This is a genomic window from Paenibacillus sp. ICGEB2008 (genome assembly GCF_000307675.1).
Lineage (GTDB): Bacteria > Bacillota > Bacilli > Paenibacillales > Paenibacillaceae > Paenibacillus > Paenibacillus polymyxa.
Map to the genome: position 1 here is coordinate 173,015 of NZ_AMQU01000009.1, position 96,365 is coordinate 269,379.

Annotated in this window: 80 protein-coding genes and 7 pseudogenes (1 of these 87 cut by a window edge); 27 read left to right on the forward strand and 60 right to left on the reverse strand. The window is 44.2% G+C overall.

Going from position 1 to position 96,365, the window contains the following annotated elements:
- Window positions 1–1,159: the 5' portion of a response regulator transcription factor gene (locus C400_RS0110735; protein ID WP_017426976.1), read on the reverse strand. The gene continues 263 nt to the left of window position 1, outside the view; the window shows 1,159 of its 1,422 coding nt (coding positions 1–1,159); the start codon lies at window positions 1,157–1,159; its stop codon lies off the left edge, out of view.
- Between the two features lie 2 nt (window positions 1,160–1,161).
- Window positions 1,162–2,868 (reverse strand): sensor histidine kinase, encoded by a 1,707-nt coding sequence (locus C400_RS0110740; protein WP_017426977.1) that lies wholly within the window; start codon window positions 2,866–2,868, stop codon window positions 1,162–1,164.
- Between the two features lie 728 nt (window positions 2,869–3,596).
- Between C400_RS0110740 and C400_RS0110745 the strand changes: the two are divergent.
- A pseudogene (locus tag C400_RS0110745) lies at window positions 3,597–3,791 on the forward strand (ArsR/SmtB family transcription factor); the annotation flags it as partial.
- Window positions 3,792–3,821: 30 nt separating this feature from the next.
- Here C400_RS0110745 and C400_RS0110750 read toward each other — a convergent pair.
- The 7 genes from C400_RS0110750 to C400_RS0110780 all read right to left on the reverse strand — a co-directional run bounded on the left by C400_RS0110750 (window position 3,822) and on the right by C400_RS0110780 (window position 12,673).
- Window positions 3,822–5,126 (reverse strand): NtaA/DmoA family FMN-dependent monooxygenase, encoded by a 1,305-nt coding sequence (locus tag C400_RS0110750; RefSeq protein WP_038978017.1) that lies wholly within the window; start codon window positions 5,124–5,126, stop codon window positions 3,822–3,824.
- A 310-nt stretch (window positions 5,127–5,436) separates the two neighbouring features.
- Window positions 5,437–6,966, reverse strand: a complete 1,530-nt coding sequence (locus C400_RS0110755) for a right-handed parallel beta-helix repeat-containing protein (RefSeq protein WP_017426980.1) — start codon at window positions 6,964–6,966, stop codon at window positions 5,437–5,439.
- A 371-nt stretch (window positions 6,967–7,337) separates the two neighbouring features.
- Window positions 7,338–7,448, reverse strand: a complete 111-nt coding sequence (locus C400_RS27770; protein WP_014599788.1) for a DUF6254 family protein — start codon at window positions 7,446–7,448, stop codon at window positions 7,338–7,340.
- A 102-nt stretch (window positions 7,449–7,550) separates the two neighbouring features.
- Window positions 7,551–8,210, reverse strand: coding sequence for a nitroreductase family protein (locus tag C400_RS0110765; RefSeq protein ID WP_016820849.1), 660 nt, complete (start codon window positions 8,208–8,210; stop codon window positions 7,551–7,553).
- 270 nt (window positions 8,211–8,480) lie between these two features.
- Window positions 8,481–8,930 (reverse strand): RrF2 family transcriptional regulator, encoded by a 450-nt coding sequence (locus tag C400_RS0110770; RefSeq protein ID WP_016820848.1) that lies wholly within the window; start codon window positions 8,928–8,930, stop codon window positions 8,481–8,483.
- A gap of 99 nt (window positions 8,931–9,029) precedes the next feature.
- Window positions 9,030–9,956: a macrolide family glycosyltransferase gene (locus C400_RS26220; protein WP_017426981.1), complete on the reverse strand. Its 927-nt coding sequence runs from the start codon at window positions 9,954–9,956 to the stop codon at window positions 9,030–9,032.
- Window positions 9,957–10,282: 326 nt separating this feature from the next.
- On the reverse strand, window positions 10,283–12,673 hold the full coding sequence (locus tag C400_RS0110780) for a cellulase family glycosylhydrolase (protein WP_017426982.1): 2,391 nt from the start codon (window positions 12,671–12,673) through the stop codon (window positions 10,283–10,285).
- A gap of 495 nt (window positions 12,674–13,168) precedes the next feature.
- On the opposite strand from C400_RS0110780, the gene C400_RS27185 reads away from it, so the two are divergent.
- Window positions 13,169–13,372 carry a hypothetical protein gene (locus C400_RS27185; RefSeq protein ID WP_155764923.1) on the forward strand — a complete coding sequence of 68 codons (204 nt, stop codon included), beginning with the start codon at window positions 13,169–13,171 and terminating at the stop codon, window positions 13,370–13,372.
- 73 nt (window positions 13,373–13,445) lie between these two features.
- Here C400_RS27185 and C400_RS0110790 read toward each other — a convergent pair whose 3' ends face one another.
- The 7 genes from C400_RS0110790 to C400_RS0110820 all read right to left on the reverse strand — a co-directional run bounded on the left by C400_RS0110790 (window position 13,446) and on the right by C400_RS0110820 (window position 20,666).
- Window positions 13,446–14,627, reverse strand: coding sequence for a DUF4272 domain-containing protein (locus tag C400_RS0110790; protein WP_017426984.1), 1,182 nt, complete (start codon window positions 14,625–14,627; stop codon window positions 13,446–13,448).
- 58 nt (window positions 14,628–14,685) lie between these two features.
- The gene (locus tag C400_RS0110795; protein WP_017426985.1) at window positions 14,686–15,057 is read right to left on the reverse strand and encodes a hypothetical protein; all 372 of its coding nucleotides are present in this window, start codon (window positions 15,055–15,057) and stop codon (window positions 14,686–14,688) included.
- Between the two features lie 415 nt (window positions 15,058–15,472).
- Window positions 15,473–16,579: a Gfo/Idh/MocA family protein gene (locus tag C400_RS0110800; RefSeq protein ID WP_017426986.1), complete on the reverse strand. Its 1,107-nt coding sequence runs from the start codon at window positions 16,577–16,579 to the stop codon at window positions 15,473–15,475.
- A 74-nt stretch (window positions 16,580–16,653) separates the two neighbouring features.
- Window positions 16,654–17,382, reverse strand: a complete 729-nt coding sequence (locus C400_RS0110805) for a ThuA domain-containing protein (RefSeq protein WP_017426987.1) — start codon at window positions 17,380–17,382, stop codon at window positions 16,654–16,656.
- Between the two features lie 36 nt (window positions 17,383–17,418).
- Complete coding sequence (locus C400_RS0110810; protein WP_017426988.1) at window positions 17,419–18,591, reverse strand: Gfo/Idh/MocA family protein; 1,173 nt, start codon at window positions 18,589–18,591, stop codon at window positions 17,419–17,421.
- 52 nt (window positions 18,592–18,643) lie between these two features.
- Window positions 18,644–19,705, reverse strand: a complete 1,062-nt coding sequence (locus C400_RS0110815; RefSeq protein WP_017426989.1) for a LacI family DNA-binding transcriptional regulator — start codon at window positions 19,703–19,705, stop codon at window positions 18,644–18,646.
- A 103-nt stretch (window positions 19,706–19,808) separates the two neighbouring features.
- Window positions 19,809–20,666 carry a GRP family sugar transporter gene (locus C400_RS0110820; protein WP_017426990.1) on the reverse strand — a complete coding sequence of 286 codons (858 nt, stop codon included), beginning with the start codon at window positions 20,664–20,666 and terminating at the stop codon, window positions 19,809–19,811.
- Window positions 20,667–21,201: 535 nt separating this feature from the next.
- Here C400_RS0110820 and C400_RS0110825 point away from each other — a divergent pair.
- Window positions 21,202–23,435: pseudogene (locus C400_RS0110825) on the forward strand (alpha-galactosidase).
- A 123-nt stretch (window positions 23,436–23,558) separates the two neighbouring features.
- On the opposite strand, the gene C400_RS0110830 reads toward C400_RS0110825, so the two are convergent.
- Window positions 23,559–24,545 carry an aldo/keto reductase gene (locus C400_RS0110830; protein WP_026065425.1) on the reverse strand — a complete coding sequence of 329 codons (987 nt, stop codon included), beginning with the start codon at window positions 24,543–24,545 and terminating at the stop codon, window positions 23,559–23,561.
- 406 nt (window positions 24,546–24,951) lie between these two features.
- Between C400_RS0110830 and C400_RS0110840 the strand changes: the two genes are divergently transcribed.
- The gene (locus tag C400_RS0110840; protein WP_017426994.1) at window positions 24,952–25,863 is read left to right on the forward strand and encodes an AraC family transcriptional regulator; all 912 of its coding nucleotides are present in this window, start codon (window positions 24,952–24,954) and stop codon (window positions 25,861–25,863) included.
- A gap of 1 nt (window position 25,864) precedes the next feature.
- A complete protein-coding gene (locus tag C400_RS0110845) occupies window positions 25,865–26,242 on the forward strand; it encodes a TetR-like C-terminal domain-containing protein (protein WP_017426995.1) in 378 nt (125 codons plus the stop codon).
- A 105-nt stretch (window positions 26,243–26,347) separates the two neighbouring features.
- Here the strand turns inward: C400_RS0110845 and C400_RS0110850 are convergent, their stop codons facing one another.
- Together C400_RS0110850 and C400_RS0110855 are read right to left on the reverse strand one after the other, a co-directional pair.
- On the reverse strand, window positions 26,348–27,343 hold the full coding sequence (locus tag C400_RS0110850; protein WP_017426996.1) for a Gfo/Idh/MocA family protein: 996 nt from the start codon (window positions 27,341–27,343) through the stop codon (window positions 26,348–26,350).
- Window position 27,344: 1 nt separating this feature from the next.
- A complete protein-coding gene (locus tag C400_RS0110855) occupies window positions 27,345–28,364 on the reverse strand; it encodes a Gfo/Idh/MocA family oxidoreductase (RefSeq protein WP_017426997.1) in 1,020 nt (339 codons plus the stop codon).
- Window positions 28,365–28,544: 180 nt separating this feature from the next.
- Between C400_RS0110855 and C400_RS0110860 the strand changes: the two genes are divergently transcribed.
- Complete coding sequence (locus C400_RS0110860) at window positions 28,545–29,408, forward strand: MurR/RpiR family transcriptional regulator (RefSeq protein ID WP_017426998.1); 864 nt, start codon at window positions 28,545–28,547, stop codon at window positions 29,406–29,408.
- A gap of 186 nt (window positions 29,409–29,594) precedes the next feature.
- Here the strand turns inward: C400_RS0110860 and C400_RS0110865 are convergent, their stop codons facing one another.
- The gene (locus C400_RS0110865) at window positions 29,595–30,722 is read right to left on the reverse strand and encodes an NAD(P)/FAD-dependent oxidoreductase (protein ID WP_017426999.1); all 1,128 of its coding nucleotides are present in this window, start codon (window positions 30,720–30,722) and stop codon (window positions 29,595–29,597) included.
- Between the two features lie 150 nt (window positions 30,723–30,872).
- Here C400_RS0110865 and C400_RS0110870 point away from each other — a divergent pair, with 150 nt between their 5' ends.
- The 5 genes from C400_RS0110870 to C400_RS0110890 are packed head-to-tail and all read left to right on the forward strand — an operon-like array spanning window position 30,873 to window position 35,149.
- The gene (locus C400_RS0110870; RefSeq protein ID WP_016820818.1) at window positions 30,873–31,580 is read left to right on the forward strand and encodes a lantibiotic protection ABC transporter ATP-binding protein; all 708 of its coding nucleotides are present in this window, start codon (window positions 30,873–30,875) and stop codon (window positions 31,578–31,580) included.
- A gap of 1 nt (window position 31,581) precedes the next feature.
- A complete protein-coding gene (locus C400_RS0110875; RefSeq protein ID WP_016820817.1) occupies window positions 31,582–32,313 on the forward strand; it encodes a lantibiotic immunity ABC transporter MutE/EpiE family permease subunit in 732 nt (243 codons plus the stop codon).
- 1 nt (window position 32,314) lies between these two features.
- On the forward strand, window positions 32,315–33,073 hold the full coding sequence (locus C400_RS0110880; RefSeq protein WP_016820816.1) for a lantibiotic immunity ABC transporter MutG family permease subunit: 759 nt from the start codon (window positions 32,315–32,317) through the stop codon (window positions 33,071–33,073).
- A 37-nt stretch (window positions 33,074–33,110) separates the two neighbouring features.
- Window positions 33,111–33,770, forward strand: a complete 660-nt coding sequence (locus C400_RS0110885; protein ID WP_017427000.1) for a response regulator transcription factor — start codon at window positions 33,111–33,113, stop codon at window positions 33,768–33,770.
- Window positions 33,761–35,149, forward strand: coding sequence for a HAMP domain-containing sensor histidine kinase (locus tag C400_RS0110890; protein WP_017427001.1), 1,389 nt, complete (start codon window positions 33,761–33,763; stop codon window positions 35,147–35,149). The genes C400_RS0110885 and C400_RS0110890 overlap by 10 nt, the downstream gene beginning before the upstream one ends.
- A 222-nt stretch (window positions 35,150–35,371) precedes the next feature.
- On the opposite strand, the pseudogene C400_RS0110895 reads toward C400_RS0110890, so the two are convergent.
- Both C400_RS0110895 and C400_RS0110900 read right to left on the reverse strand, forming a co-directional pair.
- Window positions 35,372–36,710, reverse strand: a pseudogene (locus tag C400_RS0110895) (MFS transporter).
- Window positions 36,711–36,720: 10 nt separating this feature from the next.
- Entirely contained in the window at window positions 36,721–37,752 is a 1,032-nt protein-coding gene (locus tag C400_RS0110900) for a quercetin 2,3-dioxygenase (RefSeq protein WP_017427002.1), read from the reverse strand.
- A 185-nt stretch (window positions 37,753–37,937) separates the two neighbouring features.
- Here C400_RS0110900 and C400_RS0110905 point away from each other — a divergent pair, with 185 nt between their 5' ends.
- Window positions 37,938–38,819 (forward strand): helix-turn-helix domain-containing protein, encoded by an 882-nt coding sequence (locus tag C400_RS0110905; RefSeq protein ID WP_017427003.1) that lies wholly within the window; start codon window positions 37,938–37,940, stop codon window positions 38,817–38,819.
- A gap of 110 nt (window positions 38,820–38,929) precedes the next feature.
- Here C400_RS0110905 and C400_RS0110910 read toward each other — a convergent pair whose 3' ends face one another.
- Window positions 38,930–40,942 carry a fibronectin type III domain-containing protein gene (locus C400_RS0110910; RefSeq protein ID WP_049885688.1) on the reverse strand — a complete coding sequence of 671 codons (2,013 nt, stop codon included), beginning with the start codon at window positions 40,940–40,942 and terminating at the stop codon, window positions 38,930–38,932.
- Between the two features lie 358 nt (window positions 40,943–41,300).
- On the opposite strand from C400_RS0110910, the gene C400_RS0110915 reads away from it, so the two are divergent.
- Complete coding sequence (locus C400_RS0110915) at window positions 41,301–41,630, forward strand: DUF3817 domain-containing protein (protein WP_016820809.1); 330 nt, start codon at window positions 41,301–41,303, stop codon at window positions 41,628–41,630.
- Between the two features lie 127 nt (window positions 41,631–41,757).
- Here the strand turns inward: C400_RS0110915 and C400_RS0110920 are convergent, their stop codons facing one another.
- The 3 genes from C400_RS0110920 to C400_RS0110930 all read right to left on the reverse strand — a co-directional run bounded on the left by C400_RS0110920 (window position 41,758) and on the right by C400_RS0110930 (window position 43,018).
- Window positions 41,758–41,964 carry a hypothetical protein gene (locus C400_RS0110920; protein WP_017427005.1) on the reverse strand — a complete coding sequence of 69 codons (207 nt, stop codon included), beginning with the start codon at window positions 41,962–41,964 and terminating at the stop codon, window positions 41,758–41,760.
- A gap of 37 nt (window positions 41,965–42,001) precedes the next feature.
- Window positions 42,002–42,253, reverse strand: coding sequence for a YolD-like family protein (locus tag C400_RS0110925; protein WP_025364962.1), 252 nt, complete (start codon window positions 42,251–42,253; stop codon window positions 42,002–42,004).
- Between the two features lie 195 nt (window positions 42,254–42,448).
- Complete coding sequence (locus tag C400_RS0110930) at window positions 42,449–43,018, reverse strand: TetR/AcrR family transcriptional regulator (protein WP_016820806.1); 570 nt, start codon at window positions 43,016–43,018, stop codon at window positions 42,449–42,451.
- A 137-nt stretch (window positions 43,019–43,155) separates the two neighbouring features.
- Here C400_RS0110930 and C400_RS0110935 point away from each other — a divergent pair, with 137 nt between their 5' ends.
- The 7 genes from C400_RS0110935 (at window position 43,156) to C400_RS0110965 (ending at window position 51,112) form a co-directional block, all read left to right on the forward strand.
- Window positions 43,156–44,619: a DHA2 family efflux MFS transporter permease subunit gene (locus tag C400_RS0110935; protein ID WP_068981556.1), complete on the forward strand. Its 1,464-nt coding sequence runs from the start codon at window positions 43,156–43,158 to the stop codon at window positions 44,617–44,619.
- A 204-nt stretch (window positions 44,620–44,823) separates the two neighbouring features.
- Window positions 44,824–46,359, forward strand: a complete 1,536-nt coding sequence (gene nikA, locus C400_RS0110940) for a nickel ABC transporter substrate-binding protein (RefSeq protein ID WP_017427007.1) — start codon at window positions 44,824–44,826, stop codon at window positions 46,357–46,359.
- A gap of 1 nt (window position 46,360) precedes the next feature.
- The gene (gene nikB / locus C400_RS0110945) at window positions 46,361–47,305 is read left to right on the forward strand and encodes a nickel ABC transporter permease (protein ID WP_017427008.1); all 945 of its coding nucleotides are present in this window, start codon (window positions 46,361–46,363) and stop codon (window positions 47,303–47,305) included.
- Window positions 47,302–48,156 (forward strand): nickel transporter permease, encoded by an 855-nt coding sequence (gene nikC, locus C400_RS0110950; RefSeq protein ID WP_017427009.1) that lies wholly within the window; start codon window positions 47,302–47,304, stop codon window positions 48,154–48,156. The genes nikB and nikC overlap by 4 nt, the downstream gene beginning before the upstream one ends.
- Before the next feature lie 7 nt (window positions 48,157–48,163).
- Window positions 48,164–49,000 carry an ATP-binding cassette domain-containing protein gene (locus tag C400_RS0110955; RefSeq protein ID WP_017427010.1) on the forward strand — a complete coding sequence of 279 codons (837 nt, stop codon included), beginning with the start codon at window positions 48,164–48,166 and terminating at the stop codon, window positions 48,998–49,000.
- Window positions 48,993–49,835 (forward strand): ABC transporter ATP-binding protein, encoded by an 843-nt coding sequence (locus C400_RS0110960; RefSeq protein ID WP_017427011.1) that lies wholly within the window; start codon window positions 48,993–48,995, stop codon window positions 49,833–49,835. Before C400_RS0110955 ends, C400_RS0110960 begins: the two co-directional genes overlap by 8 nt.
- Window positions 49,802–51,112: an MATE family efflux transporter gene (locus C400_RS0110965; RefSeq protein ID WP_017427012.1), complete on the forward strand. Its 1,311-nt coding sequence runs from the start codon at window positions 49,802–49,804 to the stop codon at window positions 51,110–51,112. Before C400_RS0110960 ends, C400_RS0110965 begins: the two co-directional genes overlap by 34 nt.
- 121 nt (window positions 51,113–51,233) lie before the next feature.
- On the opposite strand, the gene katA is transcribed toward C400_RS0110965, so the two are convergent.
- The 5 genes from katA to C400_RS0110990 all read right to left on the reverse strand — a co-directional run bounded on the left by katA (window position 51,234) and on the right by C400_RS0110990 (window position 55,957).
- A complete protein-coding gene (gene katA / locus C400_RS0110970) occupies window positions 51,234–52,691 on the reverse strand; it encodes a catalase KatA (RefSeq protein ID WP_017427013.1) in 1,458 nt (485 codons plus the stop codon).
- 289 nt (window positions 52,692–52,980) lie between these two features.
- On the reverse strand, window positions 52,981–53,583 hold the full coding sequence (cysC, locus tag C400_RS0110975; protein WP_017427014.1) for an adenylyl-sulfate kinase: 603 nt from the start codon (window positions 53,581–53,583) through the stop codon (window positions 52,981–52,983).
- Between the two features lie 49 nt (window positions 53,584–53,632).
- Complete coding sequence (locus C400_RS0110980; RefSeq protein WP_017427015.1) at window positions 53,633–54,532, reverse strand: TIGR02452 family protein; 900 nt, start codon at window positions 54,530–54,532, stop codon at window positions 53,633–53,635.
- 5 nt (window positions 54,533–54,537) lie between these two features.
- Window positions 54,538–55,020, reverse strand: coding sequence for an NADAR family protein (locus tag C400_RS0110985; RefSeq protein WP_017427016.1), 483 nt, complete (start codon window positions 55,018–55,020; stop codon window positions 54,538–54,540).
- A 31-nt stretch (window positions 55,021–55,051) separates the two neighbouring features.
- Window positions 55,052–55,957: an NUDIX hydrolase gene (locus C400_RS0110990; protein WP_017427017.1), complete on the reverse strand. Its 906-nt coding sequence runs from the start codon at window positions 55,955–55,957 to the stop codon at window positions 55,052–55,054.
- Window positions 55,958–56,247: 290 nt separating this feature from the next.
- On the opposite strand from C400_RS0110990, the gene C400_RS0110995 reads away from it, so the two are divergent.
- On the forward strand, window positions 56,248–56,559 hold the full coding sequence (locus tag C400_RS0110995; protein WP_017427018.1) for a hypothetical protein: 312 nt from the start codon (window positions 56,248–56,250) through the stop codon (window positions 56,557–56,559).
- A gap of 167 nt (window positions 56,560–56,726) precedes the next feature.
- Here C400_RS0110995 and C400_RS0111000 read toward each other — a convergent pair whose 3' ends face one another.
- Window positions 56,727–57,008: an AMP-binding protein gene (locus tag C400_RS0111000; protein WP_017427019.1), complete on the reverse strand. Its 282-nt coding sequence runs from the start codon at window positions 57,006–57,008 to the stop codon at window positions 56,727–56,729.
- 176 nt (window positions 57,009–57,184) lie between these two features.
- Here C400_RS0111000 and glsA point away from each other — a divergent pair, with 176 nt between their 5' ends.
- Window positions 57,185–58,123: a glutaminase A gene (gene glsA, locus C400_RS0111005; RefSeq protein WP_017427020.1), complete on the forward strand. Its 939-nt coding sequence runs from the start codon at window positions 57,185–57,187 to the stop codon at window positions 58,121–58,123.
- Between the two features lie 70 nt (window positions 58,124–58,193).
- Here glsA and C400_RS0111010 read toward each other — a convergent pair whose 3' ends face one another.
- Both C400_RS0111010 and C400_RS0111015 read right to left on the reverse strand, forming a co-directional pair.
- Window positions 58,194–59,060, reverse strand: a complete 867-nt coding sequence (locus C400_RS0111010) for a VOC family protein (protein ID WP_016820791.1) — start codon at window positions 59,058–59,060, stop codon at window positions 58,194–58,196.
- A gap of 49 nt (window positions 59,061–59,109) precedes the next feature.
- Window positions 59,110–59,523: a DoxX family protein gene (locus tag C400_RS0111015; RefSeq protein WP_016820790.1), complete on the reverse strand. Its 414-nt coding sequence runs from the start codon at window positions 59,521–59,523 to the stop codon at window positions 59,110–59,112.
- A 271-nt stretch (window positions 59,524–59,794) separates the two neighbouring features.
- Here C400_RS0111015 and C400_RS0111020 point away from each other — a divergent pair, with 271 nt between their 5' ends.
- Window positions 59,795–60,334 carry a helix-turn-helix domain-containing protein gene (locus C400_RS0111020; protein WP_016820789.1) on the forward strand — a complete coding sequence of 180 codons (540 nt, stop codon included), beginning with the start codon at window positions 59,795–59,797 and terminating at the stop codon, window positions 60,332–60,334.
- A gap of 116 nt (window positions 60,335–60,450) precedes the next feature.
- Here C400_RS0111020 and C400_RS0111025 read toward each other — a convergent pair whose 3' ends face one another.
- From C400_RS0111025 to C400_RS0111065, 9 genes and pseudogenes are all read right to left on the reverse strand, one after another.
- Window positions 60,451–61,455 (reverse strand): stalk domain-containing protein, encoded by a 1,005-nt coding sequence (locus C400_RS0111025; RefSeq protein WP_017427021.1) that lies wholly within the window; start codon window positions 61,453–61,455, stop codon window positions 60,451–60,453.
- Window positions 61,456–61,496: 41 nt separating this feature from the next.
- Window positions 61,497–62,618: a phosphodiester glycosidase family protein gene (locus C400_RS0111030; RefSeq protein ID WP_016820787.1), complete on the reverse strand. Its 1,122-nt coding sequence runs from the start codon at window positions 62,616–62,618 to the stop codon at window positions 61,497–61,499.
- A gap of 219 nt (window positions 62,619–62,837) precedes the next feature.
- Entirely contained in the window at window positions 62,838–64,304 is a 1,467-nt protein-coding gene (locus C400_RS0111035; protein WP_016820786.1) for a potassium/proton antiporter, read from the reverse strand.
- Between the two features lie 204 nt (window positions 64,305–64,508).
- Window positions 64,509–65,898 (reverse strand): annotated as a pseudogene (gene fumC / locus C400_RS0111040) (class II fumarate hydratase).
- A 165-nt stretch (window positions 65,899–66,063) separates the two neighbouring features.
- Complete coding sequence (locus C400_RS0111045) at window positions 66,064–67,608, reverse strand: 2-isopropylmalate synthase (protein WP_017427022.1); 1,545 nt, start codon at window positions 67,606–67,608, stop codon at window positions 66,064–66,066.
- A 99-nt stretch (window positions 67,609–67,707) separates the two neighbouring features.
- Window positions 67,708–68,418: a FadR/GntR family transcriptional regulator gene (locus C400_RS0111050; protein WP_017427023.1), complete on the reverse strand. Its 711-nt coding sequence runs from the start codon at window positions 68,416–68,418 to the stop codon at window positions 67,708–67,710.
- Between the two features lie 156 nt (window positions 68,419–68,574).
- Window positions 68,575–69,594 carry an aldose 1-epimerase gene (locus C400_RS0111055; RefSeq protein ID WP_016820782.1) on the reverse strand — a complete coding sequence of 340 codons (1,020 nt, stop codon included), beginning with the start codon at window positions 69,592–69,594 and terminating at the stop codon, window positions 68,575–68,577.
- A gap of 137 nt (window positions 69,595–69,731) precedes the next feature.
- Entirely contained in the window at window positions 69,732–70,535 is an 804-nt protein-coding gene (locus C400_RS0111060) for an MBL fold metallo-hydrolase (RefSeq protein ID WP_017427024.1), read from the reverse strand.
- A 126-nt stretch (window positions 70,536–70,661) separates the two neighbouring features.
- Window positions 70,662–70,958 (reverse strand): hypothetical protein, encoded by a 297-nt coding sequence (locus tag C400_RS0111065; protein ID WP_013371376.1) that lies wholly within the window; start codon window positions 70,956–70,958, stop codon window positions 70,662–70,664.
- 163 nt (window positions 70,959–71,121) lie between these two features.
- Here C400_RS0111065 and C400_RS0111070 point away from each other — a divergent pair, with 163 nt between their 5' ends.
- Window positions 71,122–72,354 carry an aminopeptidase gene (locus tag C400_RS0111070; protein ID WP_017427025.1) on the forward strand — a complete coding sequence of 411 codons (1,233 nt, stop codon included), beginning with the start codon at window positions 71,122–71,124 and terminating at the stop codon, window positions 72,352–72,354.
- A 74-nt stretch (window positions 72,355–72,428) separates the two neighbouring features.
- On the opposite strand, the gene C400_RS0111075 is transcribed toward C400_RS0111070, so the two are convergent.
- The 11 genes and pseudogenes from C400_RS0111075 to C400_RS0111130 form a co-directional block, all read right to left on the reverse strand.
- Window positions 72,429–72,920: a hypothetical protein gene (locus tag C400_RS0111075; protein WP_016820779.1), complete on the reverse strand. Its 492-nt coding sequence runs from the start codon at window positions 72,918–72,920 to the stop codon at window positions 72,429–72,431.
- A gap of 131 nt (window positions 72,921–73,051) precedes the next feature.
- Complete coding sequence (locus tag C400_RS0111080; protein WP_017427026.1) at window positions 73,052–74,170, reverse strand: glycerol dehydrogenase; 1,119 nt, start codon at window positions 74,168–74,170, stop codon at window positions 73,052–73,054.
- A 36-nt stretch (window positions 74,171–74,206) separates the two neighbouring features.
- Window positions 74,207–75,214 carry a biotin synthase BioB gene (gene bioB, locus C400_RS0111085; RefSeq protein WP_017427027.1) on the reverse strand — a complete coding sequence of 336 codons (1,008 nt, stop codon included), beginning with the start codon at window positions 75,212–75,214 and terminating at the stop codon, window positions 74,207–74,209.
- A gap of 200 nt (window positions 75,215–75,414) precedes the next feature.
- Window positions 75,415–76,716 carry a hemolysin family protein gene (locus C400_RS0111090; RefSeq protein WP_181969119.1) on the reverse strand — a complete coding sequence of 434 codons (1,302 nt, stop codon included), beginning with the start codon at window positions 76,714–76,716 and terminating at the stop codon, window positions 75,415–75,417.
- Window positions 76,717–77,105: 389 nt separating this feature from the next.
- A complete protein-coding gene (gene gerQ / locus C400_RS0111095) occupies window positions 77,106–77,561 on the reverse strand; it encodes a spore coat protein GerQ (RefSeq protein WP_017427029.1) in 456 nt (151 codons plus the stop codon).
- A gap of 58 nt (window positions 77,562–77,619) precedes the next feature.
- Window positions 77,620–78,042 carry a cell wall hydrolase gene (locus C400_RS0111100; RefSeq protein WP_016820774.1) on the reverse strand — a complete coding sequence of 141 codons (423 nt, stop codon included), beginning with the start codon at window positions 78,040–78,042 and terminating at the stop codon, window positions 77,620–77,622.
- 119 nt (window positions 78,043–78,161) lie between these two features.
- Window positions 78,162–78,913: pseudogene (locus C400_RS0111105) on the reverse strand (SDR family NAD(P)-dependent oxidoreductase).
- A 134-nt stretch (window positions 78,914–79,047) separates the two neighbouring features.
- Window positions 79,048–79,443 carry a DUF2500 domain-containing protein gene (locus C400_RS0111110; protein ID WP_016820772.1) on the reverse strand — a complete coding sequence of 132 codons (396 nt, stop codon included), beginning with the start codon at window positions 79,441–79,443 and terminating at the stop codon, window positions 79,048–79,050.
- Window positions 79,444–79,631: 188 nt separating this feature from the next.
- The gene (locus C400_RS26800; protein ID WP_013371387.1) at window positions 79,632–79,814 is read right to left on the reverse strand and encodes a hypothetical protein; all 183 of its coding nucleotides are present in this window, start codon (window positions 79,812–79,814) and stop codon (window positions 79,632–79,634) included.
- 152 nt (window positions 79,815–79,966) lie between these two features.
- Window positions 79,967–81,217 (reverse strand): YCF48-related protein, encoded by a 1,251-nt coding sequence (locus tag C400_RS0111125; RefSeq protein WP_017427031.1) that lies wholly within the window; start codon window positions 81,215–81,217, stop codon window positions 79,967–79,969.
- A gap of 163 nt (window positions 81,218–81,380) precedes the next feature.
- Entirely contained in the window at window positions 81,381–82,772 is a 1,392-nt protein-coding gene (locus tag C400_RS0111130) for an amino acid permease (RefSeq protein WP_017427032.1), read from the reverse strand.
- Window positions 82,773–83,004: 232 nt separating this feature from the next.
- Here C400_RS0111130 and C400_RS0111135 point away from each other — a divergent pair, with 232 nt between their 5' ends.
- The gene (locus C400_RS0111135; protein ID WP_017427033.1) at window positions 83,005–83,934 is read left to right on the forward strand and encodes an L-lactate dehydrogenase; all 930 of its coding nucleotides are present in this window, start codon (window positions 83,005–83,007) and stop codon (window positions 83,932–83,934) included.
- A gap of 119 nt (window positions 83,935–84,053) precedes the next feature.
- Here the strand turns inward: C400_RS0111135 and C400_RS0111140 are convergent.
- Window positions 84,054–85,158 (reverse strand): annotated as a pseudogene (locus C400_RS0111140) (DUF3900 domain-containing protein).
- Between the two features lie 383 nt (window positions 85,159–85,541).
- Here C400_RS0111140 and C400_RS0111150 point away from each other — a divergent pair.
- Window positions 85,542–86,756: an MFS transporter gene (locus C400_RS0111150; RefSeq protein ID WP_016820765.1), complete on the forward strand. Its 1,215-nt coding sequence runs from the start codon at window positions 85,542–85,544 to the stop codon at window positions 86,754–86,756.
- 83 nt (window positions 86,757–86,839) lie between these two features.
- On the opposite strand, the gene C400_RS0111155 is transcribed toward C400_RS0111150, so the two are convergent.
- From C400_RS0111155 to C400_RS0111165, 3 genes and pseudogenes are all read right to left on the reverse strand, one after another.
- Window positions 86,840–88,561, reverse strand: a complete 1,722-nt coding sequence (locus C400_RS0111155) for an ABC transporter ATP-binding protein (RefSeq protein WP_026065428.1) — start codon at window positions 88,559–88,561, stop codon at window positions 86,840–86,842.
- Window positions 88,561–90,400: pseudogene (locus C400_RS0111160) on the reverse strand (ABC transporter ATP-binding protein). Before C400_RS0111160 ends, C400_RS0111155 begins: the two are co-directional and overlap by 1 nt.
- Window positions 90,401–90,538: 138 nt before the next feature.
- Window positions 90,539–91,528 carry a helix-turn-helix transcriptional regulator gene (locus tag C400_RS0111165; protein WP_017427035.1) on the reverse strand — a complete coding sequence of 330 codons (990 nt, stop codon included), beginning with the start codon at window positions 91,526–91,528 and terminating at the stop codon, window positions 90,539–90,541.
- 702 nt (window positions 91,529–92,230) lie between these two features.
- On the opposite strand from C400_RS0111165, the gene C400_RS0111170 reads away from it, so the two are divergent.
- Window positions 92,231–94,192: an endonuclease MutS2 gene (locus C400_RS0111170; protein WP_017427036.1), complete on the forward strand. Its 1,962-nt coding sequence runs from the start codon at window positions 92,231–92,233 to the stop codon at window positions 94,190–94,192.
- Window positions 94,193–94,309: 117 nt separating this feature from the next.
- Here C400_RS0111170 and C400_RS0111175 read toward each other — a convergent pair whose 3' ends face one another.
- Complete coding sequence (locus tag C400_RS0111175) at window positions 94,310–95,215, reverse strand: ROK family protein (protein ID WP_017427037.1); 906 nt, start codon at window positions 95,213–95,215, stop codon at window positions 94,310–94,312.
- A 68-nt stretch (window positions 95,216–95,283) separates the two neighbouring features.
- Entirely contained in the window at window positions 95,284–96,090 is an 807-nt protein-coding gene (locus C400_RS0111180; RefSeq protein WP_017427038.1) for an HAD-IIB family hydrolase, read from the reverse strand.
- Window positions 96,091–96,365: the final 275 nt, after the last annotated feature.

The following is a 96,365-nucleotide window of genomic DNA, read 5'->3' on the forward strand; positions in this document are numbered from 1 at the left end:
GCTGTGACAAACTTGAAGCAGTAAAAGCCTGGTCCAAATCATTTTGCATGATCATAATCGATTTTTTGACGGCGTCTACAATTTCCTGTGAATATGAAGTCTGTTCATCTGCCTTACGAATACCCACAGACGTCTGCTTGATCCAAGCTTCTACCTCGTACCAGGATAGAAAAGAATGAATCATTGAGATTCTACCCAGCTTAGTCTGGGCAAAAAGGTGATTCCATTCCATAACTATCGAGTATAGCAATCCCATCAGCTGGCTTTTATGCAGTCTTAGTGATTTAAACTGTTCAATCAGTTGGTTGTAGTAACTGTCGTTATGGGTCCATGGTGTTAGAAACCAACTTTGCTTAATTCGATCCATGTCTTCATCCTGCGGTTCTATTGGAAATGAGTCCTCCACATTCATCGAAACAGCAATGACAGGATTATAAGGGTCGTATGCATAGAATAAGGACGTTTCAGTATAATTCATAATCCAGTTTTGGATTTGCGACCACGTTCGCTCTTGTACGTCGGACATAACCAGCAAGGCGCCTTGAGGAACTTGGGCTAGGTATTCCTTCAGCCTATGGAACAGCTGTTCCTCTACGTCCATGGGTGCCGTCCACATCCAACTGTTCCGTTCAACCTCCCACCGGATCTCATCTCCATTGGATGTCGGTTCAATCGGCCAACTCTGTCCTAACTTGCGATCCAGTGAAATAAGTGCATACACATGGCGATAATGGACATTGGTCTCACTTAGCAGCGGCAACTTTCGTTTTTTATTTGCCAGTTCTTCAATCCGGGTATGTATTCGAGACAGCACATGTTCGAATTGCTCCTTCTCGAGCTGAACCTTGGCTATATAGTCGATGGCTCCCAACCTTAGCGCTTCCTGGATATAATCGAAATCTTGATGCAGTGTTAATACGACAATATGTAGTTCTGGATAGAGCTGCCTTGCAGCTCGCATCAGTTCAATACCTGACATCACCGGCATCGCGAGATCCGTCAACATCAGATCGACCGGTTGGGCTTTCAGAAAATCCAGTGCTTTCAACCCGTTACTTGCTTCTCCTACAACCTCCATATTGAACTCGTTCCACGGCATCGCGGAGCTTATTCCTTTTCGTACTAATTTATCGTCATCCACTATCAATACCTTAATCATCCTCAGACATCTTCTCCTTTGATCGGAAGTATGAGCAGTATACTTGTCCCTGTACCCAATTCACTTTCGATCACCAGTTGTGCTTGATCTCCGTACTGTGCCCTCAACATGCGGTGGACATAATTGAGTCCGATGCCCATCCCTACTTTTTTATGTTCAGTTATACGATTGTTCAGAAGTCTTTGAATCGCTTCCTCGGTCATGCCTGCTCCATTATCCTGTATTAAAATATTCAGTGTTTTGGCAAGTGTAACCTCAATTTGAATAAAACCTTCGTCACTCAGTCCATGATAAAGTGAATTTTCAACCAACGGTTGCAAAATAAAACGAGGCACAGGTATTTGAAGCACTTGATCATCCGCTGAAATACGTACGTTAAATTCAAAGTCATATCGAATTTGCTGCAGGATTAGATACTGTCTTAGCGCATCAATTTCCTCTTCCATCGTGGATACTTGCCCTAATTTACCCAAGTTGTAATACAACAGCTTGTTCAAGGATTGCACCAACTTGTCAATTTCCCCTTGTCCATTCATGACGGCCAGCCAGTGCACAGTATCTAGCGTATTCATCAAAAAGTGAGGATTGATCTGATATAACAGTTTTTCCACTTCCAAATCTGCACGGATCTTCTCTTTCTGCTGCACTTCCTTGAACAGGTCACCGATTTGATGCTGCATATTAGAGAATTCCCCCAACAGAAAGTCGAACTCAGGAATTTGAGTGCGGGTCTGGCTGCCTGTCTTTTGTGGATTCTGAGACATTCCATTAATTTCCGAATGGAACAGACTGAGTGGTTTGTAGACCATCTTCCACAGAAGCCAAGCAAGGAATACGGTAAAGCCGAGAAAAAATAAAGCGACCAGTAATATTTGAAGCAACCACTGGTTTTTCTCCTGTTGATACTTCGCCTGCGAAATTACCGATATGACGCTCCAATTCTGAGTGGAGTCCTCCTTAAACCAATGGTAATCACGGGCTATTCCATCTTTTGCAGCACCTTTCGATAAGCTGGAGAAATTCTCCCCAACTTTCATCACTTCTGGAATTTCACTATACACAATTTTGCCCTCACCATTCAGGATCAAATGCGATAAAGCTCCTTGGTATTGATTGTAACCCAGTATATCCTGTGTGAGACGAAAGCCGGATTCGACGTAAATATACACATCGTCCCTTTGAGGCAGTTGTACCTTCCGCATAGCAGATAAAACGAGCTGGTCATTAAATCGGTTCATACTAATATGGGGACCATAGCACGTAATGCCATATGATTTGAAAAGTACAGGCAAAGACTCGGGAGAAAAACGATCTTTGATAGGAAAGTTAGCGAACTGTGTAGCGCCTTCTTTCTGGAAATAATATAAGGTCAAACCTATATTCGGATTAGTAAACGTTACAACATTTAACTCATTCTTTAATTCATCTCTAGCCTCAATCAATTCAATTATATTGGAGGAAGGCTTCAAGACTTCATCCAGTTTTTTGCCTAATGTACCGCGATATGATAATTGCTGAGTCACATGATTCAGGTTAGTAATTGAATTTTCCAGTGATGAAGTTACCTGCTGAAGATTGCTCCTAATTCCATCATTGATTTTATTCACAAAGATGGAATCAATGGTATAAGAAGAAATTGCAAATATACTGATAAAGGGAATAAACGCGCTGAGAAAAAACAATAAAAAGATCCTTTTTTTAAGTGTCATTTCGCCCCATTCTCCTTAGGTAACTAAAAGAGCAAGCCCCTGATTATGGAGCTTGCTGTTTATTGAACAACAGCTCTATCGATTATCGTATTCCTGATAGGCAACAACTTCATCCGATTCAGACTGGGAAAAGTCAGGATTCTTCCCTCTCGGTGAGGTCAAGTCTGTTCATAATTATAGATTGATATTCCAATATGTCAAACGCTTACATGGAATTTATTTTCCCTTCCTCTTTACATACATCGACTTGCCGTTTTTTAATTGCTAATTGTAGTCATTCCGTTCATCATGTACCAAAAAAAGCGACATCGTTCAAAATCCTAACCAAGGTTTTTTCTTGTCTTTACGTGTTTTCTTCTGTTTCCGCTACCAAGCAAAGTCTTCAGCCAGCCCAAATGTCAACCACTTTTAACAGCACATCCACAAACCTCACCACTCTACCTGTTCACGTTTTGCGTCACAAACTCTTTGAATGGGTGAAACGCTGCGTCACTGTACATTTGTGTCCCATCCTCATATTATCCATTAGTTCAGAGGCCCTTGACTTCGTCTCTTCACATGTTAAAATTCTATTCATCAATTGAGGTAGTGCCCTATTATGAGGAGAATGCTGGATTCAAAGGGTTTTTCAGTGTATAAATAAGTATTTTTGATTTGCCATATTGGTCAAAATATAAAGTGTAGAATCCTTAACATATGTCACCAAGTTGAAATGAGGTTATAAATGAATGGAAGATATGCTAAAGTGCGCAAAGCTTTTCAAAGAAGATCTATATAAGCAACTGGCTAGAATTGGTAAGTGTCTATCAAGTGACAAACGTCTTGAAATCTTGAATGTACTATCACAAAGTCCCAGAACAGTGGAGAAATTAGCCGCATGTACGGATATGAATATAGCTAATGTTTCTCGTCATCTACAGGTTAATGTTCTCGTTCCTCGATAGTATTAGAGGTTAAATAGCTAAATGTGCCCTCAGTGTAGAACCTGCGTATTCGCTTCTGAACAAACCTCTTTCAACCAACTGCGGCATCAGTTTTTCAAAGAATATTTTCATAGATTCTTCTGAACCGCCCGGAAGAGCTATAAATCCGTCAATAGCCCCAGCCTCAAACCGCTGAATAATCTCGTTCAATACGTCATCAACCGTTCCAACGGAGACCCAATGTGCAGAACCAACGACCTCAGGTCTTGCCAATACCTCTTCCACTGTAGGCTCATACTTCGTAATATACCGGCACAAAAGCTCAGCATGTGTCCGGCTGCGGACTGGCTGATTTGGATCGGGAAGCATATCGGCAGTTACGCAATGATCCAACTCAAAGCTGCTTAAATCAAGGCCAAGTACTGACTTGAGCGATGCATGTCTGCGCTCCACACTCAAATGAGCATGTGCAGACTTATGCAATTCATGCGCTTCCTCGCGAGTTTCAGCCAAGAAAAAATACAATCCTGGCAAAACTTTGATGGCGTTCGGATCGCGTCCATGTTCCTTGGCTCTTCTTCTCAGATCGGTTCGTAATTCCACGCCGGACTCAAGATCCGGCATCGCCGCAAAGATAGCATCCGCTATTGAAGAGGCAAAATTTCGCCCTGTATCTGACGCGCCTGCTTGAAATAAAGGAATGGACCCCGATGTATGGGCAGGCAAAGTAAGCGGCCCCCGGACACTGAAAAAATCACCTGAATGATGGATTGAAGTAACCTTATCCTTATCAGAAAAAATGCCTGACTCCCGATCAATCACAATTGCTTCGTTCGGGAAACTTTCCCAGAGCTTGCGAACGACGTCAGTAAATTCCATGGCTTTCGCATATCTTTCTTGCGGTGAAGGCATAGGCGAATCACCGAAATTTTCTGCCCCTTCAATCGAAGTCACGATATTCCAGCCAGCACGTCCGTTGCTGAGCCAGTGTAACGACTGAAGCTGCCTTGCGACAACATACGGCGGATTGAACGTAGTGGAAATTGTTGTCACTAATCCAATTCGCTCGGTTTCACGAGCAATCGCCGCAAACATCATTGTAGGGTCAGGACTACCAAAGTTAGCGGAATCGCCCAGCATCTGCGGGCTAACATACAGATAATCCGCCTTGAAAAGAAAATCGAGCTTTGCCTTCTCCGCCATTTTCGCCAAATCAATGTAATAGTCAATGGCCCCCATCTTTTCCACACCGCTGTCTGGGCGCCGCCAACCGTCTCCTTTCATCCATGTTGCAGATAAGGATAACCCAATACATAATTGTCTATTTGCAGCCAATACTATCAACCTTTCTCTATAGAAAAATAATGTTGCGCCTAGGAAATGTTCCGATCAGTGTATGCTCAAGTAGCAAAGCCAACCGAGTTAACATCCAGGACAAATGCCTCTCCATAGCAACAAGCGCTCGGTGATCATAAAGTGACCTTTCAATTAATCAATAATGATTCTCATTATCAATTATAGTGTGTCAAGAACTACAAAAATTACAAATACACAAATTATGAATGTTATATGTATAAAGACAAAAGCCCTCGAACCTAGAGGGCTTTTGGGATAAATCAGCTATTCATTTGAGTCTAGTTTTGTTTCACTCATCTGCACCGATATTCACGGCCTTCCCTTTCACGCGGGGCTCCCCGTCGATATCCTCGGTTCCGATGATGGTGTTATCCGTTGATCCTGAATCGATCGCTGGTGACGAGGGCTGCAAATGGAAGTCGCCATTCGTGGCATTCACGAATTTAGGATCGACAAACAGAGAATGCGCATCGTTACCCGTTCCCGATTTGTACGTGGCGAATCCCGTATATTCTTTATCTTTCCAGGTCCAGTTGGCTCCCGAACTGCCACCAGGTGCAAAATATAAATTATAATCAACAACATTGCCGGAATTTTGGGTATATCCATTGTAGATCAACACATCAGTCGAACTCGCTACGAAAATATTGTTCTTAATCACGTTGTTTCGTGTATCATACTGAACTAAAAGCTGGCCGCTTCCATCGTCCAATGTATCGTTCTTGTACAGCGTATTGTTCACGATCTTGCTGTTTACCGTTGAGCCACGTTCGTCATCATAGCCGCCCATAGCAATGCCGGTCAATCGGTTGTTATATATCACGTTACTGCGGACCGTAATATTGCTGGTGGCTTTGCCGGCATGCTCGGAGGCTATTTCGACACCGATGTCATTGTTATAGCTGTAGTTCTGCTCAATAATGTTGTCCTTGCCCCCATCTACATAAATGCCGCCAGCCGAGTTGTCATCGCTCTTGTAGGATGGGTTATTTCGAACCGAATTATTGTACACTCGGTTGCCCTTTACCAACCCGTTTCGCACTTGATCGTAAGCAGTATTCGGTGCGGTTCCTTCAAAGCCGATCAGATCGATTCCTATGTTGTCGTTATCGTGAATGAGGTTGCTGGTCACTGCAAAGCCGTCCACATTACCGTTTAAAACAAGCGATTCGCTAGAGCCGAGCACGAGATTGTATAGTTCATTGCCGCTGATTGTAAGGTTATGAATCGATGCAGGAGCTTTCGTGCCATAAACAGCGATGCCGTGAGCGTCCCGTCCCAGCCGGTCCTTTCCGGTTGGGGTGGCCGTGTTTTTGATGTCGTGGATTTTATTATCGGACAGATTGATGAAGTTCCCTGTACCGTAAACGTAAATGCCTGTAGGCACTGCGTTCTTGGAAGCTGTGGTAAAATTGCGGATTTCAAACCCCTGGATGGTAACGTAATCGACATCGGCCAATTCGATTAGCCCCTCGTTCCCGCTGACCGATAGGCCTGTTCCGTCAATAATGGCGGTTTCGTTGCCATAGCTTGCGAACACGATGGGGCCTTGCGAGGCGGAGCCAGAGCGGGTGATTTTCAGTTTCTCCTTGTAAACACCGCCTCGGACATAGACCTTGCTGCCTGGAGAGACTGTGTCAGCCGCATGCTGGAGCGTTTTCCACGGCGCGTCGCTTGTTCCCGCGTTGGAATCGCTACCAATTGTCGACACATAATATTCGGTACCAGCGGCAGAGGCGGCAGGAGTCTGTAGATTACCGATTGTAAGGCCCAACCCCAAGCTTAAACCTACAAGCAAAAATTTACCGAGTTTCTTCAAGAATTTTCAACTCCCATCCTAATTTAGCTTTCGTCAAATTAACGTTATCATCAATTTACGGCTTCTTGCAAGCGAAGAACGTCCTCTACCGTCTGTTGGCAAGCTTTCCGTAAAAGGGCCGACAGTCCCCCACACGCATTGGTGAATTGCAGTAATTTTCGCTTTGACAATGAAAACCTAATAAAAACACCCCTGAAAATATTATGTATATTTTCAGGGGTGAATAGCTAACTCAATGCCTCCAATAACACTGACCACTGAAATAAAATATATTGGATGCCGCCTGTATGAAGGGCCTTTATGATCACACACCATGAGAAGACTGCCGATAAATTTCATCGACAGCCCTTCTTTTCCAAGTAGTATACTCCTCAATCCTGTTCGCTGGACAATTCCTTGAGCGATTTGATTTTACCATGGGGATGCTGTTCTTGCTTTCGTGACTTCCATGCAGCTTCTTTCCTTCTCTTCTGGTGAGCCATAACAGATATCCTCCTTTGGAAATTGTGAATGTATACTACTTCCTTAAGTTGTCATTTCTCGTCTCTATTCATTCATAAAATTAAATTCGTTGGGTTTTGTTTTTAGTTAGCGGGCATCTCGTTAAAGAATGTGATGTCGTCTATCGGCAGCCGAGTTGTCTGATGACCCGGTTGTGCCGCTTTACCGAGTGCAATCAGCATGATTGGAATGTAGCGGTCTCTAATACCGAACGCTTGCTTAAGCTCGGCCGCATTATAGCCACCCATCGCGACCGTATCGTAGCCGTGAGCACGTGCAACCAGCATGAGCTGCTGGGATACAATACCACCATCGATATGAATGACTTTGTGAAGGCTTTCCTCTGGTAACGAAGCATACGTATGAATCGATCTTTCTACGAACGATTTAGCGGTATCTTCCGCTATATAGCCATGTTTTACTGCTTCGCCGAAAACTTCATCGAGCTTCTTATATCCTTCCGTATCACCAAGCACAACGATCACCGCTGCAGCCTCAGTAACCTGGGATTGATTATAGGCGATGGGCTGCAGTTTTGCTTTCAATTCCTCTGTTTCAATAACCAAGAAGCGCCAGGGCTGAACATTACTCGATGAAGGTGCAAGCGACGCTTCTTTCAGAATATCCTTAATTTCCTCGTGAGATAGACGAACCGATTTGTCGTAATGACGCACAGAGCGGCGCTCGCGGATGACATCGGCGAACAAGGCGGAGCTCTGGCCAGTATGAGTTGAAGTTGACATTATGAATCCTCCTTTTAAATAAATACTGTTTTTTATTCAGCACAGTTAAATTTAGACTTTGCGGCTAGTCAGAGCTTGAATTCCTACTAAAACGAAGTACCTTGAAAAATCCAAAATATTTACGCTTCTGCGCACAGACATAACTGTGTTCATTATCACACAGATAAGCTTAAAAATTAACGCTGCGCGCGGCTTGCATTTAACTGTGGTTTATATTGCACAGTATAAAATCTAAGCAAGCCGCTGTCAACCGTCTTTTTCCAGGTCCATCTAAAGCTTGGCTTCCAGTTGGTTGGCGAGATCTGCAATCGTGTACTTGCTTAATACTCCGCGTATGCTGTCGTCCATTTCTTGAGTAATATCCTCAAGCGTAGATTTCATACATTTACCGAGCGGATGCGTGCCAGCTGTCTCGGTAATACCGAAGGAAAGCCTGCTGCCTGAACGAAATACATCGTATACATCAACCAGTTGTATAGATTCTGCCGGTTTCCTAAGGTGGTACCCGCCGTCACGGCCTTCCCGGGTCCCGATAAACCCTTCCTTTGCGAGAACGGAAAGTATGCGGCGCAGCAAAGAAGGCTCCGACTGAAGATATTTGGCGAGTTCAATACTTGGACAAGCTATGCTTTTGTCTTCCTGTGACAATATAACAAGCGCTTGAACAGCCAGTCCAAACCACTTTGGGTGCTGAGTCGGCGTACAATACTCCTGCTTCAACCTTTACTCTCTCCTTCCAGCTTACTCATAAGTAGTATGAGTAAATTCTACCGAATTCCCTAATATGCTGCAATAGACGAGCTTACATCTAATATATATTTAAATATGATATTGACCTTTAAATGCGAAAATCTCATTAACAGCTTGGTGATATCCACCAGTTTTTTGAAAAGATTCTCTAATATGTGCAACAGCTTTTTTGAATGGAAGGCTTAACACATGATCTGCGGCTTCACGCAATTGATTTGCAGTCAAGCTTTCCATTTGTAACTTAATACCTGCTCCCATATTGGCGACTTGTCCTGTGATGATCGGTTGATCCGCGCTTTGCGGGATTATAATCAGCGGAACCTCGTAATATAGACCTTCGTGGGTACTGTTCATTCCACCATGTGTAATAAATAATTTAGCGTGTTGCAAGATATCCGTTTGTGGTACATCATTTTTTTCGATGAAGTTTTCAGGAACTTCCCCTAAATCGGAAAATTGGGTTCTATTCCCAATCGACATGACAATCGTATGATCCGTGTTCCCAAATGCCTCAATACAAAGCTTATAGAAGTCAATTGCTCGGTTAAAGACTGTACCCAATGAGATGTAAATTGGTTTTTTTCCCTTGATTGCAGTAAAATCGAAGCTTTCTTGCGTTAATCGTGAAGAGATGGATGGACCTACAAATTTATAAGTTTGGTCGAATGCTTCTCCATAAGGTTGAAACTCTCTTGTTGTATATACGATTGTTAGTGGTGCAAGATTACGAAACACTTCGTAAGGTGAATGGATCTCCACTCCATATTTCTCCTTTACCATTGCCGTCAGGTTTTGAAATTTATCATTTATAGGTTTAACTATATCTTTAGGGACATTAATGGAGCATTGTTCCATAATATGATTGAATGATTTTTTTGTCTGGGCAAAAGAAGTACAAGAATTGATTGCAGGAAGCTTAAGAATTTGAGCAAGTATACGTCCACACCCAAACATGGAATCATGGATGATATAATCAAAAAATAAAACACGCGCCATTTCAACCGCTCCTTAGTTCATTTTCTTCAATAAAATTATCCGTTTCTGATTCTAACATGTTCTCTGAATTTCAGGGTGCTGCTTCTCTAATGAACATTGTAGCTGCTTTCTCAAGTTAATATACTTTCAATCGTCTCCGTCTCCATAACTTGTTTATTATTCTTTTAAGTTAGTAGATTGTAAGACGACATTTGAATTGATTCGATGTATATTCTTACTCTGCAACAAAAAAAAGCCGCCAAGTTGGCGGCTTTGCATACAGCAAAGACTTGTTTTCATGCTGGACACTGTTGGCTAACGTTAAATACTCATGGTTTACTGGATGACTATTTGTTGGCTGAATCGCTATAAACCGTGCTTAATCTTGATGTCGCCCTAATACCTTTAGGGCCTTCAATGATAATACGACCTTGTTCCGTAAGGCTGGATCCTTGCCAGTCAGTGGTCATATCCAGATAATCAAGACCCGGGCTGTTTCCTTTCCAAGACCATGCAAGATAACCTACGCCCTTTTGCTCAGCGTAACTCATAATGGTAGCCTCATCCACATCACCGCTTGTATGCTTAATACCAAATTCTCCAATCAGCAGAGCCAGGTTTTTATTCAGTACATTATCCATATTGCTCTTTACTGTGGCGGCATTTCCGCCGGCATATTCGTACATATGAATGGAGAACATCGTATTTTTAAGTGGATCTGCATTAAAGACTTCTGTTCCGTAGTGAAAAATAGATTGCGGGTACTGCCCCCATCCTGCACCGTCAACAATAATTGTATTTTTGATGCCAGCATTTCTGAGCTTAGGAATAACAGACTTATAACCTTGCGCCCAGCCTCCTCCATCCCAGGTTCCATACCATTCGTTCGCGATATTGAGGATGACGGTGCTTTCTTTCCCAATGAGTGCGCTTTTCATTTCAATCCAGTAATTAGCGATATTATCCAATACAGCAGCGCTGTCAGACCCTGTGCCATCATGGACTTCAAGAACAACGACCAATTTGTTTTGCTCTGATAATGTGATTAAATTTTGTATCGCTGACAGATCATCTTTCGTCCATTGCTGACCATCTGACAGTACGATTCTAATAGTATTCGCTCCCGTTTTCGCAATGGCAGGGATCGCTACAGACTCTTGTCCCTTGTACCAGGTATAAGCGTGATTGATTCCCCTCATCACAAACGGATTTCCCTTGGCATCGTAGAGCGTTGTTCCGTTAATATAAAAACCCGTATTCTCAGTTGTAGAATTCGTCGTAACTTTTATGATATTACTTGCTGCTGAAATATTTCCTGCTGCATCCCTGGCTTTTACAGTGAAGCTGTATGCTGTATTAGCGGTAAGTCCCGTCACCGTATAACTTGTCGTGGTTGTTGAATTGACTAAAGTTGTTCCATTATACACATCGTAGCTGGTAACATCTACATCGTCTGTTGATGCGGTCCATACAAGACTCACCGAAGTGTTTGTTTTGGAGTAGCTTTTCAGATTTGTTGGTGCCGTTGGTGCCGTCGTATCAGGGGTTGAGTCAACAAGCGTAAACTTCCACTTCTGCTGATCATTTCCGTTATCTGTCCATTGCTGCACATTTGCCCCGTCATTAGTATAACCCCCGATTACATCCAGCGCTTTACCGCTAGATTGTACAAGCAGCTTATAATATCCACCGCCGACGTCAATCATTTTCCATTTTTGATTAGTTAAATCGCTGTCTGTCCATTGCTGTACACTAGCACCATCTTCTGAGGAGCCTCCGGCTACTGTCAATGCTTTACCGCTGGATTGTACAAGCAATTTATAATATCCGTCGCCAACGTCAATGACTTTCCATCTCTGCCGAGCGCTGCCGCTGTCCGTCCACTGCTGCACCTTAGCTCCATCGGCAGTTGAGTCTCCTGCTTCCAGATTTTTGCCGCTATGCTGTGCCGTTAGTTTATATGTTTCACCAGAAACAATATTTGTGTTAGCTGTGGTGGTGGTAACATCAATCACATTGCTTGCATCTGACACGTTACCTGCGGCATCTCTAGCTTTCACGTAAAAGCTGTACGCCATGTTGGCTGTTAAGCCGGTAACGATGAAGGATGTCGACGCACTGGAACCTACGAGGTCTGATCCTTTGTAGATGTCGTATCCTGAAACACCTACATTGTCTGTAGATTCCGTCCACTGCAAGCTTACTGTCGTATCCGACACAGAGGAACTGACCAGATTGGAGGGCGCTGTTGGAGGTGAGTTATCCTCCGGCTGGTCAGCTGAATGCACTTCAAATTCCCAAAGGGAATATCCGTAGCTGGTAGCCCTTTCAATGCCACTCATTTTTACATATCTAGCGTCTGTTGCTTCGAAAGATATCTTATCGATTCCTCCATCTCCAGTCGTGGTGGAATAGACGGTAGTCCAATGATCATCATCCGTCGATGTCTGAACTTGGTAAGACTTCGCGTAAGCGGCTTCCCAGTTGAGCGTAACACCATTGATTTTGGTGGTGCTACCGAGATCTACACTTATCCACTGCGGATCTGAATATTGTGAAGACCATCTAGTTAGCGGGTCACCGTCGATCGCAAAATCAGCCGCTTTACTCGAATCTTCGACGGAGCTTGCGGTTACCGATTGGGTAAGCCTAGCATTATCGGAAGCGCTCACATTTTTGATCGGCAACATACTCATAAGCAGTCCAAACAAAATCAAGCAAGTTATGGTTTTTTTCATTCCCAAACCTCCTATTGAGCATAATAAACAGCTAATTGGTTACCCCTGCGTCTCATAGATTTCAATTCCAATCTCTATCCCTGAGGCATGGCAAAGTCTTCTCCTTTCCGTTCATAATTGGGACAAAAACAAACAAACGTGGAACAACCCTTAAGTAACCGTTTTCTTTTACAACTAAAAATTTATTCGCTTTAATAGATTTTCTGTATCATTCCCAGCGATGAAATTTTATCAAAGCGACCTAAAGCATATATATTTTTGTTTTCCAGTACTATGCCTTGATGATCAAAAAGTTTTAAAATCTGTTTTCCTAACTCCATAGTATAGGTCCTAAAAGTGCAAAACAAGACAACTTTCTCTCAACAGTTGTCTTGTCTAGTTTTGTTATATTTATATAGTTGTCGATTAAACTCGATATTCTTAGGGGTGTAATCTTGGCATGTTTTCGAGGTCCAAGGCAGAAGAAGCTTTCCCGAACGGATCTCCGGTCTTGCCGTGTTTGGCTCGAATGATGAGAAGAATTGGACCCGTTTGACGGATCAGCTCACTGTACGAACCGAAGAAAAGCAACGGCTTTACGTGAGGGATGAGTATAAAAACACCTCTTTCCGCTTTTTCAAGCTGGCGATAATCGAGCCGCAAAGTACGATGTTTGAGATCAGTGAATTGCGAATTTACGGTCAACGTCATGAATTTTAAGTAAAGTGCCCCACACCAAACAAACAATCCTCTACCTATTTGGTAGAGGATTGTTGCTTTCTTACGCTTCCTATTATGTATCTGTGCGCACATCATCCCAATCCTGTCCCATGTAACCAGTGAGCCATTTTAGCACACGATGACGTTCATACACTACACCATCATCCAGATTTCCAGGGGCTGGCTGTTTATGAATGCGGCTATCCACACACATCCAGTCGTAACGACAGATTAAATCGGCTTCATCTAAAATTTCCTTGCTACTGCGCAGCCTTGAGCTTGACAGAAAAGCCTCAAATGAGTGAAATTGCTGTAACTTTGAAACAGACAATGGCACGTCGCAAATACCAGTTGGGTCACCTAGCTTCTCAAGATGGCCCAAAGCCCATAACAGAGTCCAAAAGCCTTCATAACGCCAGGAGAACTGGACACCCTCTGACTCATCGTCATACTCATTGGATAGGAACCTCTTCTCTTCTGGTGAAAAGAAACAGTCCGCGCCATACTGATCAGTCACTTGATTTATCATTCGATTCGTATCATCCATGCTTTCGCCCGCACCGATACACTCGCCTTTCAGGGCTACAATACACAAAGCAACGGCACGGCCAGCCACTTCCTTAAGGGATCGGATGCTGTCTGCGGCTTCATCTCCTAGCCTTCCTGGGATCGGCGGCATTTGCGTAAAGCCTTGATCGAGCAATATCTTTTCTGACTGCAGCTTTCGCTCCATCCCGGATTCGCTAATTTGATCCTCTCCGTACAAATAACTAACATGAGCAGTCACTGTATAATCTTCCACTTCCGAACGTCCATTCACATCTAGTAGCAGACTTCCGTCAGGTGCAAGCAAATCACCGCCACCCCGGAACATCAGTCCATCCAGCGAATTTATGATATCAAGTAATTCGGCAAAAAAGGCTTCAGATATATCCTCCTCAGTCTCCACACCAATCACCATATTCAGCGTACTCATTTTGATCAACAGCTTTTGCTGCAACTGTTCGTTTTCAGCAGGAATTTGACTAAAAAAGTTTATCATTCCGTTAAGCATGGAGGCAAACTCCTCCGGATTCGTTTTGCTGGTCATTATGTTAAATCCTTTGATCTTTATACTAAACCAGCCCCGGCTTTTGACCTCAAACTTAGTTTTGCTTTCATTCACGTGTATCTTGTTGTTGGGATAAATCGACTTTAATAGTCTCTCAACCTGATCCAGATCGAAGGTTGAGCTGTAAAGCGCACAATTTCTCATGATGACCTCCTTATGAAAATACTACGAATAGCCGATGTTTGTTACGGGCACGATTCAACTAACTCTGCAAAATTCGATGCAGTAATGCCTCTCCCTCATTCTCAAACCTTCGCTGTTCCTTCAGAAATTCAGGAACATCTTGTAACCGGGAAGTTCTGTACCCAGGACCGCCACACCCACAGGAATGGTAAGAGTATCCGTTTCGATACAGAAGCTCTACCTTTTTCCACTGCTTGATATCCGTTTGCTTCGGGGCCTGAAAATCATGACCCATGTCATGCATGGGCGTCTGGCATTGCGGACAGACATGAACAAGCCGTTCATATTCATCCTTTGGCATCTCAAAGCGGGATGTTTGCTTATACACCTTCCTACAAGTAAAGCAGGCAAAGATATCTTTGTATGGACCGTACATTGCATATCTACACATATTTTCACCCTCTTCAAAAATTGAAATTGATCTGATATTTTTCTTGTATTATCAGAATACATTCACAGCGCCACCGTATTAAGAATACATTGATGTCCAGCTGATGTTTCTTTTATATTAGAGCGAAATTACAGAACTAATCAAGCTAAAAGGTCCGTTCTAGCGCATTCCTCGCAGTAGTGATGTTATTTTTTATAGCATAAAAATCTTGTTCAAGGCTCGAAATGATTGTAGCATGATGTCTTGAAAGTTAACTAAGAAGACTCCTAAGCCGCAGTCAAATCGGGGCTGGAGCCTTCTTTTTTAAGTAATAAATAGTCAAAGCAGAATGTGCAAATCCCAGACCGACTTTTGGGACAGCCCTCCAGTCTTATAATTCTTGTATGCTGCAGGTCAGCTTCAGACTGATACTCGTTTACATATCTAATGTATACAAGGGCAGGTTTTCCGGTAAAGCCGACGGGCGCTGACAGGTGCTCTGCATCGTATAAAAGGTCTCTTGATCGGAAGAGTCATGGAACGCCCACATCGCTTCCAGCACATGGTAGGCCAGTTCCCCGCTAGCGCGGTGAGGCCGTCCGCTACGGAGAGCATAGGCCATATCGGCAACACCGATACCCCGTGTATTCTCCTTGTATCCCGGCTGCAGCGGTGCCTCTGTCCATTCTTGCTCGCCTAACAGTCTATAGTGAACTGGTCCTCCGAACGTGTTCGGGTCAGGCACCTGTAGCGTGCCATGCGTTCCATATACCTCGATCGGTGGCAGAGTGCTTCCACCAAAGATGTCAAAGCTGGTAATCAGCGTGCCGACAGCCCCCTGCTTAAAGCGCAGCAATCCGGCTACATGGGTCGGAATATCGACTGGGATGGTCTGGCCTTTCTTTTTCTCGCTCGTAATTGTTCGCTGATCCATCGCCTTGCGGGTCATGCCCGAAATAGCAGTAATCGGTCCCAGCAGTTGTACCAGAGCCGTCAAGTAATAAGGGCCCATATCAAACATCGGGCCGCCGCCGACTGCATAATAAAATTCAGGATCGGGATGCCAATGTTCATGCCCACGGCTCATCATGAAAGCTGTAGCAGCTACTGGATTCCCAATGACACCGTCCTCAATCAGCTTCAATGATGTCTGTATACCGGAACCGAAGAAAGTTTCCGGTGCGCAGCCAACAAGTAGTCCTTTTTGACGAGCAAGATCCAAGACAGCCTGGCCCTGCTCACGGGTGACGGCAAGTGGCTTCTCCACATAGACATGCTTGCCAGCCGCAAGAGCTCTGAGACACACCTCGGCGTGAACGGCCGGAATGGTCAAATTAATGATAAGTTCGATCTGCGGGTCAGCTAAAATCTCATCTACTGTATATACGTTCGGAACGTTGAACGCTATCGCCTGCTCCTCTGCTCGACCTTGGTCCAGATCCGCTACTGCGAACAGCTCCAGAATGTCGAAATGATGGCAATTTTCCATGTAAATTCCGCTAATTTTACCACATCCGATAATGCCTACTTTCATTTTGTTCATGCTGGACTCCCTTCTCCTTGAGAAAAAATGGATAATGGCGTTCTTTTATTACATCGGATACCATCCTGTTCGCGCTACTGCTGCTGGTTGTCTGCCATACCCGTGTATGCCTCTGCCAGCAAGCTACCGTAGCTGGTCGCTGCCTGTTTGCCTGCCGCGGTCCACAGGAACCCGCTGCGCATCATCTCGGTCACTTGAGGTATATCTATGATATCTGCGTGATGACCTAGCGAATTGTAGAATACGCGTCCGCTTCCCCACCGCTTTGTCCATACAACAGGCATATCCACCGGCCCATTAGCCGAATGAGGTCCTGGTACGACCGGGAAGCGTGTGGTTGCCAGCACCTCAACTGCAGGGTCTACATGGAGGTAGTACTGCTCGCTTTTGACCTGAAAATCCTCAATATGGTCCAGCAGCGGGCTGGAGCCACGCTTTATGTTCACCATATACTCCACTCCATCATTACCGGGATGAGCAACCCATTGCCCGCCTGTCATGAACTGCCAGTCCACGTTGTTCCGAAAGGCATCACACATGCCACCGTGACAGCCTGCCAGACCTACACCGCTTTGAACCGCTGCTGAGACATTATTGACCAGTTCCTGCTCGATCTGGCCCATAGTCCACATGGGAATGATCAGGTCCAGGCCAAGCAGTTTCTCCGCATCCTGGTAGGCATCAAGGGTATTAGATACCTCCACCTCGAACTGTTCTTCCTTTAAAATGCGTTCAAAAATAGCCGCCACCTGCTCCGGCTCATGTCCGTTCCATCCACCCCATACAATCAGTGCCTTGCGCATCTATAATCCACTCACCTTTCGGAATGTGTAGTTATACTACATTTCTTCAATGGATACCCAGCGACGTTCCTTTATAGATCGTTCTACTGCTTCAAGCACAGCCTGACAAGCGACCCCGTCGTGGAAATTCGGCGAAGGTTGCCGTCCTTCGGAGATGGCACTCAACATCTCAAGCATCTCGTGGGTGAAGGTATGCTCAAATCCGATTGTATGTCCTGCAGGCCACCAGGCTTCGGAATACTTGTGTGCTGGATCGGTGGCGAGCACGCGGCGGAAGCCCTGAACGTCTTCCTCATCCTGTGTGAAATACACTTCCAGTTCATTCATCCGCTCAAAGTCAAACCGTACACTGCCTAGACTACCGTTGATTTCGAATGAATTTGTGCTCCGATGTCCGGCAGCAAAGCGTGTGGCCTCGAAGCTGCCCAGCGCACCTCCAGCAAAACGTGCTAGGAACAGCGTGGCATCATCGACCGTCACTTCTCCCATTGGTGCATTGGCCTCGGTACTCCTTTTGGAGCTCAATCCGCTCATCTCCATAGCCAGCGGACGCTGTTTGATGAACGTCTCGCTCATGCCGATAACTTCGTCGAACTCGCCGACCAGAAACCGAGCGAGATCAATCAGATGGGCGCCAAGGTCTCCATGAGAGCCAGAACCGGCCACTTCTTTTTGCAACCGCCATACCAGCGGGAAGGACGGGTCCATGATCCAGTCTTGAAGGAAAAACGCACGGAAATGATAAATTTTGCCTAGGCGACCGCTTTCGACGAGCTGCTTCGCCAGCTGGACAGCCGGAGAAAAGCGGTAGTTGAAGCCAATCATATGGTTGACTCCTGCTTTCTCTGCTGCCTGCAACATGTCACGGGAATCCGCCAGTGAAAGCGCAAGCGGCTTCTCACAAAACAGATGCTTGCCATGGAGGGCAGACTCGATAACAATTTCCTTATGAGCATTACTCGGGGCGTTAATGTCAATGAGATCAATATCGTTACGCTTCACTAGATCACGCCAATCCGTAACACTCTCGGTCCAGCCGAACTGGCGGGCAGCCGCCTGAACCCCCTGCTCGTTACGTCCACAGATGACGGACATCTCTGGCTGCAGCGGGGCATCTGGGAAGAACATAGGTAGACTACGGTAAGCGTTGCTGTGAGCCTTGCCCATAAATTTGTAGCCAACCATTCCAATACGAAGACGATTAGACATGTCGTGATCCTCCTTATAGATATGAGTTTCAACGAATTATTGATGAATGGTGTTATTGACGAATGGATGACGCCCTAATAATCAGCTCTGTGGACAGAAGTTCTCTTATTGAGTCGCACCCAGTCCCAGTCAGTTCCAGAGCCGGAATGTGGTCCTGAGAATCGGGTATAAGCTTCGAGGCTGCAAGCTCCCCCATCTCATAAAAAGGAACACGAACACTGCTTAGTGGCGGAACAGCCATCTCAGCCGCATCCGAATCGTCATAGCCCACAAATGCTGGGAACTGGTCAATTGCCAGTCCGCGCTCACGGAGACCCTGCATTACGCCGAGGGCCATCCGGTCGTTCGCCGCAAAGACGGCATCAATATCATCTAATTTGTCTGCGATGGTAGCCGACGCTTCGAGCCCGCTTCGACGACTGTAATTGCCTTGCAGAATCAACTCATGGTCATATTCAATACCAGCCTCCTGAAGCGCGATGAGATAACCCTTCAAGCGCTCCGTACTGTTGGAATAGATATCCGGACCGTTGAGAAAGGCTATCCGCTTGCACCCCTGCTCAATGAGATGACTAACGGCCGCTCGGCTTCCTTCTACATGGTCTGCATCCACTTCACAGAACGACTGTCCTTCAAAATGGTGATTCATGACACAAAACGGTCGCCCCTCTTGCTGAAGTCTCTTCAGAGCCTCCACCTCATTGTGGTCATCCCTTGCTCCAAGGATGATACAACTGTCGACCTTCTGCTGACGGAAAAGACTGCTGTAGTCCATCCGTTCCCCCGGTTTTCGGAATAATAGTAGTAGATCGAGCCCGCTGTCTCTAGCTTTATTGCCGATGCCGCTCAGCATCTCAGAGAAAAAATAAGCAGAGAACAGATGCGCCTTCGGGACATAAGGCATAACCACACCAAGATGGCCACTCTTGCTTCGGGCAAAGTTGCGGGCCAATGCACTGGGAACATATCCAAGTTGATTGGCAACGTCCAGGACCCTTTTCCGCGTATCTTCCTTAATAGGACCGGTCGCGTTCAATACTCGAGACACCGTCGCTTCAGACACGCCAGCGAGTTCTGCTACTTCCTTGCGCGAAACGATATTTCCCACCTCCAATCATTTTATGTACGCGCGTACATTTTCTCATGCTGCTATATCTCTGTCAATCCCGAAAAACGTGCCCTATGGATATATAAGCTTTTTTCTCCACAAATTCTCTCTAGGGCTTTAGCAGGCTGATCATTCCTACTCCTATCATCAGCACCGTAATTCCCACAAGTATAGCTATCCATTCCTGAGAACTTTTCTTTTCCTTAAATATTAAAATGCTACCGACACAAGCAATCGCAATGCTCGCTTGAGAGATCGGAAAACTAGCCGCCATGCCGATCAAACCGTTGGAAATAAATAGTGCTAGATTAGCAATGCTCCAAACCAATCCTGTAGACAAATTGCGAAGTACTGGAGAGAATCGCAGCCGCTGTTTGCCTTTCAGATTCATGACTATGGCCGAGCATAACATCCCGAGCGATTGCGGCAGAATGATGGACAACCCAGATATATTAAAGTACTGATTGATAACTACATAACTGCTTAACGCTAACCCGGAGCAAAACAGCATCATGATAATTCCTAATCGCAAAGGCTTAGACAGCCCAGCAGACTTGCCCTGATAGCTGGTCAATAGAACTCCCGCCAAAATACATAGAAGAGAACCAACACCCATCCCATATTGGTAACCTGTTATCCATTCACCCAAGATAAGTGCAGCAAATAACGTCGTCCCTAACAACTGTAGACCGCAAATGACAGGAATGGCGATCGATACGCTTACTTTTTGGAAAGATCGAAACTGGAGCAATTGTCCAGCGGCCCAGAAAATACCGGATATAAAACTTATCCCAAAAGGAATCGGTGCTAATGAGGCTGGCTGAATGATATACAAGCACAGAGCAAACAACACAGCACCAATAACAGTACCTGTCAGCTGTTCTCGGGGACTGGCTTTAGTCATATACGCCAATATCGGCATGACTCCCCAGCCGACAGCTGGAATAAAAGCAGTTATAAAATCCACGTGCCGTTCTCCTCCCGCAAAAAGTATTTTTCCTACAATCGCTAAAAATACCATGCAGGAAAAAACCAACAATTTTACGATAGCAAAAAAAACCGCTTTCAAATACTAATATTTTTATAGATTAATATGGCAAAAACAAAGAAATTTTTCCTCGAACCGCAGCATCTCAATTATTTTTGAAAAAATATCATAACCTCTCCACTGTCAATTACATGTAGTTTGGCCGCAAAAGTCATATATAATGGGGCCACAATCCTGATTAAGAAAAGTAGAGGCTCTGGCCTATTGCGCAATCTCCCCGTACTTTCAACAATATAGATCTATATTTGTTAATTTATCAGTATGGCATAAGTTAAGGATGGCAAATAACCAGAAAAAAGGTTGAACTTAACTATAAATTCCTTTTGGAATATTCTTTGTTTTTCCTATAATACGCTTAAAAAAAGTAATGTATTTTCTATCCCTGGCTTTGTTATGCTGAGTTCAATAATAACGCTTTCAACAGGTCTGTTATATTTTGAAAGGAGCTATGTACATGGCTAGTATACAAGTTAACCCAAAGGAACGTACATTTCACTTAACGAACAAATACTGCAGTTATCTTTTCCGTGTCATGGAGAACGGGCAATTGGAGCATTTATATTATGGCAAAAAAATGGAGTACCTAGTCAATATGACCGTTTTATTGAACGAAGCTACCGCTCTGTGTCTGTCGGTGAGTTTGATGGCGACTTGGTAACATCATTGGAAAGCATTAAGCAGGAATTTCCTTCTTCGGGAAGTGGAGACTTTAGAGAACCAGCAGTTGAGATCATACAGGAGGATGGTTCTCATATAATGGAGTTCATATTTGACCGTTACGAGGTCATCACGGGGAAACCTAAAATCCCCCATCTCCCTGCTACGTTTTGTAAGGAAGCAGATGAAGCAGAGACACTCCTGATCACGCTGACCGATTCCCTTACAGGGGCGGTTGCCGTACTTGCTTACACCATCTTCAGTGAACTGCCTGTAATCACGAGATCCGTATCCATAACGAACTCCGGAAATAGTACTCTGAGAGTCAACCGTCTAATGAGCATGAGCCTCGATCTTCCTGACTCCGAATATGAATTTGTTCATTTGTCGGGGGCATGGGGTAGGGAACGACATGTGGAGCGTACACCACTCAGACCAGGTGTTCAGTCCATTGGGAGCACACGAGGAATTAGTAGTCATATTCACAATCCATTCATGGCGCTTGCCAAACCGGGGTCTCAGGAACACCAAGGAGAAGTATATGCAGTTAATCTCGTCTACAGTGGAAACTTTCTTGCCCAGGCGGAAGTGGACAGCTACTCAACTACCCGACTGAGCCTCGGTATTCATCCTGACAAATTCTGCTGGACTCTGAAGCCTGGAGAATGTTTTTATTCGCCTGAAGCAGTTATGGTCTACTCACAGAACGGTTTGAACGGAATGAGCCAGGCGTTCCATCGCCTATACAATAAACACTTAATTCGTAGTAGCTGGGCCGAACGGGAACGACCTGTATTAATCAATAACTGGGAGGGAACCTACTTTGATTTTACCGAGAAGAAAATAGTGGATATGGCTAAAAAAGCAAGTGAACTAGGGATTGAGCTCTTTGTCTTGGATGACGGTTGGTTCGGTCAAAGAAACAATGATACTTCCTCACTCGGTGACTGGTTTGAAAATCGTGAAAAGCTACCGAACGGAATCTCGAATTTGGCAAAGAAGATCAATGAGCTCGGTATGAAATTCGGTCTTTGGTTCGAGCCGGAAATGGTTAACTCCGACTCTCATATTATGAGGGAACATCCAGACTGGGTTGTGGGAACACCCGGGCGTAAACGCAAGCATGGACGGCATCAGTATGTTCTTGATTATTCCCAACCGCCTGTTGTGAATTACCTGTTTAAGTTAATGGATGACGTGCTCTCTTCTGCTCACATCGAATATGTAAAATGGGATATGAATCGCTGCATTTCAGAAGCCTATTCATTATCACTTGGCAAGGAAAGACAGGGCGAGTTTTTCCATCGTTACGTCCTAGGCGTGTATGCTTTATATGAGAAGCTGATTACCAAATACCCTGAGATTTTGTTTGAGTCCTGTGCTTCCGGTGGAGGACGGTTTGATCCAGGGATGCTTTATTATGCTCCGCAAACATGGACGAGCGACGATAGCGAAGCTATTGAACGTCTTAAGATTCAGTATGGCACTTCCATGGCTTATCCGCTTAGTAGCATGGGTGCTCATGTGTCAACCATTCCGAACCACCAGGTAGGCAGAACTGCACCACTACAAACCAGATCAAATGTCGCCTACTTCGGTGTATTCGGTTATGAACTTGATCCATTAGCTTTGACCGAGGAAGAGTGCAATATAATCAAAAAGCAAATACAATTGTATAAACGTCACCAACGATTAGTTACCCAGGGAACGTTTTATCGTCTGCTAAGTCCTTTTGAAAAAAATGAGACAGCTTGGATGACTATTGATGCAGAACGTGAGCATGCTCTCGTCGGCTGGTACCAGGTGCTCTCGCGCCCCAATGCAGCTTATTCACGGCTAAAGCTCATCGGACTGGACGAAAAGGCAGTATATTTCGTGGAAGAACTGGACCGACGTTTTACTGGCAGCGAGTTAATGAACATCGGACTTATACTCACCCCACCTTATCAGGCTGACCAGGATTTTAATATTGCGGAGAAATGTGATTTTTCATCTCAATTATTCACTTTAACTAAAGAGACTTCCTCTTAAACATATCGTACCGGGTGAAATCATTTTTGTGTAAATCTGATGATTTTACCCGGTACAACTCTCTGAAAATAAGGGTTTCCTTCAATCCATTCTGCATAGCTACGAAAGACTTGAAGAATTAAATCACAGACCCGTTCTTCTCTCCAACTCCTCTGTATATCTCGCGCCCATCAATGTGATTTGTGAGGCTGCGTTGCTAATGTTCCGCACATCTTCAGACGTAAGCTGAAGGGTCACGGCACCTAGATCTTCTTTCAAACGACTCAATTTCCGCGTGCCCGGAATCGGAACGATCCACGGCTTTTGGGCAAGCAGCCAGGCGAGTGCAACTTGGGCTGGTGTTGCCTTTAACTGCTCAGCCATCTCTTTAAGCAGGTCCACCAGCACCTGATTGGTCTCTAGCGCTTCTGAAGTAAAACGCGGAAGAATATTGCGCAAATCACCATGACTGAATGTCGTGTCTGCGTTAAAACTCCCCGTTAGGTAACCCTTGCCCAAAGGACTGAACGGAACGAAGCCAATGCCGAGCTCTTCAAGCGCAGGAAGGAGTTCCTCTTCTGGACGTCTCCACCACAGAGAATATTCACTCTGAATTGCAGTGAGCGACTGAACGGCGTGTGCTCGACGGATCGTCTGCACTCCTGCTTCAGATAATCCCCAGTGCTTCACCTTTCCTTCTCGGATCAGATCTTGCACGGCTCCCGCTACCTCTTCAATTGGCACATCTGGATCGACCCGGTGCTGATAATACAGATCGATGGCTTCAATTTTGAGACGTTTAAGCGATGCTTCGGCAACTTTCTTGATATGCTCAGGGCGACTGTTCATACCGAACTGCTTGCCATCCTGAATATGGAAGCCGAATTTCGTGGCAATCACGACTTGGTCGCGAACAGGAAGAAGCGCTTCGCCTAAAAGTTCCTCATTCGTATAAGGTCCGTATATTTCGGCGGTATCAAAGAAAGTTACGCCGCGCTCGACTGCTTCCCGAATGACTGAGATCATTTTCTTTGGATCAGAAGCTGGGCGATAACCGTAGCTCATTCCCATGCATCCAAGCCCCATCGCAGAAACTTCCAGACCGCTATTTCCCAATTTACGCTTTTGCATCATAATTCATCCTTCCTTAAGACGTTAATTATCTTTCTTTAGTTAATTGGCTTACGATTCTGTCAAGAGAACTATTATATAATTGTTTGAAACCTTCATGCTCTTCAAACTCTATTAATGTGATAAGCCTTTGAACCAATAAGTTCCTAAACCAACGATTCAAATGATTCATCTTCTCCCTCTGTTGAAAATTGTTCTTGTTAAATGCCGTTATCTTGAACCCACTTCCTATTCCGTTATCCACCTCCTTGCTTGATTCTGTGAGTTTAGTTTTATTATGCCAAACAGAAGAAGCAAAGCGGTATCTCATTTGTCTTAATTGATTGCCTGATCCTATCACCACTACTTTTGTTACAGGCAGTTGCGTTTTAAAATGGAGCCAGACAAACTCGCAAGGAGGATTTGAATGTCGGAGAACATTCTTGAACAACAAAAAGAGCTCACCAGTTTGATCGAGCGTCATTCACTTCAAAATAGGCCGAGGGCAACAGCAATTCCTTCCCTTTTTTTCTATCAGCATTCCAGCAAAACCGAGCCTGTTTACCGGGTTTACAAACCTTCCTTTTGTTTTGTTGTTCAAGGTTTGAAAGAAATTTTGCTGGCACAGGAAAATTTCAAATATGGACCTTCCGATTATCTGATCGCGTCTATGAATCTGCCAGTGATCGGTCAAATTATAAAAGCTTCTCCAGGATCTCCTTACCTAAGTCTCAAGCTCGAATTTACCCATAATCAGATCCTTGAGGTACTGAACGATTCTAAAATCCAGGTCAAATTAAAAGAAAACGCCAAACGTGCCTTATTCGTCGGCCGAATGGAACCGTCTATTCAGGATGCTGTGCTTAGACTTGCCCGCCTGCTGGATACTCCAGAAGAAATCCCGTTTCTCGCCCCACTCTACACAAAAGAGATTCTGTACAGACTCCTTCAGGGCCCCTATGGAGCCGAATTGGCTCAGATTGCGGTCGAAGGAAGCAGCACCTATCGAATCCGGGAAGCTATCGACTATATTGTTCAACATTGGGATCAGTCTTTTCGGATCGAAGATCTTGCAGAGACCGCCAGTATGAGCATTTCCTCATTCCATCGGCATTTTAAAGAAGTAACCTCCATGAGCCCGATCCAGTTTCAGAAACAGCTGAGACTTCAGGAAGCCCGTCGCATCTTATTAGCTGAATCGGCGGACGCTGCGGACGTTGCTTACAGGATCGGTTACGAGAGTTCTTCCCAATTTAACCGTGAATACTCTCGCATGTTCGGTGCTCCCCCAAGAGCGGACATCAAGCGATTGAGGGAAAAATACGACCAGGTCCTATGATTTGCTGGATAAGCTGATCGCCACACATATTGATGAACTCCGAAGATTGTGCAATGAATCGGCCCATTTGAGCTTTACAGAAGCCGAAATGATCTGGTTTGAATATTTTGAGGCTAACTATTTATTTTTCTCCACAATGCTGGTGAGTAAGGGCGCTCCTTACTTCCGCACTCAATTCCTTGAATTTATGATGGATGAACTTCGGGAAGAGGTCGACATGAATGAAGAGAGGAATCGAGGATTAAACAAAGAAGTAGTTGTCCGTTATGCAGCATCCGCTGTAGTGGGGATCATGGAGTGGTGGTTTATGAACGAAAAACCTCTCCCACCGGTCGAGATGGCCGAGCAAATTGGCATGCTTTTAGACCGAAAATTGTGAATCTGGGCGAAAAAAGAGTAGCAGACGTATCTATCTGCTACTCTCACATCCATGAGTCAGAAGCAGCTCAAGCGAGTTGCTTCTTCAATTTTAAGTACAAGTATTTTAAAGATTATGTTTATCAGGACCAAACACAAGATTCGCCGACTGTTTGGCCTCCTCAATGACATTCATAACCTTTTCGCTATGTTCAAGCATATCCGAGACCTTTTCCAAATCGTTGTCACGGATGATACGGTCGAATTCAACGAATTCGTCATACATACGATGTGAATGATCCTTCAGATCCACACGGATGGGCATTTCCTTATTAGGAGTGTATTCAAAATAATCGCATATATTAGCTGAACTCGCCATGTGTATATAGCCTTTATTGCCTTGAATGTTCACTGCATTGGGTGCCGTACTGTCTTTTGAACCTATGCAAACACACTTAAAATCGCCGTAATCAAGTAGCAGTATGCCTGAAGTATCAATTCCACGTTCCATGTTCGCCAAATATTCTACCTTCTTAGCGCTCCCGAAAAGGCCAACAACAAAATGAATATTGTATAAATTGATATCCATCAAGGCTCCGCCAGACATTTCTGGATTAAACGCAGGCTGGATTACTCCCGATTTAAAAGCCTCATACCGAGATGAATATTGAGAATAGTTGCATTCAACTATTTTAATCTCACCAAGCTTAGGCAGATACTCCTTCATGGAAAAATAATTTTTCAAATATTGATTCGTAATGGCTTCCACCAATACCAGTTTTCTTTGCTGAGCAATTTCTTTTAGCTCTAGAAATTCATGCAAATTGGATGTGAACGGCTTCTCACATATGACATGTTTACCACTCAGTAATGCTTCTTTGGCATATGAATAATGAAGATGATTAGGCAACCCAATATAGACAGTATCAACGTCATTATTCATCAGCATTTTGCTGTAATCCGAATAAATCTGAGAGATTCCATATCTACGTTGCCAATCTAGTAATTTCTCCTCATGGCTAGGTCTAGAACAAATGGCCTTTAATAAGATAGTCGGGATTTCCTGAATAAAGCTCAATAGATCCCCTACAATCATTCCTGCTCCGACAATTCCCAATTTCATTCTAGTTACACTCCTCTATACCCTTCTCAAGTATTTCCATTGAAGTTATTGTTTCTTCATCTGTAATCGCTTTTTCTTTGCCGTGTATGATCGAATGATAGAGATCGTCATATACTCGGGCATAATCTCCTTTTTCAGAAACGATTTTTTCTTCATGATACTGACCATCATCATCAAGATACGTTAAAATACCATAATGCTCAGGCTGGTCGATGCCGAAATCGGCGTGTCCCTTAGGCAGATAGTATAATTTAAGATGCTCCTCTTGACGATCCTTTGTCTGCTTTATGAAAACACCTTTTTTGCCGTATACTACAAAACTCGGCCGCTCTTTTAGACGAAAAAAGCTTGATTTGATGGATACCTTGAGTGAAGAATAATAAAAATCCAGATCAAAATAATCATTCATTCTTCCAGAACCGAGCAATTGGCGCACATCGTAATGGATCGTGTCAGGCTTCCCAAAATAGGAAAGAACCTGGTCAATGGTATGAGCGCCATGTCCATAAAGGTAACTGTTATATTTGGAAAAATGAGAGGTGGAGTTGGGGGTTTCAGGGCGATAATAATCGAAATGCATTTCCACCTCCAGCAAATCACCGAGTTTTCCTGATTCAATAACCTTCTTTGTAGTGAGGAAATCCGAATCGTAACGTCTATTCTGATAGCACTGTATAATCAGATTTTTCTCCTTGGCATATTGGAAGATGGACACAGCTTCTTCTTTCGTTAACATAAAGGGTTTCTCGACAAGTACATTCTTTCCGTGGTCGAGTGCCATTTTCGCATAAGTGTAGTGAGATTCTACAGGTGTACAGACAACAATCAACTGAATTTCCTTATCGTTCATTAGAGAATCAAGATGATCCGTATACTGAACGCCTGGGGTTTTCTCCCACTCCCCTTTATCTGGATTACGCGCGTAGATCGTCTTTACGTTCAAATGATCTCTGGTCAATGAAAAAGGAAGATGATACCGATTGGTACTTTTGCCATTCCCAATATAACCGATAGTAAGCATATTAATTCCCCCTAGGCTCTTTTTCATTTATTATAGTAGAAGAACGTCGATCGTAAAGAATTTGCCATCAAAATGGTACATTTAACCGAATATTTGTAAGCATGGATGCTTGTTTTTAAACAAAATGTTTATTTGGTATCTTTTGTAAAACGTTAGTTCAATTGAACCGGGGGGAACCTGTTGAAAATACTGATGCAATTATCTGAAATGCAAAACTTTACACCAAACGAAAAAAGCATTGCTTCCTATATTTTGGTCCACAAGGAAGCGATTCTGCACTTAAATATTCAGGAGCTTGCCAAAGCTACGTATACTTCGCATTCCGCCATTAATCGATTAATTCACAAACTTGGGCTATCCGGCTTCAAGGAGTTTATCATAAAACTCGCTCGGGAATTTCAGCAAGATACCCAGAATATATCCAATGTGGACCCTAACTATCCATTCGGGATTGATGAAACCCCACTTCAAGTGGCGAAAGAAATTGCAGAATTAATGAAGGAAACGATTGAAAAAAACTTTACATTCATGGATGATAACTTGCTGTCACAAACGGCTCAGTTGCTGGATCAAGCAAATAGGATCTTTATATATGCGTTAGGCGATTCACAAATCCGAGCGAAAAGTTTTCAGAATAAATTAGTAAAAATCAACAAGTATGTGGTTATAGCCACAGAGCTGTCTGAATGGGCTTATCATACGGCTAATCTAACTACAGAGGATTGCGCTATTTTCTTAACTTACCACGGTAAGTCACCGATTTTTTTAAAAGCGGCACGACATTTTACGCGTGAGAATATCCCTTTTATCACTATTACAGCTACCAATCAAAGTGAGTTGGCCAAACGAAGTAGTATATGTATCCAGGTGCCTAATGACGAAGTAAAGCATGCTAAGATTGGTACATTTTCGTCGCAAATTGCCTTTGACTATGTATTAAACGTGATTTACTCCTGTATCTATAAAATCGACTACTTGAAAAATATGCAAACCCTAACACAATCGTTGGAGAATTCGCATCTCAATGACATGATGAATGAATGACGTATAGAGAGATTTGCTTCTCTCTAACTGCAAAATAAAAGGTAACTTATAAGTATATATAGTTGTCCTTCGGCAAATAAGGTCTAGTTAGTATTATGCTAACTAGACCTTTGTTTTTTATTGCTTGCTAAGAATCTGCCATACTGGCGGCTTCTTATGCTTTTCAACTATAGTCCACATTCAAGGTCAATTTTCATCAATAGCGTTTCGAATATCGTAATCATCGATGTTGATATCCAAATCCATTCCCAGTGCTAACTTTGCCAGTTGGCTTCCAATAAAGGGACCCATGGTCAGCCCGGATGCTCCAAGCCCATTGGCAGCTATAAGGCCGTTCCAGCCAGGGACAGCTCCAAGCACCGGTAGAAAACCGGGGGTAAACGGACGAAAACCGACTCTTACCTCCTGAAAAGTGCTGTTTACTAAATCAGGTGCTAATTCTAAACCTTTATTTAGGATTTCCTGCATCCCGCCTGCTGTTACTCTTGTATCGTAGCCTTCGATTTCATTCTCGTGAGTTGCCCCAATTACGATCTTCTGTTGATCAAACGCCAACAAGTATTGATCAGTAGGCGGCATGATTACAGGCCAGGTGCCGGTATCTTGTTTGACAGGAACCTGCAAATGCATAATCTGTGCCTTTTGAAAACTAACCTTAAAGCGAATGCCCAACGGCAGCATCAGTTGATTGGCCCATGCACCTGCACAAACAATGACTTCGTCAGATGAGAAGCTGCTTGCGCCGACCGTTACTCCGGTTACATGGTCGGAATCATACTGAAGCGCAGCATCCCCATGGATAAGGGTTGCCCCATTTCTTTGGGCTGATCGGATCAACGCATCACGCAGCGCTCGACCATCTATACGAGCGGCACCGCTAATATGAACAGAATGATAGTGATCTACTAACAAGGGAAAACGTTCATGGGTTTCCTTTTGATTTAGTTGCGTAATTTCGCCGATTTCTGGTGCATCTGTATGTCGTAAGCGTGCCCGTTCCTGCATTTTTTTAATTTTCTCCGAATCATCATGAATACTGAGAGCCCCGACTTGAGCATAGCCAGTTTCTGTTTCTCCCTCGCTTTTGAGTTCTTCAATCAACCCGGGGTAAAAACGTGCGCCTGCTTTGGCTAGCTGGTACCAAGCCTGATTGCGTCGCTGTGATAGCCAGGGACAGATAATGCCAGCAGCTGCATCTGTCGCCTGTCCTTTATCTTTGCGGTCTACAAGAATGACATCAGCGCCCATTTTTGCTAACTGGTATGCTGTCGATGCCCCCAGAATTCCTGCTCCGATTACGATAACCTTCTTCATGAATACATCCCTTTCCTAAATCACTGTATCCATTATAGCGAATACTGCATGAATGCATAAAGTTTGAAACATTAATATTTCAATCCTTATAAAGTTCTTAGAATTGATCTGTAAAGTAATTGTCAGAACGAATGAAAAGGATGAACTGATATGGATAACATTATTTTACAGACTAAAAATCTCTGCAAAACCTTCAGACGACAACAGGCGGTGAACAACGTCACATTGTCTATTCAGGAGAATTCCGTGTATGGTCTGCTCGGCCCGAATGGGGCAGGAAAATCAACTACTTTAAAAATGTTAACCGGTATGCTACGCCCCACGGCCGGTGAGATTTTATTTCAAGGAAAACCCTGGTCCCGAAAAGATCTGGCTCAGATCGGTGCACTGATCGAAGCTCCTCCCCTCTATGAGAATTTGACAGCTAGAGAGAACCTGAAGGTTCGCACAACGTTGCTTGAACTACCTGACTCGCGGATTGATGAAGTGCTGAACATTGTTGATTTGACCCATACCGGGAAAAAGCGCTCGGGCCAGTTCTCGATGGGCATGAAACAGCGGCTAGGCATTGCGATTGCTCTCCTCAATCATCCCAAGCTATTGATCTTAGATGAACCAACCAACGGACTAGACCCCATTGGTATTCAGGAGCAACGCGAGTTGATTCGCTCCTTCCCGAAGCAAGGAATTACCGTAATTCTTTCCAGTCATATCCTATCCGAAGTCGAACAAATCGTTGACCATGTTGGGATCATTGCTGGCGGCGTATTAGCTTATCAAGAGGCGGTCACTCCAGGACAAAACCTGGAATCGTTGTTCATGCAGATTGCACAGGAATACCGAAAGGGAGGTGAGTAGCATGCAGCAAAACATAGCAGCCGAACATTTAAAATTAAAGCGCACCTTCACGAAAAAGCTAGTCTGGCTGGCTCCCATCGTTACTCTTCTTCTATGTACCGGGCTCATGGGAGGACATATGTTCCAAAGCGCCAGCTACAACTGGTGGTATATCATGCTGCTGCCAGGTGCTCTCACCTTAATGTGCTCAGGAGTCATCCAAAAGGATGGCAAGAAGCTGAAATACCGTGCTATCCTCGGCATGTCTGTGGATTTGGCCCAGGTATGGTACGGGAAAATCGGGGTTTGCGTAAGGCTCTTAATGGTTTCATCTATTATCCTATTTGTAGGGATAACTCTTGGCGGATTCGTATTCTCATCTTCCGTGACACTAGCAGGAAGCGTCGCTGCAACTCTGATACTTTTTGTTACCTTTTTGTGGCAAATTCCACTTTGCCTGTTCCTAACGGACCGAATAGGCATGTTTTCCACCCTAATCATCAACATGCTGGGCAATGTAGCCTGCACCATCTTGTTCGCAACGTCTTCTATATGGTGGGCGGTACCTTATGCTATTCCAGCTCGATTGATGTGCGCCGTCATTCAAGTGCTGCCTAATGGGCTTGCTATTCTTTCAGAAGATCCACTTTTGGATAGAGGCGTAATTGTGCCCGGCCTAGTGATCACCGTTGGTCTATTCATGATTCTGTCCGTCCTGACGGCCATGTCTTTCCGCAAGCGGGAGGCTAAGTAAGATGATATCCTTCTTCCGCAATCTGAAATCTGATGTGCTTAAACTTAGAAGGCAGCCCTTATTGCTGGTGCAGCTGCTTGTGCCACTCCTAGGCATAGCAATCTTTCTAGCCTATTATTCCTTTACTCCATACTCACCAATTTCGAAGGTAGACGGCTATTTGCAAGTCCTGGCTGTGGCTCTTCCTACCATGATTGGTATTGTATGCTCCATTGCTGTTGAGCAGGAGTCAGTCGCTGGAAATTTCCAACACCTCTTGACCTCGCCGGTGAAGCTGCTACCTTTTTTGAGCAAGCTTAGCCTGCTTCTGTGCTTGGGATTTGGTAGTGTGCTGCTTGCCTCAGGCGGCTTTGGAGCTGGTTATATATATCTGATGAAAGAGTCCCCGTATGGCTTGATGTTTTATGTGTTGGCTGCCTGCATTCTGTTTATGTCCAGTGTATTCCTTTATATTCTGCATTTTTTCATTAGCTTGAGATTCGGCAAAGGAGCTTCTATCGGTCTGGGCATCATGGAGAGTCTATTGTCTGCTTTGCTCCTTACAGGGCTGGGTGATCATAATTGGATATTCATCCCCCCTGCTTGGGCGGCCCGGTTCATCACGATCTGGGTACAATACGGCGTAAGCTCAGCAGATTCTATCCCTGAAACTATACAGCTTGATTGGGGAATCAGATATTGCGTAGTAGGGACCTTCGTCATCATGGTATTATTAGGGTTATGGATTGGTCGTTGGGAAGGACAAAACTCATCGGAGTAAAGATTAGAGTTAAGAAAGCAAGGGAAGTGAATTAAGCATGGCAAACTTGTTGGCCGTTGATGATGAACCCGCCGTTTTGGCACTCCTTCAAAATATTTTGCAGAAAGATGGCCATGTTGTCACGGTGGTCTCCGCCTCCCCACAGGTTCTCACCATGCAGCTTGGAGCCTTTGACCTCATCCTGCTTGACGTGATGATGCCAAGCATGGACGGATTCACCCTCTGTCGGGAAATTCGCAGCAAGGTGGACTGTCCGATACTGTTCCTCACAGCAAAATCCATGGAGAACGATGTGATGTTGGGCCTTGGGGAAGGGGCTGACGATTATATTGTCAAGCCGTTTGGGGCTGGAGAACTGCGCGCTCGAATCAACGCCCATCTCAGACGGGAGAATCGTGAACGACGAAATGTATTCTGCATCGGGGAAGTCCATTTTAATCTGTCTGGTAAGGAAATCACCGTTCAGAATGTTGTAATTCCGTTTACCAAAAGTGAATATGAAATATGTAAGTTTTTAGCTCTAAATTGGGGCCAGGTGTTCTCTAAAGAGCAGATTTATGAAGCCGTCTTCGGGTTTGATGGGGACAGCGATTCCGCTACCATCGTGGAGCATATCAAAAATATCCGGGTCAAACTTGGCAAAGTAGAGGTTACGCCAGTGGAGACAGTTTGGGGGATCGGGTACCGATGGAAGTAGCCAAAGTACAGCAAGCACGCAAGACAACCAAACTGCGAACCATTTTCCTGGGCTATTTAGTTATGTTCTGTATCGGGACAATTGCGCTCGCGCTGTTCCTGGTCCTCATCTTCTATGTCCTGATGTCTTGTGGAACCATTCTTCCCGCGAACTATGCTGAAAATCAAGTACGGGAGGATAAGGCAATCATTGAAGCTGGCAAGACCCTACAGCCGGATTCTCGGCAGAAACTATATAGATATGCGTTATTCACTTCGGAAGGCCGCCACATTGAGGGAAATCTTCCTGAAAAGCAGGCTCAAGCCGCTTGGAGTGTTACGCAGCAGAGCAATACTGCCTATCAATTTCCCTATAACTATGTAAAAGTTTCACATAATAATAAAGTTACTGTGATGCGCTACTCTGTCTCGGCACAGTTTGAACATCCTTTTCTACGTCAATATCTGCCGAACGCGGAATTGTCCTTTTTTGCCGTGTTTTGTATCGCCTTCCTGGGGGGAGGAGCCCTACTCGCTTCCTCCTTCGGACGAAAGCTGACACGCAAAATGAGTGGATTGCAGCAGGCTACAAAGCAAATTCAGGCACAGGATCTGGACTTCTCAATTCAGCTCAGTGGTGTGATGGAGATCGATCAGGTGCTCCATTCCATGGATAAAATGAAAGAAACGTTAAAGACTTCGCTTCAGAAGCAATGGAATCTCGAAAAATCACGCCGCGAGCAAATATCCGCGCTTGCGCACGATGTTAAAACACCGCTCACTATCGTTCGCGGAAACGTAGAGCTGCTGTCCGAAACCGATCAATCGGAAGAGCAAAAGAACTATACCGATTATATAGCGGAGAGCACCAGGCAAATGGAACAGTATATCAAAACTCTTATTGAAATTTCAAAAGCAGAAACAGTAGCCACCCTGCAGGCGGAAACGATAGATACGGACTACTATTTAACGAAGGTGAAAGATCAGGTAAAGGCCTTGGCTGCTGTCAAAAAAACATCCGTCGCATTTGCTGCATACAACCTCCCTAAGACGTTGTATGCAGACCCCGTTCTGCTTGAGCGAGCCATCATGAATGTTGCTTCTAATGCGGTAGATCAAGCACCAGAAAATAGCGAAATCCGGCTGACTGTAGAGTCTGTGGAAGAATGTATGCGGTTCAGCATCGTAGACGAAGGCCCGGGCTTCTCTCCTGAAGGCCTCAAACAAGCAGCGGAGCAATTTTATATGGGTGATTCGTCCAGAAGATTAAGTGGACATTACGGTATGGGCCTATATATAACAAAATCCATTGTGAACCTACATGGCGGACAGTTGATCATCGCCAACTCTACCCAGACAGGCGGCGGACAAGTAAGCATTGAGATACCATCGGTGCATTGATGACCTAATGTTAAAACCACCAAAATAAGTAGTAGCTATTAGGTTGGATCGATTTCCTAAGTTCCCCCCTCTTCCTCGTTTGTTATTGAAACGATATAAAACGCTACTGACATACGAAGGTCAGTAGCGTTTTATCATTTTGCCATCGGAATGAAAACACTCCTGGCACAGGCTATGGCGATTATTATAAGGTACGTGGTTATTGGATTACTGTATGTGTTGCTAAACGAATGTTGCTTTTTTACGGAAAACTGTAAAATAAAATATAGCAAATCCTATGATCCATATGCCCATAATCCAAAAAATAGAGCTGAACACACTTTGACTTTGTGCTTCTTGATCAAGTACGGATCCTAGAATAGACGTTCCGATAGCCCCCGCCATAAAGCTTCCCATCATATAGATACCCATACCAACTCCGGTTTGCTTGCCGCTTAATGTTCGAGAAATGGTGCTTGCCATTGTAATCTGAGCGAACGTTAACCCAGTATTCGCTAGAATTAAAATAATCGCAATAACTGCTGGAACCGCCTTTATAAAAATACCTAATATAAGATATGCTATCACTTGAAACAGGAAAGCCAACGAAAATACAAAGCGGTTGCCCTTTGCATCCGCGATTTTCCCACCTACCAGCCCAAGCAATGCAGCAATCAAAGCACCGGGAAACATTACGAGTCCTGTACTTACTGAAGATAAGTGATGCATTGAGCTTAGCACCTGCGGTATCAAATACGGAACACATAAATTAAGGGTAAGAACCATACAAGCGATAAACAACCCTATCGTATATCTTGTATTTTTAAAGAGTGTCGGTTCAATAAAGGGTTCACCTGTTTTGTTAATACGAATAATGAACAATACGAATATGAGGATTGTAGCCGCGAAATAGCTCCAGCTGTGACCAGTAATGGAGAGCAGCAGCAGCGTAATGGAAGCGGCAAGCAAAATACCTCCTATGAGATCAGCTTTTCCTTTTGAAGGTGCTTCATTGATTAAATACCTTCTAAAAAGAGGAATGGTAACAATTATTAAAAATGAGATTAAAAATAGGTAACGCCAGCTTGCAAATCCAATAACAAAACCAGCAATAATTGGACCTATTGCCGTCCCTAAAGCCATTCCGGCAGAAGTAATCCCCAAAGCTTTCCCACGATTTACGATTGATATATAGCGAATCGGGATCAACATGGATGAGGCCGGAACAACAGACGCCCCAATGGATTGGAATATTCTGCTCACAATAACCATCCAATAATTAGAAGAAAAAAAAGCCGACTATAGATCCTAGCGCAAAGCAACATAATCCAAAGGTAATTAGGTTCTTCAACCTAAACATGTCCGCCAATTTTCCGTAAGCCACTGATCCAATAGCATAAATAATGATATATGCTGTTACAACCCAGCTTACTTGGGAAGAGGATAATTGAAATTCTTCGCGTAGTGAAGGTAGCGCGACATTAAACATGGTAGAATTCATCACTGAAATCACCATTGCAAATGCGAGTATCCAGATAATAGCATAGGACTCAGATTGTTTGGTGCGATTGTTAACTGACACTGCGTCCTCCCTACTTACGATCGAGCGGAGATTTAGCCACCACGTTCAGATCAAGTTCGTCGATAATAGCCATTACACGATCCATACGGAGCGGGCCTGGTTCTGTTGGAAAGGTGTATGTTTCGTGCGGTTCACCCAATGCCCGGAAGAAAGGTTCGAACAATCCAGACACCAACATACCTACGACTTTCGTATAATGAGAGTCCAGTCTATACGAATGAAGTGTTCCTGCAGGTACATGAAGAAAATCTCCAGGGAATAGTTTTACTTCTTCTCCGTTTGCCCACATCGTCATTTGTCCCTGCACACAGAAGAAAGTTTCTGTATGGTGGTTATGAAAATGTTCAACAATGGGGTCTCCTTTCGGGCCATCAGAAGCTACAAAAATGTATTCCCCGTTCGTATTTTCTTGAGTAGCTAGAATCCTGTGAAGCTGGTCTCCAGTGAGCAAACGGTCTCCCTCTCCATTTTCCAGAACATAAGGAGCTACGCGTCTTGGATTATGGCTTTCTTCAGGCGAGTTATACTCCCCCCATTGAACAGCATCTTGAAGGAATACAATGTCTGCTCTATTGGAAGCTTCCGTCAATTGATTCTCAGAATACGAATTCATCGCTGTGGTTGGATGTTCAAAGTAAGGATACGGCTCTCCTAAAAGCTCATATATTGCCGTGAGATTACCTTTAATCGAATAGGAAGCAAAGCGATTTCGATGCCCAGCCATTCGATACGCATGTGCGATTCCAGGAGGGATATGAACATAGTCTCCGGCAGTCAACAAATAGTTCACTCCATCGAGCATAAATTCAATTTTACCTTCCATTACATAGATAGATTCAAAAGCATCTTTATGTCTGTGTAGCGGAAAGGTCTCTCCTTTCCCACCTGAAATCGTCGTTAATTCGAGTACATCCCCAGTGCTTTTAAAATCGGCAATAACAGTAGCTACCTGTTGACCAAATACATACCTTCTTCCATCCCCGCTACGCAGCAAATATGGCTTTTTTTCTTCTGGAAGCTCTGTAGTTAAACTAACACTCATCATGTTATCCTCCTTTGTATTTATATTTAAAATTTTAATAGTTTCGATTTTTCACTTAAATGGTCATGAGCGACAGCTTATGGGCAATTACGACCTGTACCAATTGAATACATCTTAAAAATTGATATAATAAAATTTATGACTAAAAAATGGTGTGCTTTCTACCAACAAAGGAGGGGATCGCATTGGTTAGCGAAGAGGCATATTATCTAGACCATAATTTCACAAATGGGACTCCAATTTCTCTTTGTCCTATTCAAATAGAGGGAAATATTCAAAAACACGCTCATGATTTTTACGAAATATCTTATATCAAGGAAGGTATCGGCACACTAAAATTTTCTACACAAACGTTGCCCGTCTCCAAGGGAGATATTATTTTTATCCCTTATGGAAAAGAACATCTCTTTGTTCAGAGTAATACAACAGATCATACACCGCTTGAGGTTATGAACTGTCTTTTTGACAAGCAAATTCTAACATTGCCCGGAGAGCCTGCTGATAGCCAAATTCAAGAGGATTTCTATCGTTTGGCTCTTCTTTTTCGGGAATGTACTGACTATATTCAAGTTCGAGAAAACGCAAAAGAATTTGCTAAAATTATGTACACTATTGAAATGGAGCAAAAATGTAAATCCACCGGATTTAGATATAAACTTTATTTATACTTAATCGATTTATTAGAACATATCAGCCATGCTATGCAACAAGTAGCTCATGTTTCCAAGCCAATCATAACCGATCCCATTCAGTATGCGATTGATGATATAACCAGAAATTATAAAAATCCGTTGTCTGTTGACCAAATTTGCAAGCAATTCTTAATTAGCTCACGGCAATTTCAACGCAAATTTAAACAAGCCAGCGGCATGACCTACACCAAAATGCTGCAGGATATTCGTATTCACGAGAGTTGTAGCTTACTATTAGATACTCATTGGAGCGTTCAAACGATCGCACTTGAAGTCGGTATTCATGATATGAAATATTTCTATCGAATCTTCAAGGAACGATGTGGATTAACCCCTCATGAATTTCGCTTTCATGCCTGTTCGAATATTCAGTAATGCGTAGATCTTACGGGCGTCTAAAAGCTCCCTTTTTCGCATGTTCATGTACATTTCCTAACAAAAAGAGTTCTAAAGTTTTTACTTTAGAACTCTTTTTTCAGAAGTATTTATTTGGTAATCGTAATTTGTTTGGATGCTGCATTATAGTTTACCTGATAACCCGAAAGCTCACTGATGACTCGTAATGGAACCAGCGTATAGCCGTTAACAATAACTGGAGCAGTGATGCTCGTCGAATAATTCCGGGAGTTGTTTAACTCATATACAGCAAGTGTGGAATTCTTGACTTGAAGTACTATTTGTTTGCCGTCTGTAGGACGATTCAGAATGATCTTTTTGGTGCCTTTTTCATAATTTACATCGTAACCCACCCGTTCACTGATAAATCGTAACGGGACCATCGTTACCCCATTTATGATTTTCGGCGCCTGAGCTATCGTTGTAGCCCGACCATCCACATAAGCTGTTTTAGCTCCTGGTGTTAGGGTGAACGACGTTGAATAGGAAGCAACCGCACTGTTCGTGTAATTCGTCGTAGTACCGGAAGTGGTGGTAGTAGAGCTTGTCCCGGACGATGAACTGCTGGTGCCTAATGCCCTATTGCGAATAGCCTCCAATCGATCCAGCAGATCACTTTTACGTGTACCGGTTGGCAGATCACTAATCGCATCTCTGGCAGAACGCCAGTCGGACGCATTTAGACTGTTCTCTGCAATCCGCATCAAATCTCTTGCTTTCTCATAGTTCGATGAACTAGAAGACGAAGAGTAGTAACCATCCGAATTCGTGCGTTCCGATATCTTTACACCACTAGATTCCCTTCCACTACTATTTACAGTTATGACCTTAATCTCATACCAGCGTCCCTCTCGTAAATCCGTAATTTTATAGGATTCTGAGCTTGTAGTTCCCTTATAATCGCCATCAACATATATTTTCACCTTCTCTGCTCTGCTCGGCATGTCATAGGTGATTTTGATCCAGGTGTCGCTTTTGCTATCGACTTCAAGATTGGACACTTCTGACGAATTGGAGGATGTACTATCCGTTGTGGCAGTCAGTTTCACACCGGAAGACAACGCACCTGTGCTTCGCTTGGATTTTATCGTGAATGTGTATGTCTGGCTTGCCGATAGATTGTTAAATGTATAGGATGATCCTGTTGAATCCGTTACCAGCTGGCCATCCTTATACAGGCTGACTGTACTAATTCCGCTAGGTCTTGTCCAGGAAACAGTAACGCTATAGTTATTAACTGATGTCACTGAAGCACCTGTCACTTCGGGCACAATATCGGTAGAGACTGAAGACGTTGTAACGGGAATACTAACTCCCTGAGATAAGTTTCCGGATTTGTCTATCGTTTTGACCGTTACATTGTAGGCTGTAGCAGCATTCAAGACATTAAACGTGTAAGACGTGCCTGTGGTTCTCTGAATTTCTGTACCATTTAAATAGATAATCGCTTGGCTTAAGTCAGTATCCTTAGGCAATATGTAATTGATGGTAAATCCATTATAACCTACATTCGTCGCTGTCAGCCCGCTTACTTCTCCTGGGGGTGTCTTATCTACAGGACCATCAACGGAAGCTGTTTTAGCCTGAATTGTTGTACCGAGAGATTCATTTCCACTCTTATTCACCGTTTTCACGCGAAAGGTATATGTCGTGTTCGGCTGTAAACCGCTCATCATATAAGAGTTACTTCGAATGTTATCTACATATACATCGTTAGTGACATTAACCACTTTTACATGGTCAAAATTGATGTCCGACGGATTGATCCAAGACAAATTTACTTTTGTTGTTTCTGTAGGAACCGCAGTAAGACTGCTTACATCTGCTGGCGCAATATTCGAAGTAACCAGCTGGCTCGACATTACTTTTATCATTTGGTTAAGAGTGGTCTTCTGACCAGTTAACGAAGTCAATTTCGCGCCAGAAGTGAACGGCATTTGGCGCCCTTGAACGGTTGCTAATTTGGTATGTGATTGTGCACTATTCAAACCTGTCAGATTTGAGTTATGCCTTTCAGTCGGCAACGCGCTAGCCACTGCATCGGGTCCCAAAATGCCATATCCCGTATTCAAAATCAGTGTGGCCGTTGCGAACGGAGCCATCCATTGACGCAGACGTTTTTTTATTCATATGCTATGCTCTCCTTGATACCAGTATGGAAATTTTATTTGTTAAAACGAATAAGTAAACGCACAAACCCTTCTGCTGCAATCCAGCTTTTAAAATATATACCATAACGTACAGACGTTCATTTAACTGTTATCGGAATTTCCATACCAAATGTTTAGACCTCATTTTTTTCTTACGTTAATCTAAACAACCCGGACGTTGTGACCCGAGTATCAAAGTAAATATTAAGAGTTAGCTGTAAATTTTCGATATATCGTAACTTTCTACCGTTTAATAACATTGCATTATAGGATATATTAAATTTTAAGTAACAGAAAAAGGAGGTCTATTATGTTCAAAAATGCTTTTAAAACGTTTGGTGCCATTGGTAATATTGAAGCGATTTCTTATTTGCTGCTTGTATGTATTGCCATGCCACTTAAATACGCAGCTGGAATGCCGCAAATGGTAAGCTGGGTGGGAATGATCCATGGGGTACTGTTTGTGGCTTATGTGGTTGCCACGTTAGTCATGTTGATATTGCGTAAAATTACGCTGCTGCAAGGGCTTGCAGCCTTGATTGCCTCGCTGTTGCCGTTCGGCCCCTTCATTTTCGATCGTAAGGTGCTTAAGAAAGCCGCAGCCCGCACCAATCATGCCAGCCCGATCAAAGCTACATAAACCTATACCAGGCCTAGGTCAACGCAGCCATGCGGTGTTCTCTTTACCACTTATATAGCAGAATATAAAAAAAACAACCGATGGCTGTAAACCACTCGGTTGTTTTTTTATTCATGAATAATAATTATTAGTTCCTGACATTTTCCAAAAATTCATAATAGCCATCATTTGACGGATCATCCTGGTTATTACGTTTGAGATATCCTGCTATAGCTAGATAAGCAAAAAGTCCGAACATAGCAGCAGAAACAACTATATATACTTTAAAACCGAAAATCATTGAAAAGATGATCATAAAAATACCGATTGTAAGGGAGACGCCTAACTTTGACATTCTTTCATCCCTTTCTGTTATATTTATGTAATCACAACTAATCTCTCGGGTAATTTACACTCATGATATCCATAAAAGGAACTTTATCCGTTTCTCCATTGCTCTCTACATGAACCTTGCCTGTTCTCGGATCCATTTTAACGATTTGTCCGCGGGTTGCTTCTTCGCGTCCCCATACAGTCAATACAACTTCGGATTGCTCTTGTTGTGCTTCTACAAGCTGATTCCCGATTTCCTCAAGTACAAATTCATCCCGAGTAGGCCGTTTGGGTACCTTCGCTTTTGCCACTTGCATCACTCTTCCTTTCGCGCAAAATCAAATTCATTCCATTTTACCATACTTTTCATCATTTGGTGCTGGTAATGTGAGTAAAATTACATCCCAGGATGCACCAAAAAGCCGAGTTCTCAAAAATGAAAACATCGACTCTCTAAAGTCGCTTGTTGGAGCTCATTAGGGGCGCTTGAAACCCGAATAGCTAAGTCATTTGACCAATTGTGGAATGTAATCCACGATGTTATAAATAGGAGCACTGCTCTGTTGCGTAACGGCCAAAATTAATGCACCTTCGAGCATTGAAATGATCAGTACCGCCAGACTGTGTGCCTTTTCCTCATCCAAGCCCGATTCCTGAAGACGCTCCATATAAATGCGCTGCCAATCTGTAAACGTATTCACACAAGCATGACGTAGCGATTCGCTGATACAGGAAGTTTCCGCAGCAGCCCAGAAGCCAATCGGCATGAAGCTGTCAAAGCCGAGACGATCTGCCTCCTCAGCTGTATGACGAATAAAATCCTGAATGGCTACTACAGGATTTTCGTTTCCGCTCAGTGCCTGTTTTAATTTTTGCTTAATAAACTCATTCCCTCTTCTTATGCACTCCAAAGCCAACTCTTCTTTACCATGTGGAAAATAATAATAAAGTGATCCCTTCGGCGATCCACTCTCGGCAAGAATCTGATTCAGTCCGGTCGCATGATACCCCTGGTGAAAAAAGAGTCTTGACGCCGTTTGTACGATATTCTCATATGATTCGGGTTTAGCAGCCATATACAGCATCCTTCATTATATAATATTTGAAACTTTTATTTTGACAAAAAAATAATAGCATGTTTATTATATATAGACCGATCGTTATAATTCAATACCCATTAATTTATTGGAGGAACAAAAACAACATGAGTACAATGAGTCAAACAAGTTCACCCTCTGAACCCAAAACGTTCAAGGTGCTACCTATTATGATTGCCCTGCTCCTTAGTGGCTTTATTGGAATGTTCAGTGAAACGGCACTTAACATTGCGTTGAATGATTTGATGCAGATTTTGCATATTACAACTGCAACAGCTCAATGGCTGACTACCGCCTATCTGCTGACACTTGGTATTTTGGTGCCTGTATCGGGATTGCTGCTTCAAACCTTTACCACAAGACAGCTGTTTGTGACATCGTTGCTATTTTCAATAGCTGGTTGTCTCGTTGCAGCGCTTGCCCCTACCTTTTCAGTGTTATTGATCGCACGCATTTTGCAGGCTATGGGTACAGCGCTGTTATTGCCGTTGATGTTTAACACGATCTTAATTATCTTCCCAGCTGAAAAGAGAGGCGCGGCTATGGGAATCATCGGATTGGTTATTATGTTTGCACCTGCGGTAGGACCTACCATTGCAGGACTGGTACTTCAGAATTTATCTTGGCACTGGATCTTCTGGATCTCTCTTCCTTTCTTGGTCCTCTCGCTGATCTGCGGTATTTTGTTTATGCAGAACGTCTCAGAACCGACCAAACCCAAGATTGATCTTTTATCTATTATCCTGTCTTCCATTGGCTTCGGCGGTGTCGTGTTTGGTTTCAGTAAATCTGGTGAAGGTGGCGAAGGCTGGACCAGCCTGGTTGTTTTGCTTCCTGTGATCATCGGCGTGGTATCGTTGATTCTGTTCTCTGTACGACAGTTAAAAATGAAAGCACCTATGCTGAATTTGCGTGTATTTAAATATCCAATGTTTGTGATCGGCGTTATCATGGTGTTCTTATGTATGATGACGATCCTTTCTACGATGCTGATTCTTCCACTGTTCTTGCAAAAAGGGCTGGCCTTGTCCGCTCTAACAGCAGGTTTGGTGCTTCTGCCCGGTGGGATTATCAACGGTCTCTTGTCGCCTATTATGGGCTCCTTATTCGATAAATTCGGTCCCAAATGGCTTGTGATTCCAGGACTTGTAATCGTGGCTGCTGTGTTGTTTTTCCTGTCAGGCATTACAACGACATCCACGCTCGTACTCATTATTGTGCTGCATAGCTGCTTGATGATCGGCATTTCTATGATTATGATGCCAGCCCAAACTAACGGTCTAAACCAGCTCCCTATGGATCTATACCCAGACGGAACGGCTATTATGAGTACGCTCCAGCAAGTCGCTGGTGCAATCGGTACTGCCGTAGCGGTAAGTATTCTCTCCAAAGGCATGGACAGCTATTTGAGCCAATCCAGCATGCCTCAATCCGTAAATGAAATGGCTAAAGCCATGGTAGTCGGATCTCAGAATTCATTTTTCTTTGCAATGGTCATCAGCGTGATCGGTCTGATCCTTGCGTTTTTCATTCGCAGAGTTCATGTTGAACATGGCACTGCTAAAGCACCCATGCACTAATTAACCATTATTTTTATTCCAAACATAATACCTGAATAAATTTAAAGGCTGCTAACCATCTCATTTATGGTTAAGCAGCCTTTTTTTACGAATCTAGATAGGTATTCATATAATTACATATTTACAAATCCTCCTCATTTGGTTACGATATGACTCACGGAGTAAAGCGTAAAAATTACGATTACTATTAAGGAGGACTCCCTGTTGTTTAAACGTTCATATTTCAAACTATTTATACCCGCGGTAATGGCGGTGATGATGACAGCCTGTGCTTCATCTCCATCAACTACATCCACATCCTCTACGGCACCACAAGATAAGAGTGTCACCTTATTGTTCAACGTGCAAAGCCCTTCTATTGATCCTCATACAGATATTAATTACACAGCCGTTCGTGCTGGAGTAAATGAAACATTGATCAAAGTGAATAAGGATCTCAAGCTGGAAGCTTGGCTTGCAGAGAAATGGGATAGTAAGGACGGGCGACACTGGACCTTTAGCATCCGACCAGGCGTGAAATTCCATAGCGGTAAAGCCGTAGATGCGGCAGCTGTCAAAGCCTCTCTGGAAAGAGCGCTAAAGCTCAATCCATCGGTCAAAAATGCACTACATATCCGTGATATTCATGCAGAAGGGCAGACCTTGAGCATTACGACGGACAAGCCCTTCCCGGAATTTGTATCTGAGCTGGTTCATCCGAATACCGCAATTATGGACACCACAGCCACAGGTGACTTCCCATCGGGAACGGGGCCGTTCCAGGTTGCCAGTTTCCGTGCCGGAAGTGAACTGAATCTGGAGCGCAACGAGCACTATTGGAACGGTGAAGTAAAGCTGAAACATGCCAAGTTCATGTTTAACGAAGACGCCAATGCACGTCAGCTTGCATTTCAAGCTAAAACAGCCGATATTGTGTACCGTCCGCCCATTGAAAGTCTGGAACTCTTGAAAGCTGATTCTACCGTTAAAGTTGACTCTCTCCCCAGCCTGCGGACGCACCAACTTATTTACAATATGAACAATCATGATCTGAAAAAAACAGCTGTGCGCAAAGCATTTGATCATCTGATCAACCGAGATGAGATTGCGAGCGGTATCATGTCTGGTCAGGGAACCCCTGCGCAAGGTCCGTTCTTGCCGGATTTTCCTTTTTCACCGGAATATATTACGAAAAAGTTTGATTTGAATGCGGCGCGAGAAGGCTTCAAAGAGGCTGGATATACAGTGCAGAACGGCAAAATTACGAATCCTGATGGCTCCCCCCTTCATTTTACATTGTTAACCTACCAGTCGAGAGCAGAACTCCCACTCATTTCGCAGCTAATTCAGGCTAACGCTAAGGAGCTTGGCATCACGATTGATATCCGTCAGGTTGATAATATTGATGAATATCTGGCCGCTCATCAGGATTGGGATTTGGCGACTTACAGTAACATTACAGCCCCGCGCGGCGATGCAAGCTACTTCCTGAATGCGGCCTATATGCCGGAGGGAGCATTGAATTACGGTCGTATGCATATACCAGAACTCGAGCGTATGATTACACAACTGAACACAACTGTGAATGAGGAGCAGCACAACAAGCTGGCGCTGAAGGCTGTCACGCTGATTGACCAAGAAAATCTGCAATCCTTTCTAGTTCATCCAAACAACGTAGTGGCCTATCGTAATTACGTACATAACTGGGTAACCAGCCAAAGTGAATACTATCTGCTGACCCAGGACTTGGATGTGAACTAGCATGTTTCAATCCATTGCCAAAAAGTTTCTGACGTTTATGTTGTTTTTTCTTGTTCTTTCCTTTGTGAGCTTCTGTCTGCTTAAGCTTGTTCCGGGCGATCCCGTTCGGAGCATTCTTCGAGTAGATGATGTAGCTGTATCCAATCAGCAAATTGCAGATATGCGTAGCCAATTGGGGCTGGATCAGCCATTGCCTGTGCAATATGGTAAGTGGCTGGTTCAGTTGCTCCAGTTGGATTTTGGACAATCTTATTTAACCCATCGTCCAGTCTTGACAGAGTTTATAGAAAAGCTGCCTTATACACTTCTCCTGACTGGAGGCTCCCTGTTCATTATGCTGCTGATAGCTCTCCCGTTAGGCACATTGTCCGCGCTGTACCGTAACCGCTGGATTGACAGTGCCAGTCGTGTGTTTGCCTTAATTGGCTCCTCGATTCCCAGCTTTTGGTTAGGTCTTTTGTTTATCGAATGGTTTGCGGTTAAATTGCGTATTTTGCCGTCTATGGGTGATGGGACCATTTTCCATTTAGTCCTCCCTTCTCTTACCCTCGGATTGGCAATGGCGGCTGTTTATGTACGAATGATTCGCGCAAGTCTGATTGAAAGCTCGGGGCAGGATTTTATCAAAGCAGCGCAAGCGCGTGGAATCAGTCCGGTTCGCATTTTTTTTAGACACATGTTCCGTCACAGCTTAGTTCCACTTATTACGGTATTCAGCGAGAGCATAGGCAGCCTATTGGGAGGTACGGTGGTGATCGAAGTGCTATTCGCCTATCCGGGGCTTGGCAAATGGATTGTGGATGCAATTGCCGCGAGAGACTACCCCATTATACAGGGCTATACAATCTTTATGGCCGTATTCATTATATGTCTCAATATCTTGGTAGAGCTGTCCTACCGTTGGGTCAATCCTGAAATTGCTTTGAAGGAGAAACGTTTATCATGATAGAATCCGTACATGCGGAAAACAGGCAGTTCACCAGGGCACGATTGTCCAAAGCATGGATCGGATCACTTTCCATCCTGTTTATTCTTACAGCCATTACAGTCATACCCTTCTTAGCTCCGCAAGATCCGTATCATATCCAAATGGGAAGTCGACTTCAACCGATCAGTGCAATGCACTGGCTGGGAACCGATCATTTGGGTAGAGATGTGCTGTCGAGAGTCATAGCAGGACTACGGACGACAGTCGGAACCAGTTTGTTGATTTTGATCGTTTCACTGGTTGTCGGGGTTCCCCTCGGTCTGCTGTCAGGATTTATTGGAGGCTGGGTGGATCGTGTATTTCAACGTGTAGTCGATGCCTTCATGACTTTGCCTGATTATATTTTTGCCATTGTGCTAAGCGGCCTGCTTGGACCAGGCTTAGGGAATCTTATATTTGCGGTGTCTGCAGTAAAATGGGTTGGTTATGCCCGCCTGGTGCGCAGTACCGTTCTGGCTGAAAAGCAAAAGGATTACATTTCGCTATCGATACTTGCGGGTACCTCCTCCCTGCGAATTGTCATGCGGCATATTCTACCCCATGCCATTGGGAATGTACTGGTACTGGCTACGCTGGATATCGGCAAAATCATCTTAATGATCGCCTCTCTATCTTTTTTGGGCTTAGGTCCTCAACCGCCCATTCCCGAATGGGGAACGATGTTGAATGAAGGGCGTGCATATTTTCAAATGGCACCCCATTTAATGCTTGGTCCCGGCATAGCTGTCGTACTCACCGTGCTACTGGCGAACGTGTTTGGAGACAAGCTACGCGACCGATATGATGTTAGAACCCGGTCAGAGGAGTGAACTATACATGCTGACTATTGAAGGCTTAACGATTCGAACAAAAGCAAAAACGATTGTAGAACAACTGGAACTTGCCATTCATCCGGGAGAATGGTGTGCTCTGGCAGGCGAAAGCGGCAGCGGGAAAAGCATGACTGCGTTCGCTATTGGCGGTCTCCTCCCCGCTTCTGTTAGCGCTGAAGGAATCATCATGTGGAATGACGAGAATTTGCTTGCCCTACCTGTTAAACAAAGACGTTCCTTGCTTGGCAGTGAAATATCTTACATTTTTCAAGATTATCACGGGGCTTTTACACCTTTTTTACGTGTAGGCAGCCAACTCGACGAGCTGATGTGTGCTCACGGCAAGCAAGACCGTAAAGCGCGTAAACAGCGTTGTATCGAGGTGCTTGAGCACGTACAGCTTCCCGCCGAACGTGTGTACCGCAGCTATCCATTCGAGCTCAGCGGCGGTCAATTGCAGCGAGCGGCTATTGCAGCTGCACTGCTTCTAAAGCCAAAGCTGCTTATTGCCGACGAGCCCACAACTGCGCTGGATACGCTGACTGCACACCAAGTACTCCAGCTCATTGATCAAATCCGGATGGAAACGGGAATTTCCGTCTTGTGGATTACTCACGATCTACGGCATGTACGGAAGTATGCGGATCGAATTGCCGTAATGCGTACAGGTGTTTTGGTTGAAGCTGGCCAAACGCAAGCGGTGCTAGACCATCCAGTCCATCCCTATACGCGTCGCTTGCTGGCGGCTATTCCGCCGCTGTCTCCAGGCGCTCCTTCGCGTTTGCCATGCAATAGCACTGATGAACAGCTTGCACCGGGAAGGAGCATATTACATGAATAATCAAGCCGCCTGCGCTCAGTGGCAAGACAGCTCTAATCCTGTTGTTACCGTCTCCGGTTTGACGAAGGCTTACACTGGGGGCAAAACTGTGCTGCACGATGTTACTCTGTCGGTCTTGCCCGGAGAATGTCTGGGTGTTGTCGGAGAAAGCGGCAGTGGGAAAAGCACACTCGCTCGCTGTATTTTGACATTGGACCCGTTTGATCAAGGTGAGCTTAGATTGGGCGGACAGTCCATTCGAGGATTAAAGCGAAGTGAATTAAAACGGATTCGCAGCAGACTGGGGGCGGTATTTCAACATCCATCCGCAGCTTTGAACCCCAGACTAACCATTCTGCAATCACTGCTGGAGCCATTGGATCAGCTCAAGTGCTATGTTCCTTCCTTTATGGCGGGTATGCCCTCCGGACGTCGGAATATAGCAGAACAACTGTTAGGTATGGTAAAGCTTCCGGCCAGCTATCTGGATAAGTTCCCACATCAGCTCAGTGGTGGGGAAAAGCAGCGTGTAACCATTGCACGTGCCATTAGCACAGAACCGGATTTTATCGTATTGGACGAGCCGACTGCAAGTTTGGATGTGACCACACAAGCCACGGTTTTGAATCTGCTTAAGGATTTGCAGGATGAGTTTGGACTGGCTTATCTGTTTATCTCGCATGATCTGGCGGCTGTGCACTTTATGAGTGATCGAATCATGGTTATGAAAGATGGCCGTGTGCTTGAGCATTTTTCCAAGGAATCATTATTTCATTCGGATCAGCATCCCTATACACAATCGTTACTGGAGGTTTTTTCAACATGCTGCCTTCCCACCGAGCCTATCTTGCTTTAGCAATCCCTTTAATTATTTCGACGATTACAACCCCGCTACTCGGTGCGGTGGATACAGCAGTAATCGGTCATTTAAGCCACTCTGCCTATTTAGGCGGCGTGGCAGTCGGTACTCTTATTTTCAATACTTTATATTGGCTGTTTGGCTTTCTGCGAGTCAGTACGTCAGCTTTCACAGCACAAGCCGCAGGGGCACAAAATAACGATCAAGGCATAGCTGCTCTCATGCGCCCACTTGCCATAGCTCTACTCATTAGTGCAGTATTTATTGTATTGCAAAAGCCCATTTTGCTAGCTTCTCTCCAGCTCATCCATCCAGCTCAGGATGTGGCAGAGCAAGCAGCAATTTATTTTAACATCCGTATTTGGGGAGCACCCCTTACATTAGTGAACTATGTGCTGCTCGGATGGCTGATGGGATTGTCCCGCGTGAAAGCTACACTATTTTTACAAATATCCATGAATGTGATTAATATGCTATTAGCTATTGTATTTACACAGGTCATGCATTGGAATGTCGCTGGGGTCGCAAGCGCTACCCTGATTGCAGAAGCTCTTGCATGTGTATTGGGTCTTGTACTGGTGTTCCGTTCACCGATTTGGAGAGAATGGAAGCGCAGCGGACAGAGGAATTGGCGAGAATGGTTCGGTGCCTCAGGGTTAAAAAGAGTCATGGCGACGAACCTTGATCTCATGATTCGTACTGCCTGCCTGTTGACGATGTTTAATCTGTTTACGGCGCGCAGTGCGAGCTTTGGAACCGATCAGTTGGCGGCAAATGCTATTTTGTTGCAGATCCATTACATTATGGCTTACTTTTTTGACGGGTTCGCCAACGCCAGTAGCATCATGACGGGTCAGGCTCGTGGTGCCGGGGATCGTAAAATGCTGCAGAGAGTTATTCATTTGTCCTGGTTCTGGACACTGGTTACCAGTGTAGTGACGGGAGGATTGTATCTTGCACTGAAAGATCCGCTGATCTCGCTATTTACGGTGAATGCTACAGTGATTAGCCTGACGACTCCTTACAATGGGTGGCTGGTGGTCTTTCCCCTAGCAGCCGGGCTGGGACTGGTATTCTACGGTGTGTTTACAGGGATGACGGTAACGTATCCGATCCGTAATTCGATGCTGATTTCACTGGTCTGCTTTTTGATTGCTCTCTTCTGGTGCGTTCCTCATTATGGGAATCATGGACTTTGGTTATCCTTTATCATCTTTGCCCTGGGACGGTCACTGTTTCTGGTGGTCTACTTACCTCGGTTGAAGAGGATTTAGTAGCCCCTGCTTTACATGACTCTCAAAAACAAAGGATGTCCCCTCCACCATATATGTGGTGTGGGGACATCCTTTTATTATTTATTCATACGGCTTTCAGGTTAGGCGTTTGCCAATCCTTCTACTCGCCTTGTGGTACGGTCAAGCCCAGACCATCCGCTACACGACGCCCGTATTCAGGATCAGCTTTATAGAAATGACCGATCTGACGCAGTTTGATTTCATCACTTTCTACAGGCTTCATGGCATTTACAATGTTTCGGACCAGACGTGAGCGCTCCTCTTCACTCAGCAAGCGGTACAGGTCCCCTGGTTGTGTGTAGTGATCGTGATGATCATAGGCTACACTTTGTGCCTCGCCAGACACTTCAAAAGGAGCAATTTTGTGAGCAGATGATTCTTTCGGTCCGCCGAGACTATTCGGCTCGTAATAGACAGATCCCCCGCCATTACCGTCACTGCGCAATGCACCATCGCGTTGATAGTTGTGAACTTCCGCATGCGGCCGGTTGATTGGCAACGCATTATGGTTTGCACCGACACGGTAGCGATGTGCGTCACCATAGGCAAACAGGCGTCCTTGCAGCATCTTATCCGGGGAAGCCTCAATACCAGGAACAAATGAACCCGGCGAGAATGTCGCCTGCTCTACCTCAGCAAAGTAGTTCTCAGGATTGCGATTCAGCACCATGCGCCCTACCTCGATCAGCGGGTAATCCTTTTGAGACCATACTTTGGTCACATCAAATGGATCAAAACGGTACGTATCCGCATCTTCTATGGGCATAATCTGCACATAAAGTTTCCATGCCGGGAAATCGCCCTTTTTAATCGCATTAAACAAATCTTGTATATGATAATCAGGATTTTCACCGGCAATTTTCGCAGCTAAATCCACATCGAGATTTTGTATGCCTTGTTCTGTTTTAAAATGATATTTCACCCATACGGCCTGTCCCTCGGCGTTCACCCACTTGAACGTGTGGCTGCCAAAACCATGCATATGTCTAAGTGTAGCGGGAATACCGCGATCAGACATGAGAATACTTACCTGATGCAGCGATTCAGGAGACAAGGACCAGAAATCCCAGACCGCATTCGGGTTTTTCAAATGCGTTTGGGGGTGACGTTTTTGCGTATGAATAAAGTCAGGAAATTTAATGGCATCCCGAATAAAAAAGACAGGTGTATTATTGCCCACGAGATCATAGTTTCCTTCTTCTGTATAAAACTTTACCGCAAATCCACGTGGATCGCGTACAGTATCGGACGAGCCTAGCTCACCTGCCACAGTAGAAAAACGGATAAACATCGGTGTACGCTTACCCACTTCGGACAAAAAGCTTGCTTTTGTATATGAAGACAAATCATTAGTGACTTCAAAATATCCGTGTGCCCCCGCACCTTTGGCATGAACAACCCGTTCCGGCACACGCTCCCGGTTAAAATGCGCCAATTTTTCCAGCAGATGCACATCCTGAATTAGTACAGGCCCCCGTGAGCCTGCTGTAATCGAATTCTGATTATCTCCAACAGGAGCGCCCCAGCTTGTAGTCAGGTTCGTTGGTTGGTTACTCATAATTGAAATCACCTCTTGATTGAATTGGTTGACCTTGTGCCTTTCACTATAAATTGTGCACAAACAAAAATCAATACTTTTTTATAATAATTATAATGTAGGATTTAGAATTAGTTTAAAATCACAAATAAAAAAAGCAAGCCCCTTAAGGCTTGCCGTAATATAGTGCTGTATTTATTTACAATAAAGTGACTTCAATTTCTATATTCTGAAATGATCGCATTGATCACTTCTTTAGGTTTTGCTATAGAGACTTTCAGACAATATTCATATAGAATTCATCATAAAATCATAATAAGAGCTGCTTTCTATCGAGAAAATCCAAAATATCCTGTACCGACTGCTTTACCTCCCGGCCTTCCGTAGATACGATTAAATCAGGTTCCAGCGGTACTTCATATGGAGCATCAATCCCTGTAAAATGTTGGATTTCTCCAGCTCTTGCTTTCTTGTACATGCCTTTTGGATCACGACGCTCGCATTCCTCTAGACTGCATCGGATATAAATCTCGTAACAGCCCTCCTGCTGTAAAATGTCCTTTACCATTTCACGATCCTCACGATAAGGCGAAATGGTGGCGCAAATCGTTAGAACACCCGCATGGGCCATTAGCTTGGACACTTCGGCTATACGACGAATATTTTCTTTGCGGTCAGCGGGCAGGAAACCCAAATTGCGATTCAAACCATGCCGAACATTATCCCCATCCAAAATAAATGTACGTATACCTCTTGCATATAACGCTTTTTCGAGTGTGGAGGATACCGTTGACTTTCCCGAGCCAGACAGCCCCGTAAACCAAAGCACCGGACTCTTATGTCCGTTCAGAAGCTGTCGAGCTTGCTTATCCACTTCTGATACATGCCAGGTAATGTTGGAAGATGGGTTCATTCAGCACTCTCCTATTTCATCAGTATTAATGTTTAATCTGTCTCTAACATCAGGATAGAGCATTTTTAAAACTGTTTAAAGTACGCTGCTCTGCTTTGTGGTCCAATACCGCAAAGACAACCCGTTTAAACAGGAATCCATATCCTTCAGTTACAAGTACTTGCTTAAACCAACTGGCTACCTCCTCCGGCTTATTGCGGAATACTCCACAACCATAAGCACCAAGCACAAGATGTTCTACACCGTTTTGCATGGCCATTCCCAAAATGTAACGAATGCGCTCCAACATAACTTCTCCAATCCGATTGACCTGCTCTGGCTCCCGTTCATGCACGACTCCAGCATTCACAGCAGGCGCGGTCAGGAAATCGACTAGATACGGCTCTTCCAGCAATGTTCCCTGATCATCCCGAAATACAGGAACTCGAGGAGAATAAATCATATAATCTGAATAAAAACAGCTCCGCAGCTTCCGATTATGTTGGTACATTTCCACCATTTGTGAAATACAAGGATACAGTGCTGACGAACGAGCCAAGCTTTCCTCTTGAGCCTGACTGCCTCCGAGGAATCCACCTCCTGGGTTTTTGGCTGATGCAAAATTCAAACATGCTACGTGTTCCCGCTTCTCCTCGACCCGGAGTCTATGTGCGGCCTGCAACGTACTTTCTCCCGTAACTTCCATGTTCCCAATGATCGCCTGTTCGTCAACATGGGAAGAAGCTCCTAATATACTTTTTATTCTTTGCTCTGCCTCTTGCTTTACAGCTACCAGTTGAGAAGGTCTATATAGTTTCGAACCTGTGACCGCATTCCCTACCTCTTTAGCAATATTTACTTGTATCTGTTTGGTATTCGTATAATGCCCATTCTCCATAATGGACAGTGTTTCATGCGCCATATGTGACCTGGCATCCCGCTTACTCCGGGAATTCATTGTGTGATTCATGATAACTAATCCTCCTTTTGCAATAGATCCTCACGTAAATTCGTCAATATTTCGCCGAGCCAGTTCGTACCCCGCCATTGTTTCCGGTACTGTATACGAGCATCATTTTCAGCTAAACCGACACCCCAGATGGTGTCCGTCGGACTAGCCTCAACCAGAGTAGTACCCTTCGTTTTAAGCAGATGCTTGAGCAAATTCGTATTTTGGGTGAACTTGGCATAATTCCCGTCATACACGAATTGCTGACAATTTGCTTCCCATAAGGATTGGTCAAATCCGCGTACACTGCGACCACGGGCTTTTTGCTCCCTTGGGGTAGGAGCTTGCATAATTTTCAGGGCTGCCTCATCATCTCCAAAAAGCTGCGCTTTTTTCAGCATCATATATTGCTCAGCACAGTTAAATTCCAATCCATCCACGACAAATTCACAAGGGTACCATTGCGAAAATGGTGAATGACTGCGATAAAAAAATGTAAACTTCTCCATGACTAATCCTCATTTCTTCTTCCTTTTTATGCTATATAAAACGTGACCGTGGCTTAAATCGGTATAACTTGGACGGACGATGTCCGGCCGCCTTCCTGTATTCATTGGTTTCTTCCACAAGATCTGCTATTTTACGACGAAAAGCCGCGGCCAACAGTTCTTTACCTAAAATAATTTCATACACCTGCTGAAGTTCACTCAGTGTAAATAGAGCTGGCATCAGGTGAAATGCGATATCGGTATATTCAATTTTGCTGCGTAGACGCTCAATACCGTACGCAATAATTTTGGCATGATCAAAAGCAATTCCCTGTGACTCCAAGACTTCTCGCTTGATTTCTATGGTTTTCCCCTTAAGAATTTCAGTTACTTTCACTTTGGCTGACAGAAGGATGTCCGCATGCTTCAATGTGATGTCAATGTTTTGCTCCCACGTATAACCTTCCGGTTGATTCGTCCGCGTCTCCTGAGCCACACTGTAATCCAGCTCAAACCATTGAGCATCTGCGGCATCATCTCCTGCCTGTACCTCCAAAGATTCATGATCGACTAACGCCATATAAGCACAGCTGATCACCCGCATACGCGGATCACGTGCCACATCTCCCCAAGTATACAGCTGTTCCATATAAATCTGATCTACGTTGGTTTCGGTTTTAAGCTCGCGTCGTGCAGCTTCTTCGAGGCTTTCATTCATGCCTACAAAACCACCAGGCAACGCCCATTGCCCTATAAAAGGATGCTCTCCTCTTTGGATCAATAGGAGCTGAAGTGTTTTCTCCGGTAGCTTACGGTAATTCTGCTGGAGCTGATCCATTACAGTAAATAGCAGCATATCTACCGTTACGGATGGACGCTCATATTGATTCGCATCATAAAGGGCCAAAAATTGCTCCTCCGTCAAGCCACTGTCGTTGTATTTCGATCTATCTGTCACTTGTGTCACCTCCTGCTCATATTTGGGACATCATCGCTTTTGCTTCAAAAGCAACGAATACTCTATAAAAATTTCAATTTAAATTATTTGATAAAAACAAAATGTTAATATCAATACGTTAATATATAATTAGCGCTTCGTCAATAGGGTGTATAGACCTATTTTTGGTCATGTGATAGTACTATTAGACTGTTTACTGAATTTTACTTGTTGCTTATTGTCATATCATGTATGATGTTTTGGACAATATAGGAAACACAACATACTAAACACGTAAGGAGAAGATTCAATTGTCTAACCCGTCTAACCCGTTTAATCCGCAATACAATCAACAAGGAGCACCGTCCAGACCCGCCCCTGTTTACCCGCCACCTGTTTCATTCAAGGAGTGGATGATCAGCTTACTCCTGATGGCAATACCAGTAGTTGGAATTGTTATGCTGTTTGTGTGGGCTTTTAGCGGCTCGACAAATCCGAGCAAAGCGAACTACGCTAAAGCAGGCCTGCTATGGGCCGCTATTGTAATTGTTATCTATATCATTATGGCTGTTGCTTTATTGCCTGCGATCATAAGCTCATTAAATTCCAGCAGCTATTATTGATTTCTAGTACATAGCAAAATAACCTTCTGATGAATCCAATTGAATCATCAGAAGGTCTTTAAACTAAAACTGTCGACCCTGTCGGCAGTTTTTTTACTTCACCTTACTTCACTTCACTTCACTTTACTTGTACCAAAGGTCATCGGTTTCAAGCTCCTGTAGACTGCTCAAAAACGATTTTGAGTTATCGACATAAAGTTCGGTATCGATATAGTCAATGAGCATTCGACCATGATCCCGACGGGCTCGTCCTTATCTACACCTTTGACCCGCAAAGCATGTGCAAGCTGATTGGCCTGTTTGTTCAGATCAGCATACGTCAAGTGCTTGTCCCCAAGTACAACCGCCACATGGTCCGGTGTGCGCTCAACCTGCTCCTCAAACAACTGATGAATCGTTTTCTCCCGTGGGTAATCCGCTAACATACCGTGTAACATGCTCAACTTCATCTCCTTCTCCTGTCAGCCATAATCCAGATATTACAATAGATTGGGGATTTAACTGGAGAAAAAGAAATGACATCAGAGCTTGTTTTTCGACTGAACATTTCTTTAAAATAAGTATATAGCTACTTCTTGCTCTACAATAAATACCACAGATTGGTTACTCGACTGGAGGAAAAGAAATGACATCGGAGTGGCAGAGACTACAGACCAAACTGCCGGAATGGGTAGAACAAAGCCGTCATGAGTATATTCATGGCAAGGTAGCAGCGTATATTCCCGAACTGTCCAAGGCCCCGGCCGACGCGCTGGGTATTGTGGTCATGAACGGTGCGGGTGAGACCGTGGTAGCCGGAAATACGGAAATCCAGTTTACGATGCAAAGCATCTCAAAGGTATTTACGCTCATTCTGGCCTTGATGGATAATGGAGAGGACGTTGTCTTCTCTAAGGTAGGTATGGAGCCTACCGGAGACCGTTTTAATTCCATGCTAAAGCTAGAACTAGTCGAGCCGGGGATTCCATTTAACCCACTGATTAATGCCGGAGCAATCGCGGTCTCCTCTCTGATTCGCGGAAACAGTCCAGAAGAGAGATTTGCCCGTGTTCTTCAATTTTTCCGTCTGCTTACTCATAATGACACATTGGAATATGATCAGGATGTCTACGATTCAGAATCAGCCACAGGCCATTTGAACCGTTCCCTTGCTTATTTTCTAATGGAAAAGGGGATTTTAAGAGGTCATGTGGAGGATGTGCTTGACGTCTATTTCAGACATTGTGCTGTCAAATTAAACTGTACAGATTTAGCACGTATGGGACTCATACTAGCCTACAACGGCCGTGATCCGGTCACAGGTATACCTTTAATCCCCCGTCGCTATGTACAGATCGCCAAAACATTTATGACAACATGCGGTATGTATGACGCCTCTGGTGAATTTGCCATTCAAGTCGGACTCCCTGCCAAAAGCGGCGTATCTGGCAGTATAATGACGATGGTACCTGGACGATACGGCATCGGGTTAGTGGGGCCTTCATTGAATCGTATGGGCAACAGTACAGCGGGGGTACACTTGCTGGAGACAATGTCCCGCGATTTGGATTGGAGTTTGTTTTAGGATATAAAAAAGGGTATTCCCAGCCAGTACGGCTCATAGGAATACCCTTTTCTGTTACGTTCTTGCTATGTTAAATGGTTTGACCCTGAACCAATTTGATTTGAATACGGAACGGGTCAGCCACATACAAGGCCCCATCACGTTCTTGTAATCGATAACCTGCCGCAGTCAAACGAGCAGTAATGGCATCCAATTCTTGTTGGTCTGGAACATTCAGTTCAAAATAATCCAATCCAGCAGCCTGCTCGGGAGCTGGTGGCGCTCCTTCACCTGCCCATATATTTAAGCCCATATGGTGGTGGTAACCACCTGCGGAAACGAACAAGGCTGAAGATCCATATCGGCATGTAATGTCAAAGCCAAGCACATCGCAATAAAATTGCTGTGCTGTGAGCAAATTAGACACATGGAAGTGAACATGCCCAATTACCGTTCCCTGTGGCAGTCCCTGCCAAGGTAAATTTTCAGAAATGGCAATCAGGTCTTCTGCATCCACAGGTCCAGTTCCCATCATGTAAAATCCATTTGCATCTTTTTTCCATTGATTACGAGGACGATCCGCATAGATTTCAATTCCGTTATTATCGGGATCATGGATGTATAATGCTTCACTTACATCATGGTCTCCCTGTCCGATTTCAATCTCATGAGCCAGCAGATTACGCAAAGACAAACCCAGAGCTATACGATCCGGTAGAAGAATAGCAAAGTGATACAATCCGGCTGCAGACTGGCGCGGCAGAATAACTGCATTTTCAATATAGTTAAGAATCAGTAGCGCATGCTTTCCGTCAACAGTCAATTCAGCGGTATCCGCTGTTTGACGTAGAAGCTGTAAACCAATGACCTCAGTGTAAAATTGAATAGAGCGCTCCAAGTTACTAACTTTTAATGAAACCTGCCCGATTTTAGTGTTGTCATGAATATGTGCTGTCATGAGATTTCCCTCTTTCTACATGGATTGGAGGACTAAGGCTTAATCAAATTTATTGTTCTGTTGACCCACGACGGCTGAACAAAGAATCCAGAGACCAGCGAGTTGTCGGCGCAAATACGAGATGAAGAGCTACCAGAATAAAAGCAATATCCAGCTCATAGCCAGCGCCTTGACCATTCCCCATCAACCCGCCGGACAATTTGGCCGTGAAAATAGCGCCGATCAATACAATAACTAAAAGTCCGGATACATAGCGAGTAAGCAATCCAAGAATTAATGCAATCCCGCCGACCAACTCAATCACCGCAACGACATAACCTAAAAATCCTGGGACACCAATGCTGGAAAACCAGCCTGCAACATTACCCAATCCCATTTGGAATTTAGCAATTCCGTGCGCCAAAAACAAAATTCCGAGCGCCACCCGCATAATTGTAGAAACATTTCTGCTTGCTGAACTCATCTTTATCTCTCCATTCTGTTTGTTTTAATACACTCATACAAGCGTATATGAATAATTAATTTATATTACTAATAATTTAGCCAAAAAAATAATGACGTCCGAATCTATACTGCAACACATAAGTATGAATTACACTCAAATTATTAGTAATAGTAATAATTATTTTGTAATGTGAATTTAGCATAAGAAACTATAGTCTGTCAACAAATTATTTGGTATGATGAATAATAAATTAGTATATATTATATTTCCCTAAAAGGAGGAACGCTCTATGGGTATAGGATGCAACATTCGTGCGGCTCGTAAACGTAAAAATTTATCCATCCAGCAAATCTGCGAACGAACCGGTCTATCTCAAGGATTTATGAGTCAAGTCGAAAATAATAAAACCTCCCCTTCCATCGCTACATTGGACAGCATCGCTAATGCGCTGAACGTACCTCTCGCTTTTCTGCTTCTTAAAGAAGAGGAACGGATGCAAGTGATTCGTAAGGACGAGCGTCGTAAAACATTGTATGGTAAAAACAAACTCCAGGTCGATCATTTGGGTGGTCAGGGTAATGTCAAAATGATGCTGGTGGACATGCCGCCAGGCTCATCTACAGAAGAAGAACATGCTCATGCAGGGGATGAGATTCATTTTATTTTGGAGGGTACGGTATACGTGGAGCAGGGTGAGGATTCAGCTACTCTGGAAGCAGGAGATTCCTTTAGCTGGAGAGCAGCCATCCCCCACTATGCCAAAAATGTTGGAGAAAACAACGCGCGTATTCTGATCTCCGTGTTTCTCGAAGCAGAAAATGACGCCTAAACAAGATTTGAGCATATCACAATATTCATTACCCATTTCATTGTAAAAAGCGTGTACCGGGAAGTTAAATTAACTTCAACGATACACGCTTTTTTGTAGTAGCTACTCTGCTAAACTTATCCCATCGCCTGCTGGGCATCTGTACGTGATTCCCACGGCAGCTTAAAGGTTTTCATGATCTGCTTGGCATTGGCTGGGAGCCCGCTTACCGGATCACCCGTCGTACCCAACAACTCTTCTTTTTTATCCGTAGTAATACGCCCATAATAAGTAGAGCTGCTGTCCCCCCATCCTGTAGTATACTCGTAGATCAGCGGCTTATTTAATTTCGGATAGGTTCCCCACTGATCTTTGGCTTTATTAGCCAAAAACAGCTCCAGTGGATCGTATTCCATCGTAAAGGTTTTATCAAAGGGAGCTCCCACATACCCTTGATAGGTAACAATCGGAAAACCGTCCTTCACTTCAACCAGACTCAGCACATCCCCGTTCACTGTAAAATACCGCAATGCTTCGCCTTGGGGGAACATATAGACACTGGACAGCAGCTCAGTGTTAGGACGATGTTCTTCTATATAAGGATGGACAGAACGTCTTTCTAAGTGGATTAATGCTTCACGTGCTGCCACGAGATCTCCCTCATATATTTGTTCTTTTAGTTTACCGTGAATCGGTGGCTGGATCTGAATCTGTGTATTTGTCTTCTCTAACGTATAACCTAAATCAAGCGATACATCTCTAAGAGGCACATATACGTCTTTACCTACAACCTCAAATGTAAGCTGCTGCTTGCTCTTACGTAATCGCTCCTTAAGAACTAAGGGTTCTGCCCACTTTTGCAGCGTGACCTGCTTTTTTTTAGCATCCCAATGGTAGCTTGCACCTACAGCTTCAGCCAAAGGTTTAAGCGGTACCATGAGCTTACCGTCAATCAATAGAGATTTGGTCTTGTTGTTTAAGGGTTGACCGGCTATAACAATATCTGTTTGTGGTGTTGATTGAGGTGCTGTGGTTCCCTGTTCAGCCGCTTCGACTTCTCCTTGGTGCATTGTTGTCAAGAGCAATGGTAGCATCAGCAAGGCGACAAACAATCGCTGAAATCCTGTTCGATCTAGCTTCATTATGAGTCTCCGTTCACTTAATAGACTTGTTCATTCCGGCTCTATTTCTTTTTGGCTGCGTCAATGTCTCCAGGTCTCATCCCTGCCCAGATGTTCGGAATACTGACGGTCTCTGGATGCTCAAATACGAGAAACGCAGTCGGCAAATATCGTTCTCCGTATTCAGAGGAAGGCTTGTTGACAATGGTGTTATCCTTGACGAGCACCGTTGATGAACCTCCATCCAAATTAGCACCGATAACCGCTCCATGCTTAAGTAAAATATTTTGCATATCATACAAGTTGGCACCTATGCTGTACCCAGGCTGGCGACCGTCGACGGTTACGAAAAGGATTGCCCCGTCTGCTCTCTGTCCCATCGCGGTACGGGGAGCAATGCCCCATCCCTCGCTTGCATTGCGAATCAGACCTTTTCCATTCACAATTAGGCGTGGTTGGAAAGTAACCGCTTCTTGCACATTCATTTTGGACAACTCGGACAACGAATAGTGACCGGCTATCATTTTTCCCTGTTTATCAATACCTACGATTTGAACAGAGGCATTTTTACCCATATCGTTGTAGTATATCTGGCCCTGAGAAATGACAACACCAATCGGTTTAAAGCCATTTCCGTTCCAGTTGGGATCAGCGAATCCACCGCCGTTTACACCAGCAACGGCCCCCAAACGCTCGACCATACTAGATACATGTTCTCCCCGGCCGACTTTAGCAGGAACCCCGAGCCTAATTTTAGTGGGGTCATGCACCGTCATAACATAGCCATGATAGTTACGACCCGATACCTCTTCCACTTCAACCAACGGCGTCTGTTGTACTTTAGTAGGTATCAGATCAGGCAGATTGATTGTATGTCTATCCTTTTCCTCTCCCATCTCTTCGAACCGGGCCGAATATTCAGCCACGCGCTTCTTCGCCTCTGCTTCGCCGATAAAATATTTCGCCCAGTGACGATGCTGAGTCGTAATCAGCGTATCCGCAGCCAAATAGCGCATCTCCTTGCCAGAAGGGGTTAAAAACAACCATGCACCGCCCCCAATTCCTGCTAACAGGAATACAATAAAAAGTCGCAACATAAAGCGACCAAATTTTCCTTTTCGTTTCTTTTTCTTATTTTTCTGCCTGCGAGCTGCTGCACGCTGTGGCAAGACTTCCGGTTTCATTCATCATCTCTCCTGTTTGGTGACTTCTATCGTATTTCTTCACTATTGCCCATCAAATGATCAGTAGCGATAGGCTGCGACATCTAACGACAATATCATAAACTAATTTTGTAGAATGATAGTGTCAATTTTTTTAACAGATTCATCCACTCTTAAAAAGAATACAGCAAAAAGCCCTTCACATAAATGTGAAGGGCTGTAAATAGGGGGATATCCTATTTACGGAGCAGCCTCCGGTTCGAGTAGCATGAACAGCTCTTTCATCTGCTGGCGCTTAAGTTTGGGACTAAGCACATACAAAGTATCGCCCGGTTCAATCACAGTTGTACCTCTCGGGGCAATAATTTGCTCGTTCCGAATAATGGCTGTGAATAAGATGTCTTCAGGCAGCTGTATATCCTGAATCGCCTTGCCGGCTATCGACATCCCCTTTTGTACCTGAATGTGGTTGATTTCCGAAGTGGTTTTTCCCAAAGAAACTAATTCCAACAGTGAAGGCGACGATGTCTCGTTAGGGTCCATCAAGCCAAGCTTCACCGCTAGCCACGAGATCGTGGTACCTTGAATAATCGCAGAGGTGAGCACAACGAAAAATACGACATTAAAAAACAAAGGTCCTACATCCATTTCGTCCAGTAATGGATAAGTTGCTAGTACAATGGGTACCGCTCCCCGCAGTCCTGCCCAGGATAACAGTGTCTTCTCGCGAACAGAGTACCTGGAAAAAAGCAAGCTTAGGAACACACCTATTGGACGAGCCACCAGCATGAGGATGAAGGAGAGCGCCAAACTTTGCCACGCAATGCCCAGCAATTGATCGGGAAAGACCAATAGGCCGAGCAAGACAAACATCATAATTTGCACCATCCAGGCGAAGCCATTGTTAAAATGGATAATGGATCGCTTGTAGGTCAAGTCGGAATTTCCCAATACAATGGCCATGACATATACCGCCAGCAATCCGCTCGCCTCCAGTAATGATGCCGCCGCATACGTCAAGACTGCAAATGCCAATGCCATTACAGGATACAAACCGGATGAATCAAAATTCATTTTATTAATCGCATATACACCTAAGCGTCCGAGTACAAAACCAACGGCTAGACCAAAACCCATTTCCCATAAAAACAACAAGATATGTATCCAAATGGATTGCTCAGGGTGATGTATCAGCTCAATCAATGTTACTGTGAGAAATACAGCCATCGGGTCATTACTGCCGGATTCCGCTTCAAGCGTCGAGGTAATTCGCTTTTTGATGTTTTTACCTCCTAAAACGGAAAACACAGCTGCCGCATCTGTCGATCCGACAATAGCGCCAAACAGCATGGATTCCATCCAGCTTACGCCTAAAATAAACTTGGCGCACACGCCAATGACTACAGTCGTGATGATGACCCCTAACGTTGATAATGACAACGCAGGTCGAATTACTGGCTTAACATCTGTAAACTTTGTCTGCATCCCGCCTTCAAACAAGATTACAATGAGCGCGAGAATGCCCACCAGCTGTGTGATAAAGGCATTATCAAAATAAATAAACTGACTGAGCACCATGCCTACAGCAATAAACAAAACGAGCGCAGGCATACCGAAACGGCTGGAAAATTTGGTAGTCAGCACACCGACCAGCAGCAAGCCGGACAGCAAAAGCACAATCAAATTAATCACGGTTGTCTGTTCCATACGGCTTCTCCTATCTTGAAAATAAATGTTCATTTTTTCGCCTTCTAACTATATACCCTCAAATCACACAGAATACTAATCATAAGTAAAAAAATATATGAGAAAATCAAAAAATCCAGCTCATGGTCTGTGCTAAATTCCGCACTCCACAAGCTGGTTTGTACATTTTTTTTAAATTTCTCAAGCTGTACCCGTTCGTCGTGCTTAGGCTTTGGGCTGAATCATATGTGCTGGTACAACATATTGGTCAAACTGCTCTTCCGTCAGCAGTCCACTGCGGAGTGCCGCTTCCTTTAGAGACAGCCCTTCTGCATGTGCAAGTTTGGCGATTTTAGCAGCATTTTCATATCCAATATGTGGATTCAATGCTGTCACCAACATTAGTGAATTATTCAAATTGTGCTCAATCTTGGCGAGATCGGGCTCGATGCCAACGGCACAGTTGTCATTAAAAGCAATGATGGAATCGGCCAGTAGATGAACTGATTGCAAAAAGTTGTATATGATTACTGGCTTAAACACATTCAGTTCAAAATTACCTTGACTTGCTGCAAATCCGATAGCTGCATCATTACCCATGACTTGCGTAACGACCATCGTCAGTGCTTCACTCTGGGTGGGATTTACCTTACCTGGCATAATGGAGCTACCCGGCTCGTTAGCAGGAATCGTGATTTCCCCCAAGCCGCTTCGCGGACCACTAGCCAGCCAGCGAACATCATTGGCGATTTTCATCAAATCCGCAGCTAGCGCTTTGATTGCTCCATGTACAGCCACCACTTCATCGTGACTGGTCAGCGCATGAAATTTATTAGGTGCAGAAGTGAACGTTTTGCCAGTGAAGCCGGAAATTTCCGCAGAGGTTCGGGAGCCAAACTCTGGATGAGCATTAATTCCTGTGCCCACTGCTGTTCCGCCAATCGCCAGCTCCTTCATATATTGAACCATGTCGACGATCATTCGCTTGCTTTTGTCCAGCATGGCATACCAGCCGCTAATTTCCTGACCCAGTGTAAGCGGTGTCGCATCCTGCAAATGGGTTCGACCAATTTTGATAATATCCTTGAACTGTTCTGACTTCTGTTGAAAAGTCTCTTTCAGCTTGTCAATGGCAGGCAACAAACGGTCCTCGACCGCAATGACACCCGCTACATGAAGCGCTGTAGGAAACGTATCATTTGAGCTTTGCGACATATTCACATCGTCATTCGGATGCAGCTTCGCATCTTTTCCCTGTTCTTGTAACCATTCGCTGCCTAGATGAGCAATCACTTCATTGACATTCATATTAGACTGCGTACCGCTCCCTGTCTGCCATACAACCAATGGGAAATGGTCATCAACTCGTCCAGCTAGAATTTCATCCGCTGCATAAATAATAGCATCCTGTTTTTCCTGAGATAGCTTACCCAACTTATAATTGCTGATCGCCGCACTTTTTTTTGAGTACCGCGAACGCCTGAATGACCTCTAATGGCATTTTCTCCGAGCCAATCGGGAAATTTTCCTTACTGCGCTGTGTCTGCGCTCCCCACAAACGATCTGCCGGTACTTTGATTTCGCCCAACGTATCCTTTTCAATGCGGTAGTTCAACTCATTTCCTCCTCTTGGCCTATGTAATTCAGACAAAATATGGTGATCTTCTTTGCCTATTATACATTAAATTTCAAATGTTATCATATATTTTGCAAGCGCTTTTTTACGATAAGGTTAGAGGAGATAGAAGAAAAAATTCAGCTATGAGCTTGATTACCAGCCTCAGCTAATCGTGATGTTGCTTTTGGCATGCACTTCTTTTCTGCCCAGTAGCTTATTTAGTGCGTCGATATAAGCTTTAGCGCTAGCTTCCAAAATATCTGTACTAGTACCTCTTCCCAGTGCTGTGTACTCACCTTGCCTCAAAATAGCGTGAACTTCCCCCAACGCATCTTTGCCATACGTTACAGACTGGATGGAGTAATCCTCCAACTCCACCACTTCACCACTAGCCTTGTCAATCGCATGAAAAATCGCATCTACAGAACCATTACCCATCGCAACTTCATCAATTGATGTGCCATCTTGTTTATTCAACCGTATAGAGGCGACTGGAACCGACTGATTACCATAGGACACCTGAATAGAATTTAGTGTGTAAATTTGAGGTGAGGCATTGCGGCTTTCATCCATCAGGACAAGTAAATCCTCATCCAACACCTGTTTTTTCTTATCTGCCAAGGCTTTGAATTTGCGAAATGCAGCCTGAAGTTGTTCCTCTGTCAAAACATCAAACCCCATGTCCGCCAGTTTTTCCTTAAACGCAAGACTTCCCGAATGCTTGCCTAATACAAGTTTACTGGTCTTCAAACCAATGCGCTCAGGGGACACGATCTCATATGTTGTACGCTCCTTCAGCATCCCGTCCTGGTGTATACCGGACTCATGTGCAAATGCGTTGGCCCCAACAATGGCCTTGTTCCCCGGTACCGACATTCCAGTACGCTTGCTTACCAATCGACTGGTAGCATACAGCTCCTCCAAAACCAGACTCGTTTGTGCACCATAGAGATCGGTTCTCGTGTCAAGGGCCAGTGCGACCTCCTCGATAGGTGTATTTCCGGCTCGCTCGCCAATACCATTAATGGTACCTTCAAATTGATCTACACCGTTACGGATAGCTGCCAGCGTATTAGCTGTTGCCATCCCAAGATCATCATGACAGTGTGTGCTAAGCTGTATTTTTTCAATACCTGGTACTTGTTGTTTTACGATTCTAAACATTTCTCCAAACTGATCTGGCGAGGCATAACCTACGGTATCCGGTAAATTGACGACGGTCGCTCCAGCGCGAATTGCCATATCTACAACTTCACAAATAAAGTCCAACTCGGTACGACTGGCATCCTCTGCCGAAAATTCTACCTTGCTGAAATACTTACGTCCATAACGAATGGCAGCAGCAGCGGTCTCTAATACCTTCGCTTTATCCATTCGTAGCTTATGCTGGCGATGAATAGGTGAGGTAGCCAGGAACAAGTGAAGACAAGCGTCCTCCGCTCCCCGTAGAGCTTCTCTGACCGCATCTATATCCTGCTCTTTCGAGCGTGCAAAACCAACCAGTGTTGCTTGGGTGACCTGTTTGGCAATCTCCTGCATGCTGATGATCTCACCAGGTGAGGTTGCCGGAAAGCCGGTCTCAATCCGATCTACGCCTAATTTTTGAAGCTGAAGAGCGATTTCCACCTTTTCTGTGCTGGTTAAGCTAACTCCTGGTGATTGTTCTCCATCTCTTAACGTTGTGTCCAACACCCATATTTTGCGCATACAGATACCACCTTTGGTTTAATTTTAGGAGATGCTCAAAGTAGAAGGTTTATACATCATTTTATTCATCCGATCATCTGATGTTTAGGATTAAAAAAATTAGGAACTTCCCATATGCTTTTGCAGCTCCAGCTTGGTGCCGTCCAAATGCTGAATACTATATAACTCTGCAGCCTTACCATCCTGATCCAAGATCGCTTCATAAATTTTTTCATGCTGAAGTGTAAAATGATTTGGCATCACTGGATTGGTAATCAGATTGCTCAGCGCCTTGCGAATAGCCTCTACAAAGCTGCGGTATACGTCCGTAAGCACCTTATTGCCTGTAGCTGCTGCAACAGCCAAGTGAAAAGTGATATCCGCATCCAAGTACCCATTCATATCTCCAGCGGCCAATGTCGCAGCTCGACGGTCCAGTGCCTCTCGCATCAAGCGTAAATCTTCGTCATTACGACGTAATGCAGCTAATCTGGCAATCTCCAGTTCCAGCACGCTCCGCACTTCATAAACTTCAATAATTTCAGCACGGCTTAGTCGGTAATCCAATGGTTCTTGAGAAGTCGTCGGTTGGCAGACAAAGGTCCCGTGTCCTTGCTTTTTCTCTAATAGACCGGCATGCACCAGTACGCTAACCGCCTCCCGAACTGTAGATCGCCCGACTCCAAATAGCTTCATAAGCTCGGGCTCAGTTGGAATCTTAGTGCCTACATTCCATTCACCAGCAGCAATTTTTCGTTGCAACTGCTCAGCCACTTCATCTGCAATTTGCTTGCGTTTAACAGCTTGAAAAGGCATCATTCCATGATTCATCTGATCATCTCCTGTTTCGTATCATACTATGACACATTGCTTTTCTGCAACCTTTTTTTTCATAATCTTTCTTAGTGGTCTTGTAACTGGAGCCTTAGCAATCGAAAAAGCCTGCACCGTTCACCACGATGCAAGCTTATTTGGATAAAAAACATATTAAGATTTCGTTTTATTCGGAGTAACACAATACAGACGGCTGGTTGTTTCAAAAATATGTCCCGGAGCCAGTGCAATTAACCCGATGTCTTCCGCAGGCAAGTCTGGTCGATTCGGTGCATTGATCATGTTCATTTGCGGTTCAGGACAGATGAATTCCTGGTTCGCTTTGTTGTTCCAGATCATCCAGTGCTTATAAGCAGTGCCTACATCGTATACAAGGGTAGCACCTGTCTTACTGTGTGTGAGTTCCATATAGTTACGTCCATTTTGCGGAGCCGCCGTATAATGATTATCCATAGAGGCAAAATAAGGGCTAACTCCTGTTGTCTTCATCAGTTCCTCTTCCGGGGATAAAGGTTGGAACTGTCCAGTGGCCAACAACCGATCTGTCAGCTCACGCCGCTCACCGATCGTAACCTTAATCTTGTAATCCTCAGGCGAGCTATCAGGTACAAACGGTACCCGAATGGCTGTGTGAAAGGCAAACAAGTTGGGAATCGGCTGATCCCCCTCGTTATGGATCACATAACGCTGATGCAGGCCAAATTCGTCAAGGCTGTACGTCAGCTTCATCGTAAAGGTGAAGGGTAGATAACGGAACATAGGATGCCCTTCCCTTACATGCTGATTCATTACCACATAACTACCTTGCTCCCCGGAACCGTAATCCTCAACCTCCCACCGAACGGTGTGTAAAAAGCCGTGCAAATGGTTATGGGTAGCCTCTTCATTAATTGGCAGCTCATATGTAACACCATTCCACAGGAATTTTCCATCCTCATATCGATTCGGAGGGAATAAGAAAGGAATTCCGTAAACGGATGGGCTTTGCTTAAAAGCCTCTATGCTCTCAGCATCTGGCTCACGTAAAAAAGAATATCCCGTCTCATTGTCACGAAAAGAAATCAGATTTGCGCCGTTTCCTGGCAGGGCAACCGCTTCATATCGTCCAAATTTAAGACGAATCGCCGGTATTCCATAATAAAGATCACCAATTGCAGTATGCTGTTGTGTCATCAAAAATCCTCCTTGATGAAATGACGATGTTTAATGAAAGCGTTTAGCTTTTGGCTTGACTATACCATGTCCAGCAAAAAAAATTCCACGTCCACGCAAAAAAACGATGCCCCGCAAGGCATCGTCCTTCACACATATTACACATAACGTCCCTGTTTGGGTACTGCCATGTGTTCAAAATTTCCAGCCAGCTTTTCCAACTGATCAGTCAGCTCGGTACCTTGCATGAAATGTCCATGCCCTGTAACTGCAATTGCAGGCTTTAAGCCTGCTAACATCCTCACTGACCGCTGTGCAGCTTGCCAATCTGTTGTAAAATACGCAGGCGGTCCGTGGATTTCTTTTTCCTGTAAAAGCACAGCCAAGGCCGATTCCTGCTTTACCGTGATAAAAGCATCACCAGCTACCATTAAGCGTCTCCGCTCATGAAAAAGCGATACATGACCAGGCGTATGTCCTGGTGTATGCAGCCACTTCCAACCAGGGGCGCCGGGGACACTACCATCTTGGGGCAAGGAGGTGATGCGATCATCGAGATCTATAGCATCATTGGGGTACAAGAAGGAAATTCCCGACATCAAGCCTCCCCCAACACTAGGGTCAGGTTTTTGATAATCTTTCATTCCCGTTAAATAAGGTAATTCCAAAGGGTGTGCATAAACAGGTGTACCCCAATGCTGAACCAACTCAATAACCGAACCTACATGGTCAAAATGACCGTGAGTAAGCACAATAGCAACCGGAGGACCCGTAAACCGTTCTTCAGCTAGGCGTATAATCGAGTCTGTGAATCCTGCCATCCCCGTATCCACCAGCACCCAGGATCGACTTCCCGGCTCTCCGATAAAACACACATTTACAAACAGCGTCCGTAAGCTCAGGAGATCGGGAGCAGCCTCTTCATTTGCCGTCATTCCTTCGGTGAACAGATGATTTGCCAAAGCTTCACCCTCCTATTCACATGGAATTTCCTGTTATACTCGACCTTTAGGCTTCCCCCATGTCAGCAGATTATGCGGACACTGCTAAATATAATCCGCTTGTCACGAAAATAGACCATGTTTACATTACTCGGGTAATTTACTCCATGCCGCATCCAGCAAATAGTCGAAAAGATCATCGTTCTCTTCAATCCAGCTATCCATCTGTAGCATCTCTTCCTCCAAGCGTGGCTCTCCTGCAAAATGGAGACTATAATCCCACTCCTTTCCCTTTTTACTGTGGAAGGTGATTTCATATATAGAACTCTGTCCGTCTACTCCAAATACCACTTGGCCTAAATATGCACCGTTCTCATCTCTAGTCATTTGCGCCTGCTGAATATGTACTTCTTTCAATTCCTGAGAAGAATTTTGCTCCGTCATTTATTTATCCGCCCTTTCATTTTCACTAAAAAGTACCAAAACTGATTTGTGAACCTTTTCGTTACATTGTACAATATATAAGCTATGTGTGGAATTTGCAAAAAAACTGTGCGAATTACCCTATTCTTATTTGAGGCTTTTTCGTGAAATGGAGGAAAGTTACATGTCAGATTTTCAACAAAAATTGCAGAAATATGCGGAATTAGCCGTTCGAGTGGGCGCCAATGTCCAACCTGGGCAGACACTTATCGTTCATGCGCCAATCTTGTCCGCCGAACTCGTACGACTTATCGTTAAATCAGCGTATACTGTCGGAGCTAAGCTGGTAAAAGTAAAATGGAGTGATGAGACGGTTACCCGATTACAGTATGAACTAGCTCCTGATGAAACTTTTAATATTGCTCCCAAATGGTACGCAGCCGAAATGACTGAAGAAGTCGAAAATGGCGCTGCAGTGCTCCATGTCATTGCCGAGAATCCTGATTTGCTTCAAGGGATTCCGTCCAGCAGAATTACCGCTGCTCAGCGTGTGCGATCCCATGAGTTACGTCAATACCGTGAATACCAAATGGCTGACAAGTTTAGCTGGTCTCTGATTGCTTATCCTTCAGCAGAATGGGCAGCCAAAGTATTCCCTGATCTGCCAGCTTCCGAGCAAATGGATAAACTGTGGGAAGCCATTTTCAGCACTGTACGTGTGGATCTGGACAACCCTGTGGAGGCGTGGAATGAGCATTTGAAAACCCTCTCCAGCAAAGCTGATATTTTAAATTCCAAACGCTATAAAAAGCTGCATTATCTGGCGCCAGGTACAGACCTCACTATCGAACTGGCAAAAGACCATCTATGGGTAGCAGCCGAAAGCGTCAACCAACAGGGACATACTTTTGTAGCCAACATGCCTACTGAAGAGGTATTTACTGCTCCACTTAAAACGGGAGTAAACGGTAAAGTCAGCAGCACCAAGCCACTCAGCTACAGTGGCAATATCATCGACAACTTCTCACTGACCTTTGAAAATGGTCGTATTGTCGAAGTACAGGCCGAGACTGGTCTGGAGACTCTCCAGCATCTCGTAGAAATGGACGAAGGTTCACACTACCTGGGCGAGGTTGCGCTCGTGCCTCATAAGTCACCGATCTCTGATAAAAATATTTTATTCTACAATACATTGTTTGATGAAAATGCCTCTAACCATCTGGCTATCGGTAATGCTTATGCATTCAATCTTAAAGGCGGTAAGGATATGACTCAAGAGGAGTTGGCTGCCAACGGTCTGAACTCCAGTCTGACTCACGTCGATTTTATGATTGGTTCAGGTGAAATGGATATCAACGGTGTTACCGAAGACGGTACTGAGGAACCGATCTTCCGTAAAGGAAATTGGGCGATTTAACACGGTAAAAAAGGCTCTCACCGCTTCATGCGAGAGAGCCTTCTTGCTTCATCTTTAAATTATGTTACATACATTTACAGTGTATTAATCCAATAATTCGCTGCAAGTCCAAATACGATTTGTACTATGCTGATGATGAAAAAGACAATAAAGCAGCTTACAACTCTTCGATTAATGGTTTGATGTAAGGATAAAGATGATTTCACATAAAACATGCTGCCTAATATCCCCAAACACAGACCAAAGATACCTGCAAATAGCCACCCTATAACCAAGCTGACCACGACAAAAGCCCAGCTCCAGCCCGGAGCTTTACTTACTGGAACATAAGGTTGATTGGACCCCAGATATATACCGTCCACAGCTAAATCTGCTTTGTTGCCAATGACCACAACATTCACAGCTTTCTCCTTCAATCGAATTGGAAAATCAATCAAGTTCAAAAATGCGTTCTGGCTTTTCACCTTCTGCTCGCTACCATTCACAATAATTTTTCCTCCGGTAAAGCCACGCTTGTACTCAATACTATATTGAATACCTTGATCTTCTACATTCCATTTGGCCATCGCTAAACCCCTCTCAAATTTTAGGTAATTTTCTAATTATGTACCATGAAAATCATACCATAAGCCGCAAGTTAAATAATGGAAAAAGGCCGCTTATCAGCGACCTTTGAATCTACTTATTTCGTATGTGATTAGTTTCTATGTCCAATTTTAGTCTTGTAGGCAACTGAATACTGATCAGCCGCTATAATCGCATCAAGCACATCATCCGCTGTAACAGCAAATGGTAAATTGTGAGCGGTTTCGCCTTCTTTGGTAGCAGCCTGAGCTACCCGGTACAAATCCTCTCGGGAAGCTTCCTGCAGCTTAATGTCTTCCAGCGTAACCGGCAGATCGAGTTTTAGGTAAAAATCAATATACCGCTCCACCTCAGTTAAAGGTCTTTTTTCCAAGGCAAGCTGTACTAAGGTGCCAAAAGCTACTTTTTGGCCATGCGTCAGGTGATGAATGTCTCCCTCGAGTACGGTAAAACCATTGTGAATGGCATGTGCACCTGCCAAGCCGCCGCTTTCAAAGCCCAAACCGCTTAGCAATGTATTGGCTTCTACCACCGCTTCAAGCGCTGGTGTAACGACTTTGCGCTTCACAGATTCATAAGCTTGCAGTCCGTAATCGAAAAGAACCTCCTCGCACTTGGACGCAATGGCTTCTGCCGCCAAGGTTGGCAAGCCGCCAGCCATAGTTGTAGCACGAGCTTCAATGACTGCACGGGCTTCAATCCACGTTGCCATGGCATCCGCAATACCTGAGGAGAGGAACAAAGGCGGTGCCTGAGATATGACCTTCGTGTCAACCAGGATTAAGCTCGGATTTTTACTGAAAAAGGTATACGTATCAAATGCACCCTCATCCGTGTACAAAACAGATAGAGCACTGGTAGGGGCATCTGTAGAGGCGGTTGTTGGAACAATCACCACCGAGGAACCGAGTAGCTCATTAACGGCTTTGGCGGTATCCAGTGTTTTACCGCCACCTACACCAATGACAATATCGACCTGGCCGCTTCGTCCCTCATCAGCAATACGGTTTACTTCATTTTTGGATGCTTCTCCTTGAAACTCAACCTTTATAGCAGTGATATCAGCCTGTTCCAGACTTTTGACCACTCGATCGGCTGCAATCTCCCAAACCAGCTTGTCCGCAATAACCAAAGCCGTATGGCCTAAAGGCTTAACATATTCACCTGTTTTATCAATCACATTTTTCCCTTGCACATATTTACCTGGACTAATAAATACTTTTTCGCTCATCATTCAACTCTCCCTTCCATGTTTGTACAATCTCTATTATACGGCTGAAAGGGCACACATCTCAATTTCAAAGCCAAAATCTTCTATCATTTGATGATCAGCGGTAACTTCTTGGCCTGCTGTCGTTAAATAATCTCCTACAAAAATCGAATTTGCTGCATAAAGGGCTAGCGGTTGTAATGAGCGTAAATTCAATTCCCTTCCGCCTGCGACGCGTATTTCTTTGGATGGACAGATGAACCGAAACAGTGCCAACACCTTTAAAGCTTGGATCGGCGAGATCCGCTGTGCTTCTCCCAAAGGGGTTCCGGGGATTGGATTTAGGAAATTAATCGGAATAGAGTCGGCATCCAACTCTCGTAAGGCATAAGCCATTTGAACGATTTCCTCATTCGTCTCCCCCATACCGATAATAACGCCAGAGCATGGAGACATTCCGTGTGATTGAGCCATTTTCACAGTTTCGATGCGTTGGTCATATGTATGTGTGGTCGTAATCGAGGGATAGTTGGCTTTGCTTGTATTTAAATTATGATTGTAACGGTGTACCCCAGCATCTGCCAATCGCTGTGCTTGATCTCCCTTGAGAATCCCCAAGCAAGCGCAAATTTTGAGCGGCATGGTACGACTAATTTCTTGTACAGCATCAATCACCTGATCCAGCTCCCGATCTGTCGGACCTTTGCCGGAAGCTACAATGCAATATGTCCCCGCTTTTCGTGCTAGGGCTTCCCTTGCCCCAGCCAACAATGATTCCTTATCCAGCATACTATACTTGCTGACAGGTGCCGTAGAAACGATGGATTGTGAGCAATAACCACAATCCTCCGGGCACAGACCACTTTTAGCGTTCATGATCATATTGAGCTTTACTTTTTTTCCGTAAAAATGATGCCTTACCTGAAATGCAGCTTGCATAATCGGTAATATTTCCACATCGTCCGCTTCCAGTACCGCCGTGCCTTCTTCCAGCGTCAGATTGCTGAAATGTATCGCTTTTTCAGCTAATGAGTCCCAATTTACAGCCTTATTGAATAAATTCATACTTCATCCTCCCTCATTTAGATGGTTATGTAAGCAGATAAGATTTTTACCGTAAGGAAATCCGCTCTATTGTCAACTTAATAATTATGTATTAGGTTGACAATAACACAGATATCATATCAATTCACATCCTTTATGTAAAGAAGACAAATTAAAAAGCGACCCCACATCATTAAAGGTCGCTTTCCATATTTATTCCATTATGAGACTCCTGCTTCCTCCACGATGATAGGCTGTTTGATTAGCCGAATACGTGAAATCCGCTTGTTTTCAACTTCTTCTACAATGAACATACATCCTTCAAACACTACAGACTGACCTGGCTGTGGAGGGATAACCTCTACATGTGAGTAGAGCCAGCCCCCTACTGTATCATAATCCTCATGATCAAGATCTAGCCCGAAACGATCGTTCACTTCATCAATTAATAACATACCGTCAATGGAAAATTCCTCGTCATTAATCTGCTCACAACTCGGACGTTCTTGGTCGAACTCATCCTGAATTTCACCGACGATTTCTTCCATAATATCTTCCAATGTTACCATACCCGATGTGCCACCGTATTCATCAATCAAAATTGCAATTTGCGTCTTGCTACGCTGCATGCGTTTGAGCAGATCACTAATTTGCGTTGATTCAGGAACAGCAAGAATCGGGCGAATCATCGTACGGGTATCCAGCGTGTTCGCACGTAGAAGATCTTTAATATGGATAAAGCCGATAATATGGTCCTTATCTTCGGCGCAGATTGGATAACGGGTTCTCATGCTTTCCGTTGCAATCGCGAGATTTTCTTCTGTGGACTCATTACTGTATAAACAGATCATCTCCGTGCGCGGAATCATGATTTCCCTGGCGGTCGTGTCGGCAAAATCAAATATATTATCAACAAGCGCCAATTCCGTATTATCAATTAGTCCGCTCTTATTGCTTTCTTTCATCAGAATGCGTATTTCATCCCCCGTATGCGCGGAATCATCATACTCGGATACCGGCTCCAGACGGAACAAACGCAACAGGCTGTTCGCCATTCCATTCAACGCCCATATGAATGGATACATCAACTTGTAAAACCAAGTCATCAGCATGGCCGAATACAGTGTAATAGTCTCAGATTTACGAATAGCTATCGTTTTGGGTGCCAATTCACCCAACACAATATGCAGAATCGTAATGACAATAAATGCAATCACCACGGCAGTACCGTGTACGTATACCGCTCCCAAGCCAGCGGCAGTAAATATAGGCTCAATCAAATGTGCGATGGCCGGCTCTCCGATCCATCCCAGTCCCAACGATGCTAAGGTGATACCCAATTGGCAGGCAGACAAATAAGCATCCAAATTGTGTATCATATTGGCGGCGTATACGGCCTTTTTATTGCCCGCCTCCACCAAGGTTTCGATACGGCTGCCCCTGACCTTCACCATGGCAAATTCCGCAGATACAAAAAATCCATTCAATAATACTAATGCAAAAACAATAATTAAGTTAAACATACTCGGTAAAGGGTCACTCAATATGCTCCCCATCAGCCGTCATTACGGCAGACAGGCGCACCTCCTTCGGATATTTTCATCATAGACAGAACGATAACACATCATAAGCAGCGTCAACTTCCCAACACATTCACCCCTTCCGGCTTCCATAAGCCATATTCCGCATAAATGTTTAAATCATTCATCAGCTTATATTTAATTATATAACTATACTCTATACAGTCAAACTACAAGCAATGTCAGAAAAATCAATCCCTCTATCATTTAGGTCGAAAAGCTCTCATTTTCGCCTCTTACCACCAAGAAAGCAACTATATTTGAGAAAGAATATAAACAAAATACATCCCCTGCCGTCTGGCAGAGGATGTAAACTCATATATATGAAGGCATCAGCGAACCGGAGATCCGCCCGGGTTCCCGATGACGCCGGGATATTGGTACAACAATGGCTCATCAAAAGTTGCATAATCCAGGTTTAACATCAGCAGAATGGTCCGTTTGCCTGTCGCCGGATCACTAATAATAATGTGGTCCCGACCTGCTGCTTCCAGAATGCCTTTGAATATTTTAGCATTCCATTCTCGGTTATTTTCATAGGTCATATAAAAAGTTCCCGTTTTGCCCAAGTTCAAGCGTAAAATATTCTCGATGTATGATTGCTCGTATTGAGGAGTCTGAACCTGCACTACCGTACCCGTTGGTGTCATAGGGCTGCCACTACTTACTTGAGGTGGAAAGCCAGTCATAGGTTGCATGGTTCCGGCTGGAGCCATTCCTCTTGGCCATTCGGGATATCCATTGCCGGAAGCATAAGATACGGGACGGTAAGCTTGCTGTGAAATCATTTAAATTCCTCCTAAAATGGTTTTAATTTTTAATTCTTCAAGCCATCCTGAAAGGTGTCTAATATACATTAGGACAGTCCTGTGCAGTCGGGCTAAAAAAGCAATGGGCTTTAAAGCGTCCGGTATTGGTCTGGTTATACCAGGTACCCGGGCAGTCTCCAGCCGGTCTGAAAAACCATAATGCATTGGATGCTGGACGTATTTTTTCACCATTGATTACACGCTGGGCAAGTCGAATGTCCCGATCACGGGCCCTCTGATAAAAATACCCCTTCTGAGTAGCCTCAAAACCTCCGGGGCTTTGAAACACCATGTCATTCATGAGGCGTATCCCTTGGAAATCTAGGCAATTGGCTAAAATTCGGTTCACACCGACATTGCCAACCATGAGCATTCCTGACTCGCCTTCACCTTCAGCCTCAGCCCGCATCAGCCGGGCGAGGGTCCTCACATCCTCTGAGTTGGTCTTGATTACAGCCACCGCGTCCCCTCCTTGCTTCTCCTTCACATACCCTATCCTATGGTACAAATGCCCAATAGGTGACAGTCCAGAAAATAAAAAAATAGCCCCATGAATGGGACTACTCATTTAGGCTTTTATCATGGCTCGTAGATCATCTTACGCGTCATGCCACCATCGACCACTAGATTCGTGCCTGTTACAAAATCATTGCCGGGTTGTGTTAAATACAGACAGGCTCGTGCGATGTCTTTAGGGGTCCCTACTCGCCCAGCCGGATGCCGTTGATGGTCTTCCGCACGCAATTGCTCGTAATCCCCGGTTTCAATCCATCCTGGACTAATACAATTGACCTGAATCCTATCCTTTCCTAGCGATATGGCCATCGCGTGTGTAAGGGCTGCTATGGCTCCTTTGGATGCTGCGTAGGCTTCTGTATCCGGCTCTGACATGAAAGCTCGTGTAGAGGTCATATTAACCACTGAGCCCCCTTCTGCGTTTCGCTTCATTACCTTAGCCGCTTCTCTGGTTGCAATAAAACAACTGCGTACGTTTGTATTCAGAATGTCATCCCATTCTGCTACGGTTAACTCATATGGAGATTTCCATCTGGATACGCCTGCATTGTTAATCAACGTATGAATTGTACCGTATTCTTCTTCCGTGGCACGGATCAGCGCTACAATATCTGCTTCCTTACGCACACATCACAAGGAATAAAAATAGCCTGATGACCCTCGTTCCGGGCTGCTGCAGCGGCTGCGGCGCCCTCTTCCTCATTGTAGTCAGCAAATACAACTTTGGCACCCTGAGCAGCATAGGCAAAAGCGACCTCTTTCCCGATGCCATGCGCCGCTCCTGTTACAATAACAACTTGTCCTTCAAATGACACGACTTATTCCTCCTCTGAACTACTCTGTTTTAGTATATATGTACCAAAATGTGCCGTACAAGAAACATTCACAGCCCCCTACCCTGGCTCCTCGCAGAAGGCTGTAAATGAGCATGAATGTTTTTGACTGAATCCTACATTTTAACCTGCTCCAAGCTATAACGATTAAGACGCTGAAACCCGATATACCTTGTACCTTGAAAAGTAAGCCGTCCCTCATCCCCTTCAGCACATTGACCATATTCTTCCCCTGATACCTTGAACTCCATCCGGTCGCCACTCTCCACTTCAAAGGTTACATAATAGAAAGTATAGGTACGACTCCCTTGTTCCTCTTGGCGCCTCTGTTGGAGATGTGTCCTTCTGGCCGTAATGCGGGAACCCACCGTCAACACAGGCTGCCGCTTGTTCCGGCTCCATTCCATGACTTCCCTGCCCGCAGACAACACGACAATACCCAACACAACTACGAAAAATACGGGCAATACCGTACCCAGCCAATCGAACATCCATAATGACTCAAATCCCATGCACCGCACTCCTCTCCGCCAGGCATTCCACAGGGAAACCACTGGGCATCCTGACCTGCCTCAAGCCTTCTATAACAGTATATGTATGTTGCTGCCCAAATTTGATAGCAACCCTCAAGAACGCCAAGAGCCTCCACGGATTAATCCGGGAGGCTCAAGATATGGCGATATCAGAATGGCTCATCGATTTACACATGTACAAGCTGGAGATAACGTTGTGTTTCATCCAGAACTTCATGATCTTCTTCTTCGGCGTAACGCTCTGCGCATTGCTTGCAGTCCTCTTCCGTCGTGCAACCGTAGGCATCCTGACAAGTGTAGCAAAATTGAAGGTAGTATTGGGTTAACATATGATCCTGATTCGCTCTCATGATTATCACTCCTATCGTTGTTTACAGGTTTAGTATAACAGTGGCTCATTTGTTAGTTTGTGATTTTTTTCACATGTCGTCGTATAAAATTTAAATTTTTTAAAAATAAAACGCCCTGGGAAGACATCCCAGGGCAATCACCTTTATCGTGATTATAAAATTCTCCAGTTTGCACCACCATCTGTTGTTTTTAACAGCAGTGATTTCTTGTCGTCGAGTCGTTCCAAAAGCAGCCAACCTACCGATGAAGAAGCAAAACGCAGCTTGACTGATCGTGGGTAGTCTTTTAGCTTCGAAGGCAGCACCTTGTTGCCTTTGAGACTTGTCCACGTCTTGCCTCCATCTATTGTACGGCTCATTCCGTTTATGGTTATAACCCATCCTTCTTTATCGCTTAGAAAGGTACGCCCAGGAGTTATAGAATTATTATTGCTACTCAGACCCAATGGCACATCATTCCATTGTGTTCCTGTATTATTCGTAAACAGCCCGTTATATTTGGTACCGTTATCCCCATAGCAGAAAACCGGAATCCAGTATGAGGAACTGTTACCTTTAAGAGACTGCTGAGCTTCTGCCTTAGCCTGAGGGCACCCTTGCATGCTGTTAGCGACTGGAGTCCACGTTTTCCCTTGATTCGAAGTTTTATACAACTTCACGCTATTGTCCACGTTAATCGCCACAAAACCCTGATTGTTGGAAGAAAAGCTCATTCCCGCCATACTGCCTTGATCGGGTAAACCTGAGCCTGATTTGTTGGAAGTCATACCAGAACTTTGCGCAACTTTATTCCACGTGGCTCCTCCGTCCGTGGTGTGATACAACATTTTTTGTTGATCCTGCTCATTCAGTTTTGTATAAGCCATGATCCAGCCTATGGTTGGATTTACATATTGAATCGAGCTTACATGGTCTCCGCTAGGTAGCGCTGAAACATCCCAGCTCTGCCCTCCATCTGCCGTTCTTAGAATGACTGTTGCTGTTTGGTCCAAATTTTGGCGGACGACCCAACCGTGACGTGAATCTGTGAAACTGATATCCTTGCCATATTCAAGCTTGTCTTGAAATTGGACGTTTTCAGAAGGAGAAATATTATTCCATGTTTTCCCACCATCATGGGTATCATAAAGTCGAAGCTCATTATGGGTAACTCCCCAAACCAACCCTTTATTGTTATCGATTAAATGAAAATCCGCGATTCGTGTCTGTACTACATATTTGGCGTTTGGATCGCCAGCCTTTGGGGTTCCCGGCGGATTAATAGTTATCGTTTGTCCCTGGTCATCTGGTTCCTCAATCGGAGGTTTAGTTACAGTTTTTGGGGGTTCAGCAGAACAGGCAGTTAGCAGGATGCCCGTCAATAGCATTACTCCTCCCAAGAGCGCACGCCAGCGCAGTTTCATATCAAAATCCTCCCTCGATGGCATGCGGTAATCACGTGCCAAAAGCTTATCTGAAACAGAATTATACCATAAACACCCCTATGTGACACTTTTCGCGTAATGACAAAAAAAACCGGCTCCTTCACAAATTGAAGAATGCCGGCTTTTTTCATACTAATATTGTTTAGGATTTATGATTCAACAAACTTTTGTGATATCCATAAAAGAAATAAATCAGTAATCCAAGCAGTAGCCACACGATAAATCCGATCCAGGTGCTGATATGAAGCTGAAGCATCAGACCGATGCAAACCAAAGCACTCAGTAGCGGAAGTAACGGAACCCATGGTACGGTAAACCCTCTTTTTAAATCTGGTCGTGTCTTCCGCAAAACGATGACCCCAACCGAAACTACAGCAAAAGCGAACAGGGTTCCAATACTCGTCAAGTTGGTCAGTGCATGTAACGGGAACAAACCACTTGCCAATGCGATAATGCTACCCACCAGCCATGTGCTTCGAATCGGTGTTTGAGTTTTGGCATTTATCTTAGAAAGAAAAACGGGTAAAAGACCATCTCGTGACATAGAAAAAATTAATCGTGTCTGGCCGTACAACAGCACCAGCAAAACGGTCGTCATCCCTGCAATCGCACCAACTGAAATTAATCCAGCTACAAAATCCTGATGAATAAAGCGGAGAGCAAACGCAACCGGATCACTAACGCCCAACTGCGTATAAGGTACCATTCCCGTTAACACAACTGAAACGGCAATATACAATATCGTGCAGATCGCTAAAGAGGAAATAATGCCGATGGGCATGTTCCGTTGCGGATTGCGTACCTCTTCAGCAGCAGTTGAGATAGCATCAAAGCCTAGATAAGCAAAAAATACGATTGCCGCAGCACTCAATACACCAGAAAATCCATAAGGCAAGAACGGTGTCCAGTTGGCAGGCTTAACATAAAAGATTCCAATTCCAATAAATAGCAGTACGACCCCGACTTTGACACAAACCATAATGAAATTGAATCGGACCGTTTCCTTGGCTCCGAGACTAAGCAACAGTGTGATGAGCATGATGATGCACACCGCTGGCAGATCAATAATGGTCCCCTTGGTCGAATCGAAGGCTGCGGTTAAAGCTAACGGTAGATGTATATCAAATCCGGCCAGCAAGCCTTGAAAGTAAGCAGACCAGCCACTACTCACAGAGGCGGCCGCCACTCCATATTCCAAAATCAAGTCCCAACCTAGTACCCAGGCCAGAACTTCTCCAAAAACAATATAACTATATGCATAAGCGCTCCCAGCCGCGGGAACTGTAGATGAAAGCTCTGCATAGCACAAGGCTGCCAATACGCAGGCAATCCCTGCAATAACAAAAGAAAGCATCAAGCCGGGACCTGCATTTTCTGCTGCTGCCTTGCCAGTAATAACAAAAATCCCTGTCCCGATGATGCATCCTACTCCTAGCATGGTGAGATCAAAAGGCCCCATTGTTCTCTTTAAGCGACCTGTAGATCTGCTTTCCTCGTGCGAGAGCAGTCCTGTTTTTTTTCGAAATAAGTCCATATTCCTAATCCTCTTTCCATAATTTCTTACGTCAATATCGGTGCTGCAACGCTTTAGTGCATGTTCCTATCGTTCGATTAATTATTAGCGAGCTCGCCTTTGAAGTCAAGGAAAAATGTCATAATTCTTTACGGTGGGTAAATATATACGGTACACTGAGTTAGAAACATAAATTTTAAAGAAATACCCCAAAATGAAAAGGTATACAACCCGAGAAGGAGATGAGGATTTAATGAGCTTAAAACCTTACAAACGAAGTAGAGTGGCTATTGTCGGCATGGGAGCGGTCGGTACAACAACTGGCTATACCCTACTGCTGCGCCAACGCATGCAAGAACTTGTCTTTATTGATGTCAACGTCAAAAAGGCGAAGGGGGAAATGCTCGATATGAATCATGGGCTTCCTTTTCTCGGCGGTGTCAAAGTATGGGCGGGTGATTATGAAGACTGCCGTAATGCAGATATCATCATTGTTGCAGCGGGAGCTTCACAAAAGCCGGGAGAAACACGTATTGATCTTCTCAAGCGTAATGCCGAAATTTTTGAAAGTATCATTGATAATATCGTCAAGGTCAATACACATGGCATTTTGCTGATCGCAACCAATCCTGTGGACATTCTCTCCTACATCTCTTGGAAACGCAGTGGTTGGCCTTCAAGCAGAGTCATTGGATCAGGAACGTTGCTGGACAGCGCACGTTTCCGCTATCTGATCGGGAAGCAAAAGGGTATCGACCCACGAAGCATCCACGCCCATATTATTGGTGAACATGGTGACTCTGAATTACCTGTATGGAGCACAGCTAACGTTGCTGGAACACCTCTGGAACTGGGCGAAGAAACGAAAAATGAAATTTTTGAAAACACCAAAAATGCTGCCTATGAAATTATAGATGCCAAAGGCGCAACATCATATGCCATCGGACTGGCTCTCGACCGTATCGTAGCCGCTATTCTTGGAGATGAGGGGTCGGTACTTAATGTGTCCACCCTGCTGGAAGATTATAACGGTGTATCTGATGTTTATTTAGGTGTACCAAGTATCGTCGATCACAATGGAGTACGTGAAATTTTGGATCTTCCACTCAATGACGAGGAACGTGCAAGGTTGATTCAATCTGCGGACAAGCTAAGAGATCAAATTAGTAAAGTGCATATGTAATTCAGTAAGTTAGGAACATAAAAGCTAAACAAAAACGGGCCTCCACAGCGGATACATCCGTTGTGAGGTCCGTTTTTTGATAATAAAATTCAGTTTGTCGCCCTGCTATACGTTCCAAATTACCAAGGTGGTGTATCGCCATCCATACCCTCATTTTCATGTTGCCGTTTCTCTTTGAGTCGCTCAGCCACCGTTTCAAAGGATTCAGGTTGTAGCAGCTCAATCGGAGAAAATCCCTTTTCAAACGTAAATGCATCACCTTCAATAATAAGTGCATATCTATCATGAAGTTTCGTGATATGCAGCTTGGCACCAAAGTCGGATAGTAACCCACGCACAGCCGTATCATCCAGTTTGAAACGAACTTCAATTTCCGGTTTTAGCTCGACAATATGCTGCGCAGCTTCTACGACCTGAAGAGGCTCCCATTTTCCTTGTAGATCCCGTTTTTCGCTGGCCGCCCACAGTTCCAGATCGCGCTCTTCCTGCTGTCTTTCCTCATTAGATGCATCCGGCCATTTGGTTTCTACATAGTTCTGAACAAAGCCCATGACATGTTCATTAACAATTTCCGGCATGGATTGCTCATAAGTGACGAATTTCAAAAAGTCTTCAAAATACCGCGCATGCGAAGACTGATGTATTTTAAGCTCCCACTCATCGTTCATACCCTCCTCCAGCATGTATGGATACATGATGGATTTCATATTACGGGCTGAAATTGCCATTTCGACCTCACTGACCAGGCTGCTTTCAGTAATTCGTGCAATTTTAGGTTCAAAATCACATTTGAGTACAAAAATAAACGGGTCGTCAGAGTGGGTATTTAATGTAGCCTGTACAATGATCAGTGCTCCACCTCGTACCGCGCTTGTATCCAGATACATCCGCACCAGGTCATCACATGCATTTTTAAAATCTTCCTTATCCTCTGCTGCTCGTAGTCGAGCGAACATATTGAAATTCGGATTACTGCTCAGCTCATGTTCCGGTTCGACGATAAAGCGGCCGATTTTAGTCGGTGCCTGCTCTGTGCTTGGATTTTTTTCAACCTTTTCGCTTGCTAATGCGAGCAAATTCCCCGTCCAAAAATTTTTTGACATCACTCTCGTCGTAATCATAGTCATCCATTGTAGCATAATGCTTGTAGGACTTACCGCCTTGTCCTTCTTTCCCGTCTACCTGAATCACAAAAAAAGATAAAAAGTCCACTTGAAAGTTCATTTACGTTCTATACGCTCCTTTTCAGGCATGTACGCGTAATTATATCACTATGATTTTAAAAGGTACATCGGATTCAGATTCTGATAGATAATAGACACGTAATAGTTAACATAATATTTATTATGTAATTTTATTTCTTTATTTGGATATCCCATCCAATTTGTAAATATGTAGTGATCCACCCCTCTTCTATTCTAATCCGCTTTTTTTGCATGATTGGCTATTTCCTTTTCTATCCTCTATTTTATTCAGGGATTACAAAAAACATTTGACTAAATAGCAGTATATTTATTATATTATCTATTATTATATAGACAAATTATAATTTTGTTTATAAAAATATTCAAGGAAATACTCTGAAAATAAGAAAGGAGAGTTTGTTGTTGTTTAAAAATCCATATATAAGGACCATTATCGCCTCCAATGCGTTGCTAAATTTGGGCATCTGGGTGCGGAACTTTGCCATACTGTTGTATGTAACAGATCTGACCCATAATGATCCTGTATACGTATCGCTCATTTCGGTCGCTGAATTTGCGCCTATCTTTCTGTTTGCCATCATTGGAGGTACATTTGCAGATCGTTGGCGGCCTAAACGGACAATGGTTAGTTGCGATCTGCTGTCGGCCGCGTCTATTTTTATCGTGTTGCTCGCATTATGGTACGGGTCATGGCAGGTGCTCTTGCTATCCACTTTCTTCTCGGCCATTCTATCTCAATTTTCTCAGCCATCTGCGATGAAAATATTAAAGCAGCATGTAGCACCAGAACAGCTTCAGGGAGTGATGGCTCTTTTTCAGTCTCTCATGGCATTATTTATGGTTATCGGTCCTGTCGTCGGTACATTTATTTACCAACACTTTGGAATTTTCTCTTCATTGTCTATAACCGGAATGTTGTTTCTTATCTCTGCGCTTGTTCTAACTCGTATCCCACAAGATGAGCAAGTAATTGAGATAGATCGACCAACACATTTCATTGAAGAGCTTAAAGAAGGAATACGTTATGTATGGAATAACCGTACACTTCGCACGCTTGGAGGAACATTTACCATAATTGGGCTAGCGGTCGGACTTATTCAACCATTAATGGTTTTTGTCGCCATCGAGAACCTTGGGCAAAACAAGGAATTTTTACAATGGCCGTTAATGGCGAACGGAGCGGCTATGCTGTTGGGCGGCGGTCTGATTATGGGGGTTGCCAAAAAAGTTCAGCCGCAATTGCTGCTGGCGACTGGACTTCTGGTCAGCACACTGACAACCTTTGGAGTCGGATGGTCGCACAATATTGTGCTGACAATGGCATTGCAAGTACTCAGCGGTCTATTTTATCCTTGCATTCATATTGGTATCAACACGATGATGATGAAAAATGCCGAAGCTGCTTTTATCGGCCGCGTCGGTGGTGCCCTCTCTCCCCTGTTCTCGGGGATGATGGTCGTGGGTATGAGCATCGGCGGTACACTCAAACGCGAATCCTCCCTGAACACCGTATATACCGTGAGTGCCGGTTTATTTTTACTGGGAGCGATGCTGTTGTTACCATTGCTACGTGACAGGCAGCCTGTACAAGCTGTCATAGCCGATGATTCTGAATAACAATCACAAGAAACCGCCCTTGGTAGATATGACATCTCCCGGGGCGGTTTCTTAATGTTTGTATCCTGAGTTCATACAGACTATTACTCTCTTACCTCATGCTGTCTGTTCCACAATCGTGCATATAGGCCGTTGTTATCCAACAGTTCATCATGTCTTCCCTGCTCCACGACCCTTCCTTTGTCCAACACTACAATACGGTCTGCGTTTCGAATCGTTTTGAGCCGATGAGCAATCGCAATAACTGTTCGACCTTGTACAAGACGATTAATAGCCTGCTGAATATCCCTTTCATTCTCAGGGTCCAGCGAAGACGTAGCTTCATCTAGCAAAACAATCGGCGAATTTTTAAGTATAGCGCGGGCAATGGATATCCTCTGTTTCTCGCCGCCCGATAACGTACTGCCTCCCTCACCTACCCGGGTATCATATCCCTTGGGTAGCCTGGATATAAAATCATGGCAACAAGCTTGGCGAGCAGCAGCTTCGATTTCTTCCTGTGTAGCATCGCTTTTGCCAAATCGAATATTGTTCGCAATGGTATCTTGAAACAGATATACATCCTGGAACACCATAGATATCTTGCGCAATAGCGCTTCCGTATTCATCTGTTGTATGTTGTTTCCACCTAATAGCACGCTGCCCTGATCCGGGTCGTAAAAGCGGGCAATCATCCGCAATACCGTACTTTTTCCGCTGCCGGAGGGTCCTACTAGTGCTGTGAAAGAACGAAACGGCATAGACATACTCACATTCCGCAATACTGGCTGATCACCATATCCAAAACTTACGTTTCTTAGTTCAATATCGTGTCTCTCCGAAGGCAACTGGTCACCCGGCATCACTGGCTCGTTCAGCAATTGGACGATACGTTCACCTGCCTGCTCGTGGTATCTAAATTCAGCGAAGTTTACAAGTGCAGTGGTTAGGGGATCATAAATACGTGTTCCTACAATCAGAAAAGAAACAAACACAATAACATCCATCTGACCCGCCAGCAGTAGATATACACCGATCATAACCATCCACGTCAAGCCAGACCGCATGAAAGCAATAGCAGCCAATACAATCGGTCCTAACAACCCTTCAATACGGATGCTGTGCCGCATCAGTTCTCTAAACGCAAGCTCCAGCCGGACAAAACGCTCACCAGTTAGCTGGTAGGCTTTAATCACCCGAATACCATTTAAATACTCCTGTAGACGATTCGCAGCATTGATTTTGGCACGCATATGATTGGCCCCCAGCCGCCGCTGGATACGGGAAGTAAGCAATACCAAGCAAATAGCCACCGGAAAAGCAGCAAACAATGCCAGCGCCATCCGCCAATCTAAAAAGGATAATCCAATTAATGCCAGAAGTGGCATCGTCACCGCCCCGATCATCTGTGGCACCAAATGGGAAATTCCATGTTCCACCATTGTAAAATCACCCATCATCATATTGGCTAGGTCACCGGGATCGCGTTTGTTCAGAAATCCCAGAGATAGTCTTCGCAAATGCTCAGCTAGACGCGACCTCCCGGTTACCGAGGCATCATAGGCTCCACGGTATTGGGAACGATAGGCCGGAATCTCACACAGAAACAGCAGAAGTAGCGACAGGAGCAGACCTCCACTAATCCACCATAAGCCAGCAGATTGGAGCGAAGCTCCCGGATGGATGAAAGGCTCGAAAATCAGACGGGCCGCCCCTACCAGCAAGGCAAAAGGAACCAACCCTGCGATATTGGCTAAGGTTGTGTATAATACCGGTTTTAACAGTACCCTTGGATTTCCAGCCGTGATACTTTGCAACATTCTCATCATTGAGCCGCCTCCTCTTCCCGTGCCCCAATCTGCCATTGTCCGACATCCGTATAGGCCTGCCATAAGTGGGCATACAGGCCGTTTACTTCCAGCAACTCACTGTGCTGACCCCGTTCAGCAATACGTCCTTCCTGAAGCACCAGAATCTGATCCGCATGCTGAATAGTAGACAAACGGTGTGCAATAACAATAACCGTCTTGTTTTTCATTAGTTCTTTTAATGCCAGCTGCATTTCATATTCATTTTCAGGATCAGCAAATGCCGTAGCTTCATCCAATACGAGAATAGGTGCATTTTTGAGAATGGCACGTGCTACCGCAAGTCGCTGCTCTTCTCCGCCCGATAGGTATACCCCTCCAGCTCCGATGAGCGTATCATAGCCGTTTGGCAGCTTACAAATGAACTCATGACACTGTGCTGCCTTTGCAGCCGCTATAACCTGCTCCATAGAAGCCTTCGCATCACCTACGGCAATATTGTTAAATACGGAGTCATAAAACAAAAAAAGTTTCCTGAAATACAAAAGCAACCGTATCCATCAGGTTAGATGTGCTCATCAGGCGGATATCGGCCCCACCAATGCGGACTGCACCTTTCTGTACATCCCAAAAACGCGGCACCAAATTGGCGATCGTCGATTTACCGGAACCAGACGGGCCGACTAAAGCGGTCATTTTCCCTTGTCTTGCCGTAAAAGTGATATTAGACAGCACATAGGTCGATGGATTGTCATCTCCGTCCTCATGCTTGTTAACCTCTTCTGTGTTTCCATAGGAAAAGAAAACTTGCTCGAACTGCACATCATAAGTAGTCGGCTTTTGCGGATGTGCTGGCTCTTGTATTGCAGGTTCTTTAAAAATACGGTCAATCCGATCAACGCCTTCATTAATATCACGCATTGAAGACATGAGATGCATAATTTTAAACATGGGTGCTGACACCCCGGGGGCCATTACCAGAAAAAATAGTAACACCGAGGCAAATGCAACATTCTGCGGGTTACCACTCAACAGGTATACACCGACAGGAAGTACAAAAGCAGCGAATGAGCCAATAATTACCTTAAAGACGAGAAAACCAGTTTCAAATTGGTCAGTGAATCTCATGCAATATTCACGATAATGCACCATATCGGAATAAAACTTACGAAACGAATGCACCGTCTGTCCAAACACCTTGATTGCGGGTATACCACGGACATACTGCACAGCCGATCCGTTTAGACGTTCCAGTGAGTTGTAATATTCCTTGATGTTATCCTGTGTTTTGGAGCCACCGATCAGCCTCATTTGAACGGTGAAAGCAAGCAGAATCGGCACGATACAAGCAAACGCCAACCATATATTCAAGCTAAACATGGTGACAATCATCACTACTGCTGTCACGATAACCTGCACCAGATCCGGTAATTGGTGAGCGACAAACGTCTCTACTTTTTCCACATTTTGCTCCAAAGTCTTTTTGACAGCCCCCGTGGAAGTGCCATTAAGCCATCCTAAGGGGATCTTACCGATGTGCGCAGACAGCTTGACGCGTAAGCCGTATAAAATACGGAAAGCCGCAATATGTGAGATAAGCCCGCCGATGTACATTGTAATAAGGCTGGCTAATAAACCTGCTAAAGCAATCAGTCCCCATTGAATCATCAATGGCCCGTCTGCTGTTGTAGGTTGTGCAGCGTGCTCAAGTAGCTCCTTGAGTACAAAATAAACTGAAGCATAAGGCACCAACATGAAAATGGCACTTAAACCGGAAAATAAAGCGGAAACAGCAAGTAATCCGCGTTTTTCCCCAGCGATTTGAAGTAATCGGGCAATGCCCGTTTTTGGTTGCATGAATCATTTCTCCTTTCCAAATACGGCAGTTGCAGAATGCATGAGCCTGTGTCTATTGTAGGCCCACATTCTGCTTCCTACCGCCAATTCCGGGAGAAACATCACCACTGGAAGGAGAGTTTTATAAAGATGAAGGTTTTATAAGGAGCATAAATTCTTATTTTTTCGGTAGGCACTTGGATTGTAGCCATATGTTTTACGGAATAGTGCGGCAAAATGACTAAAGTTACTATAGCCGACTATCGCTGACGCTTCACTGACTGAAATCTGCTCCTGTTCTAGCAGTTGCTTGGCTTTTTCCAGTCTCTGCTGGCGCACAAAGCCAAATACTGTTGTGCCGAATAGCTCTTTAAAGCCATTTTTCAGTTTTTGCTCATTAATATGTACCATCTGTGCCAACCGAATCAGACTGGGAGGCTGCACCAGTGTACGGAGTAAAATGTCTCGCGCCTCGTGAATACATTGCACATCAGTGGGTTTAATTGTCATAGAAAGTTTAGGTGGAGAAGTGCGTATTTCTTGCAAAAACAGAGCCATCAATTCCAGCGTCTTGCTCTCCAAGAAAAGCTGACGGGTTATGCCCTCATAAGAATGAGACGACAATTCCTGAGCAATAGCCCGCATATCAGTAGTAATCAACGCTTCTATGCAAGCAAAAGATTGCTCCAAACGAATACCCAGTTCCTGTAGTAACTCTTGCCATAGCAATGGATTAAAACGCAGCTCTAGATGATTCATCACATTACTAGCTGCTATCTCTGCGTGAATTTTCACATCATTCATGTAGACGAGCTGTACATGTCCCCCGTGCTCACGATCTGAACGAAAATCATCCACAGACCAAGTGGCGGAATAATCGATGTTTAGTGCCAACTCCAGATAAGGCTTATCAATTCTTCTTGATATCTGGACTGGCTCATGAAATAACATTTTGCTTTGTGATAGCTCAAGGCCATTGCGCAAAAAATGTGTTCGATGTATTCCGTCTCCCCACTTTTCGGGTATCTGATAAAAATGTTCGTGCTGTATTCCTGCTGGAGTGGAGCTATTTTCATGAATCATTAAGTTGGAATCGATTATCTGATTAAAATATTCATTAAAAGTAGACGGTGAAGTTTGTGTCTTCATCTTGTCATCACTTCCTTCTTATAGCTGGATTCGCAGGACATACGAGTTTCATTCTCCATTACAATTATAATGATTATCATTCTCAATTAAAAGATGATAATCATTCATCGAGTAGTTAGTTTACATAATATATATTACATAAACCCCTTATCCTCATGGTCACTTTTACATCGAATTGAAGAAGTCGCCCTTGACTTCATTACCTGTCTGATCGTATATTATGGATAGATCTTCAATTAAGGGAGAGATTTTAATGTCGGTGAACGTTCTTAACTAAGCAATTGCATATTCAGGGAAGACCATCAGGCTCTTGTACCCTTTAGGGACAGGTTTGTTTCTTGCTGAGTTTTTACCCTGGTATTAGTTAAGAACATGCGGATATCATAAATCGCCTTAGGGATTATTTTCATCTAGGCCTTATTCCGTGCTGTGTTCAGCACGGTTTTTTTGTTTCCAACTTTTGTGAACTCCTTTTACACGTTTTTCTATTCATAAGCCAATGAACTGATATGTTGGTTGGCCTGTGGATTAAAACGCAGAATTGATGAGAGCACATGCTGGATTATAGGCTTATTTGATGATACACTCCCTCTCCCTTAAAGGGCGGAGAATGAACGTTTTGTTCATTCTCCGCCCTTTTTTTGTTTTTCAGAAAGGTTTTAAAAAATCCTGTCAATACACAACTAAAGGAGAGATTTATCCATGAATGAAACTACAATGTTGCGTTTGGAATATGATCAGATTACAACAAGAGTGTCTGAATGTGCTTTTTCGTACCTAGGTAAGCAGCATGCCGCTTCCATGCAGCCAATTACAGATATCCGTACAATCAAAATTCGTCTTAACGAAACGAGCGAAGCTTTACAGCTCATTCGCCACGGAGCTAGCGTACCTGTTCCTTCATTGGAAGGAATGGAGCACATTCTGCACCTCTTGGGAACTGGCTATATGTTCAGCGAGCGTGATTTTTCTCATTTGGCCCAATTCATCAGAAGCTGCATGCAGCTGATGAAATATATGCATGCCAAGGCGGATTCAGCTCCAACCGTCAGTGCTTATGCCTCTTCCATGTATGACATGGAGTCACTCCTATCCGAAATCGAGAGATGCATTTATTCGGGTCGAGTAACGGATAATGCCAGTAAAGAACTAGCTAAAATTCGCAAAAAAATTGCAGTTACTGAAGAACGTATCAAGAGGAAACTAGATTCTCTTATCAGCCGTCACCGAGCCATCATGCAGGAAAATATGATCAGTCAGCGCAATGGCCGTTACGTCCTTCCGATCAAAAAAGAATTCCGCAAACAAGTGAAAGGCAATGTACTGGATGAGTCAGGTAGCGGTCAGACCGTCTATGTGGAACCTGCCGAGATCATAAATCTGCAATTCGAACAGAGCGCAAATATGGCAGAAGAATCAAAAGAGGAAATGAAAGTGCTAGGAGACCTGACTGCAATGGCTGAGTCATACAACCGTGAACTAAGCATTAATACAGAGACGGTAGGCATACTGGATTTTTTATTAGCTAAAGCCAAATACGCTATGACTCTGGATGCTGTCTCTGTCGAGCTTAACGATGATGGGATAATAGATATCTATGGTGCACGTCACCCATTGATGGCCCATACTATGGTGCCGCTTGATTTCTCAATTGGTGAAGGTTATTCTTCACTTATTATTACCGGGCCAAATACAGGCGGAAAAACGATGGCTCTCAAAAGCGTAGGTTTGTTAACACTCATGGTGCAATCCGGCCTGCTGGTACCTGTTTTGCAAGGTAGCCGAATGGCTGTATTCGAGGACATTGTGGTAGACATCGGGGATGGCCAAAGCATTGAACATGCTTTGAGCACCTTTTCTGCTCATATTCGCAATATGATTGGCATTTTGGAAACGGCAGGCAGCTCTACTCTGATCCTGATCGACGAAATGGCCTCTGGTACTGATCCGGGAGAAGGCGTAGGCCTATCTATCGCGTTACTGGAAGAATTTCATCGTCGCCGTGCGACAGTAGTGGCTACCACGCACTTTAGCGAAATCAAGCATTTTGCTGAAAACACACCGGGGTTCCAAAATGCTCGCATGGAGTTTGATACCGAAACATTGCAACCCTTGTACCGACTTCGCATTGGCGAGGCCGGGGAAAGCTACGCATACGCAATTGCTTTGAAGCTAGGCATGTGGACTCGCATTATCGAGCGTTCTGAGGCCATTTCTGCTGGAAGAACGTCTCAGGATGCACAGGAGTTTTTGGTTATTCCCCCTTCTTTTGATGATAAAAAGTCTGACGATGTATATAAACCTGCCTCTAAAAAAGCATCTACAGACCGCACAGTCGCAAAACAGGGAAAACAAGAGCACCCGCTCATAACCAAGCCATTTGCTCTTGGAGATAGTGTTTATGCCAGCTACCTAGATCGAACCGGTATTGTTTACAAAACCGAGGATGAACGAGGCAATGTTGGAATTTTGATTCAAGGACAAAAGCTGATCATAAATAAAAAGAGGCTCACTCTTCACATCGCTGCAACAGAATTGTATCCTGACGACTATGATTTGGATATTGTTTTAGAAACAAAGGAAAACCGCAAAAAACGGAAGCTTCTAACGCGCAAGCATGTTCAGGGGCTGATAATTGAATCTCCCCCGGAAAATGAAAAATAAGTTGCTTTGAAATGTTATACGTATCAAATAAATAAACATAATATATATTATGTAAACTTAAAAAAGCAAAAAGGCGTGTCTTAAGTTCAAGGCACGCTCTTTTACTTTTATTTTATCTTATACCTCAAGATGGTGTGACTGCATGTAGTTGTATATAGCACCTAGCAAATTCGCTTCATTGCCTAACTTACTTTGTTCAATATCTGCACGCACAAAATTTAAGATCGAATGCAGGTAAAGTTTCTCTAATTCTTCTTTAATGGTAGCAACCAGCAAAGGATTGGCAGATATGCCTCCCCCGATCACAAACTTTTGAGGGTCAAGAATTGTTTGTAAATTAATAATTTGTGTTGCGATGTTCCTACAGTATTCTTGAAAAATCTTTTGTACCGTGTGATCACCTTCTTCAATAAGCTTGAATATTTTTTCACCTGTTATAGCATCTTCAGGAAGTCCTTTAGCCTTGGCAACAGTTTTAGCTAAAACAGAACTACTCCCTTGCATACCAAGCAGATAATCAACATTGTCTGCATGCTCATTGTTAGTTCTGATGAAGGAGAATTCCCCAGCCGATAAATGATGGCCTTTCAGCAATTTCCCTTGAGAGATGATTCCACCGCCCATTCCTGTTCCAACTACCAAAACTACACCATCAGCGATCCCCTGTAGTGAGCCGCGCCATACTTCTCCAAGAGCTGCACACTTCCCATCATTTTCAATAGCTACAGGCAAATGAAACGCTTTCTTGAAAACTTCGATCATATTGATATCGTTTATATACCTTAACGAACCACCATGCACCATATGACCAGTGACCGAGTCCACAATACCTGGCATGCTGACGGCTACTCCTTCACATTCATCTATAAACTGATTATGAATTTGCTTCAAGACTATAAGCAGATTCTCTAGTGAATCTAATGGTGTAGCAACTTTACCTTTCGTCATAAATTTATCTTGAAAATATAAACTGAATTTAATAAAAGAGCCACCAATATCAAAAACCAGTATTTTATTTTTCATGCTGCTTATAGTCCTCTCATTGGGTAGTGTGAAATCTGGAGTGTATCTCTTAAAAACGATAATTAATATTAATGCTTTTGTAAATCCATCATTTTCTTTATCGTTAATAACACACCGTTCTCTTCATTGGATTTGGTGATAAAACTTGCTGCATTTTTAGTATTCTCACAAGCATTTTTTACAGCAAAACTGTATTTGGCAATACTCATAAGCTCCACGTCATTTTCACCATCTCCAAAAGACATGGTTTCGTCCATAGTAACACCCAATATCTCTTGGAGTTTTCTTACCGTCTCCCCTTTATGGGTATGAAGGGCTGTAATATCCAGCCAATTTGCTTCAGAATCTACAATATAAATTTGGTCTAGTAGCGTCTTTTCAACATGTTTTCTTAAAATGGAACTTCTCCCTGATGGATCGTAAACAGTTATTTTAAGAAAGTTGCTATTTATTTGATCAAACGAATCAATCTTCAGCACTTCCTTGTAGGAGCCCTTCACAATCTTGTAATATTCCTCTTGAATTTGAGAGTGGACATAGGCTGCTTCAGTTGTACATGCGATGATAATAAAATCCTTAGCGAAAGCTTCAATTTGACCGATCGCTTGTAAAGCCAAATTACGTTCAATTGTAAACTCTTTTACAACGACTCCATCCCTTTTAATGCGAGTAGCACTGTCTCCCAAGATCCAGATTCCTTTTCCGTGCTCATCAAACAACTCTTCTACTCTTTCACATTGCTTACCTGTACAAGCAACAAAGGCGATATTATTTTCTTTCATCTCTCCGTACACCTGATTAAATAATTCAACATCAAAAGTACCACTATTGTTCAGAAAAGTACCATCCAAATCACTTACTACCAGTTTAAACATAAATAAGCCTCCCTTAATTGTTAGAGTTTCCTACCGGTCAGTTCATACTTACGGTTTTTTATGTTCTTTCCAGGGATCAATATCAAAGTCTCTATTAACCTAAGACATTTTCAATCCCCACATTGTCCCACTCCCTTGTATTCGTATCTCGACCTTTAGCAAAACCTATCCAATGTAATGGGCTCGAAACAGATTCGATTCACTTCATAAATCACTTAATTAAACATGTTAATAAAGTTAGTAAAAAAAAGACCTTTATTAAGTGGATACAAAGC

Excerpts from the sequence above, each read along its gene's own strand:
- C400_RS0110740 (WP_017426977.1), bottom strand. The coding sequence starts at position 2,868 with ATGACACTTAAAAAAAGGATCTTTTTATTGTTTTTTCTCAGCGCGTTT.
- C400_RS27770 (WP_014599788.1), bottom strand. The coding sequence starts at position 7,448 with ATGGCTCACCAGAAGAGAAGGAAAGAAGCTGCATGGAAGTCACGAAAG.
- C400_RS0110765 (WP_016820849.1), bottom strand. The coding sequence starts at position 8,210 with ATGTCAACTTCAACTCATACTGGCCAGAGCTCCGCCTTGTTCGCCGAT.
- C400_RS26220 (WP_017426981.1), bottom strand. The coding sequence starts at position 9,956 with ATGGCGCGTGTTTTATTTTTTGATTATATCATCCATGATTCCATGTTT.
- C400_RS0110780 (WP_017426982.1), bottom strand. The coding sequence starts at position 12,673 with ATGAAAAAAACCATAACTTGCTTGATTTTGTTTGGACTGCTTATGAGT.
- C400_RS0110790 (WP_017426984.1), bottom strand. The coding sequence starts at position 14,627 with ATGAGAAATTGTGCGCTTTACAGCTCAACCTTCGATCTGGATCAGGTT.
- C400_RS0110795 (WP_017426985.1), bottom strand. The coding sequence starts at position 15,057 with ATGTGTAGATATGCAATGTACGGTCCATACAAAGATATCTTTGCCTGC.
- C400_RS0110800 (WP_017426986.1), bottom strand. The coding sequence starts at position 16,579 with ATGAACAAAATGAAAGTAGGCATTATCGGATGTGGTAAAATTAGCGGA.
- C400_RS0110805 (WP_017426987.1), bottom strand. The coding sequence starts at position 17,382 with ATGCGCAAGGCACTGATTGTATGGGGTGGATGGAACGGACATGAGCCG.
- C400_RS0110810 (WP_017426988.1), bottom strand. The coding sequence starts at position 18,591 with ATGTCTAATCGTCTTCGTATTGGAATGGTTGGCTACAAATTTATGGGC.
- C400_RS0110830 (WP_026065425.1), bottom strand. The coding sequence starts at position 24,545 with ATGCAAAAGCGTAAATTGGGAAATAGCGGTCTGGAAGTTTCTGCGATG.
- C400_RS0110840 (WP_017426994.1), top strand. The coding sequence starts at position 24,952 with ATGTCGGAGAACATTCTTGAACAACAAAAAGAGCTCACCAGTTTGATC.
- C400_RS0110850 (WP_017426996.1), bottom strand. The coding sequence starts at position 27,343 with ATGAAATTGGGAATTGTCGGAGCAGGAATGATTGTAGGGGATCTATTG.
- C400_RS0110855 (WP_017426997.1), bottom strand. The coding sequence starts at position 28,364 with ATGCTTACTATCGGTTATATTGGGAATGGCAAAAGTACCAATCGGTAT.
- C400_RS0110865 (WP_017426999.1), bottom strand. The coding sequence starts at position 30,722 with ATGAAGAAGGTTATCGTAATCGGAGCAGGAATTCTGGGGGCATCGACA.
- C400_RS0110870 (WP_016820818.1), top strand. The coding sequence starts at position 30,873 with ATGGATAACATTATTTTACAGACTAAAAATCTCTGCAAAACCTTCAGA.
- C400_RS0110875 (WP_016820817.1), top strand. The coding sequence starts at position 31,582 with ATGCAGCAAAACATAGCAGCCGAACATTTAAAATTAAAGCGCACCTTC.
- C400_RS0110880 (WP_016820816.1), top strand. The coding sequence starts at position 32,315 with ATGATATCCTTCTTCCGCAATCTGAAATCTGATGTGCTTAAACTTAGA.
- C400_RS0110885 (WP_017427000.1), top strand. The coding sequence starts at position 33,111 with ATGGCAAACTTGTTGGCCGTTGATGATGAACCCGCCGTTTTGGCACTC.
- C400_RS0110890 (WP_017427001.1), top strand. The coding sequence starts at position 33,761 with ATGGAAGTAGCCAAAGTACAGCAAGCACGCAAGACAACCAAACTGCGA.
- C400_RS0110900 (WP_017427002.1), bottom strand. The coding sequence starts at position 37,752 with ATGAGTGTTAGTTTAACTACAGAGCTTCCAGAAGAAAAAAAGCCATAT.
- C400_RS0110910 (WP_049885688.1), bottom strand. The coding sequence starts at position 40,942 with ATGGCTCCGTTCGCAACGGCCACACTGATTTTGAATACGGGATATGGC.
- C400_RS0110915 (WP_016820809.1), top strand. The coding sequence starts at position 41,301 with ATGTTCAAAAATGCTTTTAAAACGTTTGGTGCCATTGGTAATATTGAA.
- C400_RS0110920 (WP_017427005.1), bottom strand. The coding sequence starts at position 41,964 with ATGTCAAAGTTAGGCGTCTCCCTTACAATCGGTATTTTTATGATCATC.
- C400_RS0110930 (WP_016820806.1), bottom strand. The coding sequence starts at position 43,018 with ATGGCTGCTAAACCCGAATCATATGAGAATATCGTACAAACGGCGTCA.
- C400_RS0110935 (WP_068981556.1), top strand. The coding sequence starts at position 43,156 with ATGAGTCAAACAAGTTCACCCTCTGAACCCAAAACGTTCAAGGTGCTA.
- nikB (WP_017427008.1), top strand. The coding sequence starts at position 46,361 with ATGTTTCAATCCATTGCCAAAAAGTTTCTGACGTTTATGTTGTTTTTT.
- nikC (WP_017427009.1), top strand. The coding sequence starts at position 47,302 with ATGATAGAATCCGTACATGCGGAAAACAGGCAGTTCACCAGGGCACGA.
- C400_RS0110955 (WP_017427010.1), top strand. The coding sequence starts at position 48,164 with ATGCTGACTATTGAAGGCTTAACGATTCGAACAAAAGCAAAAACGATT.
- C400_RS0110960 (WP_017427011.1), top strand. The coding sequence starts at position 48,993 with ATGAATAATCAAGCCGCCTGCGCTCAGTGGCAAGACAGCTCTAATCCT.
- C400_RS0110965 (WP_017427012.1), top strand. The coding sequence starts at position 49,802 with ATGCTGCCTTCCCACCGAGCCTATCTTGCTTTAGCAATCCCTTTAATT.
- katA (WP_017427013.1), bottom strand. The coding sequence starts at position 52,691 with ATGAGTAACCAACCAACGAACCTGACTACAAGCTGGGGCGCTCCTGTT.
- cysC (WP_017427014.1), bottom strand. The coding sequence starts at position 53,583 with ATGAACCCATCTTCCAACATTACCTGGCATGTATCAGAAGTGGATAAG.
- C400_RS0110980 (WP_017427015.1), bottom strand. The coding sequence starts at position 54,532 with ATGAATCACACAATGAATTCCCGGAGTAAGCGGGATGCCAGGTCACAT.
- C400_RS0110985 (WP_017427016.1), bottom strand. The coding sequence starts at position 55,020 with ATGGAGAAGTTTACATTTTTTTATCGCAGTCATTCACCATTTTCGCAA.
- C400_RS0111000 (WP_017427019.1), bottom strand. The coding sequence starts at position 57,008 with ATGAAGTTGAGCATGTTACACGGTATGTTAGCGGATTACCCACGGGAG.
- glsA (WP_017427020.1), top strand. The coding sequence starts at position 57,185 with ATGACATCGGAGTGGCAGAGACTACAGACCAAACTGCCGGAATGGGTA.
- C400_RS0111010 (WP_016820791.1), bottom strand. The coding sequence starts at position 59,060 with ATGACAGCACATATTCATGACAACACTAAAATCGGGCAGGTTTCATTA.
- C400_RS0111015 (WP_016820790.1), bottom strand. The coding sequence starts at position 59,523 with ATGAGTTCAGCAAGCAGAAATGTTTCTACAATTATGCGGGTGGCGCTC.
- C400_RS0111020 (WP_016820789.1), top strand. The coding sequence starts at position 59,795 with ATGGGTATAGGATGCAACATTCGTGCGGCTCGTAAACGTAAAAATTTA.
- C400_RS0111025 (WP_017427021.1), bottom strand. The coding sequence starts at position 61,455 with ATGAAGCTAGATCGAACAGGATTTCAGCGATTGTTTGTCGCCTTGCTG.
- C400_RS0111030 (WP_016820787.1), bottom strand. The coding sequence starts at position 62,618 with ATGAAACCGGAAGTCTTGCCACAGCGTGCAGCAGCTCGCAGGCAGAAA.
- C400_RS0111035 (WP_016820786.1), bottom strand. The coding sequence starts at position 64,304 with ATGGAACAGACAACCGTGATTAATTTGATTGTGCTTTTGCTGTCCGGC.
- C400_RS0111045 (WP_017427022.1), bottom strand. The coding sequence starts at position 67,608 with ATGCGCAAAATATGGGTGTTGGACACAACGTTAAGAGATGGAGAACAA.
- C400_RS0111050 (WP_017427023.1), bottom strand. The coding sequence starts at position 68,418 with ATGAATCATGGAATGATGCCTTTTCAAGCTGTTAAACGCAAGCAAATT.
- C400_RS0111055 (WP_016820782.1), bottom strand. The coding sequence starts at position 69,594 with ATGACACAACAGCATACTGCAATTGGTGATCTTTATTATGGAATACCG.
- C400_RS0111065 (WP_013371376.1), bottom strand. The coding sequence starts at position 70,958 with ATGACGGAGCAAAATTCTTCTCAGGAATTGAAAGAAGTACATATTCAG.
- C400_RS0111070 (WP_017427025.1), top strand. The coding sequence starts at position 71,122 with ATGTCAGATTTTCAACAAAAATTGCAGAAATATGCGGAATTAGCCGTT.
- C400_RS0111075 (WP_016820779.1), bottom strand. The coding sequence starts at position 72,920 with ATGGCCAAATGGAATGTAGAAGATCAAGGTATTCAATATAGTATTGAG.
- C400_RS0111080 (WP_017427026.1), bottom strand. The coding sequence starts at position 74,170 with ATGAGCGAAAAAGTATTTATTAGTCCAGGTAAATATGTGCAAGGGAAA.
- bioB (WP_017427027.1), bottom strand. The coding sequence starts at position 75,214 with ATGAATTTATTCAATAAGGCTGTAAATTGGGACTCATTAGCTGAAAAA.
- C400_RS0111090 (WP_181969119.1), bottom strand. The coding sequence starts at position 76,716 with ATGTTTAACTTAATTATTGTTTTTGCATTAGTATTATTGAATGGATTT.
- gerQ (WP_017427029.1), bottom strand. The coding sequence starts at position 77,561 with ATGATTTCACAGCAAGCTTACCGTCCCGTATCTTATGCTTCCGGCAAT.
- C400_RS0111110 (WP_016820772.1), bottom strand. The coding sequence starts at position 79,443 with ATGGGATTTGAGTCATTATGGATGTTCGATTGGCTGGGTACGGTATTG.
- C400_RS26800 (WP_013371387.1), bottom strand. The coding sequence starts at position 79,814 with ATGAGAGCGAATCAGGATCATATGTTAACCCAATACTACCTTCAATTT.
- C400_RS0111125 (WP_017427031.1), bottom strand. The coding sequence starts at position 81,217 with ATGAAACTGCGCTGGCGTGCGCTCTTGGGAGGAGTAATGCTATTGACG.
- C400_RS0111130 (WP_017427032.1), bottom strand. The coding sequence starts at position 82,772 with ATGGACTTATTTCGAAAAAAAACAGGACTGCTCTCGCACGAGGAAAGC.
- C400_RS0111135 (WP_017427033.1), top strand. The coding sequence starts at position 83,005 with ATGAGCTTAAAACCTTACAAACGAAGTAGAGTGGCTATTGTCGGCATG.
- C400_RS0111155 (WP_026065428.1), bottom strand. The coding sequence starts at position 88,561 with ATGAGAATGTTGCAAAGTATCACGGCTGGAAATCCAAGGGTACTGTTA.
- C400_RS0111165 (WP_017427035.1), bottom strand. The coding sequence starts at position 91,528 with ATGAAGACACAAACTTCACCGTCTACTTTTAATGAATATTTTAATCAG.
- C400_RS0111170 (WP_017427036.1), top strand. The coding sequence starts at position 92,231 with ATGAATGAAACTACAATGTTGCGTTTGGAATATGATCAGATTACAACA.
- C400_RS0111175 (WP_017427037.1), bottom strand. The coding sequence starts at position 95,215 with ATGAAAAATAAAATACTGGTTTTTGATATTGGTGGCTCTTTTATTAAA.
- C400_RS0111180 (WP_017427038.1), bottom strand. The coding sequence starts at position 96,090 with ATGTTTAAACTGGTAGTAAGTGATTTGGATGGTACTTTTCTGAACAAT.